This is a genomic window from Hansschlegelia plantiphila, from assembly GCF_027922265.1.
Lineage (GTDB): Bacteria > Pseudomonadota > Alphaproteobacteria > Rhizobiales > Methylopilaceae > Methylopila > Methylopila plantiphila.
In genome coordinates this window covers 112,743-223,950 of sequence record NZ_BSFI01000001.1, presented here as the reverse complement: position 1 = coordinate 223,950, position 111,208 = coordinate 112,743, and the positions used below count along the sequence as shown (strand labels likewise).

General features: G+C 69.1%; 102 protein-coding genes and 2 tRNA genes (2 of these 104 only partly in view). 38 read left to right on the top strand and 66 right to left on the bottom strand.

The features are described from left to right. The 6 genes in view from PKE75_RS01030 to PKE75_RS01005 are tightly spaced (at most 12 nt apart) and all read right to left on the bottom strand, a layout consistent with a single transcriptional unit that may run on beyond the window. Positions 1-706: the 5' portion of a creatininase gene (locus PKE75_RS01030; protein WP_271166829.1), read on the bottom strand. It extends 68 nt beyond the left edge of the window; only the first 706 of its 774 coding nucleotides appear in the window; it begins with the start codon at positions 704-706; the stop codon falls past the left edge of the window. A gap of 12 nt (positions 707-718) precedes the next feature. Next, positions 719-1,429 (bottom strand): SDR family NAD(P)-dependent oxidoreductase, encoded by a 711-nt coding sequence (locus tag PKE75_RS01025; RefSeq protein ID WP_271166828.1) that lies wholly within the window; start codon positions 1,427-1,429, stop codon positions 719-721. Then, entirely contained in the window at positions 1,423-2,178 is a 756-nt protein-coding gene (locus tag PKE75_RS01020; RefSeq protein WP_271166827.1) for an SDR family NAD(P)-dependent oxidoreductase, read from the bottom strand. Before PKE75_RS01020 ends, PKE75_RS01025 begins: the two co-directional genes overlap by 7 nt. Continuing rightward, positions 2,178-2,951 carry an ABC transporter ATP-binding protein gene (locus PKE75_RS01015; RefSeq protein WP_271166826.1) on the bottom strand — a complete coding sequence of 258 codons (774 nt, stop codon included), beginning with the start codon at positions 2,949-2,951 and terminating at the stop codon, positions 2,178-2,180. The genes PKE75_RS01020 and PKE75_RS01015 overlap by 1 nt, the downstream gene beginning before the upstream one ends. An 8-nt stretch (positions 2,952-2,959) precedes the next feature. Then, positions 2,960-3,826 carry an ABC transporter permease gene (locus PKE75_RS01010; protein WP_271166825.1) on the bottom strand — a complete coding sequence of 289 codons (867 nt, stop codon included), beginning with the start codon at positions 3,824-3,826 and terminating at the stop codon, positions 2,960-2,962. A 2-nt stretch (positions 3,827-3,828) separates the two neighbouring features. Then, a complete protein-coding gene (locus PKE75_RS01005) occupies positions 3,829-4,821 on the bottom strand; it encodes an ABC transporter substrate-binding protein (protein WP_271166824.1) in 993 nt (330 codons plus the stop codon). Between the two features lie 104 nt (positions 4,822-4,925). On the opposite strand from PKE75_RS01005, the gene PKE75_RS01000 reads away from it, so the two are divergent. From PKE75_RS01000 to PKE75_RS00990, 3 genes are all read left to right on the top strand, one after another. Beyond that, the gene (locus tag PKE75_RS01000) at positions 4,926-5,876 is read left to right on the top strand and encodes a LysR family transcriptional regulator (RefSeq protein ID WP_271166823.1); all 951 of its coding nucleotides are present in this window, start codon (positions 4,926-4,928) and stop codon (positions 5,874-5,876) included. A 108-nt stretch (positions 5,877-5,984) separates the two neighbouring features. After that, positions 5,985-7,094 (top strand): bifunctional DNA-binding transcriptional regulator/O6-methylguanine-DNA methyltransferase Ada, encoded by a 1,110-nt coding sequence (gene ada, locus PKE75_RS00995; RefSeq protein ID WP_271166822.1) that lies wholly within the window; start codon positions 5,985-5,987, stop codon positions 7,092-7,094. Between the two features lie 182 nt (positions 7,095-7,276). Continuing rightward, positions 7,277-8,137, top strand: coding sequence for a transglutaminase-like domain-containing protein (locus PKE75_RS00990; RefSeq protein WP_271166821.1), 861 nt, complete (start codon positions 7,277-7,279; stop codon positions 8,135-8,137). Positions 8,138-8,140: 3 nt separating this feature from the next. Here PKE75_RS00990 and PKE75_RS00985 read toward each other — a convergent pair whose 3' ends face one another. Next, the gene (locus tag PKE75_RS00985; protein WP_271166820.1) at positions 8,141-9,949 is read right to left on the bottom strand and encodes a pyrroloquinoline quinone-dependent dehydrogenase; all 1,809 of its coding nucleotides are present in this window, start codon (positions 9,947-9,949) and stop codon (positions 8,141-8,143) included. Between the two features lie 317 nt (positions 9,950-10,266). Here PKE75_RS00985 and PKE75_RS00980 point away from each other — a divergent pair, with 317 nt between their 5' ends. Next, positions 10,267-12,711, top strand: coding sequence for a TonB-dependent receptor (locus PKE75_RS00980; RefSeq protein ID WP_271166819.1), 2,445 nt, complete (start codon positions 10,267-10,269; stop codon positions 12,709-12,711). Between the two features lie 105 nt (positions 12,712-12,816). On the opposite strand, the gene PKE75_RS00975 is transcribed toward PKE75_RS00980, so the two are convergent. Beyond that, positions 12,817-13,788: a LysR family transcriptional regulator gene (locus tag PKE75_RS00975; protein WP_271166818.1), complete on the bottom strand. Its 972-nt coding sequence runs from the start codon at positions 13,786-13,788 to the stop codon at positions 12,817-12,819. A gap of 230 nt (positions 13,789-14,018) precedes the next feature. On the opposite strand from PKE75_RS00975, the gene PKE75_RS00970 reads away from it, so the two are divergent. The 6 genes from PKE75_RS00970 (at position 14,019) to PKE75_RS00945 (ending at position 21,253) form a co-directional block, all read left to right on the top strand. Further along, positions 14,019-15,278 carry a sarcosine oxidase subunit beta family protein gene (locus tag PKE75_RS00970; protein WP_271166817.1) on the top strand — a complete coding sequence of 420 codons (1,260 nt, stop codon included), beginning with the start codon at positions 14,019-14,021 and terminating at the stop codon, positions 15,276-15,278. 60 nt (positions 15,279-15,338) lie between these two features. After that, positions 15,339-15,629, top strand: a complete 291-nt coding sequence (locus PKE75_RS00965) for a sarcosine oxidase subunit delta (protein WP_271166816.1) — start codon at positions 15,339-15,341, stop codon at positions 15,627-15,629. Next, the gene (locus tag PKE75_RS00960) at positions 15,626-18,607 is read left to right on the top strand and encodes a sarcosine oxidase subunit alpha family protein (protein WP_271166815.1); all 2,982 of its coding nucleotides are present in this window, start codon (positions 15,626-15,628) and stop codon (positions 18,605-18,607) included. Before PKE75_RS00965 ends, PKE75_RS00960 begins: the two co-directional genes overlap by 4 nt. After that, positions 18,600-19,178 (top strand): sarcosine oxidase subunit gamma, encoded by a 579-nt coding sequence (locus PKE75_RS00955; protein ID WP_271166814.1) that lies wholly within the window; start codon positions 18,600-18,602, stop codon positions 19,176-19,178. The genes PKE75_RS00960 and PKE75_RS00955 overlap by 8 nt, the downstream gene beginning before the upstream one ends. An 87-nt stretch (positions 19,179-19,265) precedes the next feature. Beyond that, on the top strand, positions 19,266-19,955 hold the full coding sequence (locus PKE75_RS00950; protein WP_271166813.1) for a helix-turn-helix domain-containing protein: 690 nt from the start codon (positions 19,266-19,268) through the stop codon (positions 19,953-19,955). A gap of 98 nt (positions 19,956-20,053) precedes the next feature. Next, positions 20,054-21,253 (top strand): multidrug effflux MFS transporter, encoded by a 1,200-nt coding sequence (locus tag PKE75_RS00945; RefSeq protein ID WP_271166812.1) that lies wholly within the window; start codon positions 20,054-20,056, stop codon positions 21,251-21,253. On the opposite strand, the gene PKE75_RS00940 is transcribed toward PKE75_RS00945, so the two are convergent. From PKE75_RS00940 to miaB, 9 genes are all read right to left on the bottom strand, one after another. Further along, positions 21,250-21,516: a YARHG domain-containing protein gene (locus PKE75_RS00940; protein WP_271166811.1), complete on the bottom strand. Its 267-nt coding sequence runs from the start codon at positions 21,514-21,516 to the stop codon at positions 21,250-21,252. The genes PKE75_RS00945 and PKE75_RS00940 overlap by 4 nt on opposite strands. A 41-nt stretch (positions 21,517-21,557) precedes the next feature. After that, positions 21,558-22,247 (bottom strand): tRNA (guanine(46)-N(7))-methyltransferase TrmB, encoded by a 690-nt coding sequence (gene trmB, locus PKE75_RS00935; protein WP_271166810.1) that lies wholly within the window; start codon positions 22,245-22,247, stop codon positions 21,558-21,560. A 26-nt stretch (positions 22,248-22,273) separates the two neighbouring features. Beyond that, positions 22,274-23,446, bottom strand: coding sequence for a methionine adenosyltransferase (gene metK, locus PKE75_RS00930; protein ID WP_271166809.1), 1,173 nt, complete (start codon positions 23,444-23,446; stop codon positions 22,274-22,276). A 189-nt stretch (positions 23,447-23,635) separates the two neighbouring features. Next, positions 23,636-24,049, bottom strand: coding sequence for a helix-turn-helix domain-containing protein (locus PKE75_RS00925; RefSeq protein WP_271166808.1), 414 nt, complete (start codon positions 24,047-24,049; stop codon positions 23,636-23,638). A gap of 141 nt (positions 24,050-24,190) precedes the next feature. Beyond that, the gene (lnt, locus tag PKE75_RS00920; protein ID WP_271166807.1) at positions 24,191-25,789 is read right to left on the bottom strand and encodes an apolipoprotein N-acyltransferase; all 1,599 of its coding nucleotides are present in this window, start codon (positions 25,787-25,789) and stop codon (positions 24,191-24,193) included. A gap of 30 nt (positions 25,790-25,819) precedes the next feature. Then, a complete protein-coding gene (locus tag PKE75_RS00915) occupies positions 25,820-26,803 on the bottom strand; it encodes a hemolysin family protein (protein WP_271166806.1) in 984 nt (327 codons plus the stop codon). A 25-nt stretch (positions 26,804-26,828) separates the two neighbouring features. Then, positions 26,829-27,341, bottom strand: a complete 513-nt coding sequence (ybeY, locus tag PKE75_RS00910; RefSeq protein ID WP_271166805.1) for an rRNA maturation RNase YbeY — start codon at positions 27,339-27,341, stop codon at positions 26,829-26,831. A gap of 10 nt (positions 27,342-27,351) precedes the next feature. After that, on the bottom strand, positions 27,352-28,410 hold the full coding sequence (locus tag PKE75_RS00905; RefSeq protein WP_428979080.1) for a PhoH family protein: 1,059 nt from the start codon (positions 28,408-28,410) through the stop codon (positions 27,352-27,354). Beyond that, entirely contained in the window at positions 28,407-29,792 is a 1,386-nt protein-coding gene (gene miaB / locus PKE75_RS00900) for a tRNA (N6-isopentenyl adenosine(37)-C2)-methylthiotransferase MiaB (protein ID WP_271166804.1), read from the bottom strand. The genes PKE75_RS00905 and miaB overlap by 4 nt, the downstream gene beginning before the upstream one ends. 200 nt (positions 29,793-29,992) lie before the next feature. Here miaB and PKE75_RS00895 point away from each other — a divergent pair, with 200 nt between their 5' ends. Continuing rightward, entirely contained in the window at positions 29,993-31,054 is a 1,062-nt protein-coding gene (locus PKE75_RS00895; RefSeq protein WP_271166803.1) for an FUSC family protein, read from the top strand. A gap of 83 nt (positions 31,055-31,137) precedes the next feature. Here PKE75_RS00895 and PKE75_RS00890 read toward each other — a convergent pair whose 3' ends face one another. Both PKE75_RS00890 and PKE75_RS00885 read right to left on the bottom strand, forming a co-directional pair. After that, positions 31,138-31,548, bottom strand: a complete 411-nt coding sequence (locus tag PKE75_RS00890) for a diacylglycerol kinase (RefSeq protein WP_271166802.1) — start codon at positions 31,546-31,548, stop codon at positions 31,138-31,140. Positions 31,549-31,628: 80 nt separating this feature from the next. Next, positions 31,629-33,230 carry a putative bifunctional diguanylate cyclase/phosphodiesterase gene (locus tag PKE75_RS00885; RefSeq protein WP_271166801.1) on the bottom strand — a complete coding sequence of 534 codons (1,602 nt, stop codon included), beginning with the start codon at positions 33,228-33,230 and terminating at the stop codon, positions 31,629-31,631. 208 nt (positions 33,231-33,438) lie between these two features. On the opposite strand from PKE75_RS00885, the gene rimP reads away from it, so the two are divergent. The 5 genes from rimP to rbfA all read left to right on the top strand — a co-directional run bounded on the left by rimP (position 33,439) and on the right by rbfA (position 39,804). Then, complete coding sequence (rimP, locus tag PKE75_RS00880; RefSeq protein WP_271166800.1) at positions 33,439-34,104, top strand: ribosome maturation factor RimP; 666 nt, start codon at positions 33,439-33,441, stop codon at positions 34,102-34,104. Positions 34,105-34,110: 6 nt separating this feature from the next. After that, entirely contained in the window at positions 34,111-35,718 is a 1,608-nt protein-coding gene (gene nusA, locus PKE75_RS00875; protein ID WP_271166799.1) for a transcription termination factor NusA, read from the top strand. Between the two features lie 16 nt (positions 35,719-35,734). Beyond that, positions 35,735-36,418, top strand: coding sequence for an RNA-binding protein (locus PKE75_RS00870; RefSeq protein ID WP_271166798.1), 684 nt, complete (start codon positions 35,735-35,737; stop codon positions 36,416-36,418). Continuing rightward, positions 36,415-39,159 (top strand): translation initiation factor IF-2, encoded by a 2,745-nt coding sequence (infB, locus tag PKE75_RS00865; protein ID WP_271166797.1) that lies wholly within the window; start codon positions 36,415-36,417, stop codon positions 39,157-39,159. The genes PKE75_RS00870 and infB overlap by 4 nt, the downstream gene beginning before the upstream one ends. A gap of 231 nt (positions 39,160-39,390) precedes the next feature. Beyond that, complete coding sequence (gene rbfA, locus PKE75_RS00860; RefSeq protein ID WP_271166796.1) at positions 39,391-39,804, top strand: 30S ribosome-binding factor RbfA; 414 nt, start codon at positions 39,391-39,393, stop codon at positions 39,802-39,804. An 89-nt stretch (positions 39,805-39,893) separates the two neighbouring features. Here the strand turns inward: rbfA and PKE75_RS00855 are convergent, their stop codons facing one another. Next, positions 39,894-40,238 (bottom strand): endonuclease domain-containing protein, encoded by a 345-nt coding sequence (locus PKE75_RS00855; RefSeq protein ID WP_271166795.1) that lies wholly within the window; start codon positions 40,236-40,238, stop codon positions 39,894-39,896. A gap of 133 nt (positions 40,239-40,371) precedes the next feature. On the opposite strand from PKE75_RS00855, the gene truB reads away from it, so the two are divergent. The 3 genes from truB to pnp all read left to right on the top strand — a co-directional run bounded on the left by truB (position 40,372) and on the right by pnp (position 44,198). Further along, a complete protein-coding gene (truB, locus tag PKE75_RS00850) occupies positions 40,372-41,301 on the top strand; it encodes a tRNA pseudouridine(55) synthase TruB (RefSeq protein WP_271166794.1) in 930 nt (309 codons plus the stop codon). Between the two features lie 45 nt (positions 41,302-41,346). Beyond that, positions 41,347-41,616: a 30S ribosomal protein S15 gene (gene rpsO, locus PKE75_RS00845; RefSeq protein ID WP_271166793.1), complete on the top strand. Its 270-nt coding sequence runs from the start codon at positions 41,347-41,349 to the stop codon at positions 41,614-41,616. A 332-nt stretch (positions 41,617-41,948) separates the two neighbouring features. Then, positions 41,949-44,198, top strand: coding sequence for a polyribonucleotide nucleotidyltransferase (pnp, locus tag PKE75_RS00840; protein ID WP_271166792.1), 2,250 nt, complete (start codon positions 41,949-41,951; stop codon positions 44,196-44,198). A gap of 438 nt (positions 44,199-44,636) precedes the next feature. Here pnp and PKE75_RS00835 read toward each other — a convergent pair whose 3' ends face one another. The 6 genes from PKE75_RS00835 to PKE75_RS00810 form a co-directional block, all read right to left on the bottom strand. Next, the gene (locus PKE75_RS00835) at positions 44,637-46,064 is read right to left on the bottom strand and encodes a gamma-aminobutyraldehyde dehydrogenase (RefSeq protein WP_271166791.1); all 1,428 of its coding nucleotides are present in this window, start codon (positions 46,062-46,064) and stop codon (positions 44,637-44,639) included. A gap of 24 nt (positions 46,065-46,088) precedes the next feature. Then, positions 46,089-46,892, bottom strand: coding sequence for an ABC transporter permease (locus PKE75_RS00830; RefSeq protein ID WP_271166790.1), 804 nt, complete (start codon positions 46,890-46,892; stop codon positions 46,089-46,091). A 137-nt stretch (positions 46,893-47,029) separates the two neighbouring features. Further along, positions 47,030-47,977, bottom strand: coding sequence for an ABC transporter permease (locus PKE75_RS00825; protein ID WP_271166789.1), 948 nt, complete (start codon positions 47,975-47,977; stop codon positions 47,030-47,032). Further along, complete coding sequence (locus PKE75_RS00820) at positions 47,974-48,981, bottom strand: ABC transporter ATP-binding protein (RefSeq protein WP_271166788.1); 1,008 nt, start codon at positions 48,979-48,981, stop codon at positions 47,974-47,976. Before PKE75_RS00820 ends, PKE75_RS00825 begins: the two co-directional genes overlap by 4 nt. Positions 48,982-49,163: 182 nt before the next feature. Beyond that, the gene (locus tag PKE75_RS00815) at positions 49,164-50,318 is read right to left on the bottom strand and encodes an ABC transporter substrate-binding protein (RefSeq protein ID WP_271166787.1); all 1,155 of its coding nucleotides are present in this window, start codon (positions 50,316-50,318) and stop codon (positions 49,164-49,166) included. A gap of 103 nt (positions 50,319-50,421) precedes the next feature. After that, positions 50,422-51,348 carry a LysR family transcriptional regulator gene (locus tag PKE75_RS00810; protein ID WP_271166786.1) on the bottom strand — a complete coding sequence of 309 codons (927 nt, stop codon included), beginning with the start codon at positions 51,346-51,348 and terminating at the stop codon, positions 50,422-50,424. Positions 51,349-51,497: 149 nt separating this feature from the next. Between PKE75_RS00810 and PKE75_RS00805 the strand changes: the two genes are divergently transcribed. Both PKE75_RS00805 and PKE75_RS00800 read left to right on the top strand, forming a co-directional pair. Beyond that, the gene (locus PKE75_RS00805; protein WP_271166785.1) at positions 51,498-52,199 is read left to right on the top strand and encodes a DUF2161 domain-containing phosphodiesterase; all 702 of its coding nucleotides are present in this window, start codon (positions 51,498-51,500) and stop codon (positions 52,197-52,199) included. A 72-nt stretch (positions 52,200-52,271) separates the two neighbouring features. Continuing rightward, a complete protein-coding gene (locus tag PKE75_RS00800) occupies positions 52,272-52,571 on the top strand; it encodes a hypothetical protein (RefSeq protein ID WP_271166784.1) in 300 nt (99 codons plus the stop codon). 18 nt (positions 52,572-52,589) lie between these two features. Here PKE75_RS00800 and PKE75_RS00795 read toward each other — a convergent pair whose 3' ends face one another. After that, positions 52,590-53,984, bottom strand: a complete 1,395-nt coding sequence (locus PKE75_RS00795; RefSeq protein ID WP_271166783.1) for an aminotransferase-like domain-containing protein — start codon at positions 53,982-53,984, stop codon at positions 52,590-52,592. A gap of 106 nt (positions 53,985-54,090) precedes the next feature. Here PKE75_RS00795 and PKE75_RS00790 point away from each other — a divergent pair, with 106 nt between their 5' ends. Further along, on the top strand, positions 54,091-54,954 hold the full coding sequence (locus tag PKE75_RS00790; RefSeq protein ID WP_271166782.1) for a DMT family transporter: 864 nt from the start codon (positions 54,091-54,093) through the stop codon (positions 54,952-54,954). A gap of 193 nt (positions 54,955-55,147) precedes the next feature. On the opposite strand, the gene PKE75_RS00785 is transcribed toward PKE75_RS00790, so the two are convergent. The 8 genes from PKE75_RS00785 to PKE75_RS00750 form a co-directional block, all read right to left on the bottom strand. After that, entirely contained in the window at positions 55,148-56,092 is a 945-nt protein-coding gene (locus tag PKE75_RS00785) for a LysR family transcriptional regulator (RefSeq protein WP_271166781.1), read from the bottom strand. Positions 56,093-56,195: 103 nt separating this feature from the next. Further along, entirely contained in the window at positions 56,196-57,872 is a 1,677-nt protein-coding gene (locus PKE75_RS00780) for a carbon-nitrogen hydrolase family protein (RefSeq protein ID WP_271166780.1), read from the bottom strand. A 44-nt stretch (positions 57,873-57,916) separates the two neighbouring features. Further along, positions 57,917-58,741, bottom strand: coding sequence for an ABC transporter ATP-binding protein (locus PKE75_RS00775; protein ID WP_271166779.1), 825 nt, complete (start codon positions 58,739-58,741; stop codon positions 57,917-57,919). Positions 58,742-58,766: 25 nt separating this feature from the next. Beyond that, positions 58,767-59,756: an ABC transporter substrate-binding protein gene (locus PKE75_RS00770; RefSeq protein ID WP_271166778.1), complete on the bottom strand. Its 990-nt coding sequence runs from the start codon at positions 59,754-59,756 to the stop codon at positions 58,767-58,769. 53 nt (positions 59,757-59,809) lie between these two features. Next, complete coding sequence (locus tag PKE75_RS00765; RefSeq protein WP_271166777.1) at positions 59,810-60,586, bottom strand: ABC transporter permease; 777 nt, start codon at positions 60,584-60,586, stop codon at positions 59,810-59,812. 10 nt (positions 60,587-60,596) lie between these two features. Next, positions 60,597-60,749, bottom strand: a complete 153-nt coding sequence (locus PKE75_RS00760; protein ID WP_271166776.1) for a hypothetical protein — start codon at positions 60,747-60,749, stop codon at positions 60,597-60,599. Between the two features lie 376 nt (positions 60,750-61,125). Further along, positions 61,126-63,522 carry a membrane-bound PQQ-dependent dehydrogenase, glucose/quinate/shikimate family gene (locus PKE75_RS00755; protein WP_271166775.1) on the bottom strand — a complete coding sequence of 799 codons (2,397 nt, stop codon included), beginning with the start codon at positions 63,520-63,522 and terminating at the stop codon, positions 61,126-61,128. Positions 63,523-63,975: 453 nt separating this feature from the next. After that, positions 63,976-64,051 (bottom strand) — tRNA-Ala (locus PKE75_RS00750). A gap of 160 nt (positions 64,052-64,211) precedes the next feature. On the opposite strand from PKE75_RS00750, the gene PKE75_RS00745 reads away from it, so the two are divergent. After that, positions 64,212-64,502 carry a YggT family protein gene (locus PKE75_RS00745; protein WP_271166774.1) on the top strand — a complete coding sequence of 97 codons (291 nt, stop codon included), beginning with the start codon at positions 64,212-64,214 and terminating at the stop codon, positions 64,500-64,502. A 132-nt stretch (positions 64,503-64,634) separates the two neighbouring features. Here the strand turns inward: PKE75_RS00745 and PKE75_RS00740 are convergent, their stop codons facing one another. From PKE75_RS00740 to sbmA, 12 genes are all read right to left on the bottom strand, one after another. Continuing rightward, the gene (locus tag PKE75_RS00740; RefSeq protein ID WP_271166773.1) at positions 64,635-66,443 is read right to left on the bottom strand and encodes a glycoside hydrolase family 15 protein; all 1,809 of its coding nucleotides are present in this window, start codon (positions 66,441-66,443) and stop codon (positions 64,635-64,637) included. After that, positions 66,436-67,233, bottom strand: a complete 798-nt coding sequence (locus PKE75_RS00735; protein ID WP_271166772.1) for an SDR family oxidoreductase — start codon at positions 67,231-67,233, stop codon at positions 66,436-66,438. Before PKE75_RS00735 ends, PKE75_RS00740 begins: the two co-directional genes overlap by 8 nt. A gap of 191 nt (positions 67,234-67,424) precedes the next feature. Next, positions 67,425-69,683, bottom strand: a complete 2,259-nt coding sequence (locus PKE75_RS00730) for a DNA translocase FtsK (RefSeq protein WP_271166771.1) — start codon at positions 69,681-69,683, stop codon at positions 67,425-67,427. Between the two features lie 363 nt (positions 69,684-70,046). After that, the gene (locus PKE75_RS00725; RefSeq protein ID WP_271166770.1) at positions 70,047-70,928 is read right to left on the bottom strand and encodes a 3-hydroxybutyryl-CoA dehydrogenase; all 882 of its coding nucleotides are present in this window, start codon (positions 70,926-70,928) and stop codon (positions 70,047-70,049) included. A gap of 129 nt (positions 70,929-71,057) precedes the next feature. After that, positions 71,058-72,002, bottom strand: a complete 945-nt coding sequence (locus PKE75_RS00720) for an electron transfer flavoprotein subunit alpha/FixB family protein (RefSeq protein WP_271166769.1) — start codon at positions 72,000-72,002, stop codon at positions 71,058-71,060. Between the two features lie 2 nt (positions 72,003-72,004). Beyond that, a complete protein-coding gene (locus PKE75_RS00715) occupies positions 72,005-72,754 on the bottom strand; it encodes an electron transfer flavoprotein subunit beta/FixA family protein (RefSeq protein WP_271166768.1) in 750 nt (249 codons plus the stop codon). Positions 72,755-72,997: 243 nt separating this feature from the next. Then, positions 72,998-73,747: a sulfotransferase family 2 domain-containing protein gene (locus tag PKE75_RS00710; RefSeq protein ID WP_271166767.1), complete on the bottom strand. Its 750-nt coding sequence runs from the start codon at positions 73,745-73,747 to the stop codon at positions 72,998-73,000. A 215-nt stretch (positions 73,748-73,962) separates the two neighbouring features. Next, entirely contained in the window at positions 73,963-74,700 is a 738-nt protein-coding gene (locus PKE75_RS00705) for a rhomboid family intramembrane serine protease (RefSeq protein WP_271166766.1), read from the bottom strand. Positions 74,701-74,809: 109 nt separating this feature from the next. Then, positions 74,810-75,379, bottom strand: a complete 570-nt coding sequence (locus tag PKE75_RS00700) for a cob(I)yrinic acid a,c-diamide adenosyltransferase (protein WP_271166765.1) — start codon at positions 75,377-75,379, stop codon at positions 74,810-74,812. A 1-nt stretch (position 75,380) separates the two neighbouring features. Further along, on the bottom strand, positions 75,381-75,575 hold the full coding sequence (locus PKE75_RS00695) for a twin transmembrane helix small protein (protein ID WP_271166764.1): 195 nt from the start codon (positions 75,573-75,575) through the stop codon (positions 75,381-75,383). Between the two features lie 43 nt (positions 75,576-75,618). Continuing rightward, a complete protein-coding gene (locus PKE75_RS00690; protein ID WP_271166763.1) occupies positions 75,619-76,161 on the bottom strand; it encodes a TspO/MBR family protein in 543 nt (180 codons plus the stop codon). A gap of 58 nt (positions 76,162-76,219) precedes the next feature. Then, positions 76,220-77,482 (bottom strand): peptide antibiotic transporter SbmA, encoded by a 1,263-nt coding sequence (gene sbmA / locus PKE75_RS00685; protein ID WP_271166762.1) that lies wholly within the window; start codon positions 77,480-77,482, stop codon positions 76,220-76,222. Positions 77,483-77,623: 141 nt separating this feature from the next. Here sbmA and PKE75_RS00680 point away from each other — a divergent pair, with 141 nt between their 5' ends. Continuing rightward, entirely contained in the window at positions 77,624-78,310 is a 687-nt protein-coding gene (locus PKE75_RS00680) for an aminoglycoside phosphotransferase family protein (RefSeq protein ID WP_271166761.1), read from the top strand. A 27-nt stretch (positions 78,311-78,337) separates the two neighbouring features. Here PKE75_RS00680 and PKE75_RS00675 read toward each other — a convergent pair whose 3' ends face one another. Beyond that, on the bottom strand, positions 78,338-80,017 hold the full coding sequence (locus tag PKE75_RS00675) for an acyl-CoA dehydrogenase family protein (RefSeq protein ID WP_271166760.1): 1,680 nt from the start codon (positions 80,015-80,017) through the stop codon (positions 78,338-78,340). A gap of 41 nt (positions 80,018-80,058) precedes the next feature. Further along, positions 80,059-81,006, bottom strand: coding sequence for a DMT family transporter (locus PKE75_RS00670; RefSeq protein ID WP_271166759.1), 948 nt, complete (start codon positions 81,004-81,006; stop codon positions 80,059-80,061). 162 nt (positions 81,007-81,168) lie between these two features. On the opposite strand from PKE75_RS00670, the gene PKE75_RS00665 reads away from it, so the two are divergent. Further along, positions 81,169-82,080 carry a YihY/virulence factor BrkB family protein gene (locus PKE75_RS00665; RefSeq protein WP_271166758.1) on the top strand — a complete coding sequence of 304 codons (912 nt, stop codon included), beginning with the start codon at positions 81,169-81,171 and terminating at the stop codon, positions 82,078-82,080. A 120-nt stretch (positions 82,081-82,200) separates the two neighbouring features. Further along, positions 82,201-82,623, top strand: coding sequence for an OsmC family protein (locus PKE75_RS00660; RefSeq protein WP_271166757.1), 423 nt, complete (start codon positions 82,201-82,203; stop codon positions 82,621-82,623). 83 nt (positions 82,624-82,706) lie between these two features. On the opposite strand, the gene PKE75_RS00655 is transcribed toward PKE75_RS00660, so the two are convergent. Together PKE75_RS00655 and PKE75_RS00650 are read right to left on the bottom strand one after the other, a co-directional pair. Further along, positions 82,707-83,483, bottom strand: a complete 777-nt coding sequence (locus tag PKE75_RS00655) for a lytic transglycosylase domain-containing protein (RefSeq protein ID WP_271166756.1) — start codon at positions 83,481-83,483, stop codon at positions 82,707-82,709. A 152-nt stretch (positions 83,484-83,635) separates the two neighbouring features. Next, the gene (locus PKE75_RS00650) at positions 83,636-84,247 is read right to left on the bottom strand and encodes a LemA family protein (protein ID WP_271166755.1); all 612 of its coding nucleotides are present in this window, start codon (positions 84,245-84,247) and stop codon (positions 83,636-83,638) included. Between the two features lie 378 nt (positions 84,248-84,625). Here PKE75_RS00650 and leuC point away from each other — a divergent pair, with 378 nt between their 5' ends. Both leuC and PKE75_RS00640 read left to right on the top strand, forming a co-directional pair. After that, positions 84,626-86,047: a 3-isopropylmalate dehydratase large subunit gene (gene leuC / locus PKE75_RS00645; RefSeq protein WP_271166754.1), complete on the top strand. Its 1,422-nt coding sequence runs from the start codon at positions 84,626-84,628 to the stop codon at positions 86,045-86,047. A gap of 84 nt (positions 86,048-86,131) precedes the next feature. Then, the gene (locus tag PKE75_RS00640; protein WP_271166753.1) at positions 86,132-86,590 is read left to right on the top strand and encodes a GNAT family N-acetyltransferase; all 459 of its coding nucleotides are present in this window, start codon (positions 86,132-86,134) and stop codon (positions 86,588-86,590) included. A gap of 7 nt (positions 86,591-86,597) precedes the next feature. Here PKE75_RS00640 and PKE75_RS00635 read toward each other — a convergent pair whose 3' ends face one another. The 4 genes from PKE75_RS00635 to PKE75_RS00620 form a co-directional block, all read right to left on the bottom strand. Further along, a complete protein-coding gene (locus PKE75_RS00635) occupies positions 86,598-86,867 on the bottom strand; it encodes a hypothetical protein (RefSeq protein ID WP_271166752.1) in 270 nt (89 codons plus the stop codon). A 73-nt stretch (positions 86,868-86,940) separates the two neighbouring features. Beyond that, a complete protein-coding gene (locus PKE75_RS00630) occupies positions 86,941-87,237 on the bottom strand; it encodes a hypothetical protein (RefSeq protein ID WP_271166751.1) in 297 nt (98 codons plus the stop codon). A 220-nt stretch (positions 87,238-87,457) separates the two neighbouring features. Then, on the bottom strand, positions 87,458-87,814 hold the full coding sequence (locus PKE75_RS00625; RefSeq protein ID WP_271166750.1) for a hypothetical protein: 357 nt from the start codon (positions 87,812-87,814) through the stop codon (positions 87,458-87,460). Between the two features lie 252 nt (positions 87,815-88,066). Further along, the gene (locus PKE75_RS00620) at positions 88,067-88,402 is read right to left on the bottom strand and encodes a hypothetical protein (RefSeq protein WP_271166749.1); all 336 of its coding nucleotides are present in this window, start codon (positions 88,400-88,402) and stop codon (positions 88,067-88,069) included. 370 nt (positions 88,403-88,772) lie between these two features. Here PKE75_RS00620 and PKE75_RS00615 point away from each other — a divergent pair, with 370 nt between their 5' ends. Beyond that, entirely contained in the window at positions 88,773-89,183 is a 411-nt protein-coding gene (locus PKE75_RS00615; RefSeq protein ID WP_271166748.1) for a metallopeptidase family protein, read from the top strand. A gap of 68 nt (positions 89,184-89,251) precedes the next feature. Next, positions 89,252-89,599 carry a YkvA family protein gene (locus tag PKE75_RS00610; protein ID WP_271166747.1) on the top strand — a complete coding sequence of 116 codons (348 nt, stop codon included), beginning with the start codon at positions 89,252-89,254 and terminating at the stop codon, positions 89,597-89,599. A gap of 4 nt (positions 89,600-89,603) precedes the next feature. Here PKE75_RS00610 and PKE75_RS00605 read toward each other — a convergent pair whose 3' ends face one another. Continuing rightward, complete coding sequence (locus tag PKE75_RS00605) at positions 89,604-90,584, bottom strand: AraC family transcriptional regulator (protein WP_271166746.1); 981 nt, start codon at positions 90,582-90,584, stop codon at positions 89,604-89,606. A gap of 117 nt (positions 90,585-90,701) precedes the next feature. Here PKE75_RS00605 and PKE75_RS00600 point away from each other — a divergent pair, with 117 nt between their 5' ends. Together PKE75_RS00600 and PKE75_RS00595 are read left to right on the top strand one after the other, a co-directional pair. Beyond that, complete coding sequence (locus PKE75_RS00600; RefSeq protein ID WP_271166745.1) at positions 90,702-91,136, top strand: cupin domain-containing protein; 435 nt, start codon at positions 90,702-90,704, stop codon at positions 91,134-91,136. A 105-nt stretch (positions 91,137-91,241) separates the two neighbouring features. After that, positions 91,242-93,212: a protein meaA gene (locus PKE75_RS00595; RefSeq protein WP_271166744.1), complete on the top strand. Its 1,971-nt coding sequence runs from the start codon at positions 91,242-91,244 to the stop codon at positions 93,210-93,212. Positions 93,213-93,284: 72 nt separating this feature from the next. Here PKE75_RS00595 and PKE75_RS00590 read toward each other — a convergent pair whose 3' ends face one another. Further along, positions 93,285-94,385 (bottom strand): response regulator, encoded by a 1,101-nt coding sequence (locus PKE75_RS00590; protein ID WP_271166743.1) that lies wholly within the window; start codon positions 94,383-94,385, stop codon positions 93,285-93,287. A gap of 207 nt (positions 94,386-94,592) precedes the next feature. On the opposite strand from PKE75_RS00590, the gene PKE75_RS00585 reads away from it, so the two are divergent. Further along, entirely contained in the window at positions 94,593-95,537 is a 945-nt protein-coding gene (locus tag PKE75_RS00585) for an AEC family transporter (protein WP_309298791.1), read from the top strand. Positions 95,538-95,541: 4 nt separating this feature from the next. On the opposite strand, the gene hrpB is transcribed toward PKE75_RS00585, so the two are convergent. Then, a complete protein-coding gene (gene hrpB, locus PKE75_RS00580; RefSeq protein ID WP_271166742.1) occupies positions 95,542-98,019 on the bottom strand; it encodes an ATP-dependent helicase HrpB in 2,478 nt (825 codons plus the stop codon). Positions 98,020-98,092: 73 nt separating this feature from the next. Between hrpB and ppa the strand changes: the two genes are divergently transcribed. Continuing rightward, the gene (ppa, locus tag PKE75_RS00575; RefSeq protein ID WP_271166741.1) at positions 98,093-98,620 is read left to right on the top strand and encodes an inorganic diphosphatase; all 528 of its coding nucleotides are present in this window, start codon (positions 98,093-98,095) and stop codon (positions 98,618-98,620) included. A 47-nt stretch (positions 98,621-98,667) separates the two neighbouring features. Here ppa and lptE read toward each other — a convergent pair whose 3' ends face one another. Both lptE and leuS read right to left on the bottom strand, forming a co-directional pair. Beyond that, positions 98,668-99,216 (bottom strand): LPS assembly lipoprotein LptE, encoded by a 549-nt coding sequence (lptE, locus tag PKE75_RS00570; protein ID WP_271166740.1) that lies wholly within the window; start codon positions 99,214-99,216, stop codon positions 98,668-98,670. After that, a complete protein-coding gene (gene leuS, locus PKE75_RS00565; protein WP_271166739.1) occupies positions 99,203-101,830 on the bottom strand; it encodes a leucine--tRNA ligase in 2,628 nt (875 codons plus the stop codon). Before leuS ends, lptE begins: the two co-directional genes overlap by 14 nt. A gap of 184 nt (positions 101,831-102,014) precedes the next feature. Here leuS and PKE75_RS00560 point away from each other — a divergent pair, with 184 nt between their 5' ends. After that, positions 102,015-102,704: a YggS family pyridoxal phosphate-dependent enzyme gene (locus tag PKE75_RS00560; protein WP_271166738.1), complete on the top strand. Its 690-nt coding sequence runs from the start codon at positions 102,015-102,017 to the stop codon at positions 102,702-102,704. 269 nt (positions 102,705-102,973) lie between these two features. Here PKE75_RS00560 and PKE75_RS00555 read toward each other — a convergent pair whose 3' ends face one another. The 6 genes from PKE75_RS00555 to hemC all read right to left on the bottom strand — a co-directional run bounded on the left by PKE75_RS00555 (position 102,974) and on the right by hemC (position 108,715). Beyond that, the gene (locus PKE75_RS00555; RefSeq protein ID WP_271166737.1) at positions 102,974-103,450 is read right to left on the bottom strand and encodes a tellurite resistance TerB family protein; all 477 of its coding nucleotides are present in this window, start codon (positions 103,448-103,450) and stop codon (positions 102,974-102,976) included. 123 nt (positions 103,451-103,573) lie between these two features. Beyond that, a tRNA-Thr gene (locus PKE75_RS00550) sits at positions 103,574-103,649 on the bottom strand. Positions 103,650-103,717: 68 nt separating this feature from the next. Continuing rightward, the gene (locus PKE75_RS00545) at positions 103,718-105,352 is read right to left on the bottom strand and encodes a heme biosynthesis protein HemY (RefSeq protein WP_271166736.1); all 1,635 of its coding nucleotides are present in this window, start codon (positions 105,350-105,352) and stop codon (positions 103,718-103,720) included. Between the two features lie 13 nt (positions 105,353-105,365). Continuing rightward, positions 105,366-106,646 carry a COG4223 family protein gene (locus tag PKE75_RS00540; protein ID WP_271166735.1) on the bottom strand — a complete coding sequence of 427 codons (1,281 nt, stop codon included), beginning with the start codon at positions 106,644-106,646 and terminating at the stop codon, positions 105,366-105,368. 380 nt (positions 106,647-107,026) lie between these two features. Next, the gene (locus PKE75_RS00535) at positions 107,027-107,776 is read right to left on the bottom strand and encodes a uroporphyrinogen-III synthase (RefSeq protein WP_271166734.1); all 750 of its coding nucleotides are present in this window, start codon (positions 107,774-107,776) and stop codon (positions 107,027-107,029) included. Between the two features lie 9 nt (positions 107,777-107,785). Continuing rightward, positions 107,786-108,715: a hydroxymethylbilane synthase gene (hemC, locus tag PKE75_RS00530; RefSeq protein WP_271166733.1), complete on the bottom strand. Its 930-nt coding sequence runs from the start codon at positions 108,713-108,715 to the stop codon at positions 107,786-107,788. Between the two features lie 163 nt (positions 108,716-108,878). Between hemC and tsaD the strand changes: the two genes are divergently transcribed. The 3 genes in view from tsaD to PKE75_RS00515 are tightly spaced (at most 8 nt apart) and all read left to right on the top strand, a layout consistent with a single transcriptional unit that may run on beyond the window. Further along, positions 108,879-109,934: a tRNA (adenosine(37)-N6)-threonylcarbamoyltransferase complex transferase subunit TsaD gene (gene tsaD / locus PKE75_RS00525; protein WP_271166732.1), complete on the top strand. Its 1,056-nt coding sequence runs from the start codon at positions 108,879-108,881 to the stop codon at positions 109,932-109,934. After that, the gene (locus tag PKE75_RS00520) at positions 109,931-110,902 is read left to right on the top strand and encodes an NAD(P)H-dependent glycerol-3-phosphate dehydrogenase (protein WP_271166731.1); all 972 of its coding nucleotides are present in this window, start codon (positions 109,931-109,933) and stop codon (positions 110,900-110,902) included. Before tsaD ends, PKE75_RS00520 begins: the two co-directional genes overlap by 4 nt. 8 nt (positions 110,903-110,910) lie before the next feature. Further along, positions 110,911-111,208, top strand: partial view of an EVE domain-containing protein gene (locus tag PKE75_RS00515; RefSeq protein ID WP_271166730.1) — the 5' portion only. Its footprint extends 122 nt past the window's final position; the window shows 298 of its 420 coding nt (coding positions 1-298); its start codon is at positions 110,911-110,913; its stop codon lies off the right edge, out of view.

The following is a 111,208-nucleotide window of genomic DNA, read 5'->3' as shown; positions in this document are numbered from 1 at the left end:
CCTTCTCGGCGCTGGATCCATGAGCCACCGCGAGCACGCCCGACGCCGGGCCGAAACCCTTCGGGGTCGGCCAGCGGTCGTAAGTCGGGAACTTGGCCGGGCCGTCGGACGGGACCTTGTCCATTTCGACGAGCTCGGGCCGCAGCAGAAGCATCAGCGACGTTTCGAGCAGGCTGGCGTGTTCCAGCTCAGTGCCGGGGAACCCATCCGGGAACAGGCGGTCGAGCGTCTCTCGCTTCACGAAGTCCCAGTATTCGAGCCGCATCACGTCCATGTCGACGATCCCGTCGCGGCGAAGCTCGCGAAGACCGAGGTCGAGCCCTTCGACGGAGGGCCACATGTTCTCGTAGTGCCCGATGACGAGCACGATCCTGCGGACCCCGTCACGGCCGAGACCGCGGATGATGTCGCGGATCACCAGCGAGAAGGTGTGCGCGTCGAGGCTGGTCGTGCCCGGAAACGCCTCGCCGCCGCCCGATCGCGGCATCGACTTGCAGCCATAGGGCACGCAGGGCGCCACGAGGCCGCCGACCTCGCGGGCGACACGTTCGCACACGCCTGTCGGCAGCACGACGTCGACGTTCATCGCCATGTGCGGCCCGTGCTGCTCGGTCGCGCCGAGCGGAAGAAAGACCGTGGCGCCGGCCTTCACCTTGGCCTCGTATTCCGGCCAGCTCAGCTCGGCCATGAAAACGCTGTCGACCATGTTCTTAGCCCCTCAGTGCATCGCCGCGCCGCCGTCCACGCTGACGCATTGGCCAGTCGTGAACGTCGTCCGTCGGCTCGTCAGAAACAGGATCGCCTCCGCCACCTCTTCGGCGCGGCCGATGCGGCCCATCGGGTTGAGCGTCTCGAGCGACTGCTGCTCGGGCGTCATCGCTCCGAAGTTCAGCAGAGGCGTGTCGATCGGTCCGGGCGCCACCGCGTTGACCAGCACCTTCGGCGCAAGCTCGCGCGCCCAGGAGCGGGTGAGCGCGAGGATCGCCCCCTTGGTCGCGCAGTAGCCGGAGGCGCCGGCGCGGCCGAGATAGCCGAGCTCGGAAGCGATGTTGACGATCCGGCCGCCGTCCGCGCCGAAATGCTTCAGCGCCTCGCGGGCGACAAGGATGACGCCACGGACGTTGACGGCGATCATCCAGTCGAAGGCGTCGAGATCGAAGGCCGACAGCGGGCTCTCGAGATCGAGCCCTGCGGAGTTCACCACCGCGTCGAGCCCGCCGAGCGTCGTCGCAGCTTTCGCCATCGCGGCGACGACCTCCGCCTCGACGGCGAGGTCGGCCTGAACCATCGGAAACGCGGCTTCGACCGGCCTGACGTCGAGCCCGACGACCCGGGCGCCGGCCGCATGCAGCGCCTCGGCGCCTGCCCGGCCGATGCCGCTCGACGCGCCGGTGACGATCACCCGCAGTCCCTCATGCATGCTCACCATGGAGCCTCTCCCCTGTCGGCGCCGAGGCTCTGGCCGGTGACGCTCGCGGCGAGGTCGGAGGCGAGGAACAGATAAGGCCCCGCCACGTCCTCCGGATCCATGAAGCCCGGCAGCGCCTGCGCCGCCACGATCTCGTCAAGCAGGTCGTCCTCCGACCGTCCGGCGCGCTCCGCCATCCGCGTGAGCGAACGGAGCGAGGCCTCGGTGCGCACCCAGCCCGGACACACCGCGTTGACGGTGATCCCGCGCGGCCCGAGCTCCTTCGCCCAGGTCTTGGTCAGCCCGATGACGGCGTGCTTGGAGGCGACGTAACCGCCGAAATCGGCGGCGGCCGTGCGCGCCCAGACCGATGCGGTATTGATGACGCGCCCGCCAGCGCCGAGCTTCGGCGCGAGCGCCCGCGTCATCAGGAACGTGCCGGTCACGTTGATCTCGATGATCCGCCGGAAGGTCGCCTCGTTCTCCGCGCTCGGATCGTCGAGCGGGGTGAGGCGCTCGTAGCCCGCGTTGTTCACCAGCACGTCGAGCTTTTCGATCTTCGCCGCGAAGTCCGAAACCGCGTCGGCGTCGGTGATGTCGACATGAAAGCCGCGGGCGCCGAGCTGTTCGGCCGCCTTGAACACGGCCTCGTCGTCGGCCAGCATCATCAGATCGGCGCCCGCGCCTGAGAAGGCGCGCGCGATCCCGAGCCCGATGCCGCGGCTCGATCCGGTGACGAGGACGCTCCGTCCGGCCAGTCCCTGCAGCATCAAAGCTCTCCACCGGCTGCGGCGCGCACAGTGCCGATCGCCTCGCGGCGGAGCGCGAAGAAGTCCTCGCCATCGCGCATCTCGAGGGTGCGCTCCTCGCCGAGCCTGCTCTTGACGTCGATCTCGGCGACGATCCGTGTCGGGCGCTTGGAGAACACCACCACGCGGTCGGCGAGGAACAGCGCCTCCTCGACGTCGTGGGTGACGAACACGATGGTCTTGGCGTCGCGTCGCTGGATGCGGCGAAGCTCGGTCTGCAATTGCTCGCGCCGCAGCGCGTCGAGCGCGCCGAACGGCTCGTCCATCAGTAAGACGTCGGACCCGGCGGCGAGCGTCCGCGCGATCGCGATGCGCTGGCGCATGCCCCCCGAGACCTGGTTCGGATAGTGGTCGGAGAATTCGTAGAGCCCGACCAGATCGAGATAGCGCTCGGCGCGAACCGCCTTCTCCTGCTCGGTGAGGTCCGAACGGTAGCGCAGGCCGAAGGCGACGTTCTGCGCGACGGTGAGCCACGGGAACGACGAGTAGGACTGGAACACCATGCCGCGCCTGTGGTCGGGCTTGCCGACCGGCGCGCCGTCGAGCCTGATCTCGCCGGTGGTCGGCAGGTCGAGCCCGCCGACCATGCGCATCAAGGTGGTCTTGCCGCAGCCGGAGGGGCCGAGGAACACGACGAATTCATGCCGTGCGATCGCGAGGTCGAACGGCGTCTCGACGACCTGCACCTCGCCGAAGCGCTTCGTGACGTGGTCGAACTGGAGGTGAGGCCCCATCGCGCCGCTCATGCCAGATACCGGAAGGCGCGGCGGTGGATGAGGCGAAGCAGCTGGTCGGTCGCGAGGCCGATGAAGCCGATCAGCACGACGCCGGCCATCACTTCCGGAGTCTTCATGTAGCGGCGCGCCGCCCAGATGACGAAGCCGAGCCCCGAATCCGCCGCCACGATCTCGGCGATGATCAGATAGGTCCAGCACCAGCCGAGCGTGATGCGGAGATTGTCGACGAGGCCCGGCAGCATGGCCCGGAAGGCGACGTCCTTAAGCACCTGGCCCTGGTTCGCGCCGACCGTATAGGCGATCTCGACATATTCCTGCGGGACGCGGCGCATGTCGTCGGCCACCAGCAGCACGAGCTGGAAGAAGGTGCCGAGCCAGAGCAGGAAGATCTTGGTCTCCTCGCCGACGCCGAACCAGATGATCGACAGCGGCACCAGCGCCGGAACCGGCAGATAGCGGATGAAGTCGACCGCGGGCTCGAGCGCTGCGCCCACCGCGCGGTAGCCGCTCATCAGCATGCCGATCGGAACCGCCATGACGGCCGCGAGCAGGAAGGCCTCCCACACCCTCAGCGTGGAGATCCAGGCGTGCCACAGCAGATGCTGCTCGGCGAACATCCGGACCATCGCGAGGAAGATCGCGCTGGGCGCAGGGAAGAACATCGGCGTGGTCAGGCCGAGCCGCGCGGTGAACTCCCAGAGGCCGAGGATCGCGAAGCTGGTTCCGACCGCGAAAGCCGGGCCGACGTAGCGCGGCAGCGGGGCGCGCAGCCGGAACAGCCAGGGAGCGGCCGAGGGACGCCGGCTCCCGGCGTCGGGCGCGGCGGGAGCGCCTGCGGCCGGCCCGTCGATGGCGCGACCCTCGACCGCCATGCTCACTTGGCGGCCGCGACGGCGGCCATGACGGAGGAGTCGATCTGCTTGGCGGCGTCGAGCTTGGCGTCCGCCGCCTTGTTCTCGACGTTGAGGTCCATGACCAGATCGAAGATTCCGTAAAGCGCGCCCGGCTTCTCGGGCGTGCCGAGGAGCTTCGCCGTCTCTTCCTTGTCGGTGAAGGTGAGGCTGGTGTCGAAGATGCCCTTCACCTCCGCGTCGCTCAGATTGTAGTGCGGCGCGGTCAGCTTGATGAACTCGGCCGGATCGGACTTGTAGAGCTCGACCGCCTTGAAGATGCCGGCCATGAACTTCTGGTACTTGGTCGGGTTCGCCTTCAGGTCGTCCTGCCGGACGTCGATGACGTCGACGATGATGTCGCTGTCCTTCGACGACAGCAAAATCTTGCCGTTGCGCTGGGTCTGCGAGGACACCGCCTGCGACATGAAGGGTTCGTAGGTTCCGATCGCCGCGATCGAGCTGTCCGCGAACACCGCGACCGTGTCCGGGGTCGTGATGTTCTTGATGGTGAGGTCGTCGAGCGTCATCCCCTCCTTCTTCAGCGCGAGCTGGAGCAGCAGGCGGGCCGGGATGTTCGGCTCGACGGCGACGGTCTTGCCCTTGAGATCGGCCACCGACTTCACCGAGCCGTCGGCGATCACGCCGTCGCCGCCGACCGACTTGTCGATGGTGCCGATGATCACGCCGGGCGTCGAGGCGTCGCGCGGGCGGCCCTGATGCTCGCCGACGGTGCGCATGTCGACCTCGATGTCGCCGCGCGTCATGGCGGCGAGCACGTTGGAGCGGTCGTCCTCGAACTTCATGTCGACGTCGAGCCCGAGCTCCTTGAAGTAGCCCTTGTCGATCGCGACGAACACCGGGGCGTAGCCCGGCCATGTCGGAGCCAGCACCCGGACGGTGTCGTCCGCGAGCGCGGGCCCGCTCGCGAGGAGGCTGATTCCAGCGGCGACGAGGGCGCAATCCAGACGTCTCATGACGAGCCTCCAAAAGATGACGGACGGATCATTCCGAGGTTTCGTATCGACGGGAATTCATTTTATTGGAATGATGCATCGACGACCGTCAATGTGAGACCGGTATGGCCCCGACCGCCGCCCGTGCGCCGATGCGCCGGCTCGACAATATCGACCTGCGGCTGCTGCGCGTGTTCACGACGCTCGCGGAATCCGGCGGCTTCGCGGACGCGCAGATCAACCTCAACCTGTCGCAGTCGACGCTCTCGACGCACCTCGCGGGCCTCGAGCGCAAGCTCGGCGGGCAGCTCTGCGAACGCGGCCGCGGCGGGTTCCGGCTGACGCCCTTCGGCCAGTCGACCTATGCGGCGGCGCGTCGGCTGTTCGACGACATCGACGCGTTCCACGCCCGGGTGGGCAGCGACCAGCAACGCCTCGTCGGGCGCCTCAGGGTCGGCATCGTCGACGGCGTCGTGACCAACCCGCGGCTCGGCCTGCAGACGGCGATCGCGAGCTACATGGCCTATGCGGCCGAAGTCTTCGTCGACCTTGAGCTCGGCACCCCCCTCGAACTCGAGCAGGCGCTGATGGACGGCCGCCGCGACGTCGTGGTCGGCCCGTTCAGCCAGAAAGCTCCGGGCGTCGCCTACGCTCCGCTGTGCCGCGAGTCGCACGCGCTCTACTGCGGCAGGGGCCACGCTCTGTTCGACACGCCCCAAAGCGCCATCCGCCATGCGCATATCGAAGAGGCGCTGTTCTCGGTCAGACGGTACCGGCACCTCGACGACCTCTACCGCGTCAACCACCCGCGGGCGAGCGGCGCGGTGATGCACATGGAGGCGCAAGCGATGCTGATCCTTTCGGGACAGTTCGTCGGCTATCTACCTCGCCATATCGGCGACCATTGGGCTGACCGTGGCGAGATGCGAGCCATCAAACCGGAGAGCTATGGCTTCGAATCCCAGCACTTCGTGGCCACGCGCCGGCCGAAGGGCGAGCTGCCGCTGGTCGACGCCTTCGTGCAGGAGCTGAAGCGCCAGGCCGCCCCCGCCATGCGTCGGCCGGTCGACGCCTGAATGCGAAAGGCGTCGCCGCTCGCGGCGTTCCCCCGATCCGACATTCCGCTAGATTCAAAAGCAAGAAGCGGAGCGCGGCCTCGGCTCGCCGGGGCTATCGATGTCGCCATGACCCATCCAGAAGCACAGACACAGACACAGACACAGACACAGACACAGACACAGACACAGACACAGACAGAGACCGATCCGCGCTGGCGTTCGGTCGTCGACCGTGAGTCCGCCGCCGACGGGACGTTCGTCTATTCGGTCGCCTCCACCGGCGTCTATTGCCGTCCGTCCTGCCCGTCCCGGCTGGCGAAGCCCGCCAACGTCCGCTTTCATGCGACCTGCGAGGCGGCCGAGCGCGCCGGATTCCGGCCCTGCCTGCGCTGCCGTCCGAACGAGGCGGCCGACGTGCAGGGCGCGGCGGTCGTCGCCCGGATCTGCCGCGAGATCGAACGGGCCGAGCAGCCGCCGAAGCTGGAGGCGCTCGCGGCGAGCGCCGGCCTGAGCGCCTCCCACCTCCACCGGCTGTTCAAGGCGAAGACCGGCGTGACGCCGCGGGCCTATGCGGCGGCGGAGCGCGCGAAGCGCGTGCGCTCGGCGCTCGCCCAACCCGGCGCGTCCGTCACCGCGGCGCTCTACGACGCCGGCTTCGGCTCGAACGGCCGCTTCTACGAGGCGTCGAACGCGGTTCTGGGCATGAAGCCGGGCGCCTTTCGCGCCAGGGGCGCGGGCGCGGAAATCCGCTTCGCCGTCGGCGAGTCTTCGTTGGGCTCCGTGCTGGTCGCGCAGAGCGAACGCGGCGTCTGCGCCATCCTGCTCGGAGACGACCCGGAGGCGCTGGTCCGCGACCTGCAGGACAGGTTCTCCGGCGCGCGGTTTTTCGGCGGCGACGCGGCGTTCGAGACGGTGGTGGCGCAGGTCGTCGGGTTCGTCGATGCGCCGGGCGTCGGCCTCGACCTGCCGCTCGACATCCGCGGAACCGCGTTCCAGCAACGGGTCTGGGCGGCGCTCCGGCGGATTCCTGCGGGCGCGACCGCGAGCTATGCGGACGTCGCCGCTGCGATCGGCGCGCCGAAGGCCATGCGGGCCGTCGCCGGGGCCTGCGGCGCCAACCCGCTCGCCGTCGCGGTCCCCTGCCACCGCGTGGTCCGAAACGACGGAGCCCTCTCCGGCTATCGCTGGGGAGTCGAGCGCAAGCGCGCTTTGCTCGAAAGGGAACGCGGCGCGTAAATCCTCTGGGAGACGCGCGGATCGGGTTGCCGCGGCGGCTTCACGCGCCACTTCGTCGCGAACCGCCGCCCTGCGTGATCGGGCCGGGGCCGCCTCGCATTCGACAGCGCGACGACCGCCGGCGGACGCCCGATCCCGCCCATGCGCGTCCGCGCCGCCTTCAACGCCGCCGGGACCTGACGATGAAGTACAAGATGGGCTGCGAGCTTTCCTACACCATCGTCGAGGAGACGATGTTCATCTTCAACATCGAGGTGGCGCAGCTCATCCGCCATCGCGGCTTGACCGACCGCGTGGTCTGCGAGCCCGACGCCGAACGCCTGTCCTACACCGTTCCGGACCTCCAGAACCGGTACCTGCGGGTTCTCGCGGAGCCCGGCGACTTCCAGATCTCGTACACGGCGGAGGTCGATCTCGACGTGCATCGCGCCGATCCGACGACGGTCCACGAGATGGACGTCCGCGACCTTCCGCTCGACATTCTGCCCTATCTGCTGCCGAGCCGGTTCGTGCCGTCCGACAGGCTCGCCGCCTTCGCGCTCAGGGAATTCGGCGACTTCCCGCGCGGGCACATGCGGGTCAGCGCGATCTGCAGCTGGATCTACCAGAACATCGACTATGTCCGCGGGTCGAGCGACGCCCAGACCACCGCGACCGAGATCCTGATCCAGCGGGCCGGCGTGTGCCGCGACTTCGCTCATCTCGGCATCGCGTTCTGCCGGGCGCTCGGCATCCCGGCCCGGCTCGTCAGCTGCTACGCCTTCGGCCTGTCCCCGGCGGACTTCCATGCGGTGTTCGAGGCCTATCTGGACGGTCGGTGGTGGCTGTTCGACGGCACGAGGCAGGCGGCGCTCGACGGGCTGGTGCGCATCGGGGTCGGCCGCGACGCCGCCGAGATCGCGTTCGCCACGCCCTTCGGGAACATGGCGCCCGGTCCGATCAACATCTGGATCGAGCGCGACGACGGCGAGCCCGAGCCGTCGCCGCGCACCACCGACGCGATCAGCACCGAAGAGCCAGCCCCCAACGCCGGCGCCGCCTGAGAGTCAGTCCGGCAGGCCGAAGGCGATCACCGCGCCGCCCTGGCGGAAGCCCCAGATCTGGCTGCCGCCGGCGGCCACCGCGACATACTGCTTGCCGGCGACCGCGAAGGCGATCGGCGGGGCGTTGACGCCGGCGCCGCAGTTGAAGCTCCAGAGCGTGGCGCCGGTCTTGGCGTCGAACGCAGAGAGGTCTCCGCCGCCTTCGCCGTTGAACACCAGCCCGCCCGCGGTCGCGAGCGTGCCGCCGACCAGCGGGTCGGGGGTCTTGCGCTGCCACAGGATCTTGCCGCCGGCCTTGAGGTCGATCGCGCTCAGCAGCCCGTACATGCCCTGCTTCACCGGCTCGATGTTGAAGTAGTGCACGGCGGGCTTGCCGCCGACCGCCGGCAGAACGGAGGCGCGGTAGGTCGACGGCCAGTGCATCGCGGCGACGAAGGCGACGCCGGCCGCCGGGTCGACGGCCGCCGGCGACCAGTTCGAGCCGCCGCCGACGCCCGGCGCGATCACGATCCCCTCGGGCGTCGGCGCCTTGAACATGTTCGACTGCGGAACGAACGGGTCGGACTTGAACAGCAGCTCGCCGGTCGCCCGGTCGTGGACGAAATACCAGCCGAGCTTGCTCGCCTGGCCCACGACCGGGACGCTCTTGCCATTCACCGCGAGGTCGAACAGGGCGGGCGGGCTTGCGACGTCGTACCCCCAGAGGTCGTGCGGCGTCTGCTGGTAGTGCCAGACCAGCCTGCCGGTCCTGGCGTCGAGAGCGACTAGCGACGAGGTGTAGAGATTGTCGCCCGGCCGGCTCTCGCCCGCAGCCTGTGGCGAGGGGTTGCCGATGCCGAGAAAGAGCAGGCCGGTCTTGGGATCGAGCGCCGGCGCGTGCCAGATCGACCCCCCGCCGTATTTCCAGGAATCCTTGTGGGCTTCGGCCGCGGCCTTCTCCGCCGGGATGTCGCGGTCGAGCGTCACGCCGTAGGGCGTATCCTGGCGGAACGCGCCCTCCCAGCCTTCCTGCGTCGCCTCGAACTTCCAGACGAGCTTGCCGGTCGCGGCGTCGAAGGCGGCGAGGAAGCCGGGGCGGCCGTAGCGGCCGGCGACTCCGACCACGGCGCCGAGCGGCGCGCCGGGTCGGTCGCTGTCGAGGTGCAGGCCGTAGCCGACGCCGGTGACGCCGATGATGACCTTGCCGTCGAACACCAGCGGCGCGGAGTTCGCGCCGATGCCGGTCGAGCCGGACACCGCGCCCTTTAGCGCCGGATCGCTCTGCCCGAGCGCGGCGCGATCCTCGCTCGGGCCGTCCGGGTCCGCGGCGTCGGCGAGCGGGATGTCGAACGCGACCCTGCCGGTCGCCTGGTCGAGCGCGACGAGGCGGGCGTCGACGGTCGCGACGAAGACCTTGCCGTAGCCGAGAGCGACCCCTCGGTTCGCCGGCCCGCAGCAGAGCTTCTTCGTCGTCGCCTTGTGCTCGTAGCGCCAGAGCTCGCGGCCGGTGGCGGCGTCGAGCGCCATGACATGGGAGAACGGCGCGGAGAGATACATCACGCCGTCCGCCACCAGCGGCGTGGTCTGGAAAGTCGCGGCGTAGCCCGTCTGATAGATCCATTTCGGGACCAGCCGCCTGACGGTCTTCACGTCGATCTGGTCGAGCGGCGAGAACCGGCGGTCACGGTAGTCCCGGCCGGGCAGCAGCCAGTCGGCGGCGTCTGCGTCGGCGTCGAGCAGCCGCGCGTCGTCGATCGGCTGCGACCGGGCGGGCGCCGCCGCAACAAGAGCGAGCGCGAACAGGAGGGTAGGAGATAAGACGCGGCGTTTCACGGGCGACGATCCTGTTGGGGGCGAACGAAGGCCGACGCGGCGGCGCATCCAGAGCCGCCGCAATATCGTCCAGGAACCCTATCAACGCGCACGGAAGCGCCGACGTCAGACTTAGGTCTTATTATTTGAGGCCCGGGCCGTTTGCTTGAGGACGTCATTCGATCTTAAGAGATAATAATAATGTTGCAAAACAGCATCTTAGCTAAACTAAACCGTTTCGCCACACACGTGGCCGATTGATGGCGGCGACGCTCCCGATCTAGAAAAGTCCAACTGCTGGTTCAGGCAGATTTGCATGCGTTCGGGGGAGTCGCGGGATGGTGAGGCGCAGGTCGCATCTATTATTGGGCACGGCCGTAGGCTTGGCGGCCTTCGGGTCGCTGGGCGCAGCGCTCGCGCAGGACGGCGCCACCCCGCTGGAGGGAATCGAGGTCATCGGCACCTCTCCGCTCGGCGGCGACGGCCTCGACGTGGACAAGGTGCCGGCCAATGTCACCAGCCTGTCGTCGAGCGATCTCTCCGGCGGGACCCAGCTTTCGGTCACTGAGGCGATCGCGAGGAAGACGCCGTCCGTCAGCCTCAGCGACGTCCAGGGCAATCCCTACTTCAAGGATCTCTATTTCCGCGGCTTCGTCGCGTCGCCGCTGAACGGGACGCCCCAGGGCATCGCGGTCTACCAGAACGGCGTCCGCCAGAACGAGGCGTTCGGCGACACCGTCAACTTCGACCTGATTCCGGAGATCGCGATCGACCGCGCTGACATCTGGACCAACAATCCGGTGTTCGGCCTCAACGCCCTCGGCGGCGCGCTCAACCTGAAGATGAAGAACGGCTTCACCTATCAGGGGCTCGAGACCGAGTTCATGGCGGGCTCGTTCGGCAAGTTCTCCGGCAAGGCGCAGTGGGGCCAGCAGTTCGGCAACTGGGCGACCTATCTCGCGCTCGAGGGCGAGCGCGACGGCGGCTGGCGCGATTACTCGAAGTCGAACGTCAAGCGGGTCTATGGCGACGTCGGCTACAAGGGCGACGACGCCGAAATCCACCTGAACTTCTCGCTGGCCGACACGAATCTCGGAGTCGTCGGCCCGACGCCGCGTGAGCTGCTCGAGCGCGGCGGCCGCGACGCGGTCTATACCGGTCCGCAGACCACCGACAACAAGGCCGGTCAGATCAACCTCACCGGCGATTTCGACCTTGGCAGCAACTGGTCGCTGCAGACCAACGCCTATTATCGCCAGATGAAGCAGAAGCACGTCGACGGCAACGACACCGACGTGCGTCCCTGCGAGGACAATCCGGCGCTGCTCTGCCTCGAGGCGGACGACATCATCGACCCAGCGACCGGGACCAACCCGGACGACGACGATCCGCGCCTGATCGTCCGCGACAAGAACGGCAACGCCGTCGGAACGCCGGACGGCTTCGCCGAGCGGCCCGGCTCGATCGAGCGGTCTCAGACGAACTCGCACACCGTCGGCGGCACCGCGCAGGCGACGAACACCGGCGAGCTGTTCGGCAAGACCAACCACTTCATCGTGGGCGTCAGCTACGACCACGGCTGGACGGACTTCAAGGGCGACAGCGAGCTCGGCATCATCCCCGACAACCTTCAGGTCATCGGAACCGGCATCAAGTATCACACGACGTTCCCCGGCGGCATTCTGCCGACCGACGTCAGCACGCGGAACGACTATCTCGGCCTTTACCTCAGCGACACGCTCGACATCACCGATCGTCTGTCGGCGACCATCGGCGGCCGGCTGAACTACGCGCACATCACGCTGAAGGACCACAGCCCGTTCTTCAACGTCGACGCCAATGGAAACCCTGTGGGCGCAGGCATCGACGGCTCGCACAACTTCACCCGCTTCAACCCGATGGCCGGCCTGACCTACAAGATCACGCCCGAAATGACCGCCTACGCCGGCTATTCGGAAGCGAACCGCGCTCCCACCCCGCTCGAGCTCGGCTGCGCCGATCCGTCGAACCCCTGCCAGCTCGAAGGCTTCCTGGTCTCTGATCCGCCCCTGAAGCAGGTCGTCACCCGCACCGGCGAAATCGGCCTGCGCGGCCACACCGCCCCCGGCTTCGGCGGCCTGCTGAACTGGAAGGTCGGCGCGTACCTCGCCTACAACAGCAACGACATCCTGACGATTCCGAGCCCGCTCACCGGACGCGGCTACTTCAAGAACGCGGGCGACACGCAGCGCGCCGGCATCGAGCTCTCGGCCGACTACCAGACCGACACATGGGCTATCTACGCGAACTACGCCTATATCGACGCGACCTTCCGGAAGAACGTGACGCTGGGTTCGCCCAACAATCCGCAGGCGGACGGCGCAGGCGAGATCAACGTCAAGAAGGGCGACCACCTGCCGGCGATCCCGGCCCATCAGGCCAAGATCGGCGTCGCCTACCGCATCACGCCGGCCTTCACCGTCGGCGGCGACATGATCTATAACTCGAGCCAGTACTTTGTCGGCGACGAGTCGAACCAGAACAAGAAGCTGCCGGGCTACGTGGTGTTCAACGCCAACGCCTCGTGGCAGGTGACGGACCAGATCCGTGTCTTCGGCATGGTCGACAACATCTTCAACAACAAATACGCGACCTACGGCACCTTCTACGACAATGACGACATCGACTTCCTGGAGCTGAACGGCTCGCGGACGGTCACTCCGGCCCGGCCGCGCGGCGCCTATCTCGGCATCGGGTACAAGTTCAGCGCGAACGCCGCTCCGGCGCTCGTCACGAAGGACTAATTCGCGCGAATGCTGGGTCGCGCGGCGGGGCCGGTCTCTTCGGAGGCCGGCCCTTTCTTTTTTGATCGTCATGCCCGCGAAGGCGGCGCGACGGCGAGCTGTGTTTCAGGGCGTCGAGATCGCCGCCGCCAGCGCCGGCGCCGCTGACTCGATCTCGGGGATGATCTCCGCCCGCAGCGTGTCGCGCATGACGTCGGCGACCTCGGCCGGCAGCCGGCCGAGCTGATGACGGTAGGCGACGAGGGTGAGCTGGCGGCGGAGCTGCGGGCCGGGCGTCGGCGCGAAGTCGATCCCGGAGAGATCATGCGCGGCCTCGAACAGGCAGAGCGGCGTGGTGATCGCGAAATGACCGCCGTTCGCGACCATGGCGGTGACGCCGTGAGGCGTGTCGAACTCCAGGCTGCGCGGCAGCTCCAGCCCGAGGCGCCTGAGGTGGCGGTCGATGTCGACCCCGGTGCTCGAGCGGGCGCTGTAGCGCGCGAAGCGCAGCTCTGCCGAGAGCCGCTCGAGATCGGCGACGGTTTCGACCGGCGCCGTCCCCTTCGGCGTCGCGAGCATGTAGCTCTCCGCCACGATCGGCCAGCGTTCGAGGCCCGGCATGTCGCCGAGGTCGTCGACGCCGATCATCATGTCGAGGTTGCGGGTGACGAGGGCGCTGGCGTGCGCCGCCGTGAGCCCTGAAAACACCGAGACCTCTTCGGCGCGGCCTGCGAGGTGGGCGGCGAGCGGGGCGGCGAGCGCCCGCGACAGCGAGTCGACCAGCCCGACGCGCACCAGCGGGAAACGGCGCCGGCCGGCCTCGCGCATCACCGGCGCGATCTGGCGGGCTTCCGACAGCAGCGCGCTCGCGCGCTGGCGGAGCAGGGCGCCGGCCGCGGTCAGCGCCAGCGGCCGCACGCTGCGGTCGAACAGCGCCGCATTCAGCCTCGCCTCGAGATCGGCGACCGCGAGCGACACCGCGGGCTGCGTCAGCCCGAGTCTGCGCGCCGCAGCCGCCATCCCTCCGGCGTCGCAGGCGGCGAGGAAGATCGACAGCGACCGGAGGTCGAAGGGCAGGTCGTCGGCGCGTGCGGACATGGAGAGCTTTCTCGACGCGCCGTGGCCCGGCCGAAGAGCCGGGGGCCCCGAACCTCGCCGCGCTCGCCCGGGCGCGACGGGTTCGCTTTCTTCCGTGAGCTCAGTGCGTCCGGGGCCAGGCTCAAGGCCGGACGCGACGGTGGCGCAGCCCCTACTATAACTCAAGCTTATATTGAGGCCGCAACCCGTCTGCGCGATGTCTTGTGGCGCGAACACGTTCGGGACCGCTCATGTCGACCGACAGCTACTCCATCTTCTCCGTCCTGCGCGAGGCGCTCCGCGGCCATACCGGATGGAAGCCCGCCTGGCGCGACGCCGCGCCGAAGCCGGCCTACGACGTCGTCATCGTCGGCGGCGGCGGCCACGGGCTCGCGACGGCGCACTACCTCGCCAAGGTCCACGGGATCACCAATGTCGCGGTGGTCGAGAAGGGCTGGATCGGCGGCGGCAATGTCGGCCGCAACACCACGATCGTGCGCTCCAACTACCTGCTGCCCGGCAACGTCCCGTTCTACGAGCACTCGTTGAAGCTGTGGGAGGGGCTCGAGCAGGACCTCAACTACAACGCCATGGTCAGCCAGCGCGGCGTGGTGAACCTGTTCCATTCCGACGGCCAGCGCGACGCCTACGCCCGCCGCGGCAACGCGATGCGGATGAACGGGATCGACGCCGACCTTCTCGACGTTCCCGAGCTCAAGCGCATCCTGCCGATGCTCGATTTCGACAACGCCCGCTTTCCGATCAAGGGCGCGCTGCGTCAGAAGCGCGGCGGCACGGTCCGGCACGACGCGGTGGCCTGGGGATACGCGCGCGCGGCGGACGGGCGCGGCGTCGACATCATCCAGAACTGTGAGGTCACGGGCTTCCGCATCGAGGGCGGCCGCATCGAGGGCGTCGAGACCACGCGCGGCTTCATCGGCGCGAAGAAGGTCGGGCTCTCCACCGCCGGAAACTCCTCGCGGGTCGCATCGATGGCGGGCCTGCGCCTGCCGATCGAGAGCCATGTGCTGCAGGCTTTCGTGTCCGAGGGGCTGAAGCCCTTCATCGACACCGTCTGCACCTTCGGCGCCGGCCACTTCTACATCTCGCAGTCCGACAAGGGCGGCCTGGTCTTCGGCGGCGACATCGACGGCTACAACTCCTACGCCCAGCGCGGCGCCCTGCCGACGGTCGAGGACGTCTGCGAGGGCGGCATGGCGCTGATGCCCTCGATCGGCCGCGTGCGGATGCTGCGCTCGTGGGGCGGGATCATGGACATGTCGATGGACGGCTCGCCGATCATCGACCACACGCCGGTCGAGGGCCTCTACCTGAACGCCGGCTGGTGCTACGGCGGCTTCAAGGCCACGCCGGCCGCCGGCGACTGCTTCGCCCACCTCATCGCCCGGGACGCGCCGCACCCGGTGGCGACCGCCTACCGGCTCGACCGCTTCGCCACCGGGCGGACGATCGACGAGAAGGGGATGGGCGCGCAGCCCAACCTGCATTGACGGCCGCGACGGACGTCCCGCCCGCCGTCTCCTCCGCGCTCTCTCACCGCTGAGCACGCCATGCGCATCGCTTGCCCCCATTGCGGAACCCGCGGCCTCGACGAGTTCGCCTATCTCGGCGACGCCACCGTCGTCAGGCCCGACCCTTCGGCCGAGAACGCCGAAACGGCGTTCGTCGAATACGTCTACCTGCGCGACAACCCAGCCGGACGCCATCGCGAGCTCTGGAGCCACGCGCTCGGCTGCCAGTCCTGGCTGGTCGTGACCCGCGACGTCCGCACCCACGCGATCGAGAGCGTCGAGAACGCCCGCGACGTCGCGACGGCGCGCGATCAGGGAGCCGGACAATGAGCAAGCCGCATCGTCTTCCCGCCGGCGGCCTCGTCGACCGCGGGGCTTCGCTCGCCTTCTCCTTCGACGGCAAGCGCTACGCCGGTCATCCCGGCGACACGCTCGCCTCCGCGCTGCTCGCCAACGGGGTGAAGCTTGTCGGCCGCTCGTTCAAGTATCACCGCCCGCGCGGAGTCCTGACGGCCGGCTTCGAGGAGCCGAACGCGCTGGTCGAGCTGCGCTCCGGCGCGCGCCGCGAGCCGAACACCAAGGCGACGGTGGCGGAGCTGTTCGACGGGCTCGAGGCGCGCAGCCAGAACCGCTGGCCGTCGCTCGCCTTCGACCTGCTCGCGGTCAATCAGCTGGCCTCGCCCGCCTTCGTCGCCGGCTTCTACTACAAGACCTTCATGTGGCCGGCGTCGTTCTGGGAGAAGCTCTACGAGCCGATGATCCGCCGCGCCGCAGGTTTGGGGCGCGCGGCCGAGGCGGCCGATCCCGACAGTTACGAGAAGACCACCGCGCATTGCGACCTGCTGGTCATCGGCGGCGGCGCGGGCGGCCTCGCCGCGGCGCTGGCCGCGGGCCGCGCCGGCGCGCGCGTCATCATCGCCGACGAGGATTTCGTGCTCGGCGGCCGGCTCAACGCCGAACGCCGGAGCGTCGGCGACGTCGCCTCGGCGGACTGGGCGGCGCAGGCCGCCGCGGAGCTCGCGAGCCTGCCGGAAGTGACCGTGCTGACCCGCACCACCGTCACCAGCGTCCATGACGGCGGCGTCTATGGCGCGCTGGAGCGCGTGTCCGACCATCTGGCGCAGCCGCTTTCCCATCAGCCGCGCCAGCGCTTCTGGCGCATCGTCGCCAAGCGCTCGGTGCTGGCGTCCGGCGCGCTGGAGCGGCCGATCCCGTTCGGCAACAACGACCGGCCGGGCGTGATGCTGGCTGGCGCGGTGCGCACCTACATCAACCGCTTCGGCGTCGCGCCGGGTAAGCGTGCGGTCGTCTACGCCAACAACGACGACGCCGCGGCGACCGTCGCCGATCTGGTCGCGGCCGGCTGCGAGGTCGCGGCGGTCGTCGACGCGCGGGGCGACGCCTCTGCGCTGCAGGCGACGGCGAAGGCGGCCGGCGCCCTGCTCGTCTTCGGCCGCACGGTGGCCCGCGCCTATGGCGGCCGGGTCGTCGAGGGCTGCGAGATCGCCGACGCCCGCGGAGACACCTTCAACGTGCCCTGCGACCTGATCGCGGTGTCCGGCGGCTGGAGCCCGGCGATCCAGCTCACCAACCATCTCAACGGAAGGCCCGCCTGGGACGACCGCCGCGCGGCGTTCCTGCCGGGCGTGACGCCGCCGGGCATGACGGTCGTCGGCTCCGCCAACGGCGATTTCGGCCTGGCCGAGACCTTCGCAACGGGCGCGCGCGCCGGCGCCGAAGCGGCCGCGGCGGAAGGCTTCTCCGGCGCGGGCTTCGAACTCCCCTCGGTCGAGCCCGAGGCCGGCGAAACCTACGGCGACGGCCCGTGGCGCCCGACGATCAAGCGCGGCAAGGCCTTCGTCGACTTCCAGAACGACGTCACCGTGTCCGACGTCGAGCTGTCGGCGCGGGAAGGCTTCCGTTCGGTCGAGCACCTGAAGCGCTACACCACGCTCGGCATGGCGACCGATCAGGGCAAGACCTCCAACGTCGTCGGCCTCGCGCTGATGGCGGAGATCACCGGCAAGTCGATCCCCGACACCGGCGTCACGATGAACCGGCCGCCCTACACGCCCGTCGCGATCGGCGCTCTCGCCGGCGCCCACCGCCACAAGGAGTTCAGGCCGACGCGTCTTCCGCCCAGCCACTTCTGGGCCGAGGAGCAGGGCGCCGTGTTCACCGAAACCGGCCAGTGGATGCGCGCGGCGTACTTCCCGCGCCGCGGCGAGGCGGACTGGTTCGAGACGATGGTCCGCGAAGTCGAGACCGTCCGCACCAAGGTCGGCGTCTATGACGCCTCGACGCTGGGCAAGATCGACATCCACGGGCCCGACGCCGCGACCCTGCTCGACAAGGTCTATGTCAACGCCTTCGCGTCGCTCGCCGTCGGCAAGGCGCGCTATGGGCTGATGCTGCGCGAGGACGGCGTGGCGATGGACGACGGCACCACGACCCGGCTCGGCGACCAGCACTTCTACATGACGACCACGACGGCCAACGCCGGCGCCGTCATGCGGCATCTCGAATTCGCCAAGCAGTGGCTGTGGCCGGAGCTCGACGTCCACTTCGCCTCGGTGACCGACCAGTGGGCGCAGTACGCGATCGCCGGCCCCCGCTCGCGCGACGTGGTCGCGGCCCTGGTCGATCCCGGCTTCGACGTCTCGAACGAGGCGCTGCCCTATATGGGCGCGACCGAGCTCACGGTGTGCGGCGGCGTGAAGGCGCGGCTGTTCCGTCTCTCGTTCTCGGGGGAGCTCGCCTATGAGCTCGCGGTCCCCGCCCGCTACGGCGACGCGATGATCCGCGCGATCGTCAAGGCCGGCGAGCCCTTCGGCATCTGCCCCTACGGCGCGGAGGCGCTCGCGGTGATGCGCATCGAAAAGGGCCATGCAGCCGGTCCGGAGCTCAATGGCAACACCACCGGGGCCGACCTCGGCATGGGGCGGATGATGTCGAAGAAGAAGGACTTCATCGGCCGCACGCTGGCGGGCCGCGAAGGCCTGGCCGATCCGTCAAGGCCCGCGCTCGTCGGGTTCCGGCCGGTCGATCGCACGGCGCGGCTTCGCTCCGGCGCTCATTTCGTCGCCCGCGGCGCCGAACCGACGGCCGCGAACGACGAGGGCTACATGACCTCGACGGCCTATTCGCCCTCGAACGGCCACTGGATCGGCCTCGGCTTCCTCGCTCGCGGGGCCAGCCGCATGGGCGAGATCGTCCGCGCCTACGACCCGGTCCGCGACGGCGACGTCGAGGTCGAGGTGGTCTCTCCCGTGTTCGTCGATCCCGAAGGAGCGCGCCTCCGTGCCTGAGCCCCTCGTCGCCCGCTCCGCGCTCCGCGCCCATGTCGCGCCCGTCGTCACGGCCTCCGTCGAGCCCGGGGTGACCTTGCGCGAACGCTCCGGCCTCACGCTCGCGACCGTCTCGGCGCTCGGTGGTCGGGACGCGGAGCTCGCCGACGCCGTGCGCTCCGCCTTCGGCCTCGAACTGCCCACGACGCCGAAGCGCGTCGCCGCGGGCGAGGCGGCCTTCGTCTGGGCGGGGCCTGGCAAATGGCTCGCGACCTCGACCGGCGCCGCCGACTTCGCGAGCCTGCCGGCCGGCGTCTCGGATCAGTCCGATGGCCGCACGGTGCTCAGCGTCTCCGGTCCGCTCGCGCGCGAGACGCTGGCGACGCTGATCGCCGTCGACCTCCATCCGCGCGCCTTCGCGGCCGGAGACGTCGCGCTGACGCACGCCGCCTCGATCGCCGTCCACCTGTGGCGCGTCGACGACGAAGCGGCCTTCGAGCTCGCCGTGTTCCGCTCCTACGCCGCGACGCTGTGGCGCTGGCTCGTCCATGCCGGCGCGGCGCGGAACATCGACGCACGCCTCGACGGCTAACTATCTGTGGCTCTCGCGACGCCGCGCTTGGGATTTGCGCGCGGCTTCGTTAGCGTGGCTGTCAGTTTCCTGCGGGGAAAGATCGCCATGGTCGAAAGCTCAGCGCAACCGCGCGCGCCCGGCAAGCCCGAGGCGGCTCCGGACGCAGGCGTCAAGGTCGAGGACGACGACTACGTCACCGGCTCCGGCGCGCCGGCTCCGGCCGAGCGACGCACCCTCGAGCAGGCGATCGGCCTGCAGATCCGTCACCACCGCAAGGTGATGGGGCTGACGGTCGCGGAGCTCGCGGCGGCGGCCAGCGTCTCCACCGGCATGCTGTCGAAGATCGAGAACGGCCAGATCTCGCCGTCGCTGACTACGCTGCAGACGCTGGCTGCGGCGCTGAACATGCCGATCAGCCTGCTGTTCTCGGAATTCGAGGAGCGGCGCGACTGTTCCTACGTGCCGGCCGGACAGGGCGTGGTCATCCAGCGCCGCGGCACCAAGGTCGGCCACAATTACGAGCTGCTCGGCCACATGCTGGGCGGTCCCGTCGCCTGCGAGCCCTACCTCATCACGCTGACCGAGGACGCCGCCCCCTACACCGCCTTCCAGCATGAGGGCACCGAGCTGATCTACATGCTGACCGGAGAGGTGGTCTACGCTCACGCAGGCAACAGCTACCACCTGAAGCCCGGCGACTCGCTGCTGTTCGACTCGGGCGCGCCGCACGGGCCGGAACGGCTCGTGGCGAAGCCGATGACCTATCTCTCGGTGATCATGTACGAGAAGGAGTGAGCGGAGCGGGCGCCGCCCGCTCGCCTCTCCCCTCGCGCCTTCCCTCGACCGGCGGTCGTCGACGGCATCCTTCCCCGCCCCTGATGCGTTTGCGTCCCATGCGTCTGCGCCCCGATACGCTCGCCTTGACCGCCGTGCTCGCGATGTTGACCGCGGTCGGGCCGCTTGCGATCGACATGTATCTGCCGTCCCTGCCGCACCTCACCAGGGCGCTCGGGGCCAGTCCGACGCAAGGGCAGCTCACGCTCTCGGCCTTCCTCGTCGGCTTCGCCGCGGGCCAGGTGGTCTACGGGCCGCTGTCGGACGCGCGCGGGCGCAAGCCCGTTCTGATGGCGAGCCTGACGCTGTTCACCTTCGGCAGCGCGTTGTGCGCTCTCGCCCCGACGATCGAGACGCTGATCGTCGCCCGGTTCCTGCAGGCGCTGGGCGGCGCGGGACCGGTGGTGCTGGCGCGCTCGATCGTCCGCGACCTCTATTCCGGCCCGCGCGCGGCGCGCGAGCTTGCGCGCATGGCGACGATCCTTGGGCTCATTCCCGCCGTCGCGCCGCTGATCGGCGGCGTGCTGGAGAGCGCCTTCAACTGGCGGGCGACCTTCGTGTTGCTGACCCTGCTGCTAGGCGGCGAGATGCTGATCGTGGCGGCCTTCCTGCCCGAGACGATCCGCCTGCGAGCGGTCGGCGCCGTCACCCCGCGCTCGGTCGCCGCGAGCTACGCCGTGCTGCTGCGCCACAAGGGCTTCCTCACCTATCTCGGCCTGACCGCGATCGCCTTCGCCGGGCTGTTCGCCTACATTTCGACCTCGTCCTTCATCCTGCAGTCGATCTACGGGCTGAGCGAGATCGCCTATGGCGCGGCCTTCGCGATCGGCGTCATCGGCTACGTCGGCGGCACGCTGGCGGCCGGGCCGCTGGTGCGGCTGCGCGGCCTCGACGGCGCAATCGGGGTGGGCTCGGCCGCGGTCGCGCTCGGCGGCCTGCTGATGCTGGCGCTGGTGCTGTTCGGCCCGCAGACCCCGGCCGCGATCGTCGGGCCGATGATGGTCTATATGTTCGGCGTCGGCCTGGTGATGCCGCAGAGCATGGCCTGCGCGCTGCAGCCCTTCCCGGAACGGGCCGGCGCGGCGTCCTCGCTGGTCGGGTTCGCGCAGATGACCTTCGGCGCGATCGTCGGCGTCGGGCTGGGACGGACGCTCAGCCTCGGGACGGTGCTGCCGCTGCCCATCGCCGTCTCGCTGTTCGGCGTCGCCACGCTGGCGCTGTTCCGCCTGTCCCGCAAGGCGCGGCGGAGTGGCGCCTAGCGGGGACAGCCGCGGACGTGCTCCTCCCTCGTGATATCCATAATATCCGCGCGCTCCCGCGCCGAAAGCGGCACGTCCGCGATATCATCGTAACTGCATCCCGCGCTCCCGAACGCGCGGATCGCGCGAGGAGTCTTAAAGCAGTAGCCGGCGTTTCTATAGATGGAGTTCCGCTCTCTCCATAGATCGGCGCAAATACTTTGGGAAACAGCGGGTGATGCCAGAAGCGCGAGCGCGCAAGAGGTTGCCAAGCGTAGTCTCACGGCGCATCCCCCATCGTTGACGCTGCGATACTAAGCTGATGTCACAGCCGTCGGAAGGTCAGGTAGGTGCCCCGCCGGCCTTCGCGGATCGCCTTGGCCTCGTAGCGCGTGCCGGGCCAGCCGGCCCATGGCGCCCGCCAGTCGCCCGGCCGTTCCGCGGTCCACTCGAAATCGGGGGAGCGCCGGACGCGCTCCAGCGTCCAGGCGACATAGGTGTCGATGTCGGACGCGAAGCGGAACGGCGCGCCCGGCGTCATGACGCGCGCGAGGCGGGCGAGGTTCTCGTCGGAGACGAAGCGCCGCTTCCAGTGACGGGTCTTCGGCCAGGGATCGGGATAGAGCAGGTCGACGCTCGCGAGCGACCCGGCGGGCAGGCGGTCGAGCAGCTTGGTCGCGTCGTCGTCGTAGAGCCGGACATTCCTCAGGCCCAGCGCATCGACGCCCGCGACGCCCTTGGCGAGGCCGTCGATGAAGGGCTCGACGCCGATGTAGCCGATATCAGGGTTTTCCTGAGCCCTGTGCAGCAGGTGCTCGGCGCCGCCGAAGCCGATCTCGAGGCGGACTTCGCGGACGGCGATCGCGAACAGCTCGGCGAGGGCGTCGGGCAGCGCCTCGACGTCCAGCTTCAGCCGCGGCAGGGTGCCGGCTACGGTCGCGGCGCGGCCGGCGCGCAGGGCTTTGCCCTTGCGCCGGCCGTAGAAGGAGCCGCCGCGGCGCTCATCGTCGGACATGAGGACGATCGCCGCGGCGGGAGATGTCAGGCGAGCGCGGACTTCAGCGCGTCGACGAGGTCGGTCTTCTCCCAGGAGAAGCCGCCTTCGGCGTCGGGCTCGCGGCCGAAATGGCCGTAGGCCGACGTGCGCGCGTAGATCGGACGGTTGAGCTTCAGATGCTGGCGGATGCCGCGCGGGCTGAGGCTGATGACTTCGCCGAGCACCTTCTCGAGCTTGGCCTCGTCGACCCGGCCGGTGCCGTGCAGATCCACATAGATCGAGAGCGGCTCGGAGACGCCGATGGCGTAGGCGAGCTGGATGGTCGCGCGGTCGGCGAGATCGGCCGCGATCACGTTCTTGGCGAGGTAGCGCGCGGCGTAGGCGGCCGAGCGGTCGACCTTGGTCGGGTCCTTGCCGGAGAACGCGCCGCCGCCGTGCGGGGCCGCGCCGCCGTAGGTGTCGACGATGATCTTGCGGCCGGTGAGGCCGGCGTCGCCGTCCGGACCGCCGATCACGAAGACGCCGGTCGGGTTCACGTGCCAGACGGTCTCGTCGGAGATCCAGCCCTCGGGCAGCGTCTCGCGGATATAGGGCTCCACGATGTCGCGGATGTCCTGCGAGGTCTGGTTCTCGTCATGGTGCTGGGTCGAGAGCACGATCGAGGTGACGCCGACCGGCTTGCCGTTGGCGTAGCGCACGGTGACCTGGCTCTTGGCGTCGGGTCCGAGCGTCGGCTGCTCGCCGGAGTGACGCACGTCCGCAAGGCGCTTCAGGATGCCGTGGGCGTAGAACAGCGGCGCCGGCATCAGCGACGGCGTCTCTTTGCAGGCGTAGCCGAACATGATGCCCTGGTCGCCCGCGCCCTCGTCCTTGTTGCCCGAGGCGTCGACGCCCTGCGCGATGTGCGCGGACTGAGCGTGCAGGTAGCAGGAGATGTCGGCGGTCTTCCAGTGGAAGCCGTCCTGCTCGTATCCGATGTCCTTGATCGCCGCGCGCGCGGCTTCGATCAGCTGATCTTTGGTGATGCTGTCGGGCCCGCGGACCTCGCCCGCGATGACGACGCGGTTCGTGGTGGCGAGCGTTTCGACGCCGCAGCGCGCTTCGGGCTCGGCTGCGAGATAGATGTCGACGATCTCGTCGGAGATGCGGTCGCACACCTTGTCGGGATGGCCCTCACCGACGGATTCGCTCGTGAAGAGATAGTCAGCGCGTGCCATCGGCAGTCCCCCGTAGCGGATGAAATGACGGATGCGTTCTGTCTTACGAACGGATCGTTCTTTCGCAGATGGGAGACGAACGGTCAAGATGCGGGCCCCTCCCGGCCCATGGATGGCGGGCCGGGGAGGTCGTTACGGCGCGCGCCCTCCCCAAGCCGGAGGGAAGGCGCAGGAGCGGCGTCGCCGCAGTCAGCCGGCCGCTTTGGCGGGCTGGTCGGCGAGCGCCGAAACGAGGTCGACGATCTTGCGCCGCACCTTCGCGTCGGAGATGCGGACGAAGGACTTGTTGAGTTGCAGGCCTTCGGTCGTGGTGAGGAAGTCCACCACGTAGTCCGAGCCATGGGCTTCGGCGAAGCCGTTGCCGCTGTCGGCGCCCGGCGCGTCGTCAAAGAAGTACGACACCGGCACCGCCATCACAGTGGCGATCTGCTGCATCCGACTCGCCCCGATGCGGTTGGTGCCCTTCTCGTACTTCTGGATCTGCTGGAAGGTGATCCCGAGGGCCTCTCCCAGTTTCTCCTGACTCATGCCTATCAAGACGCGCCGCATCCGCACCCGACTGCCGACATGTTTGTCGACCGGGTTCGGGATCTTCTTGAGCATTACGTCTTCTCCTCGGACTATCGTGCGGCGTCGCCCCCGCCGTACAACTCCTGTCAGCCATGCACGAACGCCACGAGCGCCCTGCTTTTTTCCCGCCGAAGCGGCGTGAGGTCGAAAGATGGACACTTCGCATTTGGCTTGTCAAACACGGGAACGTGCTACGAATACGAGAGACAGAAAAATAACGGGGAAAGCGAGAAAGAGCCTGCCCGAGGTTGTGACGAACACCGTCGGCTCAATCGCGAGAGGCAAAAAACCATCGACGACTCCGCGGGTTCCGAGCGGGAGCGCCTCCACGATGCGGCCGTAGGCGTCGACGATCGAGGAGATCCCGCCATTAGCGGAGCGCACCATCGGAAGACCCTGTTCGACCGCCCGGACGCGCGCTTGCGCCGCATGCTGATAGGGGCCCGGCGTGCGTCCGAACCAGGCGTCGTTGGTGACGTTCAGCAGGAAGTCCGGCCTCTCCTCGCCGTCCGAAACCTCCTCCGGAAAGATCGCCTCGTAACAGATCAGCGGCCGGAAGCGGGGGCCCTGCGGCAGCGCGATCACCGCCTGCCGGACGCCGCTGGCGAAGCCGCCGCGCTGCCGGGTCACCGCCTCGAGCCCGAAGGACTCCAGCAGGGTCTGGAACGGCAGGTATTCGCCGAACGGCACAAGGTGGATCTTGTCGTAGGTGGCGAGGATCGAGCCGTCGTCGCCGACCAGATGCAGCGCGTTCCAGTAATCTGCGCCGGCGCCGTCGGCGCGCCGTTCGCCGCGGACCGAGCCGGTGGCGAGCGTCGCGCCGCGGGCGAGGCTGCGGCCGATCCGCGCAAGCGCGTCGGGCGCGCGCGAGAGCAGGAACGGGAACGCCGATTCCGGCCAGACGACGAGCTCGGCGTCGGCGAAACCGCGATGTTCTGGCCCGCGCGCCTCATCGGACAGGGAGAGGTACGTCTCCATGATCGTGTCGCGCTCCGCCTCCTGCGACTTCATGTCCTGCGGGATCTCCGGCTGGATCGCGCGGATCCTGACGCGCGCGTCGAAGCCGGTCTGGGCGAGATAGTTCAGGCGCACGCCTCCGAACCCGGCGAGGCCTATGAGAGCGAGCGCGGCGGCGGCGAGCAGCCGGCGTGAGGGGATCGGATCTGCGAGCGTCGCCGGCGCCGCGAAGATCGCGATCGCGACGAAGGTGAGCCCCTCGACGCCGACGACCGACGCGAATTGCCCGAGCCAGGGCTGGTCGGCCAGCGCGTAGCCGAACGAGTTCCAGGGAAAGCCGGTGAAGATGTGCCCGCGGAGCAGCTCGCCGAGGCCGAGCGCCGCGGCGAAGGCGAACACGCGCGGCCAGCCGGGCGACCAGATGAGGCGCGCGAGAGCGAAGGCCAGAGCCGTCGTGACGCCCAGCAGCGCCGGCAGCCCGGCGACCGCGACCGGCAGCAGCCAGCCGAACACGTCGGCGTCGACCAGGAAGGCGGAGCCGATCCACCACAGGCCGGCGAGGAAATAGCCGAAGCCGAAGACGAAGCCGACCCACGCTGCGGCGAGGGCGCTACGCGCCCGCGTCTCGGCCGATGCGCCGTCGATCAGCCAGACCGCGACGGGCAAGGTCAGCGCAAGGATCGGCCAGACCCCGAAGGGCGGCATCGCGAGCGCCGAAAGGGCGCCGGCGGCGCAGGCCATCAGCGCGCGCCGCCAGCCATGGGCCAGGGTCACCCGGGCGGCGAGCGCGGAGAGGGCCTCGAAACGTCGCGTCATGGGTCGCCCGATGTCCGCGGACGCCAAAGGTCAGGCGGCGTCCGCTGCGTCTCCGGGCCTATCCGATTCGCCTTCGCCGTGCTTGGGGCCGACGCCGCCGATCCGAACCTCGATGACGCGGCGGGGATCCGCCTCCCGCACTTCGAGGCGGTGGCCGCCGGGCCCGTCCACCACGTCGCCCTGCAGCGGCACGCGGCCGGCCAGCGTCACGATCAGGCCGCCGATGGTGTCCACCTCGTCGCGGAACGGCCCGACGTCGAAGCTCGGGCCGACGGCTTCGGCGACTTCCTCCAGCGGCGCGCGGGCGTCCGCGATGAACCCGCCCTCGCCGTCGGCGCGGATCGAGGCCACGGCCGCGTCGTCATGCTCGTCCTCGATGTCGCCGACGATGGTCTCGACGAGATCCTCGATCGTCACCAGCCCGTCGACGCCGCCATATTCGTCGACGATCAGCGCAAGGTGGATATGAAGCGACTGCATGCGCGCCAGCAGGTCGGAGGCCGGCATCGAAGGCGGCGCGTAGATCACCGGCCGCGTCACGTCGAGCTCGCCGATGCGGGCGCCGAGATCGACGGCGGCGGGGTCGAACACCTGGCCGCCGCCCTGGGCGACATGCGCGAACAGCGCCAGCGCGTCCTTGACGTGGACCATGCCCTTCGGCTCGTCGAGCGAGCCCTGATGGACAGGCAGCCGCGAATGGCCGCCGTCCGCGAAGGTCAGCAGCAGTTGGCCGAAGGTGACGTCCTCGGACACCGCCACGATGTCCGCGCGGTGAACCATCACGTCGTCGACGCGCGTGCCGCGGAGCGCGAGCACGTTGCGCAGCAGCGTGCGCTCCTGGGTGTTGACGGAGAGATCGTCGCTCTCCTCGAGAGCCTCGGCGATGTCCTCGCGCACGGTCGGGTGAGCGCCGAAGCCCACGAAGGTTCGGAGGCGCTCAACCCAGTTCTCGCGCGCCTCCCCCTCTGCGAGGACGGCGGCGCCGGGACGGGGATGGCGTTGGGGAGAGGACATCGGTCTTTACTGTTCGCGTTGCAGGTCAGGCGGCGGATTCGTCGGGAAGCGGCAGATAGGGATCGGCGATCCCGAGCCGAGCGAGGGCGCGGGTCTCGATCGCCTCCATCTCCTCGGCCTCGCCGTCGTCGAGATGATCGTGGCCGAACAGGTGGAGCACGCCGTGGATCACGAGATGCGACACGTGCTCGGAGAGCGGCTTGCCCTCCTCGCGGGCTTCGCGCTCGACGGTCTCGAAGGCGAGGATCACGTCCCCCAGCATGGCGGCGTCGGCCGTCTCGTCCGGCTCGACCGCCGGGAAGGTCAGCACGTTGGTCGGCTTGTCCTTGGCGCGCCATTCGGCGTTGAGCGCCTTGACCCGGGCGTCGTCGGCGAGCGTCACCGAGAGCTCCGCGTCGGCCAGACAGACGAGCCGGGCTTCCGCGAAGACCGCGGCGGCGGCGGCTTCGACGATCGCTTCGGCGTCGGGGAGGGCGTCCCACAATTCACTGTCGCGCACGGTCTCGAGCGCGACGGGGGGAGGTCGATCCGGGCTCATGGCTGGAGGATCATACCGCAGGACTCGAATGCGCGCCCTCATAGGCTCGCACGATCCGCGCGACGAGTTCGTGGCGCACGACGTCGGCCGCGGTGAAGCGCGTCACGCCGACGCCTTCGACGCCTTCGAGCAGGCCGACCGCCTCGGCGAGGCCGGACACCTGCCCCGGCGGCAGGTCGATCTGCGTGGGGTCGCCCGTCACGATCATGCGGCTGTTCTCGCCGAGGCGGGTGAGAAACATCTTCATCTGCATCGAGGAGGTGTTCTGCGCCTCGTCGAGCAGCACGATCGCGTTGGCGAGGGTCCGGCCGCGCATGAAGGCGAGTGGGGCGATCTCGATCATGCCGGACGTCATGCCACGCTCGACCTTCTCCGGCGGCATCACGTCGTAGAGAGCGTCGTAGAGCGGACGCAGATAGGGATCGACCTTCTCCTTCATGTCGCCGGGCAGAAAGCCGAGCCGCTCGCCCGCCTCGACCGCGGGGCGCGAGAGGATGATCCGGTCGGCCTCGCCGCGCTCGATGAGGGCCGCGGCCCATGCGACGGCGATGTAGGTCTTGCCAGTGCCGGCCGGGCCGGTCGCGAACACCAGCTCGTGCTTGCCGAGCGAGCGCATATAGGCGTCCTGCGCGGCGGTGCGCGCGACGATGGTCTTCTTGCGGGTCGAGACCTGCGCGAAGCCGGGCCGCGGGCCTTCGCCCTCGGCGGTCGGGAACAGCTGGCCTTGCGCGAGCGCGGCCCGGATCGCGCCGTCGACGTCGCCGAGCGCGACGCCCTCGCCGCGCCGGACCCGGTCGTAGAGGCTTTCGAGCACCTTGCGCGCCTGTTGGCAGGCGTCCGCCGGCCCGCGCAGCGCGACATGGTTGCCGCGCACCGTGGCCTCGATGCCGAGCCTGCGCTCCAGGAAGGCGAGGTTCTGATCGTGGCTTCCGAACAGGCTGGAGGCGTGACGGTTGTCTTCGAAGGCGATCGTCACCTCCGCCGGCGCCCCGCTCCTGTCCGGAGAAGGCTTGCGGGGGGCGGCGCTCTTCAGCGGGTCGAAACCGCGCACAATCGTCTCAGCGCTCAAACGGCGGCCTCCGCGAGCATGGAACGGGTTTCGCGCGCGCCGCCCGCGGGCTCGGCGAACAGGCTGTTTGGACCGACGTCGACGACGTCCGCCTCGATCAGATCGCCGATCCGGGCGCCGGGCGCCACGAGCTGGACGGGCTGGAGATAGGGCGAGCGTCCGGCGATCTGGCCGGCATGGCGTCCGGCCCGGTCCAGCAGGACCTCGATCCGCCGTCCGACGAGCGCGCGCGCGAACGCCGCCTGCTGGTCGGCGATCAGCGCCTGCAGCCGGTGAAGCCGCTCGGTCTTGACCTCCTCGGCCACCTGGCCGCCGCGGTCGGCGGCCGGCGTTCCGGGGCGCGGGCTGTATTTGAAGGTGAAGGCGCTGGCGTAGGCCGCCTCGCGCGCGATCGACATCGTCGCCTCGAAATCGGCGTCGGTCTCGCCGGGGAAGCCGACGATGAAGTCGCCGGAGAGCGCGAGATCGGGCTGCGCCGCGCGGACCCGTGCGATCAGCCTGAGGTAGTCCGCCGCCGTGTGCCTGCGGTTCATCGCGGCCAGCATCCGGTCCGAGCCCGACTGCACCGGCAGATGAAGATAGGGCATCAGCTTGGGGCAGTCGCGATGGGCCGCGATCAGGTCGTCGCCCATGTCGCGCGGGTGGCTGGTGGTGTAGCGCAGGCGCGCAAGTCCGGGGATTTCCGCAAGCTCGTAGAGCAGCCGCGCGAGCGACCAGTCCCGGCCGTCCGGTCCTTCGCCGTGATAGGCGTCGACGTTCTGGCCGAGCAGCGTCACCTCGCGCACGCCCGCTGCGACCAGGCGTTCGGTCTCGGCCACGATCTGCGAGACCGGCCGCGAGGATTCGGCGCCGCGGGTGTAGGGGACCACGCAGAAGGTGCAGAACTTGTCGCAGCCTTCCTGCACCGTCACGAAGGCGGTGACGCCGCGGGAGGCGATCGCCTTCGGCGTCGGCGGGCTCAGCCGCTCGAACTTGTCCTCGACCGCAAAGTCGGTGTCGACCGGCCGCGCGCCGGCGCGCGCCTCGCGCAGCAGGCCGGGCAGGCGCTGGTAGCTCTGGGGCCCGACCACGAGGTCGACGACCGCCGAGCGTTTCAGGATCTCCGCGCCTTCGGCCTGCGCGACGCAGCCGGCGACGGCGACGATCGGGCTGCGGCCGGTCTCGGCCTTCATCTTCCGGATGCGGCCGAGCTCGGAATAGACCTTCTCGGCGGCCTTCTCGCGGATGTGGCAGGTGTTGAGGACGATGACGTCGGCGTCTTCGGCGGAGGCCGCGGCGACGTATCCCTCGGGCGCCAGGGCGTCGGCCATACGCTCCGCGTCATAGACGTTCATCTGACAGCCGTAGGATTTCACGAACAGTTTTGGCTGACTGGCTGTCATTCGACGCGGTTCTTGGCGGCTCCGGCGGGCGGCGACGCGCCGGCCCTTGCCTCAAGCCTTACCGCGAATCCGACCCGGAGAGAATAGCGGCCGCCGCATCATTGAAAGGCGCCGCGCGGAGGGCCGTCGGCCCCAAGACCCTTGCGCGGGTCCGGTCCCGCCTTGCATGTGCTGGCCGACACGCTTGGAAACCGCCCGCGATGCAACTCCGCCTTCCAGACAGGCACGCCGCCGATCTTCGCCTCGCAGCCAAAGTTGCGGCGGCCGCGGTCTCGGCCTTCGTGCTCGCCACGCTGCTCCAGCTGCCCCAGGGCTACTGGAGCGTGATCTCCGCGCTGATCGTGGTGCAGGCGAGCGTCGGGGGTACGGTCGCGGCCGCCCAGGAGCGCGCGGTGGGCACGCTCGCCGGGGCGCTGGTCGGGGGCGCCGCGGCGTTCCTGCACCCGCATTCGCTGATCGCGACCTCGGTGACGCTGACCGTCGTCGTGGCCGCGCTCAGCTTCGCAGCGGCGGGGCGGCCGATGCTGCGGCTCGCCCCGATCACGGCGGCGATCCTGCTGGTCGCGACCGCGAACCAGACCAACACGCTCGAGATAGCGGCCGAGCGCGTGCTTGAGGTTCTGATCGGCTGCGCGATCGGCGTCGTCGCGACGCTTGTCGTGTTCCCCGCGCGCGCCGACCACGACGTGGCGCGCGAGGCGCGCGCGATCGCCGGCGATCTCGCGGCTCTCCTTCACGGCGCTCCCGGCCGGCGGCGCGGCCCGGACACCGCCCACATCCTGCTCGGCGTGCAGGACTCGATCCGCCGCAAGCTGGCGGCCCTGGAGAAGACGGTGGCGGACGCCCGCCGCGCTCCGGGCGGCCGCGCGAGGGCGGAGGCGAGGGCCTCGCTCGCCCGCGCGCTCTGGCGCGTCCGCAACGATGCGGTGAGCGTCGAGCGGGCGCTCGCGGCGGCCCCGGACGCGACGCGGCGGATGGTCGGCCCGCTCGCCGACGAGACGATACTCGCCGCAGCCGACATGCTGGAGGATATCTCCGCCGGTCGCGATTCAGCCGCCGCGCGCGCCGAAGCCGAACGCCGGCTCGCGGCGCTCGACGACGCCGTCGCTCATCTCAGGGACGGCGAGACGGTCCGGCTGATCGACGTTGCGGCTGCGGTCCCGACGATGGGCCTCGTCTTCGCGCTGCGGAACCTCGCAGGCAATCTCGGCGACCTCGCCGATCGCCTCGGCGAGGCCAGGGAGATCGCGGCGGAGGCCTGAAGCGTCGCCGATTCAGACTGACCCGCCGCCGTCATGCCCGCAAATGCGGGCATGACGGCGTGTTTCCGTCTGAGGCGAATAGATTAATCGACGCTCGCGCCGCCCGCGACCAGCCATTGCGGGTCGAACCAGCGGTCGGCCTCGCCGTCGTATGGCAGGCGGTTGATGTCCCAGTGGCGGATGAAGGGCGCATAGACGCCCCAGGCGACCGGACCGCCGCCGACATAGACGATGCGGTCGGGAAACTGCGCCAGCACCTCGCGCGGGTCCATGTGCGAGCGGATGACGAACAGCGTGCGGTCGCCGCGAGCGAAATCCGGGATGGCGCCGATCGTCTTGGCGCCCGCGATCAGCACGTGGCCGCGGGTGATGTCGAAGAAACGGGCGACGTCGGCGGTGAATTCCGGCCGCTGGTCGCCCTCCCACGGCAGGACCCCGTTGAGACCCATCTGGCCGCGAAGGCCGATGGCGCAGATCGAGCGGACGTCGGGCATGTCGGAAGCCTCCTTCGAGCGCCTCTCATGCCCCGGCGCATCCCCCGCATCCATGTTTTTCTTTCCGGAGGTCGGAGCTTTCAGCCCGCCGTGACGATGGCGCCGCCCGCGTCGGGCCGCACCAGCGCCGCCGCTTCCTCCGCGCTGACCTGGCCGCCATAGAGCGCGCCCTGGCCCTGCCCGCAGCCCTGCAGCGAAAGCGTGGTTCTCTGCTCTTCGGTGACGACGCCGTCGGCGATCACTTCGAGATCGAGGCCCTGGCCGATGCCGATGAGCGCCCGCACCATCACGGCCGCCTGCCGGTCGTGGCCCATCGCGCTGATGAAGCTGCCGTCGATCTTGACCCGATCGAGCTTCAGGCGGTGGAGGTTCTTCAGGTCCGAATAGCCGGTGCCGAAATGATCCGCGACGATCGAGACGCCGGCGCTCCGCAACGGCGTCAGGAGTTTGGAGGCCGCCTCGGCCTCACGCATCAGCGCGCCTTCGTCGATCTCGACGTCCAGCCGCGCCGGAGCGAGCCCGGTCTCCGCCGCGACCGCAAGGATGCGCGGCCCGAAGCCGGCGTCGAGCAGCAAGGGGCCCGGCAGGTTGAACGAGAGCCGGACGGTCGGCGGCCAGGAGGCGGCGGCCGCACAGGCCTTCCGAAGCGACTGCTCGGTCAGCGCGCCGAGCAGCCCGGTCTCCTCGGCGATCGGCAGAAAGCGTTCCGGCTCGATCTCGCCGAGGACGGGATGCGTCAGGCGAGGGGAGGCCTCGAAGCCGGCGATCCCGTCTCCCCCGATGAGCGACGTCGGCTGAAAGCGGATAACGAAACTGTCGCTCTCCACGGCGTCTCTCAGGGCGCGCTCGAGAGCGTCGCGTTCGTGAAGGCGGGCGTCCATCTCGGGCTCGAAGAACCGGATTCCGGTGCTGCGCTCGGCCTTGGCGCGGTAGAGCGCGACGTCCGCCTTGCGCAGCAGCTCGATGGCGGTCAGCCCGTCATGCGGAGAAAGCGCTATGCCGACGCCGGCGCCGACGGGGTGGCCGACGCCATTGATCGCGACCGGCGGCCCGAGGTTTTCGACGATCCGGCGCGCGATGGTGGAGGCGCCTTCCGCTCCGACGACATTGCGCGCGATGACGGCGAATTCGTCGCCGCCGAGGCGCGCCACCAGATCGTTCTCCCGGACCGCCCGCAACAGCCGCGCTCCGACGTGGATCAGCACCTCGTCGCCGACGGGGTGGCCGTGGACGTCGTTGATTTTCTTGAAGCCGTTGAGGTCGACCATGAAGATCGCATGCGCTTCGGGAGCGGACGGCACGACCTTGAGAGCGGCCGTCAGGGCCTCGTCGAACTGGCGCCTGTTCGGCAGCCCAGTGAGCGGATCCTGAAGCGCGAGAGTGAGCACCTCCTGCTCGGCCGCGAGGCGCTGCGCGTTCTCTCTCTTGTGATCGCGCGCCCGACGCCACGTGTAGAACAGGACGCAGCACATCGTCAGCGTCGTCAGCACGAGCAGCTCGTCGAGTTCGATGGTCTGCTGGCGCGGCGGGAGGCCCGCCTCGTTTTCGAAGACGTCGACTTCAAAGGCGAACAGCGCCGCGACCCCGAGGAAGATCAGGACGAGGCCGGCGTCGAAGATCTTGACCCGGTTTCTCAATACGCGAGCCTTCAGGGAGTCGTAGCCTGCGAGGGCGATTTGCAAGGGTGTGATCCGGAAAAGGGGCTTCAGCCTGAACGCGCAGCCTTAACGCTCCGTTGCCGCCCGGCGCCGACCCCCCAACCCTTGCGATATCCGGCCGACGGGCGTATATCCGACCTTCTCAATGACATCGTCGATTGGCTCTCAGGGCCTTATCGAGGGTGGGTCCTCCGGGGCCCGCTCCAAAACTGTTTAGGCTTCAAGACCCTTCATGGCAGACGGCATCGCGCTCGACATCGACAGCCCGCTGGACGAACCGCGCCTCGTGACCGAGGCCGGAGTCGACGCGCGGGTGGCGGCGATCGTCGCGCCGACGCTGCTCGACCTCGGCTTCCGGCTGGTGCGGGTGAAGAGTTCGGGCCGCAACGGCTACACGTTGCAGATCATGGCCGAGCGGCCGGACGGCACCTTCACTGTCGGCGACTGCGAGGCGGCCTCGAAGGCGATCGCGCCGGTGCTCGACGTCGAGGACCCGATCGACCGCGCCTATAATCTCGAGATGTCGTCGCCCGGCATCGACAGGCCGCTGGTGCGGGTCTCGGACTTCGTGCGCTGGGCCGGCCATCTCGCCAAGGTCGAGATGGAGGTCCCGGTCGAGGGACGGAAGCGCTTCAAGGGCGTGTTCGAGGGCGTCGAGGGAACGAACGCCATCATGCGCCGCGACGACGCCGCCAAGGGCGAGACGTCCCGTTCGGTGCTGCCGATCGCCGATATCGGCGAGGCGAGGCTGATCCTGACGGACGACCTCGTCCGTGAGGCGCTGCGCCGCGCCAAGGCTGCGGGTCGCGCGCCGGACGACGCGCCGGAAGTCCCGGTCGCCGACGACGGACATGACGACGGGAGCGATCAGAAGGTCGCGCCGAAAGGACGGAGGTAAACGCTCATGGCGGTCAGCGCCAACAGGCTCGAGCTACTGCAGATTGCGGAAGCCGTCGCCCGCGAGAAGGTCATCGACAAATCCATCGTCCTCGAGGCGATGGAGGACGCGATCCAGAAGGCGGCGAAATCCCGCTACGGCCAGGAGACCGAGATCAAGGCCGAGATCAACCCGAAGTCGGGGGACATCCGCCTGTCGCGCCTGATGCTGGTCGTCGACCTCGTCGAGAACGACAACATCGAGATCGGGGTCGAGGCCGCCCGGAAGAAGAACCCCGCGGCGCAGGCCGGCGACTACATCGCCGAGACGCTGCCGCCCTTCGATTTCGGCCGCATCGCCGCCCAGTCGGCCAAGCAGGTCATCGTGCAGAAGGTCCGCGACGCCGAGCGCGACCGTCAGTACCAGGAATACAAGGACCGCATCGGCGACATCGTCAACGGCCTCGTGAAGCGCGTCGAATACGGCAACGTGGTCGTGGACCTCGGCCGCGGCGAGGCGATCGTGCGCCGCGACGAGCTGCTGCCGCGCGAGCTGTTCCGCGTCGGCGACCGCGTCCGCGCCTATGTCTACGACGTCCGCCGCGAGCCGCGCGGACCGCAGATCTTCCTGTCGCGCACGCATCCGCAGTTCATGGCGAAGCTGTTCGCTCAGGAAGTGCCGGAGATCTATGACGGCGTCATCGAGGTCAAGGCGGTCGCCCGCGACCCGGGCTCGCGCGCCAAGATCGCGGTGATCTCGCGGGATTCGTCGATCGATCCGGTCGGCGCCTGCGTCGGCATGCGCGGTTCGCGCGTGCAGGCGGTGGTGCAGGAGCTCCAGGGCGAGAAGATCGACATCATCCCGTGGTCGCCGGACGCGGCCACCTTCATCGTCAACGCGCTGCAGCCGGCCCAGGTCGTGAAGGTCGTGCTCGACGAGGACAGTGAGAAGATCGAGGTCGTCGTTCCCGACGACCAGCTGTCGCTCGCGATCGGCCGCCGCGGCCAGAATGTGCGGCTCGCCTCCCAGCTCACCGGCTGGGACATCGACATCCTGACCGAAGCCGAGGAGAGCGAGCGCCGCCAGAAGGAGTTCCTGGCGCGCACGCAGACCTTCATGGAGGCGCTCGACGTCGACGAGACGCTGGGCCAGCTGCTCGCTGCCGAAGGCTTCAGCTCGGTCGAGGAGGTGGCTTACGTCGATCTCGGCGAGCTCGCCTCGATCGAGGGCTTCGACGAGGAGATGGCCGGCGAAATCCAGCGCCGCGCGCAGGACAACCTCGCCCGCATCGAGGCTGAGCACGACGCGAAACGCGTCGAGCTCGGCGTCGAGGACGAGCTTCGGGAAGTGCCGGGCGTGACGACCGCGATGATGGTCGCGTTCGGCGAGAACGACATCAAGTCCGTCGAGGATCTCGCGGGCTGCGCCACCGACGATCTCGTCGGCTGGATCGACCGCTCGGGCCCGGAGCCGCGCCGCGAGGCCGGCGCGCTCGACGGCTTCGAGATCAGCCGCGACGAGGCCGAGGCGATCATCATGCAGGCTCGCGTCAGGGCCGGCTGGATCACCGAGGCCGACCTCGCCCCGCCGGCCGAGGAGCCGAGCGAGGACGAGGCCGAACCGGCGGCTGTGTAAGGGAGCTTTCGTCGTGATGGCCGAGCGCGAGGACGATCGCAAGGCGCCCGAGCGCACCTGCGTCGCCACGCGGACGGTCCGCCCCGCGGAGGAGCTGATCCGCTTCGTCCGCGCCCCGGACGGCAGCGTCGTCCCGGACCTGAAGCGCGAGCTTCCCGGCCGGGGCGTCTGGGTGACGGCGACGGCGGACGCCGTCCGCATCGCCGTCAAGCGCAAGGCGTTCGCGCGCGGGCTCAAGGAGTCCGCGACGGTCGATCCCGGGATCGACGTCGCGGTCGACGAACTGATCGAGCGCCATGCGCTCGCGATGCTCGGCTTCGCCAACAAGGCGGGCCGGGTGATCTGCGGTTTCGCCAAGGTCGAGGCGGCGCTCCTCAAGGAGCCCGTCATCGCCTTGATCGAAGCTCAGGACGCGGGCGCCGATGGCGTCCGGAAATTGGCGCAGGCTTGGACGCGGACCGGAAAGAGCGCTCCGGCCCGCGTGTTAAGGCTGTTCCGCACGTCCCAATTGGACTTGGCGTTGGGGCGGTCGAATGTGGTACATGCAGCGCTGCTCGCAGGCCCGGTCAGCGCAGCCTTCCTCGCGCGATGCAATGCGCTCGCGCGGTATAGGGGCGTGAGCGACGGGCTCGACCAGGCGGAGGCCGCCGGGTCGAATGCGGCATCGGGCGAAGAGCCCGCAGAAACGGACAAGGCATGACGGATACGAAGAATACCGGCGACAAGACCCTGACGGCCTCCCCGAAGACGCTCACGCTGAAGCGTCCCTCGGAGCCCGGAGTGGTGCGGCAGAGCTTCAGCCACGGGCGCACCAACGCCGTCGTGGTCGAGAAGGTGAAGCGCCGCATCCTCACGCCGGCAGAGGTCAAGGCCGCCGCGGCGCCGCCGCCGGTGGCCGCCGCGCCGCGTCCGGTCGCGCCAACTCCGCCGGCCGCCCCGCCTCGCCAGGAGGCCGCGCCCGCAGCCGCAGCCGCCGCCGCCGCCGCGCCGCAGGCCGCCCCGCGGCCGAGCGCTTCCGCGCCTGCCGCTGCGCCATCGCGTCCCGCTTCCGGATCGCCGCGGCCGTCGAGCCCAGGCATGGTGCTGCGCACGCTCACCAATGACGAGATGGGCGCCCGCGCCCAGGCTCTCGCCGGCGCCCGGGTGCGCGAGGCCGAGGACCGCAAGCGCGCCGAGATCGAGGCTCGCGCCCGCATCATCCGTGAGGCGAATGAGGAGCGCGAGCGGCTGGCCGCCGAGGCCCGCAAGCGCGAGGAGGACGCCCGTCGCGCCCACGAGGACGAGACCCGTCGCCGCGCCGAGGCCGAAGCCGCCAAGCGGCTCGGCGAGGAAGCGCCGGCCGAGCGGTCCGCGCCCTCTCCGTCTTCGTCGGCCCCGCCGCCGCGCCGCAGCAGCCCGCCGCCGTCGCTCGGCGCGCCGAGCCGCCGTCCGTCAGGTCCGGAGACCGAAGAGCCGGCCCGCGCCCCCGTGCGCCGTCCGGGCGGCGGCGGTCCGATCCGTCCCGTGACGCCCGCAAAGCCCGAGCGCGCCCGCGTCGTCCCGACGAAGGAGCGTTCGCGCCTCACCATCACCACCGCGACCGGCGCGGGCGGCGACGAGCGCTCGCGCTCCGTCGCGTCCTACCGCCGCCGCGTGCAGCGCATGTCCGGCAAGGGCAGTCAGGAGCCCAAGGAGAAGCTGGCCCGCGAAGTGGTCGTCCCCGAGACGATCACCGTGCAGGAGCTCGCGAACCGCATGTCGGAGCGCGCGGTCGACGTCGTGCGCCTGCTGATGAAGCAGGGCGTCATGAAGAAGATCAACGAGCTGATCGACGCCGACACGGCGCAGCTGGTCGCCGAGGAGCTCGGCCACACCGTCCGTCGCGTGGCGGAATCCGACGTCGAGGAAGGTCTGTTCGACGCCCCCGACGCTTCGGAGGTGCTGACCACCCGTCCGCCGGTCGTGACCATCATGGGCCACGTCGACCACGGCAAGACGTCGCTGCTCGACGCCATCCGCCACACCACCGTGGTGAAGGGCGAGGCCGGCGGCATCACCCAGCACATCGGCGCCTATCAGGTGACCACGCCGCTCGGCGGCAAGGTGACCTTCATCGACACGCCCGGCCACGCCGCCTTCACGGCGATGCGCCAGCGCGGCGCTCGGTCGACGGACATCGTGGTGCTGGTGGTCGCAGCCGACGACGGCGTCATGCCGCAGACGGCGGAAGCCATCAATCACGCCCGTGCGGCCGGCGTGCCGATCATCGTGGCGATCAACAAGATCGACAAGCCGGACGCCAAGCCCGAGCGGGTCCGCTCGGAACTGCTCCAGTACGAGATCCAGGTCGAGTCGCTGGGCGGCGAGACGCTCGAGGTCGAGGTTTCCGCCAAGGAGCGCCTCAACCTCGACAAGCTGCTCGAGCTGATCCAGCTGCAGGCCGAACTGCTCGACCTGAAGGCGAACCCGGATCGTCCGGCGGAAGGCGTCGTCATCGAGGCCAAGCTCGACCGCGGCCGCGGTCCGGTCGCGACCGTGCTCGTGCAGCGCGGCACCCTTCGCCAGGGCGACGTCATCGTCGCCGGTGCGGAATGGGGCCGGGTGCGCGCGCTGGTCGACGACAAGGGCAAGGCGGTCTCGGAGGCGCCGCCTTCGATGCCGGTCGAGATCCTCGGCTTCAACGGCGCGCCGGAGGCGGGCGACCGTCTCGCGGTGGTCGAGAACGAGGCCCGCGCCCGCGAGGTCGCCGAATATCGCCAGCGCCAGAAGCGCGAGCAGGCGGCGGCCCGCGCCACGGTCCGCGTCAGCGGGCTCGAGGAGATGATGTCGCAGATCAAGACGGCCGGGAAGAAGGAGTTCCCGCTCGTCATCAAGGGCGACGTGCAGGGCTCGGTCGAGGCGATCGTCCAGGCGCTTGAGAAGGTCGGCAACGACGAGGTGGGCGTCCGCGTCCTGCTCTCCGGCGCCGGCGGCGTCACCGAGAGCGACGTCATCCTCGCCGCGGCCTCCAACGCCGTGGTGCTCGGCTTCAACGTGCGCGCCCTGAAGGACGCCCGCGACGCCGCCGACCGCACCGGCACCGAGATCCGCTACTACAACATCATCTACGACCTGGTGGACGACATTAAGTCCGCGATGTCGGGGATGCTGTCGCCGGAGCGGCGCGAGGACTTCCTCGGCAACGCGGAAATCCGGGAGATCTTCGCGGTCTCCAAGGTCGGCAAGATCGCCGGCTGCCTCGTCACCGAGGGCGTGGTTCAGAAGGGCGCGAGCGTCCGCCTGATCCGCGAGAACGTGGTGATCCACGAGGGCAAGCTCGCGACGCTGAAGCGCTTCAAGGACGACGTCCAGGAAGTCCGCGCCGGCACCGAGTGCGGCATGTCGTTCGAGAACTACCAGGACATGCGCGCAGGCGACGTCATCGAGTGCTACCGCGTCACGGAAGTGAAGCGCTCGCTGTAACCGCGATACGGTGGCGTCCCGGCCTTGAGCCGGGACGCCAGAACCGCTGCGGCCGCCGAATGGATCGGCGCCGCAGAGCGTTCGTTTGATGACCCGACGCGTCTGGGTCCCGGCCCAGGGCCGGGACCCAGCGTCGTGGCTTTCGCTCATCCGCTCACGGCCGGTCCGATCCCGGCCCTGACGGCGCAGCCGCCCACGCGGCCGCCGCTCGGCGCAAAGGATAAAAAAATCATGTCCCGCCCTGCCGGGCCGAAAGGCCCATCCCAGCGCCAGCTTCGCGTCGGCGAACTCGTGCGCCATGCGCTCGCCGACATTCTCGCCCGCGGCGAGGTGATGGACCCCGTGCTGGAGACGCACGTCATCACCGTGCCCGAAGTGCGGATGACGCCCGACCTCAAGCTCGCGACCGCCTTCGTCATGCCGCTCGGCGGCAAGGACGTGAAGCCGGTGCTGGCGGCGCTCGACCGCAACCGCAAGCCGCTCCGCATGCTCGTCGCCAAGCGCGTCGAGCTGCGCTCCGCGCCGGACCTGCGCTTCCTGGTCGACGACAGCTTCGACCGCGGCTCGACGATCGACGCCATCCTCCGCTCGCCCCAGGTCGCCCAGGATCTCGCCGGCGAAGACGAAGAGGGCGAGCCCTCGTGAGCGACTTTACCTATGTTCCGCAATTGGGCGCTGGCCTTCACCTCTCCCCGGTGGGGAGAGGTCGCCGCGCAGCGGCGGGTGAGGGGGTCCTACGAGCCCGCCAATTGGGCGTCGATCGCCTCGAGCACGCCTTCGAGGTTGTCGTAGACATCGGTGTTCGTGATCCGCATCACGAAGAAGCCCAAGCTTTCGATCCGGCCCGTTCGAAGAGCGTCCCGCACGATTTCGGCGTCCGTTCCGTGGGTCGCTCCGTCGACTTCGACGACAAGTTTCCCTGCGATCGTGACAAAGTCGACCACATAGCCGTTGATCGGGTGCTGGCGGCGGAACTTCCACGACGCAAGACGGCGGTCGCGCAACGCCTGCCAGAGCCGGTCCTCCGCGCTGGTCCGCCGCGCTCTCAGCGCCCGCGCGCGCACTCTGAAGCGGTCCATCCCCCTCACCCGCTCGCTGCGCTCGCGACCTCTCCCCGCCGGGGAGAGGTGAAGGCCTGCTCTTCGTTCGTTTCGCGTGGAATTGTGCCCGGCGACGGGGTCGAGGGTCACCACAAATCGACGGAACCGAAGCATGTCGCGGCGTAAGAAGGGGCTCGACATCTCGGGCTGGCTCGTTCTCGACAAGCCGGTCGGCGTGACCTCGACCCATGCCGTCTCCAAGGCGCGGTGGATGTATCAGGCGAAGAAGGCGGGCCACGCCGGCACGCTCGATCCGCTGGCCTCGGGCGTGCTGCCGATCGCGTTCGGCGAGGCGACCAAGACCGTGCCCTTCGTGATGGACGGCCGGAAGACCTACCGCTTCGAGGTGCTGTGGGGCGTCGAGACCACGACCGACGACGCCGAGGGCGAGGCGGTCGCGACCTCCGAGCGCCGTCCGGCGCGCGAGGAGATCCTCGCCGCGCTGCCGGCTTTCCTCGGCGACATCTCCCAGGCCCCGCCGAAGTTCTCGGCGCTCAAGGTCGACGGCGCGCGCGCCTACGATCTCGCGCGCGACGGCGAGGAGTTCGAGCTCGCGGAGCGCGTCATCTCGGTCCACCGCCTCGACCTCGTCGACATGCCGGCGCCGGACCGCGCGGTTTTCGAGGCCGAATGCGGCAAGGGCACCTATGTCCGCGCGATCGCCCGCGACCTCGGCCGCGCGCTCCAGACGCGGGCCCACGTCTCTGCGCTTCGGCGCACCGCGGTCGGCGGCTTCCGCGAGGAAGACGCGATTTCGCTGGACGAACTGGAGCAATTGCGACAGGGTGCGCGCGGCGAGCAAGGTCTCGCTGACGCTCTCCTTCCGGTTGAGACGGCGCTGGACGACATCCCGGCGCTCGCCGTCAACAGGGCGGAGGCGGCCCGGCTGCTCAATGGGCAACCGGTGCTGCTGCGCGGACGGGATGCCCCGACCTTCCAAGGTACGGTCTCCGTGACGACCGACGGCGCGTTGATCGCGCTCGCCGAGATCGAACGCGGCGAACTTCATCCCAGGCGCATCTTTCACCTCGACCGGCCCTGATAAGGCCGATCGGGTCCGACGAACCGATCGATTAGAGAGACACCGATGTCGATCACTGCAGAACGCAAGAAGGAAGTCGTCGCGCAATACGCGACGAAAGAGGGCGACACCGGCTCGCCGGAAGTGCAGGTCGCCGTGCTGACCGAACGCATCGTCAACCTGACGGAGCACTTCAAGACGCACGCGAAGGACAACCATTCGCGCCGCGGCCTCCTGAAGATGGTCAGCCAGCGCCGCAGCCTGCTGGATTACGTCAAGAGCCAGGATCCCGCGCGTTATCAGACCCTGATCGAGCGTCTCGGCATCCGCCGCTGACGCTTCGACGTGGTTGGGCCCGGCGACGCCGGGCCTGCGCGATTTCGTCTTGAGGCAAGAAACCAAGACGTCGACGCCCGGACATGCCGGGCGTGCGTCGAACACATGAAACGACGTCGGCGCAATGGGGCGCCGCCGCCGCACGACAAAACAAAGGGACCCGGAAGCCATCGGGCCCGAACGTCATGGGGCAGGATCGCAGGGCGCTTCCGCAGGCTCATCCGAAGTCGGATCGAGCGGGCGAAAAAAAGCGCCGCGCCGTCTTGCCCGTGGCATTCACGTGAGAAGCCCGACGGCCTCCTTCGGTCCCAGACCGCAAGGACATAAGACGCATGTTTGAAATACACCGCGAAAAGATCGAGTGGGCCGGCCGCACGCTGACGCTCGAGACCGGCCACGTCGCCCGCCAGGCCGACGGCGCCGTGCTCGCCACCTATGGCGACACCACCGTGCTCGCGACCGCCGTCTCGGCGAAGTCGGCGAAGCCCGGCATCGACTTCTTCCCGCTCACCGTCAACTACACCGAGAAGTACTACGCCGCGGGCCGCATCCCGGGCGGCTACTTCAAGCGCGAGCGCGGCCCGACCGAGAAGGACACGCTGACCTCGCGCCTGATCGACCGGCCGATCCGTCCGCTGTTCGCCGACGGCTACAAGAACGAGACACAGGTCGTCATCACCGTTCTCTCCTATGACCTCGAGAACGATCCCGACATCCTCGGCATGGTCGCGGCCTCCGCCGCCCTGACGCTCTCCGGCGCGCCCTTCATGGGCCCGATCGGCGGCGCCCGCGTCGGCTACATCGACGGCGAATACGTGCTGAACCCGGTGCTCGACCGCATGGCGGGCTCCGCTCTCGACCTCGTCGTCGCCGGCACCCAGGACGCCGTGCTGATGGTGGAGTCGGAGGCCAAGGAGCTCTCCGAGGACGTCATGCTCGGCGCCGTCATGTTCGGCCACAAGGGCTTCCAGCCGGTGATCGACGCGATCATCCGGCTCGCCGAGAAGGCCGCCAAGGAGCCGCGCGAGCACGTCGTCGACGACACCTCGGCGCTCGAGGAGAAGCTCCGCGCGCTGGTCGAGGCCGACCTGCGCGACGCTTACAAGATCAAGGCGAAGGCCGAGCGCCAGGACGCCGTCTCGGTCGCCAAGAAGAAGGCGATCGCGGCGCTTTGCGGCGAGGGCGTCGAGGACGCCGTCGACCCGCAGAAGCTCGGCGGCGTGTTCAAGGAGCTCGAGGCCAAGATCGTCCGCTGGGGCATCCTCGACGACAAGATCCGCATCGACGGCCGCGACCTGACGACGGTCCGTCCGATCCTGCCGGAAGTCGGCGTGCTTCCCCGCGCCCACGGCTCGGCGATCTTCACCCGCGGCGAGACGCAGGCCCTGGTGGTCGCGACCCTCGGCACCGGCGAGGACGAGCAGTTCATCGACGCGCTCGCGGGGACGTACAAGGAGCGCTTCCTGCTCCACTACAACTTCCCGCCTTACTCGGTGGGCGAGACCGGCCGCATGGGCGCGCCCGGCCGTCGCGAGATCGGCCACGGCAAGCTCGCCTGGCGCGCGATCCATCCGATGCTGCCGGAGCCGAGCGAGTTCCCCTACACGCTCCGCATCGTGTCCGAGATCACGGAGTCGAACGGCTCCTCCTCGATGGCGTCGGTCTGCGGCGCCTCCCTCTCGGCGATGGACGCGGGCGTTCCGCTGAAGCGCCCGGTGGCGGGCATCGCCATGGGCCTCATCCTCGAGGGTGAGAAGTTCGCCGTGCTGTCCGACATCCTCGGCGACGAGGATCACCTCGGCGACATGGACTTCAAGGTGGCCGGCACCGACGAGGGGATCACCGCCCTTCAGATGGACATCAAGATCGCCGGCATCACCGAGGAGATCATGAAGGTCGCCCTCGCACAGGCGAAGGAAGGCCGCATCCACATCCTCGGCGAGATGGCGACCGCCATCACCAAGGGCCGCTCGGAGCTCGGCGAATACGCGCCGCGCATCGAGGTGATCAAGATCCCGACCGACAAGATCCGGGAAGTGATCGGCACCGGCGGCAAGGTCATCCGCGAGATCGTGGAGAAGACCGGCGCCAAGGTGAACATCGAGGACGACGGCACCGTGAAGGTGGCCTCCAGCGACGGCAAGGCCATCAAGGCCGCGCTCAACTGGATCCGCTCGATCGCATCCGACCCCGAAGTCGGCACGGTCTATGACGGCACCGTCGTGAAGGTCGTCGAGTTCGGCGCCTTCGTGAACTTCTTCGGCGCCAAGGACGGCCTCGTCCACGTCAGCCAGATCAGCTCCGAGCGGGTCGCCAAGGTCTCGGACGTCCTCAAGGAGGGCGACAAGGTCAAGGTGAAGCTCATGGGCTTCGACGATCGCGGCAAGACGCGGCTGTCGATGAAGGTCGTCGACCAGACCACCGGCGAGGACCTCGAGAACAAGGGCGGCTCGACCGCCGCTCCGGCCGGCGGCGAGGCGGCTCCGGCCGCGGCCGCTCCCGAGGCGGAAGCCGCGGGCGAAGAGCGTCCCGCAGGCGGCCGCCGCCGCCGCGGCCCGCGCCGCGAAGAGGCGGCCGAGTGATCTCCTGATCCTCAGCCTCACAAGCACTGATCAAGCGCCCTCCGGGGCGCTTTTTCTTTGCGGTCAACAGCGTGACCGTTTCGGTCGACTCACCGCCGAACGCAGGCGCCAGACGGATGCGGGGTCGCGGCGCGTAGCGCTCGACGTCCGAGATGGGTGGTCCGGTCAAGCCCGACCACGACGAGCTTTATTCGGCAAACGTCTGGCCGCCCACCGCCGTCGTCCTCCGGCTTGCCCGGAGGACCCATGCCGGGCCTGGAGCGCCGCGCTGCAAGCTAAGCCATGACCGTTTCACACGGATCACGCCGTCATGCCCGCCTTCGCGGGCATCCACGACTTGCCTTCAGGCCGCATCGCTTGACGATCCGAGTCGTGGATACCCGGCTTTCTCCGGTCATGGCGCTGTGGGCCGACTTGAACCGTTCTCGCTCCAGCCGATCACCCGTGCTTGATCATCACGTGGCGCACCGCGGTGTAGTCCTCCAGCGCGTAGGCCGAGAGGTCCTTGCCGTAGCCGGAGTGCTTGAGGCCGCCATGCGGCATCTCGCTGACCAGCATGAAGTGCGTGTTGACCCAGGTGCAGCCGTATTGGAGCCGCGAGGCGACGGTCATCGCCTTGCCGACGTCCTTGGTCCAGACCGAGCTCGCGAGGCCATAGTCGCTGTCGTTGGCCCAGGCGATCGCGTCCTCCGTGTCGGAGAAGCGCGTCACCGACACCACCGGGCCGAACACCTCGCGGCGGACGATCTCGTCGTCCTGGCGGGCGCCTGCGACCACCGTCGGCTCGTAGAAGAAGCCGCCGGCGCCGGAAGCCTTGCCGCCCGTGGTGATCTCGATGTGGTCGACCTCGGACGCCCGCTGCACGAAGCTCGCGACTCGGTCGCGCTGGCGCCCGGAGATCAGCGGCCCGATCTCGTTCTTGGTGTCGTCCGGGTCGTTGAACACGAGGCTCGACGCCGCCGACGAGAGGTCGGCGACCAGTCTGTCGTAGATCCTGTCGTTGGCGTAGACGCGGCAGGCTGCGGTGCAGTCCTGGCCCGCGTTGTAGAAGCTGAAGGCGCGCAGGCCGTTCACCACCTCGTCGAGGTCGGCGTCGTCGAACACGATGACGGGCGCCTTGCCGCCGAGCTCGAGATGGGTTCGCTTCACGGTCCTGGACGCCGCCTGCAGAACCTTCTTGCCCGTCGCGACGTCGCCCGTGATCGAGATCATGTCGATCCGCGGGTGGTTGATCAGCGCGTTGCCGACGCTCTCGCCGCGGCCGAGGATGACGTTGACGACGCCCTCGGGGAGGATGTCGGCGAGCAGCTTGGCCATCTTCAGCGCGGTCAGCGGGGTCTGCTCGGAGGGCTTGAACACCACCGTGTTGCCGCCCGCGATCGCCGGAGCGAGCTTCCAGGCCATCATCATCAGGGGGTAGTTCCACGGCGCGATCGAGGCCACCACGCCGATCGGGTCGCGGCGGATCATCGAGGTGTGCCCGGCCATGTATTCGCCGGCGACGGCCGAGTGCATGTTGCGGACAGCGCCCGCGAAGAACCGCCAGCAATCGACGATCGCCGGCATCTCGTCGTTCAGCACGGCGTTGATCGGCTTGCCGCAGTTGAGCGACTCGAGCGCCGCGAAGCCCTCGGCGTCCTTCTCGATCGCGTCGGCGATCTTCAGCAGATAGGCCGAGCGCTCGCCCGGCGTCGTGCGCGCCCAACTCGTGAAAGCGGTCGAGGCGGCCTGAATCGCGGCCTCGACCTGCGCGGGCGAGGCCTCCGGAAGCGCGAGGATCTCCGCGCCCGTCTTCGGGTTCAGGACCTTCTCCTCGGTCTCGGTCCCCGCCTCGAAGGCGGCGCCGATCAGCATCGCAGTGTCCATGACACGTCTCCTTGAGCGTTCAGATTACTTGGTCGTCGCCGCGGTCTGTTCGTCGGCGCCGGTGAGAAGGAATGCCAGCAGGATCGGAACGAAGGTCACCGCCACCACCGCCATGGCGACGACGTTTGTGACCGGGCGCTGGCGGGGCCGGATCAGCTCCTCCAGCATCCAGAGCGGCAGGGTCTGCTGCTGGCCGGCGGTGAAGGTCGTGACGATCACCTCGTCGAACGACAGCGCGAAGGCGAGCATGCCGCCGGCGAGCAGCGCGGTGCCGACGTTCGGCAGCACGACGTGGCGGAAGGTCTGGAAGCTGTCGGCGCCGAGATCCATGGAGGCCTCGACCAGCGAGCCGGACAGCCGCCTGAGCCTCGCGACCGCGTTGTTGTAGACCACGACGATGCAGAAGGTCGCGTGACCCACCACGATCGTCCAGAACGAGAACGGGATGTCGAAGGTCGCGAACGCCGAGCGCAGCGCGATGCCGGTGATGATGCCGGGCAGCGCGATCGGCAGGATGACCAGCAGCGAGACCGCGTCGCGCCCGAAGAACCGGCTGCGGGAGACCGCCATCGCCGTCAGCGTGCCGAGGACGAGCGCGAGGATGGTGGCGACGGCTGCGACCCGGACGGAGAGCATGAGCGCGGCCCAGACGTCCGGCCGGTCCCATGTCACGCCGAACCATTTCAGCGTCAGCCCCGGCGGCGGCCAGACGAAGCTGCGCTCCTCGGTCGTGAAGGCGTAGACGAAGATGATCGCGAGCGGCGCCAGCAGGAACGCCAGCCCCGCGGCGGCGGCGATCTTGACGGCGAGCGAGCCCTCAGAGCGCATGAAGCGTTTCCCCGAAAACGCCGTCATGCCCGGCCCTTTGGCCGGGTATCCACGACTTAAGCGTAGGGCTCGACGTCCAAGTCGTAGATGCCCGGCTTCGCCGGGCATGACGCAGTGGAAGCCGGACGGCTGGATTCTCAGAGCGCATCGAAGGCTCCGAGCTTGCGGGCGACGGCGAGGTAAACGCCCATGATGACGATCGGCACGACGGTGAAGGCGGCGGCGAGCGGGATGTTTCCGGCCGTCCCCTGCTGCACGTAGACCGCCTGCCCGATGAAGTAGCGGCCCGATCCGATCACCTGCGGGATGATGTAGTCGCCGAGCGTCAGCGAGAAGGTGAAGATCGAGCCCGCGACGATCCCCGGCGCCGCGAGCGGCAGGATGACGTGGCGGAAGGTCGCCCAGGGCGTCGCCCCGAGATCGGAGGAGGCGTTGATCAGACTGCCGGGCACGCGCTCGAGCGCCGCCTGCGTCGGCAGGATCATGTAGGGCAGCCAGATGTAGAGGAAGACGAGGAAGGTCCCGATGTAGCTCGTCGACAGCGAGCCCCCGCCGACCCCGGGGAGCGCGAGCAGGCCGTCGAGCACGAAGCCGAGGCCGAGCTTGCCGAAGGTCCAGGTGAGGATGCCCTCGCGGGCGAGGATCAGCTTCCAGGCGTAGACCTTGACGAGATAGCTCGACCACAGCGGCAGCATGACGGCGATGTAGAACGCGGCTTTCCACGCTCCGCGCGCGTAACGGGCGGCGACGTAGGCGATCGGAAAGCCGACGATCGCGCTGGCGACGCTCACCGCCGCCGCCATCAGCACGGTGCGCTTGATGATCTCGAAGTTCGAGGGCTGCAGCAGCTCGGCGTAGGTCGAGAGCGTGTAGTCCTCGACGACGAGGCCCGAAAACTCCTCGAGCGAGAAGAAGCTCTGGCGGAGCAGCGTCGCGAGCGAGCCGAGATAGACGACCGCAAGCCACAGCAGCGCGGGCGCGAGCAGCAGCGCGACGACGAGGCCCGGGCGGCGCCAAAGGCCGTCGGCGAGCCGCGCGGCCGCGGACTGGGGCGGCGGCGCGATGATCTCGGTCGCGACGCTCACGCCGGCCCGTCCATGAAGTGCAGCGCGCTCCGGTCGAACGCGATCGCGACCCTGCCGTCGTCGGCCGGCTGGAACGAGCCGGCCGGAACGATCGCGTGCAGCGCGATCCCGTCGAGGGCGACCGCGAAGCGGGTGGTCGCGCCGAGATAGCTCTGCGCGGTCACGCGGCCGACGAGTCTTGGGTTCGCGTCGCCGGGCTCGGTCACGCGCACCTGCTCGGGGCGAAGGCTCGCCCAGCGCTTCTCGCCTGCGACCGCCTCGACGAAGTCCGGCGGCAGGATGTTCGACGAGCCGACGAAGTCGGCGACGAACGGGCTCGCCGGGCGGCGGTAGACCTCCTCCGGCGCGCCGACCTGGATGACCTTGCCGGCGTTGAACACGGCGATCCGGTCGGCCATCGACAGCGCTTCGCTCTGGTCATGGGTCACGAACACGAAGGTGATCCCGAGCCGGCGCTGAAGGCTCTTCAGCTCCTCCTGCATGTTCTCGCGCAGCTTGAGGTCGAGCGCGCCGAGCGGCTCGTCCAGCAGCAGCACCTTTGGCCGGTTGATGATGGCGCGGGCGAGCGCGACGCGCTGCCGCTGGCCGCCCGACAGCTCCGCGGGCCTGCGGGCGCCGTAGCCCGGCAGCCGCACCATCTCCAGCGCCTCTTCAGCCTGCCTGGCGCGCTCGGCCTTCGGGACCTTCCGCAGCATCAGCGAATAGGCGACGTTGTCCGCGACGTTCATGTGCGGGAACAGCGCGTAGTCCTGGAACACCGTGTTGACGTTGCGCCGGTAGGGGGGCACGCCGGTCGCGTTTTCGCCGAAGATGCGGACCTCGCCGCTGGTCGGCTGCTCGAAGCCGGCGATCACGCGAAGGCACGTCGTCTTGCCCGAGCCGGATGGCCCGAGCATCGCGAAGAACTCGCCTTCGGCGATCTCGAGATCGACCTCGTCCATCGCGCGCGTCAGCCCGAAATGCCGGGAGACGCGGCTGAGCGAGACTGCTGGCCGTTCGCTCATGACGTTCTTTCGGATTCAGAGGGGTGGCGGGCGACGTGACGCCCCCTTCGTCATTCCGGCCGAAGCGCCGGAATCCAGACGCGCGACCTAAGCCAGGTTCGGCTCCTGCAGCGCGTCTGGATCCCGGGACAGGCCCGGGATGACGGCGTTGAGGCTACTCGCGAGAAGAAGTCGGGCTGAGCCTACTTCCCCATCACCGCGATGTAGTCAGACACCCACTTCGAGTACGGCACGCAGGTCCCGTCCGCGCATTTCGCGGTCGGGGTGCGCCAGAACTTGATCTTGTCGAAGTTGTCGAAGCCGTTGGTGGCGCAGCCCTCGGCGCCGAGCAGCTCGTTGCCCTTGCAGGCGGCGGGCGCCGACGGCACCGAGCCGAACCAGGCCGCGAGATCGCCCTGCACCTTCGGCGAGATCGAATGCTCGAGCCACTTGTAGGCGCAGTTCGGGTGCTTGGCGTCGGTCGCGAGCATGGTGGTGTCGGCCCAGCCGGTCGCGCCTTCGTCGGGGATGGTCGAGGCGATCTTGCGCTTGTCGGCGACCAGCGTGTTGACCTGGAACGGCCATGAGCTGGAGGCCACGACGCCCTCGGTCTTGAAGTCGTCGACCTGGACCGCGGCGTCGTGCCAGTACTTCGAGACCAGCGCGCGCTGGCCCTTCAGCAGATCGAGCACGGCGGCGTACTGCGTCTCGTTCAGCGCGTAGGGGTCCTTGATGCCGAGGTCCGGCTTCTTCGAAGCGAGGTAGAGCGCGGCGTCGGCGATGTAGATCGGGCCGTCATAGGCCTGCACGCGGCCCTTGTTCGGCTTGCCGTCGGGAAGGTCCTGCGGCTCGAACACGACCGACCAGCTCTTCGGGGCCTCCTTGAAGACGTCGGTGTTGTACATCAGCACGTTCGGACCCCACTGGAACGGCACGCCGTAATGCTTGCCGTCGACGGTGTGCCACGGCGCGTCCTTCAGGCGGTCGTCGACCGAGGACCAGCTCGGGATCAGCGCGGTGTCGATCGGCTGCACCTTCTTGCCCGCGACGAGGCGCAGCGACGCGTCGCCGGAGGCCGTGACGAGGTCGAAGCCGCCGGCGTTCATCAGCGTGACCATCTCGTCGGACGTCGCGGCGGTCTTCACATTGACCTTGCAGCCCGTGTCCTTCTCGAAGCCGGTCACCCAGTCGTAGGCCTTGTCGGTCTCGCCGCGCTCGATGTAGCCGGGCCATGCGACGATGGAGACCTCGCCTTCGCCATCGCCGACCTTGTCGAGAGCGATGGCCGCAGTCTGGCTGAAGATCAGCGCGGCGGCGGCTCCTGCGGCGACAGTCCTGAATGCTGCTGACGTCTTCATGACCTCTCCTCCCGTGCGGGCTTGGCTTCAGACATGCCTAAAAAGACATCGTATCCACGAAAGCGGCATCGACAAATTCATTCGCCCGAATTTTAATATCGCTTTATCCGATATCACCCGGCGCACGTGAACGCTGGGGCCGCGTGAAGCGCGCCATCGCCACGAAATCCTGCGCGGCCTGCGGCAGCGCCGACCCCCGCCGCCACGCCACGCCGACCTGGATCACCGGTAACGTCTCCGCGAGACGGCGGCTTTCGATCCGGTCGCCCTCCAGCGACCATGGCCGGTAGAACAGGTCCGGCAGCAGGGCGACGCCCGCGCCGGTCGCCACCAGGCTTCTGACCGCCTCGACCGAACGGGTGCGGAACGCGATCTCGGGCCGCGCGCCCAGCGCCGCCAGCAGACGCTCCGGCCCGTCGGCGATCTCGTCCACGCTGAGCGCGATCAGTTTCTCGCCGTCGAGCTCGGCCGCGGCGACGATCTCGGATTCCGCCAGCCGGTGCCCGATCGGCAGCCACAGCTTGTAGGACGAGCTTTCGATCACCTCGACCTGCAGCGCGCCGTGGTCGCGCCGGTTGGAGATGTCCATGATCGCGACGTCGAGCTCGCCGCCGATCAGCAGGTGCTCGAGATATTCGCCGCCATCCTCGATGGCGCGCAGCGCGATCTCGGGATGCGCCCGGCGGTAGCGCTCCAGCAGGTCGGAAAGCACGTAGCCCGCCACCAGCGTCGTCACGCCGAAATTGAGCGAGCCGGTCTGCTCGGCGGCGTCGCTTCCGAGACTCTGCCTTGCGTCCGACACCGCGCTCAGGATGCGCCGGGCGTGGCGGTGGAACTGCTGGCCCTCATAGGTCACGCTCAAGCCGCGCCGGCGCCGCTCGAACAGCAGAACGCCGAGGTCGAGCTCCAGCGCCTTGATCGATTCCGTGACGGCCGACTGAGACACCGCGAGTTCCTGCGCGGCCCCGGAGACCGTGCCGCCCTCGGCGACCGCGATGAAATAGCGAAGCTGGCGAAGGGTGAAGCTCATGCGCGCCCGTGGACAGCCGCGGGCGGCGGCCCTGGCGGGCGATGCTCCCACGGATTCGCACGCCCGCGAAGACGTCGATTAAGAGAAGCGGCCTCGAATCGGGTTAAGCCTTGGACGCGCCGGCGCTGTTCGCGGGCGCCCGGCGGCCCATGGAAACCACGCTCTATCTGCCCGTAAAGGCCTTCCTCGAAACGCTCGGCTTCACGGTCAAGGGCGAGGTCGGCGGCTGCGATCTGCTCGCGCTCAAGGGCGAGGAGCCGCCCGTCGTCGTGATCTGCGAACTGAAGCGCAGCTTCAACCTCGAGCTCGTGCTGCAGGGGGTCGACCGCGCCAGGGCCTGCGACGAGGTCTGGCTCGCGGCCGCCATGACCGCGAAGCGCGGCAACGGCCACGACCGGCGCTTCCGCGATCTCTGCCGGCGGCTCGGCTTCGGCATGCTCGGCGTGTCCGCCGCGGGCGCGGTCGAGATCATCCTGAGCCCGGTCGCGCTCGCGCCCCGCCGCGACCCGCGCCGTCGCTCGCGCCTGATCGACGAGCATCGCCGCCGCAAGGGCGACCCGACGGTGGGCGGCGGAAACCGCGCGCCGGTCATGACCGCCTATCGCCAGCAGGCGCTCTCCTGCTGCGCCGCGCTTCAGGATGGGCCGCTCCGGCCGCGCGACCTCAGGCCGGCCGCGCCGGACGCGCTCAAGATCCTCGCCCGCAACGTCTATGGCTGGTTCGTCCGGGAAAGCCGCGGCGTCTACGGGCTGACGGATGTCGGTCGCAAGGCTCTGGCGCGCTGGCCGCAGCACACGACCCCGACCGCCGGGGTAGCCGACGCCGCTGGCGCGGAGTCCCTGCCGGCGTAGCGGAGGCCGGAACGAAGCCGCCCGCCCGGATGTTCCGACGGCGGGATCTCATCTGCCCTTCAGGATGACGCGATGACCGGATTTTCGATGCGGCGGACGTCGGCCGCCATCGCCTGTCTCATCGGCATGGCCGCCGCCGCCGAGGCGCGTCCTTACGCGCCGGAGATGTCCTGCCGTTCGCTCGCCGCCGCCGTCCAGTCGGAGGGCGCGGTGGTGATCAGCACCGGCCCTTCGACCTACGACCGCTTCGTCTCGGGCAGCCGCTATTGCGAGCGGACGCAGGAGACCGAAGCCGCATGGATTCCCGCGGCGGACGAGCCGCGATGTTTCGTCGGCTACACATGCCGGGAGCATCAGCGCGACGAACGCTGACGCGGGCCGCGGTCGCGCTCACATCGAGCGGCTGAGCGCCTCGAACACCTTTGGATTCTCGCACTGCGCCACGTTGAACCGCATGAAGTTGCTGGCCGCGCCCGACAGGCTGAACGCGTTCCCGGGCGCAAGCACGACGTCATGCGAGAGCGCTCGCCGCGCGACCTCGGCCGCGTCGATCCCATGGGGCAGGCGGCACCAGAGGAACATGCCCGCCTGGGGCTCGATCCACGGCGTGACGCCAAGCGCGTTCAGCCGCTTCGAGGTCTCGGCCATCGCCTTTGACAGACGCGCCCGCAGCGTCTCCATGTGCCTGCGGTAGCCGCCGTCCTTCAACACGGCGAGCAGCAGCTCGCTCGCAAGGCGGCCGCTCCCGAAAGAGGTCGCGATCTTGAGGTCGGTGAGGGCGTCGATCCAAGCCGCGGGCGCCGCGATGTAGCCGCACCGCACCGAGGCCGACAGCGTCTTCGAGAAGCTGCCGATCTGCACGACGCGGTTCAGCCCGTCGAAGGCTGAGAGCCGCGACGTGGCGGGATCCCCGAAGTCGGCGAAGATGTCGTCCTCGACGATGGTGAGCTCGAACTGATCCGCGAGCTTCAGGACGCGATGCGCCGCGACCGGCGACAGGGTCGCTCCCGTCGGGTTGTGGATCGCCGAGTTCGTGATGTAGAGGCGCGGCCGATGCTCCGCCAACGCCTGCCCGAAGGCCTCGATGTCCGGCCCTGATGGCGTATAGGGCGCGCTGACCACCTTCGCGCGGTGGGCGCGCAGCAGAGCGTGGAAGTTGAAGTAGCAGGGATCGTCGACCAGCACCGTGTCGCCCGGTTCGATCAGGAAGCGGCACAGCAGGTCGATCGCCTGCGTTCCGGACTCGGTCAGCATGATCTGGTCGGGCGGCGCTGCGACGCCATGCTCAGCCATGCGCCTCGACAGCAACTGGCGCAGCGGGGCGAGCCCGAGCGGCGTCCCGTAGTCGGTCAGAGCGTCGTCGTCCGCACGCGCCATCATTCGGAGGGCGCGCCTCAGCCCGGCTTCCGGCATCCAGGAGGCGGGCAACCAGCCGCAGCCGGGCTTCAGGAGGTCGGCGCCCGCGTTGAGCGACTGGCGCGAGATCCACAACGGGTCGACCTCGTGGTCGAGCTTCGGTCCCATGTCGGCGAGCGACAGCGGGGCGAGCGCGCTCTCCACATAGAAGCCCGACCCCGGGCGGGAGCGGATCGCGCCTTCCGCGGCGAGACGTTCGTAGGCCTCGACGACGGTCGAGGTCGAGACGCCCGCGGACCTGGCGAAGGCGCGGACGGAGGGGAGCTTCGCGCCGGCGGTCAGCGTCCGCGCCGCGATGCGCTGGCGGATCGTCGCGGCGACGCCCTCGATGAGCGTGCCGCCGCGGTCGACGCCTTCGCGCTGGTCCATCTGTACTGCCTGTCACGCCATTACAGTTTCGTGAAATCGTACACGACCGTCGCTGGCCGCTCCAGCCGGGATCGACGATGACGTGCGCCGACGGATGGAGAGTGCGATGGACAGGCCGATGAACGGTTGGGCGAGCGGGTTCGTCGGAGTTCTGATCTTCAGCGGATCGCTGCCGGCCACGCGCATCGCCGTGATGGATTTCGACCCCGTCTTCCTGACCGTGGCGCGCGCATCCATTGCGGGGATTCTGGGGCTCGTCCTTCTTCTCCTGTTCAGGGAGAAGCGGCCGGCCCGCGGCGACCTCGCCTCATTGGCCGTCGTATCGCTCGGGGTCGTGGTCGGCTTCCCGCTGCTGACGGCGCTTGCGCTCCGTCACGTGACCTCGGCGCACTCGATCGTCTTCCTCGGCCTGCTGCCGCTCGCGACCGCGATGTTCGGGGTGCTGCGCGGCGGGGAGCGCCCGCGGCCGATCTTCTGGCTGTTCTCCTGCCTCGGCAGCGCGTTGGTCGCGGGCTTCGCGATCTGTCAGGGCGTTTCGGCCTCGCTCACCGGCGACCTGCTGATGCTGACCGCGATCGTCGTTTGCGGCCTCGGCTATGCGGAAGGCGCGACCCTCTCGCGTCGGCTCGGCGGCTGGCAGGTGATCTCGTGGGCGCTGGTGCTGTCGCTGCCGATCATGCTCGCCCTGACATTCGCGACCTCGCCTGCGTCCTTCGCGTCCGTTGGCGGCGCGGCCTGGGGCGGGCTCGCCTACGTCTCGCTGTTCAGCATGCTGATAGGCTTCGTGTTCTGGTACAGAGGCCTTGCGCTTGGGGGCATCGCCGCAGTCGGCCAGCTGCAATTGCTCCAACCGTTCTTCGGCCTGCTGATCGCCGCTGCGCTGCTGCATGAATCCGTCAGCCCGGCGATGATCTTCGTGACTCTGGCGGTCGTCGCCTGCGTCGCCGGGGCGAAGAAATTCGCACGTTGAACGGACCGTCTCGTTCGAGGCGACCCGTGTCACGTCCGGACGCTCTTCAAGGATCGACGTCGCTGAGACCCAGGCCGCGCTGGGGTCTCGTCGGCCGCACGTCGGAGCATTTCGCGACATCGTTCCGAAAGCGGTTCGGCATGCCCCGAGCGCTCTCACGCGCCGTGGCGGCGCCCTCAGGAATCGCCGCCGGTCATCCACCCCAGGATGAATGGTCGGGTGCTGAGCGCTCCCCGCGCAGAAACGCGCCGTCGTTCGTGATCATCTTCTGTAGGAAGCCCAGAACTGCTTTAACGCGCGCGACGTGAACGAGGTCGTCATGCGCGGACAGCCAAACGTCCCGCATCGTCGATAATTCCGGGAGGACCGGCACCAGCGCCGGGTTCTGCGCAGCCACGAAGCTCGGAAGCATCGCTATGCCTTGCCCCGAGGAGACGGCGGCGTATTGCGCGATCAAGCTCGTGCTTCGAAAGCCGACATTCGCCGGCCTGAAGACGTCGGAGAGCCATCGGTTCTCGCGCACGTGGACGTACTCGTCGATGAAATCGATGAAGTCGTGTTCATCCAGGTCGCGGATCGAACATGGCCGCGCCCGGTCTGCGAAATAGGCCTCGGCCGCATAAAGAGAGACGCGAAATTCTCCGGCTTTGTGAGTCTGAAGGCTACGGCCCCCAGGGCGGAAGAATGTGACGAACACTTCGGCTTCGCGCCGCGTCAGGTCGAGCGTGCGGGTGTCGGTGATGAGTTCGACCTGCACGCCAGGATACTGCTTGCGGAAGGCGTAGAGCCTCGGGGTGAGGTAGAGGCTCCCGATCCCTTCCATCGTCGCGATGCGGACGGCGCCGCCGGCGTCTTCGCCAACGCCGAGGCATTCCGTCAGCGCATTCGCCTGGTTCTCCATTCCTTCCGCGTGACGGAGAAGCCGGCTTCCCATCTCGGTAAGGGCGAAGCCCGTCCGGCTGCGCTTGAAGAGGTTTGCGCCGAGGCTTCTTTCAAGCTCGCGGACCCTTCGGCCGACCGTCGTGTGGTCGACCTTGAGCGCCTTCGCGGCGCGACCGAGATTTTTGTGACGGGCGACAGCGAGGAAATAGACGATGTCGTTCCAGTCGTAGCGTGGCGGCGTCCTCGCCTCGCTCATCCGATGCGCTCCGTCGCCGACCGCGATGTGCAGGAGCCTAGCCGATGTGAGGGCCTCCGGCATCCCGGAAGCCGGAGCCGCCGGCTCCCGCGCGGCGGATGTTTTACGCGGCGATGAGAGGCGCATAGGTTTCGGTCAGGCGGTTCGCGAACATGTCGACCTTGGGGATCATCATCTTCTGGCGGCAGACGGCGAGATCCACATGGCGGGGCATGACCGCCCCGAGCTTGAATGAGCGAGGCGCCGCGACATTGATGTCCCACATCGGAAAGCCGTTCGGCGGAATGACCACGCTGCCGCCCGGGTAGGGGCTGTCGACACGGTTTGCGAGCACGAGCGCCACGCGGTTGTCTTCCGCGCGGGGCACGGCGAGCAATTCGCGCTCGAAGGGTTCGCGCAGGGCCGCTGGCCACAGCACGATGTCCGCGGCGCCGACGCCGAGGCAGCGCGACGTCTCGGGGAAGACGGCGTCGAAGCCCGACATCACGCCGATGTGGCCGAAGGGCGTGTCGAAGACCGGGTAGGAATCCCCCGCACTCGCCCATGTCTTCTCTTCGGCCGTCAGATGGGTCTTGCGATAGACGCCGATCCGGGCGCCATCCGGTCCGATCAGGACCGTCGAGACGAACAGTCTGTCGTCTTCGCGCTCGATCACGGGCGCCGCTATGAGGCAGCCGTAGAGGGAGGCGGTCGCCGACAGGCGCGTCAGGATCGCAGGGGTCGCCGCCGCCTGCGCCCGGGCTTCCTCGGCGTTCGGCAGCCAGGTCGGCGAAAACGCGTATTCCGGCAGGGCCAGCACTTTCACGCCGAGCTTGGCGGTGTCGTCGACCATTTCGAACACGGCGTCGGCGTTCGGCGCGTCGGCCGTCATGTGCATCTGGACGGCCGCGACCTTCGTGACGCTGCGCGACGGGATCAGGGGCTGGTCCGCCAGCCCGCAGACCGGCGTCTGCTCGTACGGCAGGGCGAGCGCGCCATAGGTCTCGGGCCGCCGTCCGGCGATCTTGTCGTCGGCCGCATAGATCGTCTTGTCGGCCGCCATCTCCGGATCGACGTCGGCGACGGCGAGGCCGTGAACGTCATACGGGACCTTCGCCGCGACCCGTCCCTTCGGATCCACGATCATGCTGCCGCCGGGATAGTAGATCGAGCGCTCATATCCGGCCTTGGTGGCCGCGACCAGCCAGACGCCGTTCTCGTAGGCGCGCGCCGGCCCCCACATGTCCGCCTGGTCCATAGCGAAGAAGTTGGCCATGTCGACGATGATCTCTGCGCCCTGAAGCGCCATCGCCCGGAAGATCTCCGGTATGCGGCCGTCGAAGCAGATCAACAGGCCGATGCGGCCGAGATCGGTGTCGACCACCGGGCAGCCGCGCTCGCCGAAAGAGAACCAGTTCTGATCGTGCGTCGCCAGAAACTGCTTGTGGTAGTGGCAGGCGAGCGCGCCCTTGCGGTCGAACATGACGCCGGAGTTGAAGATCTTCTTCTTCTCGGGATCCCATTCGGTCACGCCGCTCGCGATGTACACGCCATGCCTGGCCGCGAGCGCCGAAAGCGCCTTCACAAAAGGCCCGTCGACGACGGTTTGGGCGAGTTCGCGCGCGTGATCGGGCGAATCGAAGAGGTAGCCCGTGTCCATGCATTCGGGGAAGACGATGAGTTCGGCGCCCTGCCGGACCGCTTCATCGACGTATCGGGTCGCGAGCGCAATGTTGTGGTCGTAATCGCCGAGGCGCGCGAGCGTCTGCACCGCCGCGGCGCGAAAGCGTCGCTTCGTCATTGGCTTTTCCTTCTTTTGGCCGGTCGCGCAGGGACCGAGCTCAGCTAGGGCGCGGCCTTGACCTCACGCCAGAACGTTTCGAGGCATCGGCGCTTGAGCGCGATGAAGGCTTCCGACGTCGTGACCAAGCTGTCGCGCGGCCACGGCAGGTCGACGTCGACGATCTCGGCCACCCGGGTCGGGCGCCGGGTCAGCAGAACGAGTTTTTCCGCGAGCTCGATCGCCTCCTCCAGGTCATGCGACACGAGAAGCGTGGTGATGCGCCGCTTCATGAAGATTTTCTGGAGCTGCTGGCGCATCAGCAGAGTCATCTCATAGTCGAGCGCCGAGAACGGCTCGTCGAGAAACAGCACCTCGGGCTCGGTCACCAGCGCGCGCAGGATCGAAATCGTCTGCTGCTGGCCGCCGGACAGCGCATAGGGGTAGGCGGCGAGATCGAACTTCACGTCGAATTCCGCGACGACCGCCTCGACCCGCCGGCGGCGCTCGGCCTTCGGCGTCCCCATGACCTTGAGCGGATACTCGATGTTGTCGATCGCCCGCATCCACGGGAACAGCGCTTCCCGGTAGTTCTGGAAGACATAGGAGATCTTCGTTTCGCGCGTGGTGCGGCCGTCATAGAGCGCGTCGCCGGCGTCCATCGGCGCAAGGCCCGAGATCATGTTGATCAGGGTGCTCTTGCCGCACCCGTTTGGCCCGAAGATCGAAATGAAGGAGCCGAGCGGCAGCTCGAGATTGAAGTCGTCGTAGACGACGGAGCCTCCGAAGCTCTTCGACAGGCCGCGGATGGCGAGCTTGCCGGCCCGCCGCCGCCCGGTCGAGGGCTCGCCCGGTGCGGGAGCGTTCCTGAACGCATGTATCGATGCCAAGACGGTCGCTCCCTGCGGAGTTTCTTCAACTGCCGAGATCGGCGGAGGTCAGCATCTTGACGCGGACGTCGACGGGCGCGGACAGCACGCCTTCCCTCGCGAACACGTCGACCAGCGCCTGATAGGAGGCGATGTCCGTATCGTTCAAGTCCTTGAACCCGCGCAGAAAGGGCTGGGCCACGAATGGAATTTGATCTTCGCGGATGGCCGTGTATTTCGGCAGAACCGCCTTGTATTTCGTAAAGTCAGCGTTCACGAGATCGGTCGCCTGGTCGATGATCTCGACGACCTTCTTCGCCACTGCTGGTCGTTCCTTCAGGAACTTCGTGGTGATGAGCGAAGCGCCCGAATAGAACGGGTCTGCGATCACGCCTTCGACGGGGTTCGTCATGGCGCGTTTGGCCTTACCGGAAGCCGTTGCGATCGAGCCGACGGGTTCGAGCGACAGCGTCGCGTCGGCCGTGCCGCCGGCGATCGCCGGAATCTGCATCGCGACGGCGAGGTCGACGAGCTTCACGTCCTTGTCGGGATCGAGCCCGGCCTCGCGCACCATGTGCCGCGCGATGGTGCGCCACTGGATGCCGGGCACATGGCCGAGCGTCTTGCCCTTCAGGTCGGCGAAGCTCGAAATCGCGCTGCCGGGCTTCACGATCAGGCCGTCGTTGATGCGGTCGACCTTAATGCCGCCGCCCTGAAGGCCGAACACCTTGAAGGTGCCCGGAAATTTCTGCTCCGCGATCATCGCGATGCCGGCGGCGGCTCCGGGAGGGCCGAAGTCCGCGCGGCCCGACACCAAAGCGTCGATGATGTAGTTCGGCGACTCCATCTTCGTGGACTCGATTTCGATGCAGGCCTTCTCGAAAAGCTTCTCTTCGAGCGCGACGTAATAGGCGGTGGTCTGCATGATCGGCAGGAAGGCCGCCGTGACCTTCTCCATGCGCTCGCACGCCGATGACGGAGCGCCGGAGGCGACCAGCGCGACGCCGGCTAGGGCGACGGAAGCGATGAAGCGCATGACGGGACCTCTTCGGGCGTGGGAAAAGCTCTTCGACTGAGCGATGACGGGCGTCACCGTCCGGACCAGTGAACGAGCCTGCTTTCGAGCAGCAGGATGAGCAGATTCAGCCCGTAGCCCATCGCTCCCGCGACAAGGATTGAGCCGTACATGTCGGGCAGTTCGTAGGAGATCTGGGCGTCTATGATGCGATGGCCCAACCCGTCGGTCGCGCCGATGAACATCTCCGCGACTATGATGACCACGAGCGCGATCGATACGGCGTTGCGTAGACCGACAAAGATCTGTGGCAACGTCTCGAAGAAGATCACGTCAAAGAAGATCATGGGCAATGACGCGCCCATCGACTGCGCGGCCAGAATGCGGGTGCGCCGCGCGTTCAGAACGCCGTATGCGACGTTGAATACGATCACCAGCCAGGCCGCGAAAGCCGCGACGGCGATCTTGGCGGCGTCGCCGAGGCCGAAGAGCAGCAGGAAGAGCGGGAACATCGCCGTCGCCGGCGTGGACCGGAAGAAGTCGATGAGGAACTCCACCGACCGATAGACCGAAGCCTTCGCGCCAAGGACGATGCCGATGGGCACGCCGGCGACGACCGCGATTGCGATCGAACATGCGACACGCCACAGCGTGCTGTTGAAGTCTTCGTTCAACGCTCCAGACAAGATCTGACTGACGGTCTTACTGATCGTCGTGATCGGGGACGGCAGTAAGTCTCTATTGATTAAGCCGCCCGTATACACCGCCCACCAAATCATGATCAGTAAGGACGGACCGATAGCTTTTTGAGCGATCGATCGAACCAATGATCTGGTTTCGGAGCTGGTCATGTATTTCCCTTCACAGGGTGGTCTCGGTCAGGCCCATCGATTTGTCGTGTTGAATATGGCGCGGTGTTCCACCGCCAAGAAAGAACCAGTTGTGCACCGCACTGTGCACAAATGCATTTTTATGATCGCGAGGTCGGTCGAAGGCGGCGAAATTGCCAGCCATGACGCCGTTAGGCGTTCGTTTGAAACGGGCTCGTACGGGATCGTTTCCCGTTCCGCTGGCCGGCCGTCGGTCGAGGGCGTCGCGCCAAGCGCGCTGTCTCGCCGAGGGCGACGGCGCTGCGTCCGCCTTACGACAACGGACCCGGGGGTCCGCTTCGGGGCGCGAAGCGGGCGTCAGGAAGATCGGCGAGGGCGGCGCGCACGATCTGCCGCCCCAGGGTCGGCAAAGTCGACTTCGCGCGTTTCAAGGCGAAGCCAGCGCCTTCCTCACGAAGACCGCGTCTCCCCCTTGTGAAGCAGACGCCTTTTGCGCGCAGCCATCGCCGCACGATTGGAGGGAGGGAGGCCGGCCCGTAAGGTCGAACTCCCTCCCGCCGTCACTTTCCGTCTTGTAAGGCGTATGCGACGAGTTCGTCGCCGGCGGGCGTCAACATGCTGTGGTGTCCGCCGGCCATGATCACGACATACTGCTTGCCGTCCTGCTCGTAGGTGATCGGCGCGGACTGTCCGCCCGCAGGCAGGTCGTCCTGCCACAGCGTGTCGCCGCTCGCGAGATCGATCGCCCGGATATGGTCGTCGGTCGTGGCGGCCACGAAGATCAGCCCGCTTGCGGTGGTGACCGCCCCGCCATTGTTCGGCGTGCCGATCTGGAAGGGCAGGTGCGAGGGGACGCCGAAGGGACCGTTGCGCTCGGCCGTGCCGAAGGGGTGATCCCAGAGCGTCTTGCCGGTCGCGAGGTCGATCGCGCGGATGCCGCCATAGGGAGGCTGCGTGCACAGCAACCCGGTCGGCATCTGCCAGCCCTGATTGGGGCTGACGCCGTAGGGCTGGTCGCCGGCGGGGCGGTTGAAGCCCGGCCGAGGCATTTTCGAGCGGGGATCGCCGATCGGGTAGACGCCCATCGCGTCGTCCTCGGCGCGCGGCACGAGCTTCATGTAGCTGGTGAAGATGTTGTAGTTCGCGACGATCACGCCGCGCCGGACGTCGACCGAGAGCGAGCCCCAGTCCGAGCCGCCATTGTTGCCGGGCGCCATGATGTAGGGCTTGGTTCCCGAGGGCGGGGTGAACAGGCCGTGGTAGTCCGCCTCGCGGAACTGGATGCGGCAGAGCATCTGGTCGATCGGCGACATGCCCCACATCTTGCTCTCCGTCAGATCAGCCGGGAGCGTGCTGTTGTAGAGCGAGCGCTGCTGCGTCTTCGCGCGCTCCTCCGGCTCAACGCCGCCCTGCGGCGCCGGCGCGTCCTCGACCTTGCTGAGCAGGTCGCCCGTGCGGCGGTCCAGCACGAAGATGTCGCCCATCTTGGTGGTCTGGATAAGCGCCGGGACCTTGCCGTTCGCGGTCGGGAACTCGACGAGGGACGGCTGCGCGGGGACGTCGTAGTCCCACACGTCGTTCTTGACGAACTGATGGACCCAGCGGGGCTTGCCGGTCTCGACGTCGACCGCGGTGACGGACGAGCCGTATGTGCGCTCGGCCTCGGTGCGGCCGCCGCTCATATAGTCGCCCGCGGGGTTGGCGACCGGCAGATAGACGAGGCCCAGATTTTCGTCGCCGACAGCGGTCGACCAGACGTTGGGCGACCCCTTGGAATAGGTCTCGCCCTCGGGCGGCAGCTTGGCGATGTCGGGCTGGTTCATGTCCCAGGCCCATTTCAGCTCGCCCGTGACGGCGTCCCAGCCGCGGACGACGCCCGACGGCGCCTGCCGCCGCTCGCCGTCGCGGATCTGCTGGCTGGTCACGACGACGCCGTGCACGATGGTCGGCGCAGACGTCACCGACACCATGGTCGGCACGATCTCGCCGAGCCCCTGGGTCAGGTCGATGTGACCGCCTTGGCCGAAGTCCTGGCAAGGCTCGCCGTTGGCGGCGTCGACCGCGAAGATCTTGGCGTCCCAGGAGCCCCAGATGATCCGGTTCTCGCAGGCCGCGCCGCTCGTCGCCTGCGGATTGTGGAAATAGGCGACGCCGCGACACGCGGAGTTCGGCGGCGAATATTCGGCCGGCGACTTCGGGTCGAAGCGCCATTTCTGCTTGCCGGTCGCGGCGTCGAGCGCGAAGGCGGCGTGGATGGAGCTGCAGCCGTAGATCGTGTCGCCGATCTTCAGCGGCGTCAGCTCGTTGCCGTAATTCTTGGCGATGTCGCCGGTGTGATAGACCCAGGCGGGCTTCAGCTGGCTGACGTTCTGCGGCGTTATCTGCTTCAGATCCGAGAACCGCTGGCCCCCGCCGCCGCCCCAGGACGGCCAGTCCTGCGCGGCGGGCTTGGTGGAATCTGCGAAATAGGCCGCGTCCTGCTGGACGGGCGGCAGCGCGCCGACCGCGGGGCCCCGGGCCGAAAGCGGCACGCCGACGACCAGAATGGCGAGGCAGGCGAGGGCGGCGATCGCGAGCGGTCCGCGTCGGCTCTCGGAGCCGCTCTTGAGCCGAGCCGGCATGATCAGCAGGGCGATCGCGAGCAGGATGAAGGGGCCGACGAGCCGCGGGATGAGCGCCCAGGCGTCGAAGCCGGCTTCCCACAGCGACCAGACGAACGTTATCGCGAAGGCGGCGAGATAGAGATGAAGGCCCGCGACCCGGCCCAGCAGAGCCAGAACGCCCGAAATCGCGAGGATGACGCCGATGACGACGTAATAGGGACTGCCGCCGAGCCAGGCCAGCTTGACGCCGCCGACCGCGAGCGCGAGCCCGATCGCGAGCAGCGCCAGACCGAACAATCGCAGGAAGAATTTGCGAATCCCGCCGATTGAAGCGGCTTCATTTTCAGTCGCCATCGCGAACGCCCTCAACTCCAGACCGCCTGGCGCGGCTGGATTATAATATCTTCGACAAATGAACAGCGATCAGGCCAACAAATCCTGCCGTTCAACTCTCAGATTTTCTCAGCATTCTAATTGTAACAACTGGATGATGCTGAAGGTGAAGGGGTAGTCCTGTCGCCCGACGGGGTCAATGAGGTCGGACACCCGCTCAGCGCTGCGGAGCCATGTCATATAATCAGGTGAAGCCGGGAGCGATGCGCCCTATCCGCACCGCCGCCAACGGCCGCCGCAGGCCAAGGCGACCCCGGTATAGCTCGGCATGCTCCGCGCGTGACCCGCGCTAGCGAATTGACGCCAGGCAATGCCCGGCCCGCTGCGACCGCGTTGTGACGGACTGACTTTTCTGGCTGTCTTGGAGGCCTAGGATGCTAACCGCGAACTCTCAGATCTTCCAAGAGTTCGGGCTGGTGGAGCCGAGGGGAATCGAACCCCTGACCTCTGCAGTGCGATTGCAGCGCTCTCCCATCTGAGCTACGGCCCCGCATCCCGAAGGCGCGCATTTAGGTGGCGCGGCCGGGGACTGTCAAGGCGAACGACGGGCGGCGTTCGGGGCTGCGGACCGCGCGCCTTGCTCCGGCGTCGAACGCCCGGTATGTCTCGGAAGCCGAACAGCTTCCCCGCCACGAAGGCCTTCACGACGCATGCGCGCGCTTCTCGACGTCGTCCTGCTCGCCCTGCAGCTCTATACGTGGCTGCTGATCGCCTCCGCGATCCTGTCCTGGCTGATCGCCTTCAACGTCGTGAACACCCGCAACAGCGTGGTGTCGGCGATCTGGGACTTCCTGTTCCGCGTGACGGAGCCGCTGCTCCGGCCGATCCGCAACCTGCTGCCCTATATGGGCGGGATCGACATCTCGCCGATCATCCTGCTGCTGATCATCTTCCTGATCGAGCGGGTGATCGTGCTCTACCTCTATCCCAACGTGTTCTGAACGCGCACCTTTCCAGACCGTCACGCCCGCGCCTTCGCGGGTGTCCACCACTTCCCTGAGGCGACGCGGTCTAGGGCCCAAGTCGTGGATACCCGGCTTCGCCGGCATGACGGCGTGGCCGCCGCCCTAGCCTCACGGCCGCCAGGTCGTGCGGTCGCCGGAGAGCTCGCGGTCGAGGAAATAGGCCGCGCTGATCAGCGCGAGGTGCGTCAGCGCCTGCGGGAAGTTGCCGAGATGGCCGCCGTCCATGCCGATCTCCTCGGCGAACAGCCCCAAATGGTTGGCGTAGTTCAGCACCTTCTCGAACGCCATGCGGGCTTCGTCCAGGCGCTCGGCGCGGGCGAGGCACTCGACATACCAGAACGAACACGCCGTGAAGGCGCCCTCCCGGCCCGTCAGCCCGTCGTCCGAGCGGTAGCGGAACACGAGCGAGTCGTCGGCTAGCTTGAGCGCGATCTCGTCGAGCGTCGCCAGCCACTTCGGGTCGCTCGCGCCGACGAAGCGCACCAGCGGCATCAGCAGCATCGACCCGTCGACCTCGCGCGAACCGCGGCTCTCGACGAAATGGCCGAGCTCGGCGTCGAAGAACGTCTCCCAGATGTCGTCATGGATCGCGTCGCGCGCCTCCATCCAGCGCACGCGGGGGCAGGGCAGCGAGCGCTTGTCGGCGAGCCTGAGCGCCCGGTCGATCGCGACCCAGCACATCAGCCTCGAATGCAGGAACTCACGCGGCTCGCAACGCATCTCCCAGATGCCGGCGTCCGGCTCCCGCCAGTGCTCGCAGACATGTTCGACGATCGCGCGCGTGGCGTTCCAGCCGTCCGCCGACATCGCGCGCCCGTATTTGTCGCTGAGATAGGCCGCGTCGAGCAGCTCGCCGAAGATGTCGAGCTGGATCTGGCGGACCGCGGCGTTTCCGACGCGCACCGGACGCGCGCCGCGATAGCCCGAGAGGTGGTCGAGCTCGACCTCGTCCGGTTGGCGCGCGCCGTCTAGCGTGTACATGATCGCGAGCGCGCCCTCGTTCTCCTCCAGCCGCTTCGCGGTCCAGCCCATGAAGTCGATCGCCTCGTCGCGGAAGCCGAGCCGCATGAACGCGTAGACGGTGAACGAGGCGTCGCGGATCCAGGTCGCGCGGTAGTCCCAGTTGCGTTCGCCGCCCGGGGCCTCCGGGAGGCCGAAGGTCGGCGCCGCGACGATCGAGCCGTAATCGCGCGAGGTCATCAGCTTGAGCGCGAGAGCGGAGCGCATCACGGTCTCGCGCCAGCGGCCCTTGTAGGTCGACTGCGCGGCCCAGCGCCGCCACCAGCCGATGGCGGAATCGAGCGCGCCTTGCGCGTCGTCGCCGAGCGGCGCGTCGTCCTCGCCGCCGTCGAGCACGAACCAGGCGACCTCGCCCTTCTTCAGCACGAAGCTCGCGACCGCGTCGCAGCCCTCGCGCTTGAGCGCGACGTCCGAGGACAGCCTGAGCGTCGCGTGGGGCGATGTGAACACGATCGCGCGGCCGCTCTTCTTCGCCGCGCCCTCGGCGCGGGCGTAGTCGAAGCGCGGCCTGCAGGCGACGTCGAACCGCACCTCGCCGCGGGTCGCCTCGACCCGGCGCAGGATATGGGGCTCGCCGCCGTCGTCGCCGCGCACCGGGCGCATGACGTCGGTCACTTCCGCGCTGCCGTCCTCCGACAGCCAGCGCGTCTGGATGACGTTGGTGTCGGGCAGATAGATCTGCAGCGTGCGGGCGTCGCGCAGCCTCGGGCTGATGCTGAACTCGCCGCCCTTCTCGGGATCGAGCAGCGAGGCGAACACCGTCGGACTGTCGAAGCGCGGCCAGCACAGGAAGTCGATCGCGCCCTCGCGCGAGACCAGCGCCGCCGTCGCCATGTCGCCGATCAGCGCATGGTCCTCGATCGCGACGGAGCCCTTGCGCCGGCGCGCCTCAGCCATTCCCGCGGAACTCGGGATAGAGCGCCATGCCGCCGTCGACGAAGATCGTGGCGCCGACCACATAGTCCGCAAGATCGGACGCCAGCCACACGGCCGCGTTCGCGACGTCCTCGGCGACGCCGATTCGACCATAGGGGATCAGCTTCAGCAGCTGCTTCGCCGCGTCCCCTTGGGTCTCCTCTTCGTTGATGGCGGTGCGGATCGCGCCCGGGGCGATCCCGTTCACGCGGATTCCCTCCTCCGCGACCTCCTGGGCGAGCGTCTTCATCATCATCGCGATCCCGCCCTTGGAGGCCGCGTAGTTGACGTGGCCCGCCCAGGGGATGACCTCGTGGACCGAGCTCATGCAAATCAGCTTGCCGAGCGCCCTGGAGACGTCCCGCCGGCCCTGTCCGCGGAACTGCCGGATCGCGGCGCGGGCGCACAGGAACTGGCCGGTGAGATTGACGTCGATCACCGCGCGCCAGTCGTCGAGCGTCATCTCGGCGGCCGCGGAATCCTTCTGCATCCCGGCGTTGGCGACGACGACGTCGATTGCGCCGTAGCGCTCGACGCATGCGGCGAACATCGCCTGGAGTTCGCTTTCATCCGACACGTCGGCGCCGACCGCGAAGGCCTCGCCGCCGGCCTCCTCGATCGCGGCGACGACCTCGTCGGCCGCGTCCGGCTGCGAGTGGTAGTTCACCACGACCTTGGCGCCCGCCGCCGCCATGCCTTCCGCCACCGCCCGGCCGATGCCCGAGCTCGCGCCCGTCACCAGCGCCGTCTGGCCGTCGAGTGAGATCCGCATGAACGCGCCGCCTCTGGTCCCGCAGGTTGCGAAACGACCGTAGGCGGGAAGCGTTCAGCGGCCCGGAGCTTTTGCCGCAGGAAGGGGCGCCAGCGCCGTCGTCCTCCGGCTTGACCGGAGGACCCATCGTCGACGTGGAGCTCGACGACCGGGATGGGTGGTCCGGCTCGATCGGACCACGACGAAGGGCGTCACCCGCCCCGGAAGATCTCTCGCTTTCCGGCGTGGTTGGGCTGGCCGACGATGCCCTCCTTCTCCATCCGCTCCATGATGGAGGCCGCGCGGTTGTAGCCGATCTGCAGCCGGCGCTGGATGTAGCTGGTCGAGGCCTTGCGGTCGCGCAGCACGACGGCGACCGCCTGGTCGTAGGCGTCGCCGGGGTCCTCGCCGAAGGAGCCGGCGTCGAACACGGCGGCGTCCTCCGGCTCGCCTTCGTCGCCCTGGGGCGCCTCCTCGTCGTCCGCCGTGACGGCCTCAAGATATTCCGGCCGGCCCTGCAGCTTGAGATGGTCGACGACCTTCTCGACCTCGGCGTCGGAGACGAACGGTCCGTGGACGCGGGTGATGCGGCCGCCGCCCTGCATGTGCAGCATGTCGCCCTGGCCGAGCAGCTGCTCGGCGCCCATCTCGCCGAGGATCGTGCGGCTGTCGATCTTGGATGTGACCTGGAAGGAGATCCGGGTCGGGAAGTTCGCCTTGATGGTGCCGGTGATGACGTCGACCGAGGGCCGCTGCGTCGCCATGATGATGTGGATGCCGGCGGCGCGCGCCATCTGGGCGAGGCGCTGGATCGCGCCTTCGATGTCCTTGCCGGCGACCATCATCAGGTCGGCCATCTCGTCGACGATCACGACGATGTAGGGCAGGGCCGTCAGGTCCATCACCTCGTCTTCGTAGGTCGGCTGGCCGGTCTCGCGGTCGAAGCCGGTCTGGACCTGCCGGGTGATGGTCTCGCCGCGCGCGGTGGCTTCGGCGGCCCGCGTGTTGAAGCCGTCGATGTTGCGGACGCCGAGCTTCGACATCTTGCGGTAGCGGTCCTCCATCTCGCGGACCGCCCATTTCAGCGCGATCACCGCCTTCTTCGGGTCGGTGACGACGGGGGTCAGCAGATGCGGGATGCCCTCATAGACCGAGAGCTCCAGCATCTTCGGGTCGACCATGATCAGCCGGCATTTCTCCGGCGCGTGCATGTAGAGCAGCGACAGGATCATGGTGTTGATCGCGACCGACTTGCCCGAGCCGGTGGTGCCGGCGACCAGCAGATGGGGCATCTTCGCGAGGTCCGCGATCACCGGCTCGCCGCCGATCGTCTTGCCGAGGCACACCGGCAGCTTGTGCTGCGTGGCGACGAAGGCTGGGCTCTCCAGCAGCTCGCGCAGGAACACCGTCTCGCGGGTCACGTTCGGCAGCTCGATGCCGATGACGTTGCGGCCCTCGACCACGGCGACGCGGGCCGACTTCGCGCTCATCGAGCGTGCGATGTCTGAGGCGAGCGCGATCACGCGGCTCGACTTCACGCCGGGCGCGGGTTCGAGCTCGTAGAGCGTGACGACCGGGCCCGGATTGGCGTCGATGATCTCGCCGCGCACGCCGAAGTCCTGCAGCGTCTGCTGCAGCTTCACGGAGTTCTTCTCGAGCGCCTCCTCGGAGAGGTCTGCGCTCGGCTCCGTCGTCGCGGGTTCCGACAGCAGCTCCAGCGGCGGCAGCTCGTATTCGGCGAAGGCGGGCCGGGGCGCCGGCCGCGCCGCGGGCTTCGGCGCGACGGGGGCCGGCGCGGGAGCGGCGGCCGGCGCCGCCACGGGTTGCGGCGCGGATTCGCGGGCGACGGCAGGCGCGGCGGGCGGCGGCGCGGCAGGCGCGCGCGCCGGGGCGGGGGGCGCTGCGGTTTCGGGCGCCGACCAGCCGAAGGTGGTGCGGTAGGTCACGGGCGCGAAGCTCGAGAACGGCTGGCCGAGCGAGCCCGTCATCATCGAGCCGACGCTGGTCGCGTCCGGCGTCTCGGGGGCTGGGGAGGCGTCGCGGCGGTTGTCCTGGATCTCGGCCCTCGGCGGCGCGGAGGGGCCGCCCACCCGGATCGCGTTAGCCAGACGGCGGATGGTGTTCGGCGCTTCGCCGGCGATCCGGGCCTCGCCCGCGAAGGTCATGTGCGACATCGCTTCGGCCGCGACCTCGGGCTCCATCGGCTGGGCGGCCTCGGGGATCGACGGCAGGCGGTGTCGGCCGCGGAGGATGTTGTCCGGGGTGCGGGTGAAGCGGGTGTTGGGGCCGCTCGCGAACGGCCGCAGCCAGCTCGGGATCGACGAGACGTCGCGGGCGGAGACGGCCTGCGCCGCGATCGGCTCGGCTGATGATTCGGCCGCGCGGCGCTCGCGCAGCACGCGGTCGGGCGTGCGCACCGAACGCACGGCGGGAGGGGCAGGGCGCCGCGGCTCCTGAAAACCAGCCGACATGGCGTCGGCGTCCTCGGAAGCAGGTGGCCGTCCGGAAAAACGCATCGCTACAGAATCCCGTTCTCGGGGCGGGATCGCCGCCGCCCTCGTCGCACCAGTTAAGGAAGATCAGCGTTAACGAAGGGTGGACCCGACGCGGTGGAGCCGCGGGCGTCCACAGGCGCCGAGCGCGGCGCCGCGCTTGGCGACCCCTCCCCGCGGATGGAAGGACGCGCGACGAAACCGGGCCGCTCGCGCAGCCGGTCGTCCTGACGATGAAGGAAATGATCTCAGGCGGTCTTGTCGACCGCGACGCCGACGCCGGCCTGGGTCAGCGCCTTCGTGAGTTCATCCGGGCGGGATGCGGCCGGCGGGGCCGGATCGTCAGCGGGTCGGGACCGGGTGCTCGCCGCGGTAGTCGTAGAAGCCGCGCTGGGTCTTCCGGCCGAGCCAGCCGGCCTCGACATATTTCACCAGCAGGGGGCAGGGGCGGTATTTGGAGTCCGCCAGTCCGTCGTGAAGCACCTGCATGACCGAGAGGCAGGTGTCGAGCCCGATGAAATCCGCGAGCTGCAGCGGTCCCATCGGATGGTTGGCGCCGAGCCGCATCGCGGTGTCGATGGCGTCGACCGAGCCTACGCCCTCGTACAGCGTGTAGATCGCCTCGTTGATCATCGGCAGCAGGATGCGGTTGACCATGAAGGCGGGGAAGTCCTCGGACACCGCCACCGTCTTGCCGAGCCGGCTGATCAGCTGCTTGGCGGCGTCGAAGGTTTCGTCCTCGGTCGCGATCCCGCGGATCAGCTCGACGAGCTGCATCAGCGGCACCGGGTTCATGAAGTGGATGCCGATGAAGCGCTCCGGCCGGTCGGTCGAGGCCGCGAGCCGCGTGATCGAGATCGACGAGGTGTTGGTCGCCACCATCGCCTCGGGCTTCAGCGCCGGGCAGAGCTCGGAGTAGATCTTGCGCTTGATCTGCTCGTCCTCGGTCGCGGCCTCGATGACGAGGTCGCAGTCGGCGAGCGACTTGTAGCTGTCTGACAGGGTGATCCGGCCGAGCGCCGCCTTGCGGTCGTCCTCGGTGATCGCGCCCTTGCCGGTCTGTCGCTGCAGATTGGAGTCGATCAGCGCGAGGCCGGCCTGGGCGCGCTCCTTGGTCAGGTCGTTGAGCGTGATGTCGAGGCCCGCGAGCGAGCAGACATGCGCGATGCCGCTGCCCATCTGGCCCGCGCCGATGACGCCGATCTTCAGAATTTCCATCGGCATGTTGCTCGTCCGACCGTCCCTGAGTGCCGCGCCGACCCCTGTCGCGCGGGCGGCGATCTTAATTGCCGCGCCGCACAAAGCCAGTGCCGAGGCCTGCTACCAAAGTCTGGCATGCCAAGGGAGCGCCGCTCACTTCCTGGTCTTCGCCAGCTCGCTGATCAGCTCGGGAACGGCGGTGAACAGGTCCGCGACCAGGCCGTAATCGGCGACCTGGAAGATCGGCGCCTCGTCGTCCTTGTTGATCGCGACGATCACCTTGCTGTCCTTCATGCCGGCGAGATGCTGGATCGCGCCGGAGATGCCGAGCGCGACGTAGAGGTCGGGAGCGACCACCTTGCCGGTCTGGCCGACCTGCTGGTCGTTCGGGGCGTAGCCGGCGTCGACCGCGGCGCGGCTCGCGCCGATCGCGGCGCCGAGCTGGTCGGCGAGCGGTTCGATCACTTCCTTGAACTTCTCCGCCGAGCCCAGCGCGCGGCCCCCGGAGACGATGATCTTGGCGGAGCCGAGCTCCGGCCGGTCGGAGCGGGTGAGCTCCTCGCCGACGAAGCGCGACAGGCCGGGGTCGCCCGCGGCCGAGATGTCCTCGACGGCGGCCGAGCCGCCTTCGCCGGTGGCCGCGAAGGCCGCGGTGCGCACCGTGACGATCTTCTTGGCGTCGGTCGACTTCACCGTCTGGATCGCGTTTCCGGCGTAGACCGGCCGTTCGAAGGTGTCGGGGCCGTCGACCTTGGAGATGTCGGAGATCTGCATCACGTCGAGCAGCGCCGCGACCCGCGGCAGGATGTTCTTGCCCGTCGTCGAGGACGAGGCGACCAGCGCGTCGTAGGCCCCCATCAGGCCGACGAGCAGCTCGGCGAAGGGCTCGGCGAGGCCGTGGCCGTAGATCTCGCCCGAGGCGACCAGGACCTTCTCGACGCCTTCGAGTCTGGCGGCTTCGGCCGCGGCGCCCTTCGGCGAGGTTCCGGCGACGAGGATATGGACGGGGCCGCCGATCTGGATGGCCGCGGTCAGCGCCTTGGCGGTGGCGTCGCCGAGATGGTCTTCGTGGTGGTCGGCGAGGAGCAGGGTCGCCATGGTCAAATCACTCCCGCTTCGGACTTGAGCTTGTCCACGAGTTCCGCGACCGATCCGACCTTCGCGCCGGCCTGGCGCTTGGCGGGCTCGACGGTCTTGAGGACCTGCAGCCGCGGGGCGACGTCGACGCCGAGGTCGGCCGCCGATTTCTCGTCGAGCGGCTTCTTCTTCGCCTTCATGATGTTCGGCAGCGAGGCGTAGCGCGGCTCGTTGAGGCGCAGGTCGGTGGTGACGATCGCCGGGAGCTTGAGCGCCACCGTCTGCAGGCCGCCGTCGACCTCGCGCGTGACCGTCAGGCCATCGCCCTCGGGCGAGACCTTCGACGCGAAGGTGCCTTGCGGCCAGCCGAGCAGCGCGGCCAACATCTGGCCGGTCTGGTTGCAGTCGTCGTCGATCGCCTGCTTGCCCAGGATGACGAGGCCGGGCTTCTCCTCCTCGACGATCTTGGCGAGGATCTTGGCGACGGCGAGCGGCTCGGTCGGGCCGTCGGTCTTGACCAGAACGCCGCGGTCGCCGCCCATCGCGAGGCCGGTGCGGATGGTCTCGGCGGCCTGCGCGGGTCCGATCGAGACGATCACGATCTCGGTCGCCGTGCCGGCCTCCTTGAGCCGAAGCGCCTCCTCGACGGCGATCTCGTCGAACGGGTTCATCGACATCTTGACGTTGGCGAGCTCGACGCCCGAGCCATCCGCCCTGACGCGGATCTTGACGTTGTAGTCGACCACTCTCTTGACCGGCACCAGTACCTTCATCGGGTCTTCCCACCTCGTAAGGGCTGATCGCGAACAAGGACGCGGGCAGAGAGACCCGCGTCGCGCGAAGGCGGCGTCGAAGCGCCTGCGGGCGCAGGCGGCGAGCGCGGCGGACACTAGGGGCCCCGCGCGCGGCAAGTCAACGCTCGCAAGCCACGAGCCGCGCAGACAAAAGGTCTATGCCGGGCGGCGGGTCGGAGCGGTCGTCGCCGAACCCGCCGGCGCGGGGAGGCGGCCGGGGCGCTAGCTGTGGAAGCAGTATTCGAAGTGCTCGATCTCTCGCCCGCAGACCTGCCCGACCCGCGCGCGGGAGTCGGAATCGTAGAGGTCGCGGAAATCGTAGCGCAAGCCGGCGTTGGCGTGCGGCAGGTCGCCCTGCGGGATCCCGAGCTCGCCGCAGATCACCCGGAAGTCCTCGCTCAGGCGTTCGTAGCGCCCGACGAAATCGACTGCGAGCCGGTCCTCGATGGCGTAGATCGGCCACTGGTCGATGAGATGCCGCCACCGGGCGAGCGCGCCCTCGCCCGCGATCAGCCGCTGCAGGAACAAGGGGAAGGGCTCGCGCGTCTCCGGCGTCTTGCGGGTCAGATAGAAGTACATCGAGACCAGTCGTGCGTAGGGGTTGCGCACGAAGCTGAACTTGAAGTGGCGGTCCCAGGCGCGCTCGTCGAACGCCCGGATCTGACTCGCGTTCGGATGGTCGATCGTCGGCCCGAAATGGCGCAGGTAGCGCTTCTCCTGGAGCCTCAGGACGCGGTCCGATGCGTCGCCATGCGCGCCGAGAACCGCGGCGAGCCCCGAAGCGCGACCGGCGCGCAGGGCGTCCAGCCGGGCGCGCATGTTCGGACGGACGCCGTGCCTGCGCCGCTCCTGCCGGGCCCCGAGCATGATGTCGAGCGGGCCGAGATGCGGCGCGAGGTACATGTTCACCGAACTGCCGGCGGTCTTCGGACAGTGCAGAAAGGTGAAGCCGTGCCTGTACGAGATGATCATAGCTCTCGTGGAGTCCCCCAGTCGCCTATGGATTACACAAATAATCGCTTGAGTAGATCTCTTTCTGCGACGACTGGGTGACGTTTTGTTTCTTCGTGTGTCTCGGGGGACGACGCGGCGATGGGCTGCGGCGAGGCTGAGGCGTGCGCGGAAACGATGGCGAGCTGCTTGGAGATGCATGAGGCGCGCCGGCGATGCTGGCGCCGGCGGGTGGATCAGGCTGAGTCGCCGATCGGGTCTTCGGCGCGGCGCCGTATGCGGGCCCGCAGCTCGTGGTCGAACAGCCGCACCTCGGGCCGCTTCAGCGCCACGACGAGCACCGCGCCGGTCAGGAACCCTCCGACATGCGCCCACCATGCGATCTGCTCCTGGCCCGAGAGCAGCGCATTGCCGGCCTGGAACACGACCCAAGCGCCGATGATCCAGAACGCCCGCAGCCGAAGCGACAGGACGTAGAACACCAGAACCCAGACCTTGAGCTGCGGGTGCAGCATGACATAGGCGGCCACGACGCCCGCGACGCAGCCGGAGGCGCCGACCAGCGGGGCGTCGGAGTTCGCCGCGCCCCAGGAATGCGCCAGCCCCGCGCCGACGCCGCAGAGCAGCAGGAACAGCGCGTAGCGCAGGTGGCCGAGATCCTCCTCGACATTGTCCCCGAAGGCGCGAAGGAACAGCAGGTTGCCGACGAGGTGCAGCAGCCCGCCATGCAGGAACAGCGAGGTGACGAGCGTCGCCCAGGGCGGGATGATCGCGTAGCCGTCGGGCAGCACGGCCTCGGAGAACAGGACGCTCGGGATCAGCCCGAACGACACCACCGCGCCCGGATGCGCCGGGATGAGCCAGCCGGATTGGAAAACGGCGTAGACGAGCGTGCAGGCGGCCATGAAGCCGTATGTCACCCACGGCCGCCCGATGCGGCGGAGCGGGGCGTCGTCCAGAAGAGGGACGAACATCGGCTCGGTTTCCGTCTCCGGGGCGTCATCGCCCGCTTCATCCCGAGACTATGGAGACACTGGCCGTCGCATCCAAGAGCGGCTTGCGCCGCGCTGCACGATCGTGGCGTCAGCGTGTCTTTCCGGGCGCCCAGAGCACGTCGCCCTGTTCCAGATTGGCCACCCGGGCGGCGACGAACAGGAAGTCCGACAGCCGGTTGAGGTAGCGACGGGCCGCCGGCGACACCGTCTCGCGTTCCGCCAGCGCGGTCGCCAGCCGCTCCGCGCGGCGGGCGATGGTGCGGGCCATGTGCAGATGCGCGGCGAGCGGGGTTCCGGCCGGCAGCACGAAGGACCGCAGCGGCTCGAGCCGCGCGTTCAGCGCGTCGATGTCGCGCTCGAGGCGATCGACCTGCGCCTCGACGATCCGGAGGGGCTCGTAGCCGAGGTCGGTTCCGTCATCGAGCGTCGCGAGATCCGCGCCGAGGTCGAACAGCTCGTTCTGGATGCGCGCCAGGATCTCGTCGAGCGCGGGGTCCGCGCCTGCATGAAGGCGGGCGAGCCCGACCGCGGCGTTGGTCTCGTCGACCGTGCCGAAGCTCTCGATCCGCAGGTCGTGCTTCGGCCGGCGCGGCCCGACGGCGAGCCCCGTGGTGCCGTCGTCGCCGGTGCGCGTGTAGATCTTGTTGAGCTTGACCATGTTATCGGCCCATCGCCCAGACGGTGATCATGATCACCACGATCGCCGCGAACTGCAGGATCACGCGCCAGCGCATCAGCTTCTGCGACGTGTTGGAGTCGCCGCCGCGCAGCATGTTGAACAGCCCGAGCAGCAGGACCACGGCGACGGCGCCGACCGCGAGCGGGACGGCGAAGTTCGAAAGGAAGGCAGCCATCGTCTAAGGGGATTTCCACGAAAGGGCCGGCCCGGCGGGCAGGTCAGCCGTTGAGAACGAGGATCGACGCGTTGAGCAGAGCCGCGAAGGTCACCCAGGCAAGATACGGGTAGAGCAAGGCGGCGGCGATCCCGTCTATTGGACGAAACCGCCCAATGGTCCACGCGATGGCCGCGAGGAAAGGGCCGATTTCGATCAGACCGAGCAGCGGGCTTCGTGCGGCGAAGAAGGCGAACGACCAGCCGATGTTGAAGGCGAGCTGAACCGCGAAGGCGATCAGCGCCCGACGTCGCGCCGTTCCCTCGCCCAGGATCACGACCCGCCAGAGCGAGACCGCCATCAGCGCGAACAGGATCGACCAGGCGATGGGGAAGGCCGCGTTCGGCGGGTTGAACGGAGGCTTCGCGAGGCCCTCGTACCAGGGCGCGAGGTTGGGATAGGTCGCCGCCGCGCCGAGCTGCGCCGCCCCGAAGCACACCGCCAGCGCGCACAGCAGGACGAGAAGCGAGCGAAGCGAGAGCCAGGGCTGGCGGCCGGCGAGCGTGGTCATGGCGCTGATGTAGAGCCGGGGAGGTCGCAAAGCCACCGCGTCGTCCTCCCGCTCGACCGGAAGACGACGCGCGCGGCGGTCTGGCGCCGTTCGCTCACGCGCCCGCGGGCGGCGCGATCTCGGCTTCCGGCGTCTCCTTGTCGATCGTCGGCAGCGGCTCCCCGTAGATCACGGCTTCGAAGGCGCGCAGGCGCTTGTAGACCGAGAGCAGCTCGACGATCGTCGTCCAGGAGTTGACGAGGTACTGGAACGACGAGCGCACCTGCTCGAAGGCGTTCAGGATCTGGTTCATCACGCCGAGCGTGATCTTGCCGAGCACGATGGTCGGGGCGAGCACGATGTAGGGGAAGATGTTGTCGACCTGCAGGTATGAGATGCGGGCGACGTTGAAGTAGGCGTAGTGGAAGTACAGCCGGAAATAGTTGTGCCGCACCCAGGAGAACAGCTCGCGCACGGTCTGCGGCTGGGCGCGCGTGGCGTCGTCCTCGCCGTAGACCAGCTCCTTGCGGTAGGCCGCCTCGACCCGCTGGTTCCGGAACTGCAGGCCGGGCAGCTTGACGCCGACGAGCGCGAGGAAGCCGGTGCCGATCAGCGACCACAGGATCGCGATGACGACGAGGGGATGCGGGATCGCGCCGAGGATCGGCACGTCGGTCACGGCGCCCGAAAGCTTGAGCAGCACGGGCAGGAACGCGATCAGCGTCATGATCGAGTCGATGAAGCTGACGCCGAGCCCCTCCACGATGGTGGAGAACCGCATCGTGTCCTCCTGCACGCGCTGCGAGGCGCCTTCGATGTGCCGCAGGGTCGGCCAGTGGGCCATGTAGAAGTCGTTCATCGCGGTCCGCCAGCGGAAGATGTAGTGGCTGACGAAGAAGCGGGTGAGCACGCCGACGAGCACGGCGACCATCGCGATGCCGGTGAAGTTGATGATCTCGCCGTAGAACTCTCCGAGCGACACCGGGCGGCTCTTGGCGAGCGCGGCCTGCACGAGGTCGTAGAACGGCCCGTACCAGGCGTTGATCGCGACCGAGACCTGGACCTGGAAATAGGTCGTGAACAGGATGAAGGCGGAGCCGAGGATCGACCAGGCCGACCAGGGATGCGGAGACAGCGTCATCCAGGCGCCGGCGAACAGCCCGACCGCGACGGCGTAGTAGACGTAGAACCAGAGGAACGGGCCGGTGACGAACACCGCCGGGCCGATCACCGGGGCCGCGTCGGGGGCGGGATAGCTTAAGCCCAGAGCCGCGCCGATCTCCGACCCGCCGGCGAACCAGATCGCGGTGACGATCGCGGTCCAGACGACGACGGAGATGAAGAACAGGCGGGGATTGGGGAAGAACGATACGAACATGGGACGAGCCGGCTCCGTGCGGAAGGCGCGCCGAGCGTTAGCCTCCGTCGCCTGCGGCCGCAAGTCGACCGCCGTTCACGGCGGGGCGGCCTTGCGCCGCGCTCCTTTCCGGGCTCTTCACGGAACGTTTCGGGAGCCGGAATGAGACGCATCGAGACCAGCGACCTCGTCGGCGTGATCGGGCGCGGACGGATCTCCACGATCTACGCGCTCTCCGACGGCCGCGCGCTCAAGGCCTATCCGGCGCGCCTCAGGCCGGCCTTCGCGGAGCGCGAGTTCCGGGTCACGCAGGCGGCGCTTGCGGCCGGCGCGCCGTCCTGGCGGGCTGACGAACTGGCGTCGTTCGAAGGAAGGCCCTGCATCGTCGGCGAGCATGTGCCCGGCGAGACGCTCGGCGTGAAGCTGCGCCGTTCCTTGAGCGACGCGGCCGGCGTCGCGGTGGCGCTGGCCGACGCCAATGTCCGCATCGCGCGGAGCGCTCTCGCCGATCCCGCGGCGGTCGAGCGCAACTGGCGGCGCGAGACCTATTTCCGCGGCGCGGTCTATGGCCGGCGCGTCATGGCCGACGAGGGCCTCTGCCACGGCGACCTCAACGTCGACAACGTCATGGTGCGGCCCGACGGAACGCTCGTGGCGCTCGACTGGGCGCTCGCCTTCTACGGGCCCGTGGTCGCCGACTTCAGGCGCTCGAACCGGAGCTTTCGCAAGGCGCTGCTGCGGAACGAGCCCGGAAAGGCCGCCCGTTCCGCGAAGCGCGCGATAGCGCTCGCGCACGAGGTGATCGTCTGCCGCCGCATGGGCTGGCCGATCGTCAGGCTCGGAAAATGACGCCCGCCGTGCGGTCTCCCGAAGGGCTTACGCCTCGAGCAGGCGCCTTGCGATCACCTGCGCCTGGATCTCGGCCGCGCCCTCGAAGATGTTGAGGATGCGGCTGTCGCACAGCACGCGGCTGATCTGGTATTCGAGCGCGAAGCCGTTGCCGCCGTGGATCTGCAGCGCGTTGTCGGCGGCCGCCCAGGCGACGCGGGCGGCGAGCAGCTTCGCCATGCCGGCCTCGAGGTCGCAGCGGCGGTCGAGATCCTTCTCGCGGGCCGCAAAGTAGGTGATCTGGCGGGCGATCTGCACCTCGACCGCCATCATCGCGATCTTGTCGGCGACGCGGGGGAAGTCGGCGAGCGGCTTCTTGAACTGCACCCGCTCCTCGGCGTAGCGCAGGCCGATGTCGAGCGCGGACTGCGCGACGCCGACGGCGCGCGCCGCCGTCTGGATGCGCGCGCTCTCGAAGGTCTTCATGAGCTGCTTGAAGCCCTGGCCCTCGACGCCGCCGAGCAGGTTCGCGGCCGGAACCTCGAAGCCGTCGAAGGAGATCTCGTACTCCTTCATGCCGCGATACCCGAGCACTTCGATCTCGCCGCCGGACATGCCCTTGGCCGGGAACGGATCTTCATCCGTTCCGCGGGGCTTTTCGGCGAGCAGCATCGAAAGGCCGCGATGGCCGGGCTCGTTCGGGTCGGTGCGCACCAGCAGCGTCATCAGGTCGGCGCGCACGGGATGCGTGATCCAGGTCTTGGCGCCGTTGACCTTGTAGGTCTCGCCGTCGCGCACGGCGCGGGTCTTGAGGCTCGCGAGGTCCGAGCCTGTGTTGGGCTCGGTGAACACCGCCGTCGGCAGGATCGAGCCGTCCGCGAGCTTGGGCAGGAAGTGCGCCTTCTGCTCCTCGGTGCCGCCGCCCATGATCAGCTCGGCCGCGATCTCCGAGCGGGTGCCGAGCGAGCCGACGCCGATATAGGCGCGGCTGAGCTCCTCGGAAACGACGCACATCGCCTCCTTGCCGAGCCCGAGGCCGCCGAACTCCTCGGGAATGGTCAGGCCGAACACGCCGAGATCGGAGAGCTTCTGGATGATCTCGAGCGGGATGTAGGCGTTGGCGAGGTGCCAGGCGTGGGCGTACGGCGTCACCTCGGCCTCCGCGAAGCGCCGCATCTCGTCGCGGAACTGGCCGTGGGTCTCGTCGAGCCCGCTGTCGCCGAAGCCGGCGCGGCCGTCCGCGGCGCGGATCAGCGCGGCGAGCTCGGCTCGCGCCTCGGCCGAGCCGCCGTCGGCGATCAGCTCGCGCGCGGCCTCGCCCAGCAGCTCCGCCGGGCGGCCGGGATCGAGCCCGAGATCGGCGGCGCGGACGATTTCGCCCTGGTTCATCGGGATGCCGCCGATCACCTGCGCGAGGTATTCCGCCGCGCCGACGCGCAGGATCGCCTCCTCGATCGCGCCGTAGCGGCTTTCCCTCGCGAGGCGCTCGCTCCAGTGCAGCAGCTCGCGCAGCGCCATGCGGTAGGTCGCGAGCCAGGCGAGCCCGTGGCCCGCCCGCTGCTCGCGCTCAAGTGCGTCGGAATCGATCCTGCCGCCGACCGTGACCTTGGCGCGCACCGCGGCGGTGGCCTCGGCCAGCAGCGCGTCGAGCGCGGGCAATACGGATTCGAGGCGGGCGGCCGGCGTCTCCGATGGCGAGGCGGCGGCTGCGGGCTGTGCGGCGGTCATGGGCGATCGGCTCCGGAATCTGGCGCAGCCGGCTGCTGACCCTAAAGGACCGGCCGGCGCAAAATCTCCGGACCATCCTCATCGTCCGGGAGCTTTGCCGCAATGCACCCTTCGGCTGAAAGCGGCGGAACCCGGGCGTTGACCAGCAGCACGCCGGCCGCCGCAAGCGCCATTCCGGCGATCTGGATCAGGGAAAGCCGTTCCCCGAAAAAGAGATAGGCCTGGACGGCCGCGACCGGCGGCACGAGGAACATCAGCGCTGAGACGCGCGACACCTCGCCGCGCGCGATCATCGCCAGCATCGCGAAGATCGCGACGATCGAGAGGGCGATCACCGACCAGGCGAGCGCGAAGGCGGTCGAGCCCGTCCATTCGAACCGCCATCCTTCAAGAACAAGCGCGATCGGGGCGGTCACGACGAGAGCGCCGAGATACTGGATCAGCGCGAGCGCCCGGAGGTCGTTTCCCGCGAGCGAGCGCTTCTGGTGCAGCGTCGCCGCGGTCACCGCGGCCATGGCGAGGACGTTGACCGCGATCGGCGCGAGCGATGCGCCTGCGCCGCCCGCCATCAGCTTCGGCGCGACCACGGCGGCGACCCCTGCAAATCCCATCAGCACGCCGAGCCCGCGGCGGGGCCCGAGCCGTTCGCCCACCAGCGGGCCGGCGGCGACCGCGGTGAACAGCGGCTGGAGCGCGGCGATTAGCGCGGAGATGCCCGCCGGCACGCCGTGCTCGATCGCCCACCACACCCCGCCGAGATAGACGCCGTGGAGCAGCACGCCGTTGCCGAGCGCGGACAGCCAGGCGGCGCGCCCCTGCGGCCAGCGCACGCGCAGGACGAGCGCGAGCGGGGCGAGCAGCGCGATCGCGCAGGCGTAGCGCAGCGACAGGAAGGTGAGCGGCCCGGCATGCGGCGTCGCGATCCCGGCGACGATCCATCCCGTGGACCACAGCAGGACGAAGCCGGCGGGCATGAGGAGACCGGACACGGACAAAAACTCCCAGGAGAGGCCCCTCGTCCCGCCCACAAGCCTTCGGGACAAGCGCGAATTTCTTATGCCGGCATCACACGATGGAATGGATCGCAGGCAACCGCCTCAATTTTCAGCCTGCTCTTTGCCGCCGCCGCGCTTGCGCTATGCTTTCGCCACATGACCGCCAAACCGCGCGACGCGATCCGGAAGTTCGCGCCCATCACGTGGGACGCTCTCAAGCGATTCGACCGCGACGACGGCTGGGCGATCTCCTCCCACGTCGCTCTGAACGGCCTGCTCGCGATCTTCCCCTTCCTGATCTTCGTGACGGCGCTCGCGGCGTTTCTCGGCGCGGGCGAGCTGTCCAGCCAGATCGTGCACCTGATCTTCGACACCTGGCCGGCCGGCGTCGCCGCCCCGCTCGCGACCGAGGTCGACAAGGTGCTGACGACGCCGCGCGGCGGGGTGCTCACCATCGGCGTCGTGCTGACGTTATGGGTGTCGTCCTCGGCGGTGGAGTCGCTCAGGATCGCGCTCGGCCGGGCCTACCATTCGCCGACCTCGAAACCGGCCTGGCTGTCGCGGCTGCAGAGCATCTGGTTCGTGGCGCTGGGAGCGATCGGTCTCGTCGTGGTCGCTGTGCTGATCGTGCTCTGGCCGATCCTGTGGACCTTCGCGATCACCCATGCGCCATGGCTCGAGGCCTTCGCCTTCGCGAGCGACGTGCTGCGCTATCTCTTCACCGTCGTGGTGCTGGGCTCGGCGCTGGTCGCGGCGCATCTGTGGCTGCCCGGCGGCCGCCGACGGGTTCTCGAGGTGCTGCCCGGCGTGTTGCTGACGGTCGTGCTGTGGCTCGCCGGGGCGACCGGCTTTTCGGTCTATCTCGGCCATTTCGCGAACTACGCTTCGACCTATGCCGGGCTCGCCGGCGCGATGACGGCGATCGTCTTCCTCAACGTCAGCGCGGCGATGTTCATCCTCGGCGCCGAATTCAACGCGGCGATCGCCGAGCGGCGCATGATGAAGCCGATGTCGGCGCCCGCGGACGGCCGCGCCGCTCCGCCGCCTGCGCGCGCCGTCTCCGCATAGGCCCCCAAGGCCGCTCGTGCGGGGCCTTGCGGGTGGTCGAGGCCCGGCGGCCGCCTATGTCGGTTGCGAAGGCCGCCCGTCACGCGCGGGCGACGCAGTCAGTCGGCAAGGGAGAACGCGATGAAGCGCACAGGCAGCGCCGTATGGAACGGCTCGGTCAAGGAAGGCCAGGGCAAGATCAGCACCGAGAGCGGCGCGCTCGACGGACTGAACTACTCGTTCAAGAAGCGCTTCGGCGACGAGAAGGGCACCAATCCGGAAGAGCTCATCGGCGCCGCGCACGCCTCCTGCTTCTCGATGGCGCTGTCGCTGATGCTGGGCGAGGCGGGCTTCACGCCGGATGAGATCAAGGCGTCCTCGGCGGTCTCGATCGAGCAGCAGGGCGGCGGCTTCCAGATCACCACCATCGACCTCTCGGTCACAGCCGCCGTGCCGGGGATCGACGAGGCCAAGTTCAAGGAGATCGCGACCAAGGCCAAGGAAGGCTGCCCGGTCTCCAAGGTGCTGAACGCAAAGATCAACTTCGAGGCGACCCTCGCCTGAAGGCGCCTTCCCCTCTCCGCAAGTGGAGAGGGCGGCGAGGCCCGTCTTGTGTCCGCCGACAGGAACCCGAGGGATTAAGGGCCTTAATCCCTCGCAGGCTTGATCCCTGCACGCCGCGCGAAGCGGACCTTGTAGACCTGAATCTTCGCGGCGCGCTCGCGCATGATCTTCGCGGTCAGCGCCTTGATGCGGACCGCCTGCGCCGCCCAGAAGCGGTCGTTGTCGGCCTCGGTCCATGGCCGCCCCTTGCGGCGGACAGGGAACGGGACGGAGGATCCGGCGCTCGCGGTATCCACGCCGAAATCGGCCGCCGGGATCGTCGCGCCCGCGAGCGATGAGCCGCGGGTCGCGAGATAGGCGCGCGCTCGGGTGCAATAGGCGACGGAGAGCGCGCTCATGCGTTCCTCGTTGTGCCCGGCGCGGTATTTCATCAGCGCGCGGCAGAGATCGCCGCCGGCGAGCTTCCAGGCGTCGGCGAGATAGCGCACGGCGTAGCGGGCGTTGGTCGCGGGATCGAACAGCGCGATCGGTCCGCCGGTATGGCCGAGCATCTCCGCGGTCGAGGGCCTGATCTGCATCAGCCCGATCTCTCCGACGCCGCCGACCTGAGACGGCTGGTAGCCGCTCTCGATCTGCGCGACGGCTTCGGCGACGTCCGGCGGCAGCCCGCGGGCCGCGGCCTCGCCGCGGACGATGGCGACGAGGGCCGCGCGGGACGGGGTTTCGGTCACGGGCGCGACGGTCACACCCTCGACCCCGGCCGCGTCAGGCTTCGGTTCGTCAACGGCCCGCGCGGGCGTCGCGCCCAGCGCGAGCGCCGTCGCGAAAGCCGCGCCCGCCGTCTTCAGCCCGATCCGCATCCCCGAGACCCCGGTGTGTCCGGGGACCGACGATAGCGCCCATGTCTTAAGGCCGTCTCATCCGGAGGAAGACGTATGGCTCGCCTCGCCTGAAGGCGCGTCATGCCCGGCGGAGCCGGGCGTCCATGACGTTCCGGGATGACGGCGGTGGTTCAGAACGTGACCTTCGGCGTCGCCTGGTTCTCCGGCGCGCTTTCGAAGGTCGCCATCGGCTTGGCCTCGGGATAGAGCCAGCCCGCGATCCACTTGCCCGGAATGGTGCGGAGCTCGGTGTTGTAGGCCTGGACGGCCTGGATGTAGTCGCGGCGCGCGACCGCGATGCGGTTCTCCGTGCCTTCGAGCTGGGACTGCAGCGCGAGGAAGTTCTGGTTCGACTTCAGGTCCGGATAGTTCTCGGAGACAGCGAGCAGCCGGCCGAGCGCGCCGGAGAGCTGGGCCTGCGCGTCCTGGAACTTCTTCACCGCCTCGGGGTCGGTGAGCTTTGAGGCGTCGATCGTGACCTGCGTCGCCTTGGCGCGCGCCTCGACCACCTCGGTCAGCACCTTCTCCTCCTGCCGCGCGAAACCCTTCACGGTCTCGACGAGGTTCGGGATCAAGTCGGCGCGGCGCTGGTACTGGTTCTGCACCTCGCTCCAGCGGGCCTTGGCCTGCTCCTCCAGCGTCGGCACGTTGTTGACGCCGCAGCCTGCGAGGCTGAGCGCGACGCCGAGAGCGGCGATCACGGCGAGCATGCGGCCGGCGATGGAAGCGAGTGGTCGGGCCATGGCTTTTCGTCCCCCTTTACGCGCGGCCAAACGGGCGCCGCTGGGGTGAACGTCGAAATCCCCGCGGATAAGTCAAGTCGACGGCGCAGCCCATGCGCTCCGGCAAGTCTGGAACTCTGCGAATTTATCGCCGAACCGTTTGCAGTTTGTTGGGGTCTCCACCTATATGTCGGCTCATGAGCAGCCGCGGACCGGGACTTTTTGCGCTGACGTCGGAGGTCTTCGCGGGCCTCAGCGACCACGCGCGCCTGCCCTCCCGCTTCCATGCGCACCTGTCGGCGATCGCGAGCCTGCTTCGGGGCTGACCGCCCGCGCGCGCCCCGAGCGCAGTGACCTCACGCGATTTCCCGACCTTCGAACGACACTCAGAGGCGCATCATGTCCGCCCAATCCGCGTCAGCTCCCAAGACACTGTACGACAAGATCTTCGACGACCACGTCGTCGAGCAGCGGCCGGACGGCTCCGTGCTGCTCTACATCGACCGCCACCTGGTCCATGAGGTGACGAGCCCGCAGGCCTTCGAGGGACTGCGCATGACGGGCCGCAAGGTGCGCGCCCCTGACAAGACGCTCGCCGTCGTCGACCACAACGTGCCGACCTCGAACCGCTCGCTGCCGAACCCGGACGCGGAGAGCGCCGCCCAGATCGAGGCGCTCGCCGAGAACACCCGCGAGTTCGGCATCCGGTATTACGACGAGTTCGACAAGCGGCAGGGCATCGTCCACGTCGTCGGGCCCGAGCAGGGCTTCACCCTGCCCGGCACCACGATCGTCTGCGGCGACAGCCACACCTCGACGCACGGCGCCTTCGGGGCGCTGGCGCACGGCATCGGCACGTCGGAAGTCGAGCACGTTCTGGCCACCCAGACGCTGATCCAGCAGAAGGCCAAGAACATGCGGATCGTCGTCGACGGGAAGCTGCCCGAAGGCGTCGGCGCGAAGGACGTGATCCTGGCGATCATCGGCGAGATCGGCACCGCGGGCGGCACCGGCCACGTCATGGAATACGCCGGCGAGGCCATCGAGAGCCTGTCGATGGAAGGCCGCATGACGGTCTGCAACATGTCGATCGAGGGCGGCGCCCGCGCCGGCCTGATCGCGCCGGACGAGAAGACCTACGCCTTCCTCAAGGGCCGCCCCATGGCCCCGAAGGGCGAGACGTGGGACGCGGCCGTCCGCTACTGGGAGACGCTGAAGACCGACGAGGACGCGCATTTCGACCGCGTCGTCCGGCTCGACGGCGCCAACCTGCCGCCGATCGTCTCCTGGGGCACGAGCCCGCAGGACGTGGTCTCGATCACCGGCGTCGTGCCGGACCCGGACGCGGCCTCCGACGAGGGCAAGCGCGCCGCGATCAAGCGGGCGCTCGCCTATATGGGCCTCGCGGCGGGCACGAGGATCACCGACATCGCGCTCGACCGCGTGTTCATCGGCTCCTGCACCAACGGCCGGATCGAGGATCTGCGCGAGGCTGCGAGAGTGGTCGAGGGCAAGACGGTCAACGGCAACGTCAGCGCGATGATCGTGCCGGGCTCGGGGCTCGTGAAGGAGCAGGCCGAGGCCGAAGGGCTCGACCGGATCTTCAAGGCTGCGGGCTTCGACTGGCGCGAGCCGGGCTGCTCGATGTGCCTCGCGATGAACCCCGACAAGCTGGCGCCGGAGGAGCGCTGCGCCTCGACCTCGAACCGCAACTTCGAAGGCCGGCAGGGCTTCCGTGGCCGCACGCATCTGGTCTCCCCCGCCATGGCGGCGGCGGCGGCGATCGCCGGCAAGTTCGTCGACATCCGCGAGTGGCGGTGAGCGTGTGTCCCTGAACGGTCAGACCCCTCGCCCGTCCGCGTAGCGGCGGCGAGGGGCGCCTCTCGGAACGAGCTAGAAGCCCTCATGTCGCTGATCATCACCCCCCGCCTTCAGGCGTCCGACGCCGTCCGCCTCGCGCCGCTCGTCGCGGCCTATTCCGGGGCGCTGCTCGGTCGCGAGGCCGGCGCGCCCGACGCTCCTTATGTCGCGACGCTGCTTGCGGAGCCCATGGTCGGGATCGCCGGCGCCGAGCTCGACGGGGAGCTCGTCGGCTTCGCCCTCTACTACGACCTGCCGGAAGCGATTTCGGGCAGGCGCGCCGGGCAGCTCGACGATCTCTATGTCGACCCCGCCCGCCGCGGCCTCGGGATCGCGCGGGCGCTCGTCGCCCGCCTCGTCGAGGAGGGCGAGGCGCTCGGCTGGGTGCATCTCAGATGGATGGTCCCCGAGGCGAGCCCGGCGGCGGCGCTTTACGACCGCATCGCCGAGCGCGCGCCGTGGCGGAACTACGTGATCCGGATCGACCGCTCGGTCTGCTGGTGAGCCCGGCTCACCAGCGCGTGCAGGCCTCGACCGGATAGCGGTAGCCGTGGCGGTCCTGCTTCCAGCCGAGCCGGCACGCCATCTCCGGCCGGATGTCGTAGCGCAGCCACGGCGTGGTGCGGATGGTGCTCTCATTGACCACCGGGAGCACCCGGATCACGCGGTCCGAGCGGAGCACGCGCTGCCCGCCGTAGCCATAAGGGAGGTCGGCCGCAAACGCGGGAGCCGCGGCTCCGATCGCCAGCGCCGCCGCCAGACCCGCCATCACTGCTTTCATCGCCTGCTCTCCCGACCGGGCGCGAACCCGCGCCGGAAGAGCAAGATAACGCGCGCCCGCGCCGCGGGAAGACTTAACGGCAGGTCTCGACGCGTTTGGTGACCGGGCCGTACGGGCCCCATCTGCGGATGACGTCGACGCGGCAGTCGCGCCGCGGGGCGTAATAGGCCGGGCGCGGGCCGTAATAATACGGCCGCGGCGCATAGTAGACCGGCCGAGGCGCATAATAATACGCGCGCGGCGGTGGCGGCGGACGGTGATGGCCCCAACCGTCGTTGACCTCGAAATAGACGCCTGCAGCAGCTGGCGTCGCGGAAAACGCAGCGGCGGCGGCCACGGCCGCCGTCAGTCCCAATGCGACGATTTTCATCCCGGCTCGTCCTCTGTTGCCGCGGGAGCCCTACCGGCTCGCCGATGAAGCATCGTCGAAACACTCGATGGCGAAATCAGGCCGGATTTTTGATTTTTACTGTCGACGTTCGCCGCAATGGTTGACGCGGAAGGTTCTGGCGCGTCGGACAAACAAAAGCCCGGCCATCTGCGGATGGCCGGGCCAGAACTTCATACTAAAGCGTTAACGCCGATACGGATCAGTTGACGCGGATGCTGAGACCCGGCCGCGGATCGTGGCGATAATAGCCGGGACGCGGGCGCGGACCGTAGCCGTAACGCGGGCGCGGGCCGTATCCATATGCCGGCCGCGGGCCGTACCCATAAGCGGGGCGCGGTCCGTAGCCATAGCCGCCGCGATCGCAGGTCTTGCTGGTCGTCACCCGCCGCACGCCATTGCGGTACACGGTCTTCTTGACCACGCGGCAGGCGACGTCGGAGGTCGCTGTCGGGGCGGCGATGGCGGCGCGCGTCGAGATCGGAGCGGCTTCCGCGGGAGCAAGCGCGAAGGCGCCGAGCCCAAGGGCCATGCCCGTTGCAATAAGGAACGTCTTCATCGTCGTCTCCTTGTGAACGTCCGCCAGCTCTGACGCCAGCTTACCGCACACCTTGTTCTTGTTGGCATGAACCAGCTCTTAGGACCGCATTCAGTCGTCGTTCATCGGACGAAGCACGGTCCTTCGAGCCTGGCGCGCAGAGAGATAGCGCAGGCCTCGCCCGGTTCGATCGGGCGGGGGAAGGATTTTTCTCAAACTGACGGCGCCCCGGCTTTTCAGGCGGGGCGCCGCAGATCAGGTCAGGTCGTGCGTTCAGCGCGGGAGCTGAAGCGTGATGCCCGGGCGCGGGGCATGGTCGCGATAGTCGCGACGCTCGACATAATGGCGATCGTCCCGCCGGCGGTCGTCACGGTAGCCGCTGCGTTCATAGCCGCGATCGCGATCGTAACCGCCGCCGTCGCAGCGCTGGGTGCGCTCGATCCGGGTGACGCCATTGCGCATGGTGCGCTTTTCGACGGTCCGGCAGGCGACGTCCGAGGTCGCGGAAGCGGCGGCGACCGGAGCCTGCGGCATCGCGGCGCTGGCCGGGGCCAGAGCGAGCGCGCCGAGGCCGGCGGCGAGGGCGGTGGAGAGAATAAGATTTTTCATGCGGCATCCTCCTGGAGGGTGTCTTTTGTGGGCGTTAGGGCACGCCGTCGTCTAGAGTTCGAAAGAATATCCGTGCGGGAGAGCCTGTCTCGCAACCGCGAGATGATGGCTGATCCAGCCGTTTCTCCCGGCGCATCGGTTCGTTGATGGCTCAAAGAACTTTCAGTCGCCGACCGAATACATCCGCCTGAGAAACGTTTTGTGTTCCTGTCCGGATCATAAACTCATGGGGGCGGATTCGGTTCCCGCGAATTTGAACGATAGCCCCGGAAAATGCGCCGTCTTGACTCTCGCTCGCCGCAACTGCCTACGCTTTGGGGGGCTCCGGCGGCGGCGCCGCGTCGGGAGGGCGCTTCGGGGACGCGACACCATGAGCATCGACTGGACCTCGGCGACCGCGCCTGATCTCGCCGCTTTCGAGCGTCTGGCGGATGAGGCGTTCGAGCGCCTGCCGCCGTCGTTCCGCGAGCTCGCCCGCTCCGCGGTGCTGCGCATTGACGATTTCCCGAGCGAGGAGGTCTGCCGGGAGCTCGAGGCGGAGAGCGAGTTCGACCTGCTCGGCCTGTTCACGGGCGTCGGCCTCGCCCACGCCGAGGCCGTGCCGGCGACGGGCAGGACGCCGAACATCGTGCATCTCTACCGCAGGCCGATCCTCGACTATTGGGCCGAGCACGAGGAGACGCTCGGCGCGATCGTCGCCCATGTGCTGATCCACGAGATCGGCCATCATCTCGGCCTGTCCGACGACGACATCGATCAGATCGAGCAGGACGCGGCGTAAGACTTGATGGCGCCGGGCGCCGGGGCCACCTTGATGAGGCCGACAGCCGAGCGATGGAGCACGACGCCATGGTGAGCCGTTCCGCCGATCCCGCCGCCGACGAGGCCAGCGTCCGCCGCGATTTCTGGCCGAAGCTGAAGGCCGTGGCGCGGTCCATTCCCTTCGCGGAGGACGCCGTCGCCGCCTATTACTGCGCGATGGACCGCGACACGCCGATCCATGTCCGGGCCACGCTGATCGGCGCGCTGGCCTATTTCATCGTCCCCTTCGACATGGTCCCGGACTTCATCCCGGTCGTCGGTTTCCTGGACGACGCCAGCATCCTGGCCGCCGCCCTCGCCTCGGTCCGCATGCACATGACCGACCGCCACCGCGAAGCCGCCCGCCGGGCGCTGGCGGAGGAGGAGTTCGGCTGAAAGATCACGCCGAGGGCCGGCGCCGCCAGTCCAGAGGCGTCCGCCCCGCCCAGCGCCGGAACGCGCGGGTGAAATGGGCGGGGTCCGAATACCCCAGTTCATAGGCGATCTGGGCGATCGGCGCCGCACCGCGCAACGCCGCGCACGCCCGGCGACGACGCGTCGTCTGGAGCAGCGCCTCGAACGTCGCGCCGTGTTCGGCGAGGCGGCGCTGAAGCGTTCGGCGCGAGAGCCGAAGACGATCCGCGAGACCGTCGATTCCCGTGCGGCCGGAGGCCAGATCGAGCCCGATCAGGTGTTCGGCCACGCCGATCAGGTCGCCCGCCGGAGGCACGACGCAGGCCTCGCCGACGACGATGGCCTCTCGAGGATTGGGGGCGTCCAGAAGCTCGGCCCGAAACACGACCGCCGCACGTTCTCCCTCCGTCACGTCGCTGCGCAGCACGTCCGCGATCGCCTGTCGGTCCTGAAGCGTTCCTGGAAGCTCGACGCGGTCGGGCGTCCAGTCCGGACCCGCGAAGCATCTCAGGACCTGGAGCATGTATCCGAGCGCCAGCAGTTCGTTCTTCTGGCGGCCGACCCGGATGTCCGCCGTGATCGCATAGGTCCAGCGCGCCCATCCGGCGGTCGCCGAAAGCTCCATCGCGGTGGACGCCTGCAGGAGACGCCCGCAGGACCGGTAGGCTCTCTCGATCGCGGTCCCGAGCCGGTCGACGGTCAGGAGGTGGCGTCCATAGGCGCCGAGGCCCTCCAGTCCCGACATGGTCGAGAGGCGCGCCGGCAGGGCCCCGTCGCCGATCATCCGCGATGCGGTCTCCACGAGCAGGAACTGGTCGCGCAGCAGGATGAGGAGGTCGGGCTCGTCGAGAATGCGCAGCGGCAGGCCCGCGGCCTGAAACAGCCGCGGAACGGACCCGCCCGATCTCGCGACGAGATCGGCGACGGGGCCCATCGTTCCGGCGCGTGTCAGGACCAGTCCCTTCACCGACAATTCCCCGCCCGGTTCGTAATGGCGCGGGATGGCAAGCCGCGCTGTGGGCCGAGAGTACCGTCGCAATTGCGGGCATCAAGCGCCGCGAACAAAAGGATGAGGGAGACGGACGTGGCGAGGATCGGGTTCGACGACAGCAACGTCACTTGGCGGACGATCGAAGGTTTCGATCACATCGCCTATTTCATCTGCGACGTGGACGAAGCGAACCGCAGCGTCGATCTGCTGTTCCGCTTTGCGGCCAACCAGCAGATCGTCCTGCACCGGCACAAGGCCGCCTACCGCACGCTGGTGCTGCAGGGCGAGCTGCGGATCTACCGCGCGAACGGCGAGCTGAAGGAGATCCGCCCCGTCGGGAGCTATGTCGCCAGCGCGTCGGACGGCGAGCCGCACCGGGAGGGCGGCGGCGACGAGGACGCGATCGTCTTCTTCAGCAACCGCAACGTCGACGGCGTCGTCTATGAGATTCTGGACGACGCGTTCAACACCGTCACGACTTTCGGGCTGGCTGAGTTCCGCGCGCTGCTGGAGGGGCAGGGCGCCTGAACCGCGTCGCCCCGTCCGACGATCGGCCCATTGCGGCGCCGCACCCTTGAGCTAAACACGGAGGCGGGGCGGCGCGCCCCTCTTCATGCGAGGCTCGAGCGACAGATGGCCGACAAACCCTGGCTGTTCCGGACCTATGCGGGCCATTCCACGCCCGAGGCCTCGAACAGGCTCTACAAGTCGAACCTGTCGCGAGGGCAGACCGGCCTCTCCGTCGCCTTCGACCTGCCGACCCAGACCGGCTACGATCCCGACCACGTGCTGTCGCGCGGCGAGGTCGGGAAGGTCGGCGTGCCGGTCTCCCATCTCGGCGACATGCGGGCGCTGTTCGACGGCATCCCGCTCGCCAAGATGAACACCTCGATGACGATCAACGCGACGGCGGCGTGGCTGCTGTCGCTCTACGCCGCGCTCGCCGAGGAGCAGGGCGCCGACCGCAGCCAGCTCACCGGCACCACGCAGAACGACATCATCAAGGAATATCTGTCGCGCGGGACCTACGTGTTCCCGCCCGCGCCGTCGCTCCGGCTGATCCGCGACGTCATCACCTTCACCACGAAGGAGATGCCGAAGTGGAACCCGATGAACGTCTGCTCCTACCACCTGCAGGAGGCCGGAGCGACGCCTGTGCAGGAGCTCGCCTACGCGCTCGCGACGGCGATCGCGGTGCTCGACGAGGTGAAGGCGACAAACCCCGACGAGGAGACCTTCGCCCAGACGGTCGGGCGCATCTCGTTCTTCGTGAACGCCGGCATGAAGTTCGTGACCGAGATCGCGAAGATGCGCGCCTTCGTCGACCTGTGGGAGGAGATCACCCGCGACCGGTACGGGGTGAAGGACGCCAAGCACCGCCGCTTCCGCTACGGCGTGCAGGTCAATTCGCTCGGGCTGACGGAGCCCCAGCCCGAGAACAACGTCTATCGCATCCTGCTGCAGACGCTCGCGGTGACGCTGTCCAAGGACGCCCGCGCCCGCGCCGTGCAGCTGCCGGCGTGGAACGAGGCGCTCGGCCTGCCGCGGCCGTGGGACCAGCAGTGGTCGCTGCGCGCCCAGCAGATCCTGGCCTACGAGACCGACGTGCTGGAGCACGAGGACATCTTCGAGGGCTCGGTCGTGATGGCCGCCAAGGTCGAGGAGCTGAAGGCGGAGGCCCGCTCCGAGCTCGCCCGCATCGACGAGATGGGCGGCGCGATCGCGGCGGTCCAGGCCGGCTACATGAAGGGCAGGCTGGTCGAGGCCAACGCAAAGCGCCTCGCGGGCATCGAGTCGGGCGAGCAGGTCGTGGTCGGCGTCAACAAGTTCCAGTCGACCGAGCCGTCGCCGCTCTCGACCGGCGAAGGCTCGATCCAGGTGGTGCCGGAGAGCGTCGGCGCCGACGCCATCGAGCGCCTCAAGGCGTGGCGCGCCGGCCGGGACCAGAAGGCGGTCGACAAGGCGCTGGCCGATCTCGCCGCGGCGGCGAAAGAGGACCGCAACGTCATGGAGCCGTCGATCGCCGCCGCCAAGGCCGGCGTCACCACCGGCGAATGGGGCCAGACGCTGCGCGAGATCTTCGGCGAGTACCGCGCGCCGACCGGCGTCGGCCGCGCCGCCCGCGAGCCGAAGGCCGGCGGCGAGATCGAGGCGGTCCGCAAGGCCGTCGACGCGGCCTCCGTCACGCTCGGCCGCCGGCTGAAGCTGCTGGTCGGCAAGCCCGGACTCGACGGCCACTCCAACGGCGCCGAGCAGATCGCGGTGCGCGCCCGCGACTGCGGCTTCGAGGTGGTCTACGAGGGCATCCGCCTGACCCCCGCAGAAATCGTCAACGCGGCGCTCGAGGAGGGCGTGCACGTCGTCGGGCTGTCGATCCTGTCCGGCTCGCATCTGCCGCTGGTGCGCGAGGTGCTCGAGCGCATGCGCCGCGAAGGCATGGACGACGTCCCCGTCATCGTCGGCGGCATCATCCCGCCGGAGGACGAGCGCGAGCTGAAGGCGATGGGGGTGGCGGCGGTCTACACGCCGAAGAATTTCGACCTGACCGCGATCATGGCCGACATCGTGAAGATCGCCGAAGGCGCGGGCGAGAAGGCGGCCTGACCGCGGAATTGCCGGGAATCATCCCGCGATTAACCCGGACTCATCCCGGAGTTATCTCGGATTGTCTCGGACTTAACCCGCCTTGCGCCGCTCGTCGCCGGCGTCGATCGCCCGCCAGAGTTCGGCGACCGACAGCGGCTTGGTGACGACGGCGTCCGCCCCGGCTGCCCGGAAGGCCTTGATTTCGTGATCGAAAGCCCGCGCGGTGACGCCGACGATGCGCACCTGGCCCGCGGGGCCGGCGAACGCGCGGATCGCCCGCGTCGCCTCTAGCCCGTCGCGGCGCGGCATCACCGCGTCCATCATCACCAGATCGTAAGCGCCTGTTCTGGCGCGAGAAATCGCGGCGTCGCCGTCGCCGACGATGTCGTAGCTGTGGCCGAAATGGTCGAGCAGGGTCGCGATCACCCGCTGGTTCACCGCATTGTCCTCGGCCACCAGGATCTTCAGCGCCCGGCCTGCCGGCTGCACCGTCGGCGCCTCGACCGCGCCGAGCTTGACCACCACGGCGACTTCCGCCCCGCCGCGCGGCAGGTTCGCCGCCTCAGCTCGTCCGCCCATCCGTTCCGCGAGCCGCGCGACGACCGAAAGCCCAAGCCCCGCAGCACCTTGCGCCCGGTCGCCCTGTACGTAAGGCTCGAACAGCCGGTCCGGTTCGTCGCCCAGTCCGGGCCCGGTGTCGCGCAGCGCGACGCGCAGCGTCACCGACGCCGCGTCGCCCTCGAGCCGCTCGATCGCGAGCTCGATCGAGCCGTCGTCGGTCGCGCGAAGCGCGTTGTCGGCCAGGTTGTCGACGATCTGCCAGAGCGCGCTTTCGTCCGCCAGCACGCGGTCCGGAACGCCCGGCGCGCGCCTGGTGCGAAACGTGAGGCCCTTCAACGCGGCCCGCGCGACCAATGGCGGCGCGGCGCGGCTGAGGAAGGCGTCGATGTCGAGGATTTCGGACCGGCCGGAGCCCGCGTTGCCGAGCAGCGTGGTCGCGACGCCTAGAAGATGTTCGGCCGCCGTCTTCAGCGCGGTGGCGTGGCCGCGCGCGATCTCGGTCAGATCCTCGGCCAGAAGCAGGTCGGCGAGCGCGAGAATGCCGCCGAGCGGCGTGCGGATCTCATGCGCGGCCTCGGCGATCAGTTGTGGCGCGTCAGGGGCTTTGGCGGTGCTCGGGAGCGCGGTCATGCGTGCGGGCTCCGTGAGTTGGCCAGGCTGGTCGTCATGGCCGCGAAAGTGCCGTTCAGGCCTTTAACGATGGGCTAAAGGGCCCGCATAAAACAGCCTCATCCACGCATGATCCCCAGGGTTCGGCCCACCCGTGCGACAGTGGATCGTTGACGGCTCCGGGCGCGGGCCTTACCGCTCCGAGCCGTCCGGCCTCCTTTTGCAAGTTTGTCCGCGCTGTCCGACCTCATCGCCATCGTCCTCCCGACCTTCGGCCTGATCGGGCTCGGCTATCTCGCCGGGCGTCTCAGGCTGCTCGGCGAGCGCGCCGGCGACGGGCTGTCGGACTACGTCTTCCTGATCGCCGTGCCTTCGCTCATTTTCCGCACTCTGAGCGAGGGTTCGGTCCCGGCCGCCAATCCCTGGGGTTACTGGATCGCCTATTTCGGCGGCGTCGTGGTGGTCTGGTCGATCGCCATGGCGCTCGCGACGCGGGCGTTCGGGCGCGACCGGCGCGAGGCGGCCGTCCACGGCTTCTCGGCGGCGCAGTCGAACACCGTGCTGGTCGGCGTGCCGCTGATCCTGAATGTCTATGGCGACGCCGGCGCGACGCCGCTGTTCCTTCTGCTTGCGATCCACCTGCCGATCATGATGACGATCGCCGCCCTGCTCATCGAGACGGCAGGCTCCGAACCGGCCTCCTTCGCCCTCGTGGGCAGGCTCGCGAAGACCATCGCGACGCATCCGATCATCCTCGCGCTGGTCGCAGGGCTTCTCGGCCAGCGCCTCGGCTGGGCAGCGACCGGGGCCGTGAAATCCGTCGTCGACCAACTCGCCGAGACCGCCAGCCCCTGCGCTCTCGTCGCGATGGGGCTCGCGCTCAAGCGCTTCGGCTTCTTCAGCGATCTGCGGGCCGTTCTCGCGATATCCGCGCTGAAGCTGGTGATTCATCCCCTCATCGTCTGGGCGCTCGCCTTCCACGTGCTCGACGTGCCGCCGGTCTGGGCGGGCGTCGCGGTGCTGTTCGCCGCGATGCCTTCGGGCATCAACGCCTATCTCGTCGCCGCCCGCTACAAGGTGGCGGAGACCACGGCGTCGGCGGCGGTCGCGGTGTCGACGGCGCTTTCCGTCGTCAGCGTGTCCGGATGGCTGCTCGTGCTCGGCGCGGCGTGAGCCATCACGTCCCCCTGGGCTTCGCCCGGGCCGTCGGGGGCGCGGCGGCGGGGTCTTCCGGCCAGGGGTGGCGCGGATAGCGGCCGCGCATCTCGGCGCGCACGTCCTTCCACGAGCCGCGCCAGAATCCCGGCAGGTCGCGCGTCACCTGGATCGGTCGATGCGCCGGCGACAGCAGCCGGAGCGTCAGCGGAAACCGGCCGCCTGCGATCGCCGGATGACGGGACAGGCCGAACAGCTCCTGCACGCGCACGTCGAGCGCCGGCCCCTCTGCGGCCGCATAGTCGATCGGGAGCCGTGAACCCGCCGGCGTCTCGAAATGGGTCGGCGCCTCCACGTCCAGCCGGCGGCGGAGCGCATGCGGCACGAGCGAGTCGAGGGTGGCGGAGACCTGGTCTTCGCTGATCTCCCGAAGCGCCGTCGCTTCGCCCAGAAAGGGCGCGAGCCACTCCGAGACGGATCGCCGAAGCGCCTCGTCTGACAGGTCAGGCCAGCTCTCGTCGGGTTCGGCGCGGCGCAGGAACTCGATGCGGGTCCTGAGGGCGATGGCTGATCGGCTCCACGGCAGGCGCTCGAGCCCGAGGGCGGCGACGCCGGCGGCGAGCGCTTCGGCGGTCTCGGGTCCCGCTGCGACCGGCAACTGACGCTGGCCAAGCGTGATCGCGCCGAGCTTCCGGAACGACCGTCCCCTGACCGCCGCAGCCTCCGCGTCGAAGCCGATCTCGGTCCGCTGTTCGATCCGCCCGCCGGCCGCCTCATCGAGCTCGGCGTCGCTGAGCGCCGCCGCGAGCAGGATCCGGCCTTCCTGCGCGACGCCGGTCATGTCCAGCACCGCGACGAACGGCGCGCGCGAGAGGGAGGTCGTCGGGTCGAGCGACGCGCCTCGGCCGTTCGCGAGCAGGAAGGCTCCGGCGCGGCCGCCGCGCGCCTTGGCGATGCGGTCGGGAAAGGCGCGGGCGACCACGACGCCGGCGCGCGAGGGATCGGCGGGCCCCGGCGCGCCGCCAGCGGCCGCGAGCCATCCGGCCGCCAGCCGGCGCGCATCTTCGGCGCGTGGCCCGCGCTCGCGCGCCAGGCGTTCGAGACGCTCGCCGATGTCGGGACTGTCGCCGCCGAGTCCGCGCTCCACCGCCACGAGCGCAATCGACGCCGCCAGCGGGCCGTCGCCGATCGCAGCCGAGTCGACCAGCATCGCCGCCAGACGCGGCGGCAGCGCGATGTCCCGCAGGCGTCGCCCGCGTTCGGTGATGCGTCCCTCCGGGTCCAGCGCCGCAAGGCCCTGGAGCGTCGAGCGGGCCTCCGACAAGGCGGCGGCCGGCGGCTGATCGAGGAAGGCGAGCGTCGTCGGGTCGCTGACGCCCCACGCCGCGAGATCGAGCAGGAAGCCGCCGAGATCGCTCGACAGGATTTCGGGACGCGCGAACGGGTCGAGGCTCGCGGTCGCCGCCTCCTCCCACAGCCGGTAGCAGATTCCAGGCTCGGTCCGGCCCGCGCGCCCGCGGCGCTGGTCGACCGCAGCGCGCGAGGCGCGCACCGTCTCCAGCCGCGTGATCCCGAGCGCGGGTTCGTGGCGCGGCTCACGGGACAGACCGCAGTCGATCACCACCCGCACGCCTTCGATCGTGATCGACGTCTCGGCGATCGAGGTTGCGAGCACGACCTTGCGCGATCCCGAAGCCGCCGGCGCGATCGCGCGATCCTGGGCGCGCGGATCCAGACCGCCGTGAAGCTCGACGATCTCGATTTCGGCGCCGAGCCCTTCGAGCCGCTCCGCCGTTCGCCTGATCTCGGCCCTTCCGGGCAGAAAGACGAGCAGGCCGCCGCGTTCCTTGCCGAGCGCGCGCCGGATCGCGAGGGCGGCGGCGTCTTCGATCCGCTCCCGCGGATCGCGCGGAAGATAGCGGGTCACGACCGGGAAGGCCCGGCCCGCGCTTTCGATGATCTCGGCGCCCAGCAGCCGCGCGACCCGCGCGTCGTCGAGCGTCGCGGACATCACGAGGATGCGCAGGTCCTCCCGGAGACCGGTCTGCGCGTCCCGAGCGAGCGCGAGGCCGAGATCGGCGTCGAGCGAACGCTCGTGGAACTCGTCGAACAGCACGGCGGCGACGCCGGAAAGCTCGGGATCGGCGATGACGAGTCGAGCGAACACGCCTTCGGTGACGACCTCGATGCGCGTCTTCGGGCCGATCTTCGAGCCGAGCCGGACCCGCAGCCCGACGGTTTCGCCGACGCGCTCGCCGAGCGTCTCGGCCATCCGCGCAGCCGCCGCGCGGGCCGCGAGCCGACGCGGCTCCAGCACGAGGATCTTGGAGTCTCCGCGCCATGGCGCATCGAGAAGCGCGAGCGGAACCCGCGTCGTCTTGCCGGCCCCCGGCGGCGCGACGAGGGTCGCGGCGTTCGCTCTCGCCAGCGCCTCCATAAGGCGCGGCAGCGCTTCGTCGATCGGTAAAGCGGTAGGCCGGGACCGCGCCAAGCTAGTCATCGCGTCGTCTTGCGGTTGCCTGTGGAGGCGTCGCTCCGCTACAGAAACTCAGCACCGCCAAATGAGGACGTCCATGCGTATCGAAGCCATTGCGATCGGCGTTAACCCGCCGGTCGACGTGAACGTGATCATCGAAGTCCCGATGGGCGGCGAACCGATCAAATACGAACTCGACAAGGCGTCCGGCACGCTGGTGGTCGACCGCTTCCTCTACACCGCGATGCGTTATCCCGGGAACTACGGCTTCATCCCCCACACGCTGTCCGACGACGGCGACCCGATCGACGTTCTGGTGGCGAACACCCGCGCCATCGCGCCGGGCGCGCTGATGAGCTGCCGTCCGGTCGGCGTGTTCAAGATGGAGGACGAGAAGGGGCTCGACGAGAAGATCATCGCCGTTCCTTCCTCGAAGCTCACCCGCCGCTACGACACGGTGAAGAACTACACCGACCTGCCGGAGATCACGCTCAGCCAGATCGCCCACTTCTTCGAGCACTATAAGGATCTCGAAACAGAGAAGTGGGTTAAGGCGCTGGGCTGGGGCGACGTCTCCGAGGCCCAGAGCATGATCGTCGAAGCGATCGAGCGCGCCAAGAAGTAGGCCCCGCGCTCCTCCCGCCCGGCGGGAGGAGCGCCGTCGCGGACCGCTTACTTCCCCGTGACGAGATAGGCCTGCAGCCGGGCGCGGATGCGCTCGGCGATCTGGACCGCGGCGCGGTCCTCCGCGTCGCGCTCGGCGCGGATGTTGGCGAAACGCTGCAACCCGGCGAAATAGGTCGCGGACGCGACCGCATTGCCGGTGATCACCGGGTCGAGCGAACCGGCGGGCGTCAGCACGAAGTTCGCGTTCAGCGAGATCGTGCGCGTCTCCGAGACCCCGCTCAGCGGATCGACGACGGCGGACTGCCCCTGCTCGATCAGACGCTTGATCTCGAGGCGATAGACGACCGGCTCGGGGCCCGCGCCGCCCCGGAGCATGAAGATCAGCTCGTCGCGGATCTTGCCCCCGACGCGGCCTTCGATCTGTTTGACCTCGACGGACTTCATCCGCCGCTCGACGTCGACGCCCTCCGACTTCGTCGGGCCGGTGGTGGTCGAAACGTCGCCATAGACCGGGCGGAAGCAGCCGGAAAGCAGCAGCGACAGGCACAGCGCCGTGCCCAGACGGCGGAGGAGGCGGGGATCAGGCGACGACATTCACGATCCTCTGCGGCACGACGATGATCTTGCGGATCGGCTTGTCGCCGATGGCTTTGGCGACCGCCTCGAGCTCGCGCACGATCTTCTCGATCGACGCGTTGTCGGCCTCGCGGGAGACGACGATCTCGTCCCGCTTCTTGCCGTTGACCTGAACCGGAAGGATGACGGTGTCGGAGGCGAGCAGGGCGGGGTCCGCCTCCGGCCAGCGCGCCTCGGCGACCAGCGTGTCGTGGCCGAGGGCGGCCCACGCCTCCTCCGCGAGATGCGGCGCGAAGGGCGCGACGATCTGGACGAGGATCTCGGCCGCCTCGCGGAAGGCGAACGTCATGTCCGGGCCGACGTCGGTCGTGGTCTGCAACGCCTGGCTGAGCGCGTTGCTAAGCTCGTTGGTCGCGGCGACACAGACGTTGAAGTGGAACTTCTCGATGCTCTCGCCGACGCGGGCGAGCGCTGCGTGCGCCGCGCGGCGAAGAGAGTCGGCGGCCGGTCCGATGTCCGCCGGAGCGTCGGTTCCGACCGGCGCGCCACGCTCGGCCGCCTCGTTCGCGAGCCGCCAGACGCGCTGCACGCGGCGGCTCGCGCCTTCGACGCCGGCCTCGCTCCAGATCACGTCGCGCTCGGGTGGGCTGTCGGACAGCATGAACCAGCGTGCGGTGTCGGCGCCGTAGCTGTCCAGGATGTCATTGGGGTCGACGACGTTCTTCTTCGACTTCGACATCTTCTCGATCGAGCCGATCTCGATCGGCTCGGCCGTCCCTGCCTTCACCGCCTGCCGGCTTCCTTCGACGTCGGTGATCGTCACCTCGGACGGCGAGACCCAGTCGCCGGCGGCGTCTTTGTAGGTCTCGTGGACGACCATCCCTTGCGTGAACAGGCCGGCGAACGGCTCCTTCACGCCGACATGGCCGGTCATGTTCATCGCGCGGGTGAAGAAGCGCGAATAGAGCAGGTGCAGGATCGCGTGCTCGACGCCGCCGATATACTGGTCGACCGGCAGCCAGCGGTCCACGACGCGCTTGTCGGTCGGGGTCGCGGCGTCGGGCGCGGTGAAGCGCGCAAAGTACCAGGACGAGTCGACGAAGGTGTCCATCGTGTCGGTCTCGCGCCGCGCCGGGCCGCCGCAGGTCGGGCAGGACACGTCCCGCCAGCCTAAGTTGCGGTCGAGCGGGTTGCCCGGCTCGTCGAAGGTCACGTCGTCGGGCAGCAGAACGGGCAGCTGGTCGTCCGGCACGGGCTGGACGCCGCAGGCCTCGCAGTGGATCACCGGGATCGGGCAGCCCCAGTAGCGCTGGCGCGAGACGCCCCAGTCGCGCAGGCGCCAGTTCACCTTGCGGGCGCCGACGGGCGCGTTCGACAGGGTCTCCGACTCGAGGCGTCTGGCGACCTCTTCCTTGGCCGCCTCGACGGTGAGGCCGTCCAGGAAGCGGGAGTTCACCAGCACGCCGTCGCCGTCATAGGCCGCGTCAGCGATTAGGCTCTGCGGCTCAACGCCTTCGGGCGCGACCACGGGCGTGATCGGCAGGCCGTATTTGCTGGCGAAGTCGTAGTCGCGCTGGTCGTGCGCCGGGCAGCCGAAGATCGCGCCGGTGCCGTAGTCCATCAGCACGAAGTTCGCGACGTAGACCGGCACGCTGAGCGACGGGTCGAGCGGGTGCGCGGCGCGAAGGCCGGTGTCGTAGCCCATCTTCTCGGCGGTCTCGAGCGCCGCGACGCTGGTGCCGGCGCGGCGGCATTCCTCGATGAATGCGGCGAGCTTGGGGTCGCATTCCGCGCAGGCCGCGCTCAGCGGATGATCGGCCGAGAGCGCGAGGAAGCTCGCGCCGAACAGCGTGTCCGGCCGCGTGGTGTAGACCTCGACCTCGCTGATCGCGCCGGCGACCCTCGCCTTGCCGGCGTCCGCAAGAGCCCAGCGGACCAGCAGGCCCTCCGACCGGCCGATCCAGTTCTTCTGCATGGTCCGGACTTTTTCCGGCCAGCGCGGCAGGTGGTCGAGCGCGCCGAGCAGCTCTTCGGAGAAAGCCGTGATCTTCAGGAACCACTGCGTGAGTTCGCGCTGCTCGACGAGCGCGCCCGAGCGCCAGCCGCGGCCGTCGATCACCTGCTCGTTGGCGAGCACCGTGTTGTCGACCGGGTCCCAGTTGACCTTGGACTTCCGGCGATAGGCGAGCCCGGCCTTCAGGAAGCCGAGGAACAGGCGCTGCTGCTGCTCGTAATAGTCGGGGTCGCAGGTCGCGATCTCCCGGCTCCAGTCGAGCGACAGGCCGATCGACTTCAACTGGCCGCGCATCGCCGCGATGTTGTCGTAGGTCCAGGCCTTGGGATGGACCTTGCGCTCCATGGCGGCGTTCTCGGCCGGCAGCCCGAAAGCGTCCCAGCCCATCGGATGCAGCACGGAGAAGCCCTTGGCGCGCTTGTAGCGCGCGACCACGTCGCCCATCGCGTAGTTGCGGACATGGCCCATGTGGATGCGCCCCGAGGGGTACGGGAACATCTCGAGCACGTAATAGGTGGGACGGCCATCGTCGGCGGTCGTCTCGAAGAGCTTGCGCTCCTCCCATTTCGCCTGCCAGCGCGGCTCAGCCTCGCGCGCGTTGTAGCGCTCCGTCGTCATGGGTTGGCCAGGCGTCCTGAAAAGGCGTTGAAGCGCCGCGGCGAATGCCGGTCGCAGAGCGCGCGGACCTTGGCGCGAACGCCTCAACCGGTCAACCGAGGAGGGCGTACGAAGCGCTTCGAAACCGCCGACAGAGGCTTGCGATCCTGATAGAGGCTTGCCCGATCACTGAAGCGAGAGACCGATGACCGACGCCGAAACCCCCGACGATGTCGTTTCCCGACTCGCCGCAGTGCTCAAGGCGATCCGCCGCGCCGAGCGGACGGCTGGGCGGCCGGAGGGCTCCGTCACCCTCGTCGCGGTGTCCAAGACATTCTCGGGAGAGGAGATCGCTCCGACGCTCGACGCCGGCCACCGCGTGTTCGGCGAGAACCGCGTGCAGGAAGCCCAGGGAAAGTGGCCCGGCCTTCGGGAGCGTTACGACGGCGTCGAGCTCCATCTGATCGGCCCGCTCCAGTCCAACAAGGCCGCCGAGGCCGTCGCGCTGTTCGACGTCATCCACACCGTCGACAGGCCGAAGATCGCTCAGGCGCTCGCCAAGGAAATGGCGGCGCAAGGGCGGCGTCCAAAGCTGTTCGTGCAGGTCAACACGGGCGAGGAGCCGCAGAAGGCGGGGGTGCCGCCCTCCGAAGCCGACGCTTTCGTCGCTGCGTGCCGCGCTGAATACGGTCTCGCGATCGAGGGGCTGATGTGCATCCCGCCGTTCGACGAGCCGCCTGCGCCGCATTTCGCGCTGCTCGACAAGCTCGCCCGGCGGAACGGCCTCAAGGGCCTGTCGATGGGGATGAGCGCTGATTTCGTCGATGCGGTTCCGTTCGGCGCGACCCTCGTGCGGGTCGGCAGCGCAATCTTCGGAACGCGGCCCAGGGCCTGATCTTGCGTCCGGAAGCGGGAGAAGGGGCGTGGGTCGGGAAACCCCTTCTCCCGTCCGAACAGACGCCGGTACGCATGAACCTGATCCGGCAATCAGCAGGTCCGCAAACGCCCTGCCAACCCTAATGCTTCGTTGTGGCGCCAGATCAGGGGGGGTCTTGGAAGGCGAGCCACAACATGTAGCTGGTGCGGAAATGCGGCGTCCCAAAAGGCCTCGCAGATTGCGAGAGTCTCGCAGCTTGCGAGCCGCCTTTGTCCCGAAGTGGGGCGTCAGGCCGGCCTGACGGCGAGCGGGCCGGGCCGTCCGGCGATCCGGCGCTTGAGATCGACGCGTTCGCGGCTCGACACGCCGAGCAGCTCGGCGGCGCGCCAGACGACGTTGTCCTCGAGTTCGTGCGCCGACCCGTCCGCGAACACGATCTCCCACATCATCTCGACCATCTCGGCCCGCCCCGCCTCGTCGAGCGAACGCTTCAGCACGCTGGTGAAGGCGTAGAGATCTACGGCGTCCGCCTCGCGGTTCCTGCCAGCTTCGATCAGTTCGGCGGTCTGCGCCTCGTCGAGACCGAAGCGCGCCTTCAGGACGTCGTGGAGCGCGGCCTTTTCGGAGTCCTCGACCACGCCGTCGATGTTCACGATGCTGATCAGCAGTGCGGCCGCCGCGACGCGGTAGTCGTCGACCGCGAAATGATCCTCCTCGCCGGCGCCGGCGAGGTCGTTCAGGAAGTGGCGCAGAGCGTCGAGCATTTTCGCCCTTTCCGGAGGTCATGGCGCCGGCCGGAGACGTCTCCGAGCCTCGCCAGAAACGCTTGGCGGGCTTCGCGGTTGCGTCGACTTATGGCGCTTCGGGCGGGCGCATGCCGTGAGGCGTGGTGCCGCAAGAGGGATTCGAACCCCCGACCCCGTCATTACGAATGACGTGCTCTACCAGCTGAGCTATTGCGGCGATGGCGCTCCGTCTAGCGAAAGGGCGGGCGCGATGCAAGGCGAAGCTCGCCGGCGTCGGCGGCTCCTTCAATAATTCGGCCGGGCGGGAAACGCGCGTTCGCCCGGCATGGTGTCGGCGGCCTCCATCGCGTTCGGGCCCGGGTCGTCAGGCGCGCGCGACAGCGGGAACACCGCCGCAGTCGGGCGCGCAGGGGCGGCTTTCGTCGAAACCGGTTCGGCTGCGGCCTCGACGACGGCCGCGGGCTTCGCGGGCGTCGTCGCCACAGGAGCGGCCGCGACCGGCGTCTGCGCCTCGCCGTCGATCAGCGTCGGCATCCGCCGCGGCAGCGCCGCATCGGTGGGCTCCAGGGCGGCCAGAACCGAGCGCTGCTCGACCGGCGCCTGGTCGAGCCATGCGTCCGCGGCGAGTTTGGGGCGGGTCTCCTCGACGGGCATCTTCCACACGAACGCGTCGAGCTTGCCCGTGACGGGCGAGGTCGGCGCCCATGTGTCGCTGGCCACTCCGTCCGCGACCCAGACCGGGTCGCGCGGCGCGCGCAGGGCGCGGGCGAGCCATTCCCGGGAACGGCCGGCGTCGCCGTTCTGGACCTCCTCCAGCTCCGCCATCAGCATGCAGGCGCGCACCGTCGGCCTGATTCCGAGCAGCCGGTCGATCGCGCTGCGGGCGACGTCGAAGTCGCGGGCCGCGAGGCCCGCACGAGCGACGGCGAACAGCCCTTCGGGATCGTCCCCGGAGCGCTCGGACAGAGTCCTGGCCCGCTTGAGCTTGTCGCGGGCTGGATCGCCCGGGCGGACATGGACATAGACCTCGGCGAGGTCGGGATGGGGCGCCTTGGCCCAGGTGGTCTCGACGATCTTCGCCGCCTTGCGCGCGTCGCCCTGTTCGGCGAGCAGCCGCGCGGCGAGGATTGCTGCCGGCGCGAAGTCCGCAGCGAGGCTATGCGCCTCGCGCGCCCGCTTGATCGCGAGCGGAGCGTCGGCCGCGGCGCCGTCGGTCGCGAGCGCGGTCAGAAGCACGGCGCGCCGTCGGCGGGCGTCCGCCTTGTCGAGGAGCCGGTTCGCGCTGAGGCGCTCGAGCGTCGAGAGCGCCCCTGACCAATCGTGCTCGGCGCATTGGAAGTCGAACAGCGCCTGGCCCGCCCACGGCGTCTCCGGCGACTGGCGCGCAGCGTCCTCCGCGAGCGCCTTGGCGGCCGCCCGGTCGCCCCGCCGCTCCGCCTCGATGAACAGGCCGCGCAGACCGAGCGAACGGGTCGCAGGCGTCTCGGTCATGGCCCTGAAGGCGGCCTCCGCGCCCGACCGGTCGCCCGAGAGCTGCGCCGCCTGAGCGGCGAGCACCAGGGTGAGGGGCTCCTTGCCGAGTAGGCGGCGGGCTTCGCTGGCCTCCTTGCCGGCGCGGCGCGCGTCGCCGGTGCCGACTGCCACCACGCCGCGTGCGATCGCGTCATAACCCTTGGACCGCCGCCGGTTGCGCCGGAACAGCGCAAACGCCTCCGGTCCCGCGAGGATCCAGCGCATCACGTTCCACAGGACGACGGCGCAGCCGGCGACGACCGCGACGAAGGCTGCGGCGACCGCGACGCTGGTCTCGATCTTGTAGCCCTGCCAGTCGATGACGAGAGCGCCCGGCCGATCGACGATCCAGATCGCGCCGAACGCGAAGACGGCGACGAGGGCTAGGTAGAGGAGAACGCGCACCATTGTCTTCTCGCCCTCAGTCGGTTGCCGCGAGGCGAGCCAGCGCGGCGGACCGCGCGCCCGCCAGGGCCTTCTCCGCCGCGACCCGCGCGGTCGCGGCCTTCGCCCAGTCCGCCGTCGCGTCCTGCGCCGCGCCGTCGAGCGCCTCGCGCGCCGCGATCGCCTGTTCAAGGTCGCTGGCGGCGGCGAGCGCCGCGAGCCGCTGGCGGGGGTCGCCCGCGCCGGCCTCGCTCGCATTCTTCGGCGACACCTTCACGATCGAGCCCGCGCTCGCGACGAAGCGGCCGAAGACCGATTCGTCCTGCGCGACCTTAGGCGACGGAAGCTCCCCGAGGATGCGGGAGAGTTCGGCCGCAAGCGCCGCACGGGTCGGCACGCCCGAGGCGGCGTAGGGATCGAGGCCGGACAGCTCGCCGTTCTGAAAACTCGCCTTCACCGCCGCGAGCTCGGCCGGGAACGGCCGCCCGGCGTCGACCGCCTGCTCCAATGCGCCGAGCGCGACCACCTGACGGGCGGCGGGATCGCCGACGGGACGCGCCTTCAGGGCCGCCTCGAGCGCCGAGATCCGGTCGTCGAACGGCTTCACCGCATCGGTCACCGTCTGGCCGACACCGGCGACGCGGGCGTCGATCGCGGCGATCTGCTGCGCCGTGGGCGCGGCCTTCGCCTGGCTTTCGGCGGCGGTGAGACGCTCCTCGAGCGCGCCGAGCGCTTCGGTCGTCGCCGTGTCCTTGAGGCGGATGTCGACGCCGTCCAGGCGTCCCGCGAGCAGCGCGACCGCCGCGGGATCGATCGAGGGCTGCGCCGCCTTCTCGGCCAAGTCCCTGAGCTGCTGTTCGAGGCCGCCAACCCGGCCATTCGCCGCTTCGACGGTCTGACCAAGCTCCGCCACCCGCTGCTCGATCGCGTTGGCGTCGCTCGACTGCGCCGTCTGGCCGATCTGCTTGCGGAGCGCAGCCACGTCGCGGCCGACGCCGTCGAGCTTGGATTCCGCCGCCGCAACGCGCGCCGCGTCGTCGGAGCGGATGATCTCCCTGCCGAACAGCGCGATCACGAGCACCGCGAGAGCCGCCCCACCGAGCGCGGCGGCCAGCAGGCCGAGAGCGCCGACGCCGCCGCCCGACCGCGGCACGGGCGGGGGCGCGGGAGGCGCTTTTGAGGCTGATGATGCGGGCTCGCCCGGCTTCGGACGCTCCTCGGGGGAGGGCGCCGGACCTTTGGGCTGCGCCGCAGCGGAGGGCGGCGCAGCCGAAGCGACCGGTCCGGCGGATTTCGGGGCGGTCGTCTGATCCGCCAAGCCGGCTTTGCCGGGTCCGACGGCTGCGGGCGCGGCGGGCTTCGCCGCGGGGGCCGCGGACGGTGCGGGCGGTCCGTCGATCTTGGAGCCGGATGCGGACGAAGACGCCGCTGCCGCTGCCGCCGTCGACCGCGAGGAGGGTGATTCTGTCTTCGCCGCGGTCGCGGAAGCGGCGGACGCAGCGGGCGTCGACGGAGCGGCCGGGGAAGCGGGGGCGGCCTTCGGGGTCAGGTCCGTCGCCGAAAGGTCGAGCGTCCGGGGCTTGGGACGAGCGCTCGGCGCGTCCTTCGCTCCTTGTGCGGTCTCGGGTCCCTTCGGGTCCGCCATCGGCCGTTCCTCGCGTCACGGGAGAAGCGGGCCGCCGACGACGGCCCCGCGTCCTAATTAGAACGACCGCCTCCGGAAGGCGAGCGGTCGTCGCCAAGACGCGTTAACGCCTCGAACAGAGAGCCTTCGTCAGGACGGCTCGCCACCGCGACCTCCGCGCAGCGGGCCTCGGTCAGCGCGGCGGCGACCCTCGGCGCAAGCGCGACGTGGCGCAGCGCGCGTATGGTCGCTCCGTGACCGGCCGCGTCCGAAAGGCGCAGGAAGGTTTCCGCGATGCGCCGGGAGTGGTGGAGGACCGCGTCGACCTCGCCGCGCGCAAGCGCGTCCTCGGCGGCCTGCGGAAGACGATCGGCGGCGGTCGCGCGGTAGAGCTCCGCCACGACGACGGCGTAGCCCTGCAGCCCGAGGGCGCCGGCGATGTCGAAAGCGCGGTCGGCGCCCGCGGCGTGAAGGAAACGCGCCGGGGGCGAGAAGCGCTTCATGGCTTCCGCGACCAGCGCCCGCCCGTCGCCGTCCGCGACATGGACGACGGCGAAGCCCGCCTCGTGGCCCGCCGCGGCTGTCCGGTCGCCCACCGCGATCAGCCGCGTCTCGGTGAGCCGCGCGATCTCCGGCCGCTGGCTGAGCTTCCGCAGCCCGTTCGCGCTGGTCGCGAGCACCGCGTCATAGGGGCCGTCGGGGATCGACGACGCGATGTCCTCGATCGCGAGCACCGGCGCGACGATCGCGCGGTGGCCGAGCCGGGCGAGCCCCTCCGCGGTCCGGGCCGCGGCGCGTTCGGGACGCAGGACGAGGACGTTCATCCCGCCGCGTCAGCCGAAAGCCGCGAGCAGGTCCGCCGGGGTGCGGGATTTGATCTCCCGACCGGCTTCCGCGCCAAGGGCGGCGGCGTCCGCCGCCGGCCCGTGGATCGCCCCTTCGATCGTGCGCGCGCCGTCGACCGAAAGCACCATTCCGCGGAACGACAGCGTCCCGCCTGAGACCTGGGCGAGCCCTGCGATCGGCGTCCGGCACGAGCCGTCGAGCACGGCGAGGAACGCCCGTTCGCACATCAGCGCGGCCGCCGTGTCCGGACAGTCGAGCGGCCTCAGCGCGCCGAAGGTCGTCGCGTCGCCCAGACGGGCGATCACCGCGATCGCTCCCTGACCGAGCGCGGGCGGGAAGGCGACCTCGTCGAGGATCTCGGTCGCGTGGCGGCTGAGCCCGAGTCTGTTGAGGCCGGCGAGCGCGAGCAAAGTGGCGTGGACGTCCCCGCGGGCGAGCTTTTCGAGCCGCGTCTGCACGTTCCCCCGAAACGAGACGACCTTGAGGTCCGGTCGGCGCCGGAGAACCAGCGCCCCGCGACGAAGCGAAGCCGTGCCGACGATCGCGCCCTTCGGCAGGTCGTCGAGCCTGGCCGCCGCGCCTCCGATGAACGCGTCCCGCACGTCCGCCCTCGGCAAAGTCGCCGCAAGCGCGGTGCCGACCGCGAGTTCGGTCGGCAGATCCTTTGCGGAATGCACTGCGAGGTCGATGCGGCCGTCGAGCAGGGCCTCGTCGATCTCCTTGACGAACAGGCCCTTGCCGCCCGCCTCCGAGAGCGGCCGATCCTGAATGGCGTCCCCGGTCGTGCGGATGACGACGATCTCGACGGTCTCGGCCGGCGTCCCTAGGGACCGGATGAGGCCGTCGCGCACGCAGTTCGCCTGCCAGAGGGCGAGCGGGCTGCCCCGGGTCCCGATGCGGAGCAGGGGAGGCGTCATAGGCGGGAGCGTCTGCGCATGATCATGGCCGAAGCGCTATCAGGCGGCCGGGGTCAAGCCGAGCGGTTTTTTGGCGCGGGCGGCGCTGCTCCGGCCGGCTGGCGCCGGCGATCCGGTGCGGCTATGTCTTCCCGCCGACAGAAAATGGAGCGTCCTCCCCTCGATGTTGGTTCTTGGACTCGAAACCACCTGCGACGAAACGGCGGCGGCCGTCGTCCGCCGTGAAGGCGACGGTCCGGGCCAGATCCTGTCCAATGTGGTTCGTGCGCAGCTCGAAGAGCACGCGGCGTTCGGGGGCGTCGTGCCGGAGATCGCCGCCCGCGCCCATGTCGAGGCGCTCGACGGCGTGATCGCGGCGGCTTTGTCGCAGGCGAACGTCGGACTGAGGGAGCTCGACGGCGTCGCGGCCGCCGCGGGGCCGGGCCTCGTCGGAGGCGTGATCGTGGGCCTCACGGCCGCAAAGGCTCTGGCGATCGTGGCGCAGAAGCCGTTCGTCGCCGTCAATCACCTCGAGGCCCATGCGCTCACCGCGCGGCTGACCGATGGCGTCGCCTTCCCTTATCTCCTGCTGCTCGCTTCGGGAGGGCACACCCAGCTGATCGCGGTTCTCGGCGTCGGCCAGCACGTGCGGCTCGGGACGACGGTCGACGACGCGCTCGGCGAAGCCTTCGACAAGGTCGCCAAGATGCTGGGCCTCGGCTATCCCGGCGGCCCGGAGGTCGAGCGTCGCGCGACCGGCGGCGATCCGGCGCGTTTTGCGTTCCCGCGGCCGATGTTCGGACGCGCGGAGCCTGATTTTTCTTTGTCGGGCCTCAAGACGGCGGTCCGTCTCGCAGCGGAGCGGATTGCGCCATTGTCTGAACAGGATGTCGACGACCTCTGCGCGAGCTTCCAGGCCGCGGCGACCGACGTCGTCGCCAACCGGGTCCGCGCCGGCTACCGGCTGTTTTCGGCGCGTTTCGGCTTGCCGAGCGCGATCGTCGCGGCGGGCGGCGTGGCCGCCAACCAGAGCATCCGGATGGCGCTCAAGCGGCTTTCGGGCGAACTCGGCCGCCGCCTCGTGGCGCCGCCGCTCGCGCTGTGCGGCGACAACGGCGCGATGATCGCATGGGCTGGCGCGGAGCGTCTCGCGCTCGGCCTTTCCGACGATCTCGACTTCGCGCCGCGGCCGCGATGGCCGCTCGACATCGCCGCCGCCGCGCCCGGAGCGAAAGCATGAGGGTCGCAGTCGTCGGCGGAGGCGCCTGGGGGACGGCGCTCTCGAACGTCGCGGCCGAAGCCACGGGAGAGCAGACCGCCCTCATCGGCCGCGATCCCGCGCGCATGGCCGAGATCGCAAAGGCGCGCGTCAACGCCGCCCGGCTGCCCGACATCGCGCTGCATCAGGGCGTCCATCCGACCGCCGACAGGACGGCCGTCAGCGACGCCGACATCGTTCTGCTGGTCGTGCCGACGCAGACGCTTCGGTCGGTCTGCGCCGAGTTCCTGCCCCTGATGTCGCCCGGGGCGATCGTCGTCACCTGCTGCAAGGGCGTCGAGCAGGTCACGCTCGCGCTGCCCCACGAGGTGCTGCGCGACGCGCTGCCGGGCATGCGCCACGCCATTCTGTCGGGGCCGAGCTTCGCCGAGGATGTCGCGCTCGGACTGCCGACGGCGGTGACGCTGGCCTCCCACGACGAGGACGCCGCGATCCTCGTCACGGAAAGTCTCGCGACGCGCAGTTTCCGGCCGTACCGCTCGCACGACATGGACGGGGCGGCGCTGGGCGGCGCGGCCAAGAACGTGCTCGCGATCGCCGCGGGCGCCGTCGCCGGCCGCGGCCTTGGCGCGAGCGCGGTCGCGGCCATGGTCGCCCGCGGCTTCGCCGAGCTCGCGCGGCTCGGCCTTGCGCTCGGCGCGAAGCCCGAGACCCTCGCCGGGCTTTCCGGCCTCGGCGATCTCGTGCTGACCACCTCGTCGACGAAGTCGCGCAACTTCTCGCTCGGCCTCGCGCTCGGGCGCGGCGAGCCGCCGCCCAACAAGCTCGCCGAAGGCGCGGCCACGGTCGAGGCCCTGGTCGCGCTCGCCGCCCAGCATGAGATCGACATGCCGATTTCGGCGGCGGTGGCCGACGTTCTCGGCGGCCGGGTCAGCGTCGGCGCGGCGGTCGCCAATCTCCTGGCGCGGCCGCTCCGCGCCGAAGTCTAGGAGATCCCATGGCGTACTGGCTGTTCAAGTCTGAGCCGGATTCGTGGTCGTGGGACCAGCAGAAGGCGGCCGGCCGCGACGGGACCGAATGGACGGGCGTCCGCAATTATCAGGCGCGCAACAACATGCGCGCCATGGCTCTGGGCGACCGCGGCTTCTTCTACCATTCCAACGAGGGCAAGGAGATCGTCGGGATCGTCGAGGTGGCGAAGCTCGCCCACCCGGATTCCAGCGCCGACAATCCGACCTGGGAATGCGTCGACCTCCGCGCCGTGGCCGACGTGCCGAAGCCGGTGACGCTCGCTG

Excerpts from the sequence above, each read along its gene's own strand:
- PKE75_RS01025 (WP_271166828.1), bottom strand. The coding sequence starts at position 1,429 with ATGGTGAGCATGCATGAGGGACTGCGGGTGATCGTCACCGGCGCGTCG.
- PKE75_RS01020 (WP_271166827.1), bottom strand. The coding sequence starts at position 2,178 with ATGCTGCAGGGACTGGCCGGACGGAGCGTCCTCGTCACCGGATCGAGC.
- PKE75_RS01015 (WP_271166826.1), bottom strand. The coding sequence starts at position 2,951 with ATGGGGCCTCACCTCCAGTTCGACCACGTCACGAAGCGCTTCGGCGAG.
- PKE75_RS01010 (WP_271166825.1), bottom strand. The coding sequence starts at position 3,826 with ATGGCGGTCGAGGGTCGCGCCATCGACGGGCCGGCCGCAGGCGCTCCC.
- PKE75_RS01005 (WP_271166824.1), bottom strand. The coding sequence starts at position 4,821 with ATGAGACGTCTGGATTGCGCCCTCGTCGCCGCTGGAATCAGCCTCCTC.
- PKE75_RS01000 (WP_271166823.1), top strand. The coding sequence starts at position 4,926 with ATGGCCCCGACCGCCGCCCGTGCGCCGATGCGCCGGCTCGACAATATC.
- ada (WP_271166822.1), top strand. The coding sequence starts at position 5,985 with ATGACCCATCCAGAAGCACAGACACAGACACAGACACAGACACAGACA.
- PKE75_RS00990 (WP_271166821.1), top strand. The coding sequence starts at position 7,277 with ATGAAGTACAAGATGGGCTGCGAGCTTTCCTACACCATCGTCGAGGAG.
- PKE75_RS00980 (WP_271166819.1), top strand. The coding sequence starts at position 10,267 with ATGGTGAGGCGCAGGTCGCATCTATTATTGGGCACGGCCGTAGGCTTG.
- PKE75_RS00975 (WP_271166818.1), bottom strand. The coding sequence starts at position 13,788 with ATGTCCGCACGCGCCGACGACCTGCCCTTCGACCTCCGGTCGCTGTCG.
- PKE75_RS00970 (WP_271166817.1), top strand. The coding sequence starts at position 14,019 with ATGTCGACCGACAGCTACTCCATCTTCTCCGTCCTGCGCGAGGCGCTC.
- PKE75_RS00965 (WP_271166816.1), top strand. The coding sequence starts at position 15,339 with ATGCGCATCGCTTGCCCCCATTGCGGAACCCGCGGCCTCGACGAGTTC.
- PKE75_RS00960 (WP_271166815.1), top strand. The coding sequence starts at position 15,626 with ATGAGCAAGCCGCATCGTCTTCCCGCCGGCGGCCTCGTCGACCGCGGG.
- PKE75_RS00950 (WP_271166813.1), top strand. The coding sequence starts at position 19,266 with ATGGTCGAAAGCTCAGCGCAACCGCGCGCGCCCGGCAAGCCCGAGGCG.
- PKE75_RS00945 (WP_271166812.1), top strand. The coding sequence starts at position 20,054 with ATGCGTCTGCGCCCCGATACGCTCGCCTTGACCGCCGTGCTCGCGATG.
- trmB (WP_271166810.1), bottom strand. The coding sequence starts at position 22,247 with ATGTCCGACGATGAGCGCCGCGGCGGCTCCTTCTACGGCCGGCGCAAG.
- metK (WP_271166809.1), bottom strand. The coding sequence starts at position 23,446 with ATGGCACGCGCTGACTATCTCTTCACGAGCGAATCCGTCGGTGAGGGC.
- PKE75_RS00925 (WP_271166808.1), bottom strand. The coding sequence starts at position 24,049 with ATGCTCAAGAAGATCCCGAACCCGGTCGACAAACATGTCGGCAGTCGG.
- lnt (WP_271166807.1), bottom strand. The coding sequence starts at position 25,789 with ATGACGCGACGTTTCGAGGCCCTCTCCGCGCTCGCCGCCCGGGTGACC.
- PKE75_RS00915 (WP_271166806.1), bottom strand. The coding sequence starts at position 26,803 with ATGTCCTCTCCCCAACGCCATCCCCGTCCCGGCGCCGCCGTCCTCGCA.
- ybeY (WP_271166805.1), bottom strand. The coding sequence starts at position 27,341 with ATGAGCCCGGATCGACCTCCCCCCGTCGCGCTCGAGACCGTGCGCGAC.
- miaB (WP_271166804.1), bottom strand. The coding sequence starts at position 29,792 with ATGACAGCCAGTCAGCCAAAACTGTTCGTGAAATCCTACGGCTGTCAG.
- PKE75_RS00895 (WP_271166803.1), top strand. The coding sequence starts at position 29,993 with ATGCAACTCCGCCTTCCAGACAGGCACGCCGCCGATCTTCGCCTCGCA.
- PKE75_RS00890 (WP_271166802.1), bottom strand. The coding sequence starts at position 31,548 with ATGCCCGACGTCCGCTCGATCTGCGCCATCGGCCTTCGCGGCCAGATG.
- rimP (WP_271166800.1), top strand. The coding sequence starts at position 33,439 with ATGGCAGACGGCATCGCGCTCGACATCGACAGCCCGCTGGACGAACCG.
- nusA (WP_271166799.1), top strand. The coding sequence starts at position 34,111 with ATGGCGGTCAGCGCCAACAGGCTCGAGCTACTGCAGATTGCGGAAGCC.
- PKE75_RS00870 (WP_271166798.1), top strand. The coding sequence starts at position 35,735 with ATGGCCGAGCGCGAGGACGATCGCAAGGCGCCCGAGCGCACCTGCGTC.
- infB (WP_271166797.1), top strand. The coding sequence starts at position 36,415 with ATGACGGATACGAAGAATACCGGCGACAAGACCCTGACGGCCTCCCCG.
- rbfA (WP_271166796.1), top strand. The coding sequence starts at position 39,391 with ATGTCCCGCCCTGCCGGGCCGAAAGGCCCATCCCAGCGCCAGCTTCGC.
- PKE75_RS00855 (WP_271166795.1), bottom strand. The coding sequence starts at position 40,238 with ATGGACCGCTTCAGAGTGCGCGCGCGGGCGCTGAGAGCGCGGCGGACC.
- truB (WP_271166794.1), top strand. The coding sequence starts at position 40,372 with ATGTCGCGGCGTAAGAAGGGGCTCGACATCTCGGGCTGGCTCGTTCTC.
- rpsO (WP_271166793.1), top strand. The coding sequence starts at position 41,347 with ATGTCGATCACTGCAGAACGCAAGAAGGAAGTCGTCGCGCAATACGCG.
- pnp (WP_271166792.1), top strand. The coding sequence starts at position 41,949 with ATGTTTGAAATACACCGCGAAAAGATCGAGTGGGCCGGCCGCACGCTG.
- PKE75_RS00835 (WP_271166791.1), bottom strand. The coding sequence starts at position 46,064 with ATGGACACTGCGATGCTGATCGGCGCCGCCTTCGAGGCGGGGACCGAG.
- PKE75_RS00830 (WP_271166790.1), bottom strand. The coding sequence starts at position 46,892 with ATGCGCTCTGAGGGCTCGCTCGCCGTCAAGATCGCCGCCGCCGCGGGG.
- PKE75_RS00820 (WP_271166788.1), bottom strand. The coding sequence starts at position 48,981 with ATGAGCGAACGGCCAGCAGTCTCGCTCAGCCGCGTCTCCCGGCATTTC.
- PKE75_RS00815 (WP_271166787.1), bottom strand. The coding sequence starts at position 50,318 with ATGAAGACGTCAGCAGCATTCAGGACTGTCGCCGCAGGAGCCGCCGCC.
- PKE75_RS00810 (WP_271166786.1), bottom strand. The coding sequence starts at position 51,348 with ATGAGCTTCACCCTTCGCCAGCTTCGCTATTTCATCGCGGTCGCCGAG.
- PKE75_RS00805 (WP_271166785.1), top strand. The coding sequence starts at position 51,498 with ATGGAAACCACGCTCTATCTGCCCGTAAAGGCCTTCCTCGAAACGCTC.
- PKE75_RS00800 (WP_271166784.1), top strand. The coding sequence starts at position 52,272 with ATGACCGGATTTTCGATGCGGCGGACGTCGGCCGCCATCGCCTGTCTC.
- PKE75_RS00795 (WP_271166783.1), bottom strand. The coding sequence starts at position 53,984 with ATGGACCAGCGCGAAGGCGTCGACCGCGGCGGCACGCTCATCGAGGGC.
- PKE75_RS00790 (WP_271166782.1), top strand. The coding sequence starts at position 54,091 with ATGGACAGGCCGATGAACGGTTGGGCGAGCGGGTTCGTCGGAGTTCTG.
- PKE75_RS00785 (WP_271166781.1), bottom strand. The coding sequence starts at position 56,092 with ATGAGCGAGGCGAGGACGCCGCCACGCTACGACTGGAACGACATCGTC.
- PKE75_RS00780 (WP_271166780.1), bottom strand. The coding sequence starts at position 57,872 with ATGACGAAGCGACGCTTTCGCGCCGCGGCGGTGCAGACGCTCGCGCGC.
- PKE75_RS00770 (WP_271166778.1), bottom strand. The coding sequence starts at position 59,756 with ATGCGCTTCATCGCTTCCGTCGCCCTAGCCGGCGTCGCGCTGGTCGCC.
- PKE75_RS00765 (WP_271166777.1), bottom strand. The coding sequence starts at position 60,586 with ATGACCAGCTCCGAAACCAGATCATTGGTTCGATCGATCGCTCAAAAA.
- PKE75_RS00760 (WP_271166776.1), bottom strand. The coding sequence starts at position 60,749 with ATGGCTGGCAATTTCGCCGCCTTCGACCGACCTCGCGATCATAAAAAT.
- PKE75_RS00755 (WP_271166775.1), bottom strand. The coding sequence starts at position 63,522 with ATGGCGACTGAAAATGAAGCCGCTTCAATCGGCGGGATTCGCAAATTC.
- PKE75_RS00745 (WP_271166774.1), top strand. The coding sequence starts at position 64,212 with ATGCGCGCGCTTCTCGACGTCGTCCTGCTCGCCCTGCAGCTCTATACG.
- PKE75_RS00740 (WP_271166773.1), bottom strand. The coding sequence starts at position 66,443 with ATGGCTGAGGCGCGCCGGCGCAAGGGCTCCGTCGCGATCGAGGACCAT.
- PKE75_RS00735 (WP_271166772.1), bottom strand. The coding sequence starts at position 67,233 with ATGCGGATCTCACTCGACGGCCAGACGGCGCTGGTGACGGGCGCGAGC.
- PKE75_RS00730 (WP_271166771.1), bottom strand. The coding sequence starts at position 69,683 with ATGTCGGCTGGTTTTCAGGAGCCGCGGCGCCCTGCCCCTCCCGCCGTG.
- PKE75_RS00725 (WP_271166770.1), bottom strand. The coding sequence starts at position 70,928 with ATGCCGATGGAAATTCTGAAGATCGGCGTCATCGGCGCGGGCCAGATG.
- PKE75_RS00720 (WP_271166769.1), bottom strand. The coding sequence starts at position 72,002 with ATGGCGACCCTGCTCCTCGCCGACCACCACGAAGACCATCTCGGCGAC.
- PKE75_RS00715 (WP_271166768.1), bottom strand. The coding sequence starts at position 72,754 with ATGAAGGTACTGGTGCCGGTCAAGAGAGTGGTCGACTACAACGTCAAG.
- PKE75_RS00710 (WP_271166767.1), bottom strand. The coding sequence starts at position 73,747 with ATGATCATCTCGTACAGGCACGGCTTCACCTTTCTGCACTGTCCGAAG.
- PKE75_RS00705 (WP_271166766.1), bottom strand. The coding sequence starts at position 74,700 with ATGTTCGTCCCTCTTCTGGACGACGCCCCGCTCCGCCGCATCGGGCGG.
- PKE75_RS00700 (WP_271166765.1), bottom strand. The coding sequence starts at position 75,379 with ATGGTCAAGCTCAACAAGATCTACACGCGCACCGGCGACGACGGCACC.
- PKE75_RS00695 (WP_271166764.1), bottom strand. The coding sequence starts at position 75,575 with ATGGCTGCCTTCCTTTCGAACTTCGCCGTCCCGCTCGCGGTCGGCGCC.
- sbmA (WP_271166762.1), bottom strand. The coding sequence starts at position 77,482 with ATGTTCGTATCGTTCTTCCCCAATCCCCGCCTGTTCTTCATCTCCGTC.
- PKE75_RS00680 (WP_271166761.1), top strand. The coding sequence starts at position 77,624 with ATGAGACGCATCGAGACCAGCGACCTCGTCGGCGTGATCGGGCGCGGA.
- PKE75_RS00675 (WP_271166760.1), bottom strand. The coding sequence starts at position 80,017 with ATGACCGCCGCACAGCCCGCAGCCGCCGCCTCGCCATCGGAGACGCCG.
- PKE75_RS00665 (WP_271166758.1), top strand. The coding sequence starts at position 81,169 with ATGACCGCCAAACCGCGCGACGCGATCCGGAAGTTCGCGCCCATCACG.
- PKE75_RS00660 (WP_271166757.1), top strand. The coding sequence starts at position 82,201 with ATGAAGCGCACAGGCAGCGCCGTATGGAACGGCTCGGTCAAGGAAGGC.
- PKE75_RS00655 (WP_271166756.1), bottom strand. The coding sequence starts at position 83,483 with ATGCGGATCGGGCTGAAGACGGCGGGCGCGGCTTTCGCGACGGCGCTC.
- PKE75_RS00650 (WP_271166755.1), bottom strand. The coding sequence starts at position 84,247 with ATGGCCCGACCACTCGCTTCCATCGCCGGCCGCATGCTCGCCGTGATC.
- leuC (WP_271166754.1), top strand. The coding sequence starts at position 84,626 with ATGTCCGCCCAATCCGCGTCAGCTCCCAAGACACTGTACGACAAGATC.
- PKE75_RS00640 (WP_271166753.1), top strand. The coding sequence starts at position 86,132 with ATGTCGCTGATCATCACCCCCCGCCTTCAGGCGTCCGACGCCGTCCGC.
- PKE75_RS00635 (WP_271166752.1), bottom strand. The coding sequence starts at position 86,867 with ATGAAAGCAGTGATGGCGGGTCTGGCGGCGGCGCTGGCGATCGGAGCC.
- PKE75_RS00630 (WP_271166751.1), bottom strand. The coding sequence starts at position 87,237 with ATGAAAATCGTCGCATTGGGACTGACGGCGGCCGTGGCCGCCGCCGCT.
- PKE75_RS00625 (WP_271166750.1), bottom strand. The coding sequence starts at position 87,814 with ATGAAGACGTTCCTTATTGCAACGGGCATGGCCCTTGGGCTCGGCGCC.
- PKE75_RS00620 (WP_271166749.1), bottom strand. The coding sequence starts at position 88,402 with ATGAAAAATCTTATTCTCTCCACCGCCCTCGCCGCCGGCCTCGGCGCG.
- PKE75_RS00615 (WP_271166748.1), top strand. The coding sequence starts at position 88,773 with ATGAGCATCGACTGGACCTCGGCGACCGCGCCTGATCTCGCCGCTTTC.
- PKE75_RS00610 (WP_271166747.1), top strand. The coding sequence starts at position 89,252 with ATGGTGAGCCGTTCCGCCGATCCCGCCGCCGACGAGGCCAGCGTCCGC.
- PKE75_RS00595 (WP_271166744.1), top strand. The coding sequence starts at position 91,242 with ATGGCCGACAAACCCTGGCTGTTCCGGACCTATGCGGGCCATTCCACG.
- PKE75_RS00590 (WP_271166743.1), bottom strand. The coding sequence starts at position 94,385 with ATGACCGCGCTCCCGAGCACCGCCAAAGCCCCTGACGCGCCACAACTG.
- hrpB (WP_271166742.1), bottom strand. The coding sequence starts at position 98,019 with ATGACTAGCTTGGCGCGGTCCCGGCCTACCGCTTTACCGATCGACGAA.
- ppa (WP_271166741.1), top strand. The coding sequence starts at position 98,093 with ATGCGTATCGAAGCCATTGCGATCGGCGTTAACCCGCCGGTCGACGTG.
- lptE (WP_271166740.1), bottom strand. The coding sequence starts at position 99,216 with ATGTCGTCGCCTGATCCCCGCCTCCTCCGCCGTCTGGGCACGGCGCTG.
- leuS (WP_271166739.1), bottom strand. The coding sequence starts at position 101,830 with ATGACGACGGAGCGCTACAACGCGCGCGAGGCTGAGCCGCGCTGGCAG.
- PKE75_RS00560 (WP_271166738.1), top strand. The coding sequence starts at position 102,015 with ATGACCGACGCCGAAACCCCCGACGATGTCGTTTCCCGACTCGCCGCA.
- PKE75_RS00555 (WP_271166737.1), bottom strand. The coding sequence starts at position 103,450 with ATGCTCGACGCTCTGCGCCACTTCCTGAACGACCTCGCCGGCGCCGGC.
- PKE75_RS00545 (WP_271166736.1), bottom strand. The coding sequence starts at position 105,352 with ATGGTGCGCGTTCTCCTCTACCTAGCCCTCGTCGCCGTCTTCGCGTTC.
- PKE75_RS00535 (WP_271166734.1), bottom strand. The coding sequence starts at position 107,776 with ATGAACGTCCTCGTCCTGCGTCCCGAACGCGCCGCGGCCCGGACCGCG.
- hemC (WP_271166733.1), bottom strand. The coding sequence starts at position 108,715 with ATGACGCCTCCCCTGCTCCGCATCGGGACCCGGGGCAGCCCGCTCGCC.
- tsaD (WP_271166732.1), top strand. The coding sequence starts at position 108,879 with ATGTTGGTTCTTGGACTCGAAACCACCTGCGACGAAACGGCGGCGGCC.
- PKE75_RS00520 (WP_271166731.1), top strand. The coding sequence starts at position 109,931 with ATGAGGGTCGCAGTCGTCGGCGGAGGCGCCTGGGGGACGGCGCTCTCG.